Consider the following 81,092-nt stretch of genomic DNA (forward strand, 5'->3'; position numbering starts at 1 on the left):
TTGACTGTTTGGTGATGATGGCGGAGGGGACCCACGCGTTCCCATCTCGAACACGACCGTTAAGCCCTCCAGCGTCGATGGTACTTGAACCGCAGGGTTCTGGGAGAGTAGAACGTTGCCAAGCAGACTATAAACCTTACAAGGAGAAATCTAAGTAAGGTTTTTTTACGTTATTTGAATGACCAGTCATACACATTAATTGGCTGGTTATAATCACCCTTAGCAACAGAAAATAGATGTGCTTTAAAAATTACGCTTAAGGGTGGGCTAATCACATGTCAAATCAACACAAGCGTCAATCCAGCAAAAAAAGCAATAATCAAAACAACAGCAGCAGTAGCAGCAATAGCAAAAAGACAAGCAGCAATAATGGCATTGATGATGCAAATATTAATTCTGGCGGCTAATAGGCAAATAGAAAGCCCGGGGGTGATTCCTCGGGCTTTCTCCTATGACACGCCGTTAAATATAAAAGCCCTCCACTTTAAAGGAGGGCATATATGAGATTTAATTTCTATAGCTATAATTTGGATAAGTGTCGATTCTTTGTTGTTGATTCGCGATAACGCTATTTTGCAAATTTTGTTCAAGCGATCTGCACATTTGAGAAATTTGCTCCATTTTTTGAATTGCCGTTTGGTGTCCTTGCAGAGCCGATTGAATGATTTGAGCTGCTTGGCGTTCTTTTTGAGCAAGTTGCTCTAAAACGAAGGCATTTTGTTGCTCTTGTTGCAGCATTTGTTGATACAGCTGAGAAGCTTGCTGCGTTTGATTCATAAGTTGACTCAGCATTTGTTCGCATTGATTAATTTGGCTAGCAATGTTTTGGTTCTGATACATAGGGGATGAACCTCCTTGTTTTTGAAATACATAACTATAATCTTCAATATTCTTTAATTTATTCAGGTATTTACCAATACAATTTCCAACAGCTGTACTTGGAAGATAACAAAGGGAGGCGACGAGTTTGTTGAAAAAGTATCTTTGAAATTTGACTAGTTCAGCAATCTCCGCATAAGAAATCTATTTCGAATGGAACTTAATGTTAGTTCGATACACGGCTTCCCAAAAAGGAGCGTTACTTTTCAAGTAAGCCGACTACAACCGGATGGGACCCGATCGGATCGCAAGAGCCTACGGAGAATTGATGAATCGATTGGGGTGCCATTATCGCTGATTTGATGGGGGTACAGAAGCCACAAGGACTGATTGGCCTTCACACCAATATGCCTGGTGCCGTTCCAGTCGTAATTGATAAGGCGCTTCAGTCAGGCAGCGGCTGTCCGTCAGGTCTCTCAGGGGATGAGAGGCACGCGTGCGAGCAGCTGAAGTTCTTCAACATGCAGCTTGCCTATTCCCAGATGATGGGTTCACGCCCTCAGACGTTGACCCGACTACCAGATTCGCCAGTCGGCTTGGCGGCCTTCATGCTTGACCATGATGCAAGAGCCTGGAACTCATGACGGAAAGCCCGGGGGTCTCTCCCGAGACGATATCCTTGATAATATTACGCTCTACTGGCTGACGAACACGTCGATCTCATCTGCGCGTCTCTATTGGGAGAATAAACATCCCTTTTTCAGTGTCAAAGGGGTCACGCTGCCGGTCGCCGTAAGCGCCTTTCCTGACGAGCTATATCAAGCGCCGAAGAGCTGGGCGGAGAAGGCGTATCCGAACCTTATTTACTACAATTAACCAGTAAAAGGCGGCCACTTCGCGGCATGGGAACAGCCCAAGCTCTTCGGGGATGAACTGCGCAGGGCTTTTCAACCTATGAGGTGATATACGTTCATTTATGAAGCGCCGCGATATTCGCGGCGTTTATTCTATACCTAGATGATTTTGCAACATTACCTATCTTTTAAACGTTTGTATATTGTAAGTACTCAATCATATAGGAGAGAAATCATATGATGAAAAGGTATAGTAAACAAGCAGTGGCATATCCAATGTTAATTGCGAGTATGCTCATGTTCACAGCGTGTACATCTACTGAACAACCAGCAGCGAGCGAAGCTGCTCCAATAGCCAGCACCACACCTAGTGCAGCAGTTGAACCTTCAACTGCACCTAGTGCAGCTCCAACTGCTTCAACGAAGCCGGCATCAACGCCGAGCGGTAACATCCATGTAAACCCGGTTAACTCAGAAACAACGTCCGTTACTAAGCAAATTAAAGAGATGTTGGAATTGGCAAAGTTAGGTAAAGTGGCTGGCATTGAGTTTGCTGCAGAAACAAGCTTCACGGATGATGTGGAGAAGGCATGGGGGAAAGTTGATCATAAAGATGTGGTAGGAAGTACGATTTATGCGACATATACCAAGAAAAATGCAGTTATTGGCTTCAATAAGGGCGAACAAATCGTTGATATTCGCTCCAGCGCACCCAAGCTGCAAACACTAACATTGAATCAAATTGAACAAGCTTTAGGAAAACCAGCGGATACGAAGGTCAACGGGGATGATATGATTTATATTTATCAAGCAACCGATGCATTTCAGCTGAAATTTATTATTCCCAAATCAAGCGGCAAAGTAGATCACATTTCTGTTTTTGATACCAAGCATTCCGTCAACAACATGGTTGGATAAATAAAAGAAAGAGCCTGAGGCCGTCTCTCTCTAGTGAGGGGAGACGGCCTTTTTGGCTTTGACAGATTGCGTTCTATATCGATATGGAAAGTTTCGCTTCTTGGAGAAGGATTTCATCCTTATAATAAGAAGAAGTGGAAGTCATTGGCTTTAGGTTGCGCATATAATCATCTGATAACGAGGTGGGATACCGAAATGACGGAACGATTACCGAAAGTCGTGAGTATCGCTATTCACAGGTTAGGCGAATCGCTGCGAACGCGAATACCGGATACCGTAGAAGCAATCTATGTGTATGGCTCTACTGCACTCAATGCTTATATCGAAGGCTCGAGCGATATCGACTTTCTCGTCTTTGTGAATCGAACGTTAACCCCGTCTGACATTCAATTGATTCGCGACGCTCACGCGGATATCGAACCGGGGAGTACGGCCTTGCGCTGCTGCCGGAACGTTGGCATGGTCTCATCCGCGAAGCGATCGCAATCAAGCGTTTAGCGGAGGCAAGAGAATATGATTCGCAATTGAAGCGGCTGCAGGATTTGGTTGAGCTGCTGCGCCTAATCCATGTGGAGAGTAACAGGTTTCTGCACAATGAAACTGACATTTAAGCTTAGCAGAGGAGATAGCCATGAAATTTCTACAAGGTAACATCTCGGCCAGGTTCAAGGTGATTTATGGTGTATTTTTCCTAGTCATCATCTCATCAACGGTGTGGCTGTCCTATTTAAGCTCGAAGGGAGGAATGGAGGATCAGCTGCGGCGCACGAATACAGCGCTGCTCCATTTGAGCCAGCAGAAGATTGAAATGATGCTGCGTGAAATCGATACGAGTACGATTAATTTCATACAAGAACCGGATGTCGAGCTTTTCTTGAATGGACGTTACGCGAGTGATGAGCTGCGCCTCAATTATTTCCGCATTCTGAATACCCGATTTAAGACGCTGATGTTTGCCAACAGCAACATTTCTTCGTTCTATTTGTATTCTCTGGCGAACAAGAGCTTGTTGACGGATGTGACGTATTCGGACGAGTCCAGCTTCTACGATATGGCATGGCATGATGCTTATGTAAGCATGAAGGGCTACGGTGAATGGCTCGACACCAGGAAGGTAACCGAGGTCAGCTCCGGGCTGCAAATTGAGAAAAATATGATTACTTTGATCCGTACATATCCGCTGATCAGTCTGCCGCAGTTCCGTAAAGGCGCCATTATTGTCAATGTTGCGGAAAGCACGCTTTCCAATTTGATTCAAGATGTGGATCAGCAAAGGGCAGGGCAAACCTTGGTCATTAATGACAAAGGGACGATTATTTCCTCACAAAACAAGGAGCACCTCTTCCATTCGTTAAGCATGATACCCGGCGCCCCGAAATTGAGTGAATTTAAAGATAGCGGTTATCTAACTACGCATGCGCAAAGTGGAAGCTATACTACTTTTTATTTGACTTCCAATTATAATGGCTGGAAATACATCAGTATCGTCCCTGACCCCGTCATGAATCGTCCGCTTCAGCTCGTCCGCAACTTACTTCTGGCCGTGACTGCGGGGATGTTCCTGCTGGCGATTGTCATTGTATTTGCGGTAAGCAATTACACGTTCCGGCCACTTGAGCTGTTCTTTCGGTCGGTAGCAGGTAAGAAATCGGTTCGTTCCGGCGATCTGACGTACATGGAGCAGTTTTTCAAACAGATGATATCTGATAATGAATCGCTGCAAAAGCAAATGACGGATAGCTTGCCTGCCCTGAAGTGGCGTCTGATTATGAGCCTGCTGATGGGGGATAGAACGAATTACGATCGGATGCGGCCTTATTTCCATACGCTCGGTATTGACTTATACCACAATCAATTCATCGTGATGGTGATTGAGTTGGATCCCGTCCAAGAGACCCACACGCCGCGAGATATCTATTTGTTTACCTATGCCATAAGCAATGTAGCGGATGAATTCATCGCCGGGGTCTGTAAGGGCACATCCGTGGAGTTAACCGACGGGCGCGTTACTGTCATTATGAGCTTTGAAACGGAGGATTCGCAAGGCAATCTCATTCAAGCTCTGCAAGTTGCTGATTTGGTGAAGAATTATGTAGCCCTTCATTTCAAACAAACCGTTACTATCGGTGTAGGCAGCTTGCATTCGCATCTGGAAGGCATCCAGTCCTCCTATGAAGAAGCGTTGAACGCACTCAGATACAAGCTGATCATGGGCGATAACACAATTGTCTCCATCGACGATATCGCAGGCAGTAATTATAATGAGAAGTTTTACCGGATTACCTCGCTAATTGATTCTGTGGTCAACCTGATTCGGGATACGGATAAAATAAAGCTTCGTTCTCAGCTGGATAAAGTTTTCGGCGAAGTCGTGACTAATAATGTTCCGCCGGAGTTGATTAAGCAGATGTGCATTCAGATGATCATGAAGTCCATCAAGGTCATTTCGGATAAGGGGCTTGAGATCAAAGAATTCCTGGATCCTAAGGAAAATATATATGACCGGATTGAGTGCTGCGTCAAAGTGGCGGAACTGAAGAGCTATATGTCCGACTTCCTGCATCAGCTCATTGTGCGCACCGAAGAGAAACGGCTCGCCAAAGGGCATCACGATACCATTCAACAGGTACTGGCGTACGTAGAAGAGCATTATATGGATAGCGACCTCTCACTCAACCTCTTGGCTGCGCAATTTGAGTTAAGCGTTCCTTATTTGAGCAAGCTCTTCAAGGAAACGACAGAAACGAATTTCATGGATTGTCTGATTCAGATCCGCATGGAGAAATCCAAGGAGCTGCTGCTCCATTCGAAACAGAAAATCAACCTCATCGCGGAGAGCGTAGGCTACAACAACGTCCAGAGTTTCATTCGCATTTTCAAGAAATATACAGGCCAAACGCCAGGCGAATTCAGGGAAAATCTTAAAAAAGGCGAAGAGGATAAAAATGGCGAATACGAAACCGGTTAAAAAAGGTGCGTTCTATAAAAAGTGAATATTTCCCTATGCAAACCGAAAGCGCTACCATGAAAGGGCAAGTTATTGACCAGAGAGGAGGTAGAAACATGAAATCACAAACCGTCGGTGCCACCAGCACACAAGCGAATGCCGGAAAGAAGGAACAAACATCCAAGCTGAAACTTGCCTGGAAATATGTAAAACGGGATAAATATTTGTACCTGCTGCTGCTGCCTATCTTTACTTACTATTTCATCTTTAAGTACACACCGATGTTTGGAGAGATCATTGCCTTCAAGAATTACCGTTTCGCCGACGGCATATGGGGGAGTCAATGGGTTGGACTGAAGCATTTCAACAGACTGTTCACGAGTCCGGATTTCTTCAATGTATTGAAGAACACGCTTCTACTGAATGTGTACAGTATCGTGTTCGCTTTCCCAGTACCCATTGTGCTGGCCATTATTTTAAATGAAGTACGCTTGGAATGGTATAAGCGAACGATTCAGAATCTGCTCTACGTTCCGCATTTCATCTCCTGGGTGGTGCTTGGAGGGATTGTTATCGCACTTTTGTCTCCATCCACGGGAATTGTCAACATTGCTTTAATGAAGCTGTTTGGCATTGAGCCGATTTATTTCATGGCAAGCACCTTCTGGTGGCCGATTGCGTTCATCCTGTCGGGGATCTGGCAGAATGCCGGTTGGGGAACGATTCTATATCTGGCCGCCATGGCAGGAATTGATCCTCAGCTGTATGAAGCAGCTAAGATTGACGGCGCGAGCAAGCTGCGGCGCATCTGGCACGTTACGCTGCCGGGGATCCGCTCCACGATTGCTATTCTGCTGATCCTGCGCGTAGGTCAGATGATGGATGTCGGATTCGAACATATATTCGTCTTGCAAAATAAAGCGGTCTCCGAGGTTGCGAACGTAATCAGCACCTATGTCTATCATGTCGGTCTGGAAGGTTCGCAGTACAGTTATACGACAGCGCTCGGTTTGTTTCAATCCGTCATTGGCTTGATCCTGGTCGTGAGTGTGAATCGATTAATTAAAGCCTTGGGCGAGAACGGGCTATGGTGAGGAGGGGAATGCGGTGTCAAACAGTCGGAGCTCGGCAGGTAAGCTGGTTTATGGCGTAGTCTATGTGCTGCTGGCGGCACTTGCCATGATCACTTTGTTCCCTTTCATCCATGTGCTAGCTACCTCTATAAGCAGTTCTCGTGCCATTATGTCAGGTGAAGTCTTCTTATGGCCGAAGGAGATCACGTTCACCTCTTTTACGAATTTGATTGAGGACGGCCAGCTGTTTAAAGCAATGAAGAATACCCTCATCATTACGGTAGTTGGCACTTCCATCAACCTTGTAGCGACAATCATGGCGGCCTATCCGTTAAGCCGGAAGCGGCTCAAGGGCAGGAACATACTTCTGATGATCATCACTTTCACCATGTTATTCGGCGGTGGGCTCATCCCTAACTATATCCTCATCAAATCATTAGGCATCATGAACACCTACTGGGCTCTATGGCTGCCCGGTCTGCTCAGCACCTACAACTTCTTCGTTATGAAATCGTTCTTCGAAGGCCTGCCTTCGGAACTGGAGGAATCCGCGGCGATCGACGGAGCTAATGATCTGTTTATTATTTGGAAAATTATTCTCCCGCTCTCGATGCCGATTATTGCGGCGCTAACCCTATTTTATTCGGTAACCTGGTGGAACTCGTATATGAACGTTCTCATGTATATTACGAATTCGGGTAAGCTGTCTCTGATGGTCAAGCTGCTGCAGATGATCGATACCACAAGCCAGAATCTGCTTAATACGAATGCAACCAGCGGGAGCGAAGGGGCCTCCATGCAAACCATGGTAACGCCGGAGGGATTGAGGGCCGCTGCGATCATTATCTCGGTGCTGCCGATTCTATGTGTATATCCGTTCTTGCAGAAATATTTTGTGAAAGGTGTCTTAATTGGTTCGATTAAAGGCTAATCAGAAAGTCCATTCTTCTTGCTGGAGGCGAAGTTTCGATGATTAAACAAAAGCACGTAGCATTAACGCTAGTCGCTTCTTTATTCGCAATAGCAGCTTGTACCTCGCCAAGCAGTTCAGATCAACCAGGCAAGGTTTCCGGAGAGAACAAGAAGCTGGAGGTCAGTGTCTCCATCCTTGACCGCGGTCAAGTGGCTAGTGACGAAGGGACTTATGAGAGCAACCGGACTACGAAATACATTAATGAGAAATCGGGCATTCAAGTCAAGTGGGTTCCCATCCTGCGGACCGAATCCACGAAGAAGTTGAATACACTCATCGCTGCCGGCGAAGCACCGGATATGATGTGGGAATTCGGACGGGATTATATGGCGACCTTGAAGGAGCAGGGAGCTATTCAGCCGATCGATGAATACATAGAGAAATACAGCACCTCATACAAAGCTTATCTGAAAGCGCATCCAGAGTTGAAGCCGTACACGATGTTCGACGGTAAAACCTATATGGCTACAAGCGCGCGGGGCATCGATTCAATTGCGAATCACGGCATGTGGATCCGCCAAGATTGGCTGGATAAGCTGGGTTTGAAGGCACCGACGACGATGGATGAGATGGTCGATGTCATGCGGGCTTTTAGGGATAAGGATCCGGATGGCAACGGTAAGAATGATACCTTGGGAGCTGCTTTCAATTATAACTACGCAGGCATTATTCAAGCGATGTATGCCTCTAACAAAGGGAATTGGTATCTTGACAATGATAAAATCGTGTATGGCGGCTTGACGGACCGGTATACGGATGTGCTTGCCCAGCTCAAACTGTTCTTCGATGAAGGCCTGATTGACAAGGAATACATTACGGACAAAAACTTCCAGAAGGAAAGACAGTTGTTCGTGACAGGAAAAGCGGGCATCTATTTCGCCAGCTGGAATATTGGTCCTGAATACCGTGAATTGAAGCAAAATGTTCCTGCCTCGAAGCTAGTCCCTCTGGAGCCGGTCTCAACCAAGTATGGCAAGTTTGGCTTGTATCAAGAACCGCCGGCGAACCGTTTGATTGTGTTCAATAAAAACATGAAGAACCCGGAGGCTGCTATCAAACTGTTGGACTGGTGGATTGACAAAAATTGGTTCGATGTCAAGTTCGGCACGGAAGGCGTTCATTACAAGCTGGTTAATGGTGTTCCACAAGCCATCGATGCCGAGAAGAATAAGAAGGAAACGATCTATGCTTCTGAGTATGCCGTGCTGGATCAATGGAGTCCAAAGCCGGAGGATTTTGCCGTGATGGCAGCGACGGATGCGATTTCTCAGGAATATGCCAAGGTGCAGGGGGAATCGCTCAAGGTGGCCATGAAGAATAAATACAGACGCGATATTCCGTTTAACCCGACATTCCCAGAGTTAAGTGAAACTTCTACGTCATTTGGCCCATTGGCTGATGATATTGAAACCAAAGTCATAACAGGCGGTGCCCAATATTCGCCGCAATGGGGAATGGAGCAGCTTCGCAAGGAATGGAAACGTCTTGGCGGCGATAACGTCGATAAATTAGCGCAAGAATGGTACCAGAACAATGTGAAGGGCAAATAAGCTTCATAGACGGCTAGGCAGCCTCCCGATTCGAACAGGGGTCGGGGGGCTATTTCATACGAATGAAGGAGTGTCTTCGACTATGACCATTGACCCGAACAAGATGCTGCTCGAACAACTTAACAGATGGCATGCGGAATATACGCCAGAGCTGAGAATGGTTCGCAAGCCTTTCCATACCCCGGGTTACCACAGCACATTGAAACATGTAGCTTTTACGCATCCTACTTTAGCGGCTTGCGTTTATGCATTGGGGCTGTTAGACAGCCGGCAGCCTCCTCATGTGGAAAGAGCGCACGGAATACTTGAGCAAGTGATCAGCTTGCAGGATCAAGACCCCGAGAGCGCGACCTTCGGGATCTGGTCTTGGTTCTATGAGGAGCCGCTCGAGAGGATGGCTCCTCCGGACTGGAACTGGGCCGATTTCTGCGGGAAGCGGCTGGTGCTGGCCGAGCAAAGGCATTCCGACCTATTGAGCGCGGAACTGCGAGAGGTCATTCGGCATGCGCTTTACTGCTCGTGTGACGCCATAATCAAGCGTAATGTCGGTCCCGGCTATACGAACATTGCCATTATGGGCGCCTTCGTCACTTTGCTCACGGGCGAGGTTTATGGGGAAGAGAAATATTTGAATTACGGACTGAACCGATTGCGACTTTTCAGTGAGTATACCAAGCAGCTTGGCACGTTTCAAGAGTACAATAGCCCGACATATACCATCGTAGCGATTCAGGAATTGTCCAGCATTTATACGGCGACCCAGCTCGTTGAAGCGAAGCAGCTCAGCACGGAGATGCTGGATGTCGCTTGGGGGCTGGTAGCCAACCACTTCCATGCCCCCAGCAAGCAGTGGTCTGGACCGCACAGCCGTGCCTATTCTACGTTAATGACACCTGAAATTTTGTCTTTCATTCAGATCGCCAGCCAAGGTGCATTGCACTTTATGCCAGATGACCAGCTGAAGTACAACCTGGATTGGTATGGGAATGAAATTCGGTGCCCTCTGAAATACATACCGGCGTTCAGACACACAGAAACAGATGAGCATGTACAGATAATTAGCAAAGACGAGATGGGAAATCCAGCTAACCAAGCAACCACGTATATGGATGGCTCAGTTAGTGTGGGAACTTTCAGCAAGGATGTGATGTGGAATCAACGCCGCAATTTATTAGCTTATGTGCGTAATGGCGAGGCATCCACCTATATTCATTTGCGCCTGCTTCATGAGGGCTACGATTATTCTTCCGGCATTTTTACGAGCGTGCAAAAAGGCAAGGATGTGTTGTTCGGGATCGGATTTTGCACGAATGGCGGCAATACGCATATTGGACTCGATCCCATCGACGGGACCATCGAATCATCGGATCTCCGGGTTCGCTTCGAAATTGGCGGAAGTCTGAATGACGTAAGAGCGGAAACTTTATTGAGGGATGCCGAAGCTGTCGTTGTTCATATCGCAGACCAGACGCTGCATGTGAAGAAGCTATTCGCTGCCGTTAGCGGGGAACAGCTGGGCTGGGAGCTCGGGCAGGAGCAGGATAAGCTGTTCCTGGACTACGTCATCTACGCTGGAGATAAGAAGAGATTTGACTTTCTTAGCCTGCAGCAAGCGCTGCTTATGTTTGCGTGGCGTTTGGGCCAGACACAGCCTGGAGAGCTTGACGCTGCAGCTTCCGTCATACAAGTGAGAATGATTGCGGAAGACGAAGGCGGTGCAGATGAAATGGTAGAGGTGCAGGCGGAATTCCGTGCTCCGGGCCGCTCGGCGCTTCAATTGACCTTACCCGTGAAGCCTGCTGAGAAACAGTCGATGCTGCGTGCTCGGGGTAAGTAAGCCGATCGTTGATGTTGAAATGATAAGAAACGGAGTGATCCCATATGGCCAAAGGATCTACGATTCATAATGAGTTTCATCGGTTTGACGATGCCTATACGGGTCGTTCTATAATTCGTTTGACAGCGCCGGAGCAAGTGAATCATCATCCCTATTTCTATTATAAAATGATAACCAACGATAACCGCTACCTGATTTACACCAGTGAGCGTGAGGGACTGCGACAGCTTTACCGAATGGATCTGCACGACGGATCCGCTTTACAATTAACCGAGGGGCCGGACATTCACGATTTCAGCTGCAGTCTGACGAGTGACGATGGCTACCTCATCTATTGCAGGGATCAAAGGATCATACGCTTGGAGATGACTACGCTCAGGGAAGAGGTCTTATATACATCCCCTGCCGGGTGGAAGTCGAATGCGAACCCCGGTCTCAGCTCAGACGATAAGTTTATCGTCTTGGTGGAGACGAATGAGAAGGATGTCGTCCGGCCTACGGGGGATTGGTCCAGCTTCGACCTGCAATGGGCAGCTAAGCCCCACTGCCGAATCATCTATCTGGATATCGAACAGCGAACAAGCCATATCGCTCATGAAGAGCTGAACTGCTGGCTGGGGCATCCGCAAATTCGTCCGCACGATCCTGCAACGATTTTGTTCTGTCATGAAGGTCCAGGGCATAAGATCGACGCCAGGCTCTGGCTGGTCCAGAAGGACGGGACCCGGCTCCGCTGCGCGAAGGAGCAGACGCACGATGAGCTCATCACGCATGAATATTGGCTGGCTGATGGATCCAGATTTGCTTATGTCTACCGGCATAAGGATGATCTCTATCACGAAAGTATTCGGTTTATGGATCCCGAGACGTTGAAGGAAGAAGTTTGGATGAACTGCTCCAAATATTGTCACTTTATTTCAAATGCCAATCATACGCAAATCGTAGGGGATGGACAACTGCCGGAGCAGCATTTCATCTATTTAGTGGATGTAGCCAAGCGGCAAGAAGAACGGCTATGCTCCCATGGAACGAGCTGGAGGTCATATGGGAATACTCAGGATGCCCATCCGCATCCAGCCTTTGCTCCAGACGGTTCGTTCATTATATTTACATCCGACATGGAGGGAATTCCTTGTATTTATAAAGTGGATTTGACGTCATGAGATTTCTCTGATCATGGCTTTAGTAAGGCTAGGGGGAAGAGCCCCCTAGCCTTACTTTGTTAACATGCTCAGAAAGAGATAACCTCTCCATCATAAGGAACGAAAGCAGCATGTTCGAGGCCGCGCACCTTCAGAAAGGATTGAAGATGATGGCGTTTGAAGGTACAGTGGCTGATTGCATCCATATGTACGGCAACCAATCTCGTGGACGGAGATATGCGGGCAATACGAACCATATCTTCGGCTGTCATTGTGATGATGGTTCCTAAAAGCATCTGCGCGCGTGGCGTATTCAAAACCGCGATATCCGGTTGAACGTCTCGGAACACCGCTTCAATAGCTGACGTGTAGATGCAGTCGCCGACGATGTAAATGGTACCATCCGCCGGTGTGCTTAATAGAAATCCGGATACGGGGCCGAGCAGTTTGGCCGTAACGCCTGGCGCGTGCTGACCTTTTACCCGCTTCATCTTTATGCCGCACCATGCATAAGAATCGTGAATGGCAGATACATGAAGGAAACCGGCCTTCACTAAAAAGGCTTCATCCTCGGGTTGACAAAAGACAGGTATTCTCTTATTCAGAACGGAGAGAGCCTTCTTATCCAAGTGGTCAAAATGCCGGTGCGTCAGTAGAATAGCGTCCATATCATCGAAAAAATGCAGCGGAACAGGCAGAGGGGTTAACGGATTTCTGCGAAGTGTACGAGTGAAAGGTACCGGCGGGAGCTCACCGGGATCACTTAACATAGGGTCAATCAGTATGTTAAGGCCGTTCATGGTCAAAACCGATGTAGCGTTACGAATGTGTTGAATGGAGATAGTCATCGGGATCCTCCTTACATTTTAATACCGACCGGTCTGTTTTTTAAATTAGCATAGTTTTGTATACGAATCAAGCCTTTATTTTCTCACGCCTCACATACCGGTTGAACGCGACAGGTGAATATGTTATTTTAAGACCAATCGGTACTTTTTGAAATGAGGGAGACACATGGGCAAAGGGCAAGACACGAAGGAACATATTATTCGCCAGTCCGCTGGTTTATTTAATACGAAGGGGTATACAGGTACGTCTCTGTCGGAGATTATCGAGCGCAGCAATGTTCGTAAGGGAGGTATCTATAATCATTTCGAAAATAAAGACGAGATTGCGCTGGCTGCATTTGATTATCTGTTCACACAATTAAAAGACCTGTTAACCAAGGCCGTGACTGAGCAGTCTGAGCCAACAGAGAAAATACTCGCGATCTGCGAAGTTTATATTCGGCTAGTTGAAGAGAATGTTTGTGAGGGCGGCTGTCCCATTATGAATACCGCAATTGAGAATGACGACGGTCACCCGATGCTTAAACAAAGGGCTCAGCTTGCTATGAGTGAACTCATGTCGGGTCTGGGGACGATCATCCAGGAAGGCATGAAGCGGGAGCAGTTCCGCAGCGACTTGGATGCGGATGAGGCGTGCGGTGTGATCATCGCTCTAATCGAAGGAGGGGTTATGTTAAGCAAATTGTATAATGACAATAAGTATATCCGATATTGCACGAACCACGTAAAGGCATATATACATGGAAGTATGGATGCGGCATATGATGGGTATTAACCTACTTGAAGAGGAGTTGCTTTTCTATGCCGATTTCATCAGGGACCCACTTGCTGTATACGGTTCGTCCGGGTGATACGTTGTATACGATTGCCGAACAACTGGGCACCAACATACAGTCGCTGATTCAGATTAATGCGTTATATCCGTCTGTAGCAGACCCTAACCGAATCTTTCCCGGTCAAGTACTAGTCGTGAGATTGCCGGGTATGGCGGAGAAAAGCTCTGCTCTATATCAGGTTCAGCAGGGAGATACCCTATTCAGGATCGCCGAACGGTTCTCTGTAAGCGTCGATATGTTAGCCGCGCTTAACCAAATCCAGCATCCGGATATTCTCCGGGTTGCACAGCTGCTATATATTGCCGCCTTCGTCTATGAAGTAGAGCAGGGGGACTCTCTGTACGAAATCTCCCGCCGTTTCGGGACGCCGATGAGCGAATTGATCCGAGCCAACCGCAATCGCCAGGGGTTATCACCGGATGTCATTTATCCCGGTTTTCGTTTGGTCATCCCGCTTCCGTCCTCGACGAATATTGTCGTGTCTGAGCCTTTGCCCGGAACAAGGATTGCTCCCGGACAGCATTTGATGGGCAGCGCCAGAGCGTTCGAAGCGACGATAAATTACCAAATTCGCGATGCGATGGGGCGCTACATAACGGCAGAACGGACGGCAACGACGGCAGAAGGCGCTCCGGCCTTTGGCGTATTCGACGTACCGCTCCAGTTTGATCAATCTCCCACTACAAATAACGGTACATTGATGGTGTACACTCGCAGCGCCCGCGATGGCAGCATTCAAGATTTGGTCGAGGTTCCCGTCACTTTTTAACATATGCAAAGGCTGCCCTTGAAAGGCAGCCTTTTAGTTTGTCAAAGTTCACGAATCCTTATATTGCGCCATCGGCAAGCCGCATTCGGCCCCCAGCGCGCTTCGCCCATTCCGGGATCGTTATCATGGATTTCGAAGGCAATGTGCCCTTTGGGGCCTAGCAGCTCTCGAACGGCTGAAGCATCGTACAAGGGGTGATTTAACGTTGCCGTATCTATTTCAGAAACTTTCGTACCGTTGATATGGACGGTGATCCGCGGTGATGCCCCTTCAACTCGAATCTTGAATTCATTCCAATGGTTCCACTTCCAAATAGACAGGAACTGCTCGCCGGTTGCAGCATATGGAAGGAGAGCGGGCTTGTCAGGCGTCAGGGCCTCGATGGACGTCGCAGCATCCTCCAGCTTTAGTCCAATAGGTATACCTTGCTCATCGTACTGGGCATCTAGGGTGAAATTGATGCCATGGAAGCCGCCGATGCCATTGCCGTAAATACCGCCTATATTTCCCGAACGCCGGTGATCCAACAGGATTTGGAATCCCTGCGAACCAAGTGCAGAAGCGCGTAATAGAATACCGGTATCCGCCGGCCAGTCGGGACGGGCTTCCAAGAGCAGCTCGAAGTCGCCGTATACCTCATCGCTGAGGAGATAACCGCCGTATCCGCATCCGGGTGGATCCTGCCGCCCTATAATGGCCCTGTCCTCAATCGTCCATAATCCAGATGTCCGTGCGGCTTGCCGGTAGGTTTCGGTTGTCATATCCGGGTTAGGCCCACCTGGGGTACGGGGAACGGGCAGTCGAGGGACGGAGTGCCAGCCTGCGAGCGTTTCTCCATCGAAGATTGGGGTAAACGTACCGTCACTTTTGTACATAGGAGACCTCCTAATAAGGGTAGGTTAACGTCCATCTATCACAAGGGAATATTAAGTTCAGCGGCGATCTTACGGATGTAATCGGAAGCTTGCCGATATTGTTCGTTAGTCGATAAATGCTCGATGATCAGTGTCGTATCCGGATGCAGCTTATGTAATTCCGTGAGGAAAGCACGATAATCGAGGTTACCTTGACCCGGAATAACCTCATCCAGATGAACGGTCAAATGGCTTCTAAGAAGAATATCTTTCGCATGACAATTTCGGATGAAGGGACCCAGCTTTTTGAAAAAATCGCGAATCATGTCGCCATTCCGGTAATAAATTCGCGGACTGCTGACGATATTCACAGGGTCGAAGTGAACGCCGAAGCCTTTGCGGTCAATAGCTTTGATCAACGAAAGGTAGGAGTCCGCAGAATCCGGGAATACCCACGGCATCATTTCTAAGGCAAATACGGTGCGCTCCGGGTTTACGGCATCGATGATTTCCCGCGTCGTCTCCACAATCAATTCAAACGTTTCGTCGCTAAAGTTATCCGGATCGGGTCCATCCCATTGGGCGCCTCGCGATCCGGCGATATTGACGCAGCATTGGGCGCCAATCTGCTCGGTAAGCTCCAGTCTCTGGATACAGTAGGATACAGCTTTGCGTCTTGTCTCTTCATCACGACTGATAGGATTGCTCCAAGCACCGACTTCAGAGATCAAAATATCATACTGTTTAGCCGCAAGCAGGTAATCGTCAAGCTGGGCGATATCTTCATTTCCGCTGATGGGGCATGTGGTTGCCCGAAATCCCGCTTCTTTGAGCGCGTTCGCCCAAGTATCCGGATTTTTTTGCTCAAGAAAGACCTGACCGCCAAGGCGCATGTGAAATCCCATCCTTTGTCCCGTTGGTTATATATGGCAAGTATTCGTTTGTGCTGCAATTATATCATAAACGCGCGTTCATTCAATAAGATTATTAAAACCGATAGAAAATTATTCATTTGTTTTGGGAAATAAAGGATTGACAGTACTTTAATAGACTATGTATGATAACATCATAAACGCGCGTTTACGAAAGAGGTCAATCATCCATGAGAAACTCTAAGATCAAGAGTGAGGAGATAGCCCGAATTGCCGGGGTGTCCAGAAGTACAGTTAGCAGGGTAATCAACAATTATTCGAATGTACCGGCCGAAACACGGGACCGCGTCATGAAAGTGATCCAGGATTATAATTATGTTCCTTCCGTATCTGCCCAAGTGCTGGCGGGTAAACGTGTCCGCACGATAGGACTGTTTCTTAACGAACCCGGCAATGTTTCCGGCGATGTCCTAACGAACATGCTGCTTGTCAGCGTGATCGAGAATGCTTCGGAGAAGGGCTATTATACACTGGCACATATTATTCGTGATATCGAGAATGCAGATACGAAGAAAAGTGTCAAAGAAATTTTCATTCAAAACAGGATCGATGGAGGCATCTTCATCGGAACAGCGATCAAAGAACCGCTCATCGAGGAATTGGTCGCGGAAGGATACATTGTCGGCGTCTTTGACCAGAAGCATATGGATAACCCGCAACCCAATCGGATTGTCGCCAATTTTAACAATGATTCAGGTATGAAGCAGGCTGTCGCGTATTTGCACGGACTTGGCCATACCCAAATTGGTATTATCAATGGGGATATGAAGCGCTTATCCGGTCCAACGAAATACGAAGGCTTCCAGAAAGCGATGAGCATGTGCAATCTGCAGATTAACCCGGACTGGGTACTGTCGGGCGATTTCCATGAAAGAAGCGGCTATGAAGCCATTCATACGCTTTTGCGTAAACCGAACAGCCTGCCGACTGCCATTATCGCCGCCAATGATTCCGTCGCTTTTGGCGCAATCCGTGCGCTTAAAGAGAATGGGCTAGAGGTACCCAAGGATATATCTATTCTCGGTTTCGACGATCACGTGTTAAGCGCCAAACATCATCCCGCCCTTACAACAATTCGCGTCGATTTCGGCGATATGCTGAAGCATTTGACGGCAGACGTGATCGCCAAAATAGAACGGGAAACGTCGGATATTAAAGAAATCACCATTGAGTGCAGCCTGGTTGTCAGAGACTCGTGCAGAAGGATCTAAATTTTTTTGTCGTATCATAAACGCGCGTTCACACATGTACATGCCAAGATCGATTGTATGAATAGCGCATGAATCATTCGGTTAGGTGTCCACCGCTTCAACAAACCCTTGGTGTTAAGCAGCGATAAAAGGCTGTGTCACAATAGCATTTAAAAGATAAGGGAGGAATTGCAAGTGAAAAAGAGGATCACCAAACGAGTTCTGCCCCCCGCTTTGGCCTTGCTTATGGTTCTAGGTATTGCAGCATGCGAAAGCGCTCCCACAGCGTCCGATGCAGGTCAAACAGCCGCCGCTAGCGGAACCCCTAATAACACAGACCCTTCCGGAAAGTATGAAAAGCCGATAACGATGTCATGGGCCGTCCAAACCGCGGCCGCCTCCAAGCTTTTAGACAAGGAGACTTGGGAGGATAACCGCTGGAGCCGATTGATTAAAGACAAGCTCAACATCGATCTCAAGGTTGCCTTCTCTGCGGACAGCAGTACGGACGCATACAAAAACAAGCTGAATGCCGTCATCGCTTCCGGCGAACTGCCGGATATATTCAAAACGCAGGACGCTAACGTTTTCTTGCAGCTGGCACAGAACGGACAGCTTGCCGATCTCACCGATGTCTTCAACAAATATGCCTCTGATTCACTGAAGGAATATCAGAAGAGATTCGCCGATTCATTCAAGGGCGCCACGATTGACGGCAAGCTCTACGCCATACCGCGTATGAACGACAACTTCCACGAAGCGCCATTTCTCTGGATTCGGGAAGACTGGCTGAAGAACACGAATTCGCAGCCTCCGAAGACCATTGAAGAAATGGTCGCTCTTGCCGAGAAGTTCGCTACCGGTGACCCGGATGGGAACGGCATCAATGGGGACACTTACGGACTTGCTCTCAACAAGGATCTTATCCGACAAAATCACGGCAGCATTCTGGGGCTAGTCTCTGCATTTGGCGTTCCCGGACGTGACGAGAGTATGTTCTACCGCGACGAGAATGGCAAAATGACGTTTGCTTGGATCCAACCGAACATGAAGCAAGCGCTCTCTTTGTTGGCGGATATGTATAAGAAAGGCCTGATTAACAAGGAGTTTACCGCCAAAAATGAATCCGCGCTGGTTGAAGATATTACGAGCGGTAAGATCGGCATGGCTTACGGCAGCAACTGGGGTACCTGGTACCCTTATAATAATGTTTACAAAAAGAGCGGTGTGATCGTACATCCTTACGCGATTCCCACAAAGGCCGGTATCGACTACAAGGTTGGTATCGAAAGCAACGCTGTCGGTCAGATGACGATGGTCAGTGCGGACTACAAAAATCCGGAAGCCGCCATCAAGATTCTCAATCTGTACGATCAGACCGTCAATTACTCAACGAAGGAAGACTATCTGAACTACTGGTCGAATGAGCAGTATAGGCTATCTCCTATCTATATCGATCAACCGGGCGAAGTTTACGCAGCCGATTTATTGAAAGCGTTTGACAAAGGCTCGTCTGACGGTCTCGCACCCGCTGCAAAGCCATTATACGATTATATTAAAGGCTTCGAGGACGGCTCACTTGCCAAAGACGACAATGCCTTCGGTACTTGGGGCCAGATGTCCAAATCCGGATCTCTGCCGATTGTATTGAACAAATACATGCCTGAGAAGGCGATTGTTCAGAGTATCCTGGGTATCGAGAGACCGGAAGTCTGGCTGACGAACGTTGCCTCGCTCGATACGCTTACGATCACGTCCTTTACCGATATCATTACCGGCACGAAGCCAGTCGATTCTTTCGACACCTTCGTCCAGCAGTGGCTGAAGGCGGGCGGTCAGAAAACGCTCGACGAGCTAGACAAGATGTATCCGGCCAAATAGTTTCGTGCACTTCCAAGGGCTGCGGCGGGGGATTCCCGCCGTAGTTATTTAGCCGATTCATTGACAGGAGGCGGTGTCCTTATGCTTGGCAGTCTGAAACGGAAAGATAGGTTGGTCAGAGAGCTTCCCTTGTATTTGATGCTGCTCCCCGCGGTTGCCCTGGTCGCTATCTACAGCTACGGTTCTATGGCCGGCGTTGTGATCGCATTTCAGAAATTTATTCCGGCCAGAGGTTTGTTCGGAGACCAGAGATGGGTAGGTTTTCAAAACTTCGTTACGTTGTTCTCCATGCCCAATATATGGCCGGTTATTCGTAATACGGTCGTTATTGCTTTGTGCAAAATGGTTGCAGGCATCATTGTTCCGGTCGTGTTCGCTCTATTGCTCAACGAACTTAGAGGTATTTTGACTAAGCGCATTTTCCAGACGATGGTCTATTTACCGCATTTCCTATCGTGGGTCATCTTATCCGGCATCCTTATTAATCTTCTGTCCCCGAGAGAGGGGATTGTCAACATACTCCTAACCAAATTGGGGATGGAGCCCGTCTTTTTCCTCGGCAATCCGAGCGTGTTTCCGGCCACGATGGTCGTTAGCGATATCTGGAAGACCTTCGGATTCGGATCGGTGATTTACTTGGCAGCCCTTACGAGTATAGATCCTGCGCTTTATGAAGCGGCAGTTATCGATGGAGCCAATCGTTGGCGGCAAACATGGCACATCACTCTGCCGGGCATTTCATCAATGGTTGTTCTGATGAGCGTGTTGGGGCTCGCCAATATCCTGAATGGCGGCTTCGATCAAATCTATAATTTGTATAGTCCTGTCGTCTACTCGACCGGTGATATTTTGGATACCTTTGTGTTCCGGCTTGGGATTGAACAGGCACAATATTCACTTTCCACTGCTGCAGGCTTGTTTAAATCGGGGGTATCGCTCGTATTTATCGTGGTGTCTTACTATTTGGCTGACAAATTAACCGGATATCGAGTGTTCTAACGGAGGACAGACAATGAAGATTAAGGTCTCATTATCTCGTAAAATTTTCCTGGTGAGCAATACGGTTTTTCTGCTTATGGTTGCATTCGTATGTATAGCCCCATTTATCAACCTGTTGGCGGTGTCTTTCTCCGACAAAACAGCCGTCGCTGCAGGAGAGGTTACCTTTTATCCTGTCGGCTTTACAACGATCTCGTATGAGTTTATTACGAACAACTCGAAGTTCTTCATGTCTCTTGTCGTTTCTCTTAAACGGACGGCGATTGGCGTACCGATCAATCTGCTATTAATCGTATTGACGGCATATCCGCTCTCCAAAACGACAACGGATTTCAGGGCACGGAATCTATTCTCATGGTTCTTTGTAATCACCATACTTTTCAACGCCGGTTTAATACCAACCTATATGGTGGTCAAGAGCACCGGGTTGATGAATTCCATCTGGGCGTTAGTCTTGCCGGGCGCGCTTCCCGTATTCAGTATGTTAGTCGTGATGAACTATATGAGAAGTCTGCCGAAGGAATTGCTGGAGGCGTCCTATATCGACGGCGCCAGTCATATCCAGACGCTGATAAGAGTCGTGCTGCCAGTCTCAGCGCCTACGATCGCTACCGTCACCCTTTTCTCGTTCGTAGACCATTGGAACAGCTGGTTTGACGGCATGATTTATATGAACCAAATAGAAAATTACCCTTTACAGACATACTTGCAAACGGTAGTTGTGAACCCGGAGGAGTTTATCCGTAACAACACCGATCTTAGCGGCAATTTATCTAAATATTTATCTATGGTAAGTGCCCGGACCACAGGCGCTGCTCAAATGTTCTTAGCGATGATACCGATTCTGTGTATTTATCCGTACCTGCAAAAGTATTTCACAACAGGACTTGTGATGGGCAGCGTAAAAGAATGAGGCAGGGAGAGGTGGAAGCATGAAGATATTCGTAACCGGGGGTACTGGTTTTATTGGCTCCTATGTGGTTAAGGAACTGCTAACATATGGACATGAGATTACCCTCTTAGCCAGGAATGTGAACAAAATATCGGGCTTCTTGGACCATGGTCAAATCCGCTTTGTGGCGGGAGCCATGGATGACGTCCATGCAATCGCTGCAGGACTTGCGGGGCAAGATGCGTGCATCCATATCGCGCTGGCGTGGCCGGAACAGGGCAGGATCGCCGATGAAATGTTAATCAATGAAACATTGCCTTCGGTTCGCCTGTTCCAGATGGCGGCGGAAGCGGGAGTTAAGAAGATGATTTATACCTCTTCCATCGCCAGCTTCGGCTCGGCGCCTAACGATGATAGGGGTTATACAAGGCCAAGTAGTTATTATGGTGCCACCAAGGCCGCGACGGAAGCTTATCTCATGGCTATCGCCACGCAAAATAACATTCAGGCGAATGTTATACGGCCGGGTTATACGTTTGGCAACCCCTGCGTAGAGGGCGGGCCCCTCTATCCAGATCGCAAAATCGTAAATATGGTCAGGAGTGCCCTCCGAAACGAATCCATGTCCTTCATTAAGAATGACGGTACACAATTCATCTGGGCGGGAGACCTTGCCAAAGTATATGCCGCGTTGCTCCATGCCGATGAGCTGGATCGGGGCTATTATACCGCCGTGAGCACGGAATACCGTACATGGGCCCAAATCGCGCAAATGGCTGTGGACCTCCTCGGGTCCCAAAGCCAAATCCAACTTGTTGACAAGGGACGGCCTGAACCTCAGGGCATACCCATCGACGTTACGCAAATCAAGAATACGTTTGGGTTTGCTTTCAAGGCCGATGCGTACATGAAGGAGCACCTTCAGTACCTAAGCACGTTGGAATGGTAATCCATTAGCCGCCGAACAGCTGAAGGTGCTGGCCTGTCCATTTTCATTGAGGGAGTGACTGTATGACGGATCCATATGAGTCAACTTTAGACCGCGTCAATACCTATTCAAGACCGTCCGAACTTAGAATTACAGACATGCGTTTTGTAGATTTGGCAGGAGCACCGATGCATTGCACACTCGTAAAAATTTACACAAACCAAGGTATAACGGGCATTGGGGAACTGAGGGATTTTGGCAGCCGCACGTATGCGGCCATGCTGAAAGGCCGATTGCTAGGTGAGAATCCGTGCAATGTAGATAAATTGTTTCGCAGGCTCAAACAGTTCATGGGCACCGGGAGACAAGCCGGAGGCGTAGCCGGCATCGAAATCGCCTTATGGGATCTCGCCGGTAAAGCTTACGGTGTGCCCGTTTACCAGATGCTCGGCGGGAAATTCCGAGATGAAGTTCGTGTTTATTGCGATCTAGGGGTGAATACGCCAGGGCTGCCAGGTGACGGCTATTCGATGGGCAAGCGCTTGAAGAAGTTCGCTGACGAACAAGGCTTCACCATGGTCAAGGCGGTGCTCGGCGTAGAGAGTCTGCAAGATCTTTATCCGCACGAAGAGTTAATATCCGCCCCTGGCAGCGAGGTGGAGAATTATCTGAAGGCTTCACGATATAATTTCGATTTTATTAAAAACCGCAGGCATACGCCCTATGGACCGGAGTTTCAACAGCGTAACCGGGCTTATGACACGGTCAATACGCAGTCTCCGTATACCATGTTCCGAATGACGGAACGCGGTTTGGACCGGTATGAAGAGGAGGTTGCGCATATGCGTGAAATCCTTGGATATAAAATGCCATTAGCGATAGATCACCTGGGCTATTTAAATTTCGAAGACGCCGTACGGCTGTTGCGCCGGCTTGAGAAATATAATCTACTATGGGCAGAAGATATGCTGCCTTGCACCTACACGGAGGAATATAAGCGGCTTAGCCAGTTAACCTCGACGCCACTGGCTACCGGTGAGGATTTATCGACATTGGAAAGCTTCGAGGATTTGATTATGAACAGGGCCGTGCCTATTATCCATCCTGACATTTGTTCTTCGGGCATTTACGAAACGAAGAAAATAGGTGATTTGGCTCAACGATATCATGTAGCCATGGCCATGCATATGTGTGAGACGCCTGTGGCGGCACTGGCTACAGCACACATGGGTGTAGCCACGGAGAATTTTATCGCCACCGAGTTCAATGCACCTGATGTTCCATGGTGGAACGATATCATAACAGGTTATGGCGGAAATGTAATTCAGAACGGATTTATCCGTGTGTCGGATAAGCCTGGGCTTGGCTTCGACGATATTAACGATGAAGTCATCAAGGACCATTTGATGCCGGGGTTTCCCGATATGTGGGCTTCTACCGATCAGTGGAACACTGAGTATGCTAACGATCGTTTATTTAGCTGATCACCATGTTGCCTTTTAAGGAGGAGATGTAAATGAATATTGTGATTACCGGGTCGAATCGCGGTCTCGGCTGCGAGCTGACTCTTGCTGCCGTACAGAGAGGTCACAAGGTAATAGCCGGAATTCGCTCACTGGAACTCGAGGGGAAATTAGTAGAGCTGATCGACCGTTACCCCGGTCAAATCGAAGCCGTCGAGCTTGATGTAGGCCGTGAAGACACGATAGCCCGCTTAGCGGAGAAGCTGAAGGAAGAGCGGCGGCCGGTCGATGCGATCATTAATAACGCCGGCATTTTGCTCGGCAGAGGCGTTGCACTGGAACAATTACCGATGGAAGACGTCGTCCGGTCCTTCGAGATTAATTTGTTCGGTCCAATGATGGTTATCAAGCACTTGCTTCCGCTCATGCCTGATGGGGGCACACGGGCCGTCCTTAACATTTCATCGGAAGCAGGCAGTATAACCAACGCGTACGGAGGAGACTATCCTTATGCGATATCCAAAACCGCGATCAACATGTTCTCCAAGCAGTTGAAACAGTATGTGAAAGGGAGAGGAATCCGTGTTTACGCCATCCACCCGGGTTGGATCCGAACAGACATGGGGGGAGAGAAGGCGCCAGGGGACCCTGCCGAAAACGCCAATCATATCGTCGATATTCTGGAGATGAAGACAGACGTAGATCCTGAAAGCTTCTTTATTAACTATAAAGGGGAGCCGATGCCTATTTGATCCTTATTTGGCCCTATCTACAAGGAATGGCTATTCACATTTCAAGGGGGAAATCAAATGCCTGACTTTTCAGTTGGATCCTGGTCTTTCCATGCGCTGTATAATTCGGGGAGAATGAGTCTGTTCGGCTATTTGGAGAGCATGAAGTACCGTTATCGACTTCGTTCGGCGGATATTTGGAACGGTATGATGCTTTCGACGGAGGATGACTATATTCAGAAAGTCAAGGATACGTTAGATGAAGAAGGAGTAACCGTCGCCAACCTCGCCGTGGACGCTGCCGATGTCTGGCATGACGATCCTGACGTTCGCGAGCATAACCATCAGAAAGCGCTCCTGTATCTGGCTATTGCGCGTCGGTGGGGAGTCCAATCGCTGCGGATCGATATGGGGGGGATGACGGCAGACATGACGGAAGAGCAGATTGAGTGTTGCGTGAACCGATACAGGGAATACGCCCAATATGCCCATGATTATGGCTTTCGGGTGGGTCCGCAAACGCATCAGCCGGCAGCCCAGTCACCTCGAAACCTTGTGCGGATTGCGAATGAAATTGCCGCGCCAGGGTTTGGCATTGTTCTCAATGTTAACCGCTGGCTCACGGACCAGGAAATCGGTGATGAGATGGTAGCCCCTTTCACCATCCATGCCCAGTTTGATCGAGCTTTTGTGGATTTTACGGGAACCGAGCTGCTTCACAAAGTACAGCTTCTGTGTCAAGCTGGATATCGGGGATGTTGGTCGCTTGAGTTCCGTGGCGGCGCCGATGAATACTTGGAAGTTGAGCGCGATTTGCTGACCATACGACAAGCCGTAAGGCTGGCGACTCGTCAAGATTAGAGTTGCTGATGATTAGGAGGGAGAATCAAACCGTGAATACATTAAAAGAACCGCGAAAAATGGAAGGAAGACAAGTAAGCAGTATGCTCGAAACCGTAGATGTCCATAGCGGCGAACGCCGCGTTTTGGCCGAGTTTGACTATCTCATTGAAGCACCGAATTGGACCCTTGACGGCAAGCAGCTCATTTATAACAGTCTGGGCCGTCTATATACTTACGATCTTGCAACCGGGATAAGTACCGCTATCGACTCCGGTTATGCGATCCAATGCAATAATGATCATGTGCTGTCACCTGATAACTTGCAAATTGCGGTAAGCCACCATACCTACGAGGACGGTCAGTCCCGCATCTATTTGTTTCCATTCAAGGGTGGCCATCCTGTCCTTATTACGCCAATGGCCCCTAGTTATTTGCACGGCTGGTCGCCGGATGGGGACACGCTTGCTTATTGCGCAGAGCGGAACGGGGAGTATGATATCTACACCATTTCGGTGAACGGCGGCATAGAAACACGGTTAACAGATACTCCCGGACTGAATGACGGTCCCGAATATTCGCCGGATGGCAAACACATCTGGTTCAACTCGGTACGAACTGGGCTTATGCAGGTGTGGCGCATGAATGCCGACGGCAGCGAACAGACGCAGATGACGTTCAACGAAAGCAATAGCTGGTTTCCGCATGTCTCCCCGGATGGAGAGCTGGTGGCATTCATTACTTATCGCAAGGACGATGTCGCTCCTGGTGACCATCCCGCCAATAAGCATGTAGAAATTCGCGTAATGCCCAGCTCAGGTGGCGAATTCCGAACGCTTGTCAAGTTGTTCGGCGGACAGGGCACCATCAATGTCAATTCCTGGTCGCCCGACAGCAGACAACTGGCATTTGTCAGCTACAAGCAGAAAGATTAATTTCGAAGCGGGATCTCCAATGGAAATGCAAATGTCTAATTAAATCAGTCCCCAAAAGGAGCGGGAAATATGGATAACACTATCCTCGGTACAACTTTGGTTTGTCAGATTGCAATGATCGTTCGCGATGTGGAGAAAGCAACTAGCCGCTTTGCCGAGCTCTTAGGCGTTCCGGCCCCTCCCATCATTATGGCGAATGAAGATGGAAAGGATACGGTCATCTACATGGGGCAGCCTACGGAAGGAAGGGTAAGACTGTCTTTCTTTCGCATGGAGAATACGGTGATAGAATTTATTGAACCTACGGAAGACCCTACCACATGGAAGGATTTTCTTGAAACTAAGGGACCCGGCGTCCATCACATCGCATTCAAGGCGAAGAACAAAATGCTGGAAACAGCCTCCAAACTTGAGGAATTCGGCTTCCCGCTTATTCAACATGGCGATAAATATGCTTATGTGGAAAGCACGGACGATTTGGGCGTCATTCTGGAGCTTCTCGATATCGATTAAAAGATATAGGAATGATCCGCGGTTACCGCGGATTTTTTTATTTTATAGAATACACGCGTACGAGCAAATTCCTGTGCTAGAATAAGTAAAATGGACATTGATGCTGGACAGCGGGGGAACAGATAATGAACAAGACGGATCGGCAGCTCGCCATCATGCTTGAGCTTCAGCGAAGTAAAGTGTTGAGAGCGGAAGATTTGGCGTCTACATTTGAGACTAGTGTTCGGACAATTTATCGAGATATACAGTCGCTAAGCGAAATGGGAGTTCCAATTCTTGGTGCTCCTGGGCAGGGTTACTCTCTAATGGAAGGATATTTCCTGCCACCGGTCGGGTTTTCCGTTGAAGAGGCCGTAGCCATGCTTATGGGGACTGACTTCATCGAACAGCGATTGGATGGTGATTACGCAGTTGTAGCTAAGGCGGCTCGCCGCAAAATTGAAGCTATTCTGCCGGAGCCCGTTCGCGGCGAGTCGACGCGCGTTCGGGAGACGATGCGGCTTCTTCAGGCCGGCGAGCCGGTAACCAGCTTGAGGGAAAAGGACAATCTCGGACTAGCGAGGCGGGCAATTATGGAACGCCGCAAACTACGAATGACGTATCTGAAAAAAATGCCGGAAACAGACGGCAATCGGAAGAGTACGCGTGAGGTCGCTCCTTACGGATTGGCGCTTGTTCAGGGAAATTGGATGTTGATTGCACATTGCGATTTGCGGCAGGAAATTCGGCATTTCCGGTTGTCGCGGATGACGGGGGTTACCGTCATGGAGGATCGCTTTCTCATACCCAATGGATTTAACCTGAACAACTACCGTCCGCTGGACGATCGTAACGAACGGGTAGTGATTCTGGCTAATCCTCAAATTGCGGATAAAATCACTGAGACTTGCCATTTCTATATGGAATCGACGGAGGAGCGGAAGGACGGTCTCATCGTCAACTTCCTCGTCCGGCAGCCGGAGGAGCTTCTGTCTTATATTCTCGGCTGGGGCGGGGATGTTGAGGTGCTGGAACCGGAGACTCTTCGACATCGGATTCGGGAAGAGGCTGAAAAGATGTTAAAACGCTACTGACACGCTGTTGTCAGTAGCGTTTTGTTATATTGGGATTGTAGCTAAGAAATGAATCAATGAGGAGTTGTTTGATACATGAGAAATACATCAGAAGCATTACAAGCCTTTGAGGTGGTCGTAGGACGTTATTTAATCGAACTGGAAAGCTTCGATATGGAGCAGCTGTTAGCCAAACCGAGCGAGGAGGAATGGTCGATTGGTCAAATGTACATGCATTTAATTCAATCGGCGCAATTCATGCATTTGCACAATGTGGATCTATGTTTGGCTGGAGGTGAAGCAACCGTAGACGCTGCGGAGGAAAAAACAGAGAGGGGCAAGGCTGCCTACGAAGTAGGAAGTTTCCCGCCTATTCGGATTCAGGTACCTGCTTCCCCGCAATACACGCCGCGACAGCCGGAGAGCAAGGAGCAGCTGACGGAAGGCTTTCGCGCTGTCGTGGAGCGGATGAAACGGACTGAACCTGTTGTGAGCCGAGTGTCCGAGAGCAAAAAGGTTGTTCATCCCGGATTCGGCGCACTGAACGCCCAAGAGTGGTTCTTGCTTGTCGACATGCATTACAGGCACCATCTATCGCAGCTGGAGCGCTTGAAACATGTTTCGGAATTGAAAGCATAACATGCAGAGTGCTATTGACGGGCAAAGCCGCTGTTGGACTGGCGTCGTGTCTTAGCACCACATATGAAGGCTGCCGGTACAATTGGCAGTCTTTTTGTTCTGTTAGGCGGTACATTACGCATTCCAATATATGGTACAATGAATTCATTTCCTCTTTATTCTTCCGAAAGGAGCATTAGATGGATATGGATCACAATCTTGAGTCGATTTTGGGCGAAATGAAACGGGAGATCGACCATTGGATAGCTTTTATTCATGATAAGAATGCGGAAAAAATCGTGAAGCGGACCTCGCTGCAGGTGGGAATTCACGGTTATGCTCTGCTCGAATATGCCGCTGGCAGGGTGGATGTGACGGATGAGGAGCCCGCTTCTACGCTGCCGGAAGGCAATGCCGGTCCAATTGGCGAGTTCTTGACTGAGGAACAAGTGCGAGAGTGGATTGTGCCTGAACTCGCTTCTTATATGCGGCATAGATTGAATGAGCTGCCGACAGCGGTCATCGATTATCAATTTACTTTTAACGGCAAATTTCGAACGAGGGAAGGCGAAGTTAACGTTCGGATTCTCGAATATGTCGACGAGACGAAGAAGACATATTTGCTGGAACAAATCTCCACTTACATCGCGGACAAGCTAACTGCCGGGAAATATCCCTCCAAACCCTTGGAGACGTTCTTCCTTTCCAGGCACTTGTTGGACGAGAGACTGTTTCCAAATGCGGATCCCGGGTGGATCATTTCCATTTTCGATCACATTCAACAAGTGAATAAAGGGAACAAACATCTGGCAGAGCATCGGGGTAATCTGAGCGCGGCTTTGCGCAATTGGGTAGAGAAGCATTGGCTGCCCCGTTATTTCGATCCTATAGGGACAGAGTGGCAGAAGGAATATAAGAAAAAAAGCGATGCCCGACTTGAAAATACCGAGCAGGGGCCGATTGAACTCGTCCTCTATGCCGCGATATTGATTCTGAAATACGCTCCCTCCTATAGTAGGAGTGAGGGTTTGGCTTATTTGAATTACGCGACCGAGATGGGGAGCGCGCTAGCGCAGCGTGTGAAGCAGGAAGGCAGCGGAACGTTCGCTAAGGAAGACGCCAGCTATCGCGACGAACGGATAGAATGCACAGCCAACGACGTGTTGGCCGAGGTGACCATCGCCATTAATCAGGAGACGGAAGAGAGCTATGCGTGTGCACTGCGGTTCCTGACTCGCTTGTTAAGCTTGGGATTTCCGAAGAGCTATCAAATCAAGCTGAAATCTAGTATCAAGCAATGGCTGCCAATCAAAGGGTTGGCGAAGTCGAGCACGCACCGCTTTTTTGCCAATGCCTTGGAATATCCGAATTTGCATCCTTTGCTGGAGATGTACGCCCGGGCGGCGATGGAAACATTCGAATGGTATTCGGATGCGGAAGGGGAAGCATGCTGCATGCCGGGCAGTTATGCGGTCTTCGGCCTTGGATTGGCGGATGAGGCTTATTTCCCATTAGTAGAGCAATATATGGAGAAGGTTGACGAAGAACACCAGTCCGTTCAGAACCACTTCACGGTAGCTCTGGCTGAGCGGCATGGCGTTCATGCAGAGACGATTCCTACGCTTGTGAAGTGCATGTTGTCTAGCACGGATTCGATGAAGGTGAAGATTAAGGCCGATATGGAAGACGATAGGAATCTCAAGAAGCTGTTCGATTACGTTCGCGGTCTTCAGCGCGATGAGGTGGAACAAATCATCTATTTGATCTGGGGAGGGACAGAGAAGCTGAAGAAGATAGCCGCCAAAGCCGAAGGTGATCGCGGAAAATGGCTCTCCGAACTCGCTCAGACCGCTAGCCGCGGGTAATAGTCGCATGCGATGCGTCTTGTTGATTTCGCTTTCAACTGCGTGGAGGTTAGCGCGGACCAACGAAAGAGGCTCCGGATCAGCGGAAGCCTCTTTTTACTGCGCTATCAATACCAAAAAACACTTGTTAATGATTACCAAGCGGGATATGATAGTAAAATTATCGCTCTCTATCTATGAGTCTTAGCGTTTTCTTTTATCTTCAAAGGGGGAAATTTCAATGATAATCCGTATTTTAGAAGAATCTGATGCTAGTTTGTATCAAGTGTTACGCTTGAGTGCATTGAAGAGCAACCCGGAAGCTTTTGGGTCGACGTATGAAAGAGAAGTGAAATTTTCTCTCGAAACCGTTGTTGAGCGGATGAAGCCCACGAAAGATAAGTTCGTACTTGGAGCCTTTGATCCTAATGGGACGTTAGTCGGAATTGTAGCCTTTGTAAGAGAAACTGGTCTGAAAACCGCTCATAAAGGCAACGTATTTGGCATGTATGTGGCACCCAACGTAAGAGGCATCCGCTTAGGAAAATTGCTATTGCTTGAATTAGTTGCCAAAGCTAAACGTTGTACGGGGCTAGAACAAATAAATTTAGCAGTCCTATCCGATAATGAAATCGCCAAAAGATTATACAAATCCTTAGGATTCGAGGTCTACGGCGTAGAACATAATGCCTTAAAATATAACGGGCAGTATTACAGTGAGGATTTGATGGTGTTAAAGTTATAGTCTTACTGACGTTTCCTAAACATAAATTTACGTGGAAGCGCTTTACTTCGTGCTTATGTGCGATAGCACACCATTCCTCCATCAAAGTGAGGTTATCCAGCTGTGAATACATCCAAAATACAAGGTTCTACCGCCAAAACGTACCGCTTGAAATATCGGTTGATTCTCTATTTGTTTATTAGCTCTCTAACCCCGTTAATCCTTATCGGAAGTATCTCTTATTTCTCAATGTATGCGATCTTGCAAAATAAAGCAGAGGGTGGCGTGAAAAGCAATTTGCACCAGGTGCGGCTATCGCTTGAAGAGACGCTCGGTCAGCTGAATCATACGTCCCAACAGCTCGCCTTTGACGGCAGGGTCGGAAAAAGCTTGGAGTCTTATCTGTCCGCTGATTTATACGAGAAAAAACAGCTTAGCGACGAGATCCGGAGCGCACTAAGTTTAATTCATTTTACGAACCCCACGCTGGGACTTATGTTCTATTATTTCGCGGAAGACAACCAGAAATTGTTCGAGAATTTCAATGTCCGGGAGGTAGACGATCTTAACAAGCTGCCGGTACTCATTCAATTCGATAAAATCACCTATATGGGTCCACACCTTTCCCTAAATCCGATCGACGGCAAACAAGTCCTGTCCATCCTACGCAAGGTAGAGCTGCCGGACCGTGATGACGTGTACGTGTACATTGAAACGAATTTTAAATTGGCGGAAAGCATCATTAAAGACGGCGATCAATTCGGCGGGCATCTCGTTCACCTGATCGCTGACCAAAATGGCCGCATTGTTTACAGCGAGAATCCCGATGATTTTCCGCTAGGGATGGTCTATCTAGATAACAAAACAAACGATGGCCTAAAGAATAAGTTTTATATGTTTGAAGAAACCAGCAATCAATCATGGAAAATTATTGCGGCCGTACCTAGATGGGTGTACAACCAAGAGGTTAACCGTTGGATGGAGCAATTCGCTTTCTTCGCAGTGTTAACGCTTACAACAAGCTGTTTTATTGCCTGGTTGATTTGGAGAACCGTTTATCGACCGTTGAATTTGCTGAATACAGATATCCGGAGTGTTAAAAACAATCATGAAAATTTCCCAACAAGGCAATCACAGATAACAGAGTTTGCCGTTATTTACAGGGAGTTTGCCGAGATGCGGAGCCGCATTGTCGAACTGATCGGAGAGGTGGAGCAGAACGAGAAGAGCAAAGCGCTGCTGGAGGTCGAGAAGCTAATGACGCAGATCAATCCGCATTTCATCCATAATACGCTCGATACAATCCGCTGGGTAGCCCGTGCAAACGGACAGAAGGAGATTGACCGCCTTATATCCTCGCTGAACAAAGTGCTCCACTATAACCTTGGGAAAGGCGGAGTGGCGCGAATTAAAGACGAAATCGATGCCTTGAAAAATTATGTCGAGCTGCAGGGCATCCGTTATAACTTTCAATTTCATGTGAACATATCGGCCGATGCCGAAGCCCTTGAACTGTCGATTCCAAGGTTTATTATGCAGCCTCTAGTCGAGAATGCGCTGTATCACGGGTTGGAGGACCAAGGCATTATTGAAGTCAGAGTGAAGGAAGACGGGAACATGCATGTCATGATCGAAGTTAAGGACAATGGAGACGGAATGTCGCAGGAGGAGATCGATCGTTTAATGAGCGGGGGGACGGAGGAGAGAAAGGTCGGCATGGGAATCGGTCTGCAGTATGTATACCGAATGGTCAAGTTCCAATTCGGTGCGGATGCGAGTTTTCATATTCATAGCAGCATCGGAGCGGGAACAACGATCTCACTGCGTCTTCCGATCCCGAACCACCCGCTGAATAAGGCAGAAGACTACCTTCATACGCCTCTTGCACTTATGAGGCAGTCCTCTCTACAAAAAACTGCTAGGAGATGATCCGGAGATGATAAAAGTACTCGTTGTGGACGATGATCATTTGGTGCGTAAAGGCTTTATCTCGATGATGCCATGGCAGGAGAATAATCTCGAAGTCGTCGGTGAAGCGGGAAACGGTAAAAAGGCACTCGAGTTTCTAGAAAACCAGCAGGTAGACCTGCTGATCACGGATTTAGCGATGCCCCTCATGTCTGGCATCGAGCTCATGAGGCGCGTCAAAGAACAATATCCGGACATCTGCATGGTCGTGCTCACGTTTCATCAGGACTTCGAATGGATCCAGGAAGCCCTGCGCTTGGGCGCGTTGGACTACATTACAAAGGTGGAGCTCGAACACGAGCAGATGAACGAGGTGCTTCAGCGCATTGTGAATAAGATGAAGGAGCTGCATACCCGTAACGGAGAATTGAAAGTTCCGCATCCGGCAGGCCACGAATTCATTATGGATGCTGAGAGCCCTTATTCTTCCGAAGTGAAAGCGAGTATTCTAATGGCGGTCGATATTATGCGTCAAGAACTGCAGGAAGAGCTTTACTTGCCCGAGATTGCTAAGCGGGTAAACATGAGCCGCAGTTATTTCAGCCGCTGTTTCCGCGATGTGGTGGGGAAAACGTTCAACGATTACATCCGGGAAGTGCGGGTGGATCATGCCAAAAAGCTGCTTAGCCAGACTGGGAAATCGATTAGCTGGGTTGCGACGCAGACGGGATACCCGAATGAAAAATATTTCGGCAAAGTATTTCGGGAAATCACAGGGATGCTGCCCAGTGAATTCCGTAAAACTCAGAGCGAGGTCGCAAATCGTCCAAAGTAAAGTGCAATTTTATCCAAAAGGCCTTCAAAGGATTGAAACACGAGATGATATGTGCCGGAATGCAAGATGAAATCTGCCCCCAACGGAATCTAAATTCGATATGATGGAAGAGTAAAGCGGTTACATTTCGATCACAGGAAGTCTCTTTTCCAAAAGAACGTTCAGGAGGGGTAGTATGAAAAAAAAGAATGCCATCATATCGCTGGTTGCTATGTCTCTTCTCCTATCGGCATGCACAAGCAATGACGGAGGGACTGGGAAAAGCGGTGAACAAGCGACGGCAGATACGAACGTGAAGGTAGATCCATTCAAGATGCCGAATCCAATCGAGGTCACTACCTTCAAAAGTGTGAGCGCAGGAGCTAAACTGCCTGCCGGAGATACGGTAGAGAGCAATCAATACATGAAGTATGTCAAGGATAAAACGAATATCAGTTTTAAAATTTTATGGTACGCATCCGGTCAGGATTATGATCAAAAGATGAAACTGGCTCTGGCGAGCAACGATCTCCCGGACATGATGATGGTCAATGAGCAAATGTTCCTGTCCCTTGCCGAAGCCGGACAAATCGAAGACTTAAGCAAGGTATATGAGAAATATGCCTCCCCGCTGACGAAGGAATTATATGCTTCCACGAATAACAAAGCGATTGAGAAAGCGACCTTCAAAGGCAAGCTAATGGGCATTCCGAATATCAGCGTTCAGGCCGATGCGGCCAGTATGGCTTGGGTGCGTAAGGACTGGCTGGACAAATTGGGGCTGCAGCCGCCCAAGTCAATCGACGATATTGCCCTGTTTGCCAAGGCTTTCGCCGAGAAGGATCCGGACGGCAACGGCAAGGCGGATACCATGGGAATCGCCGGCTACGAGAATGCGTTGATGGTGCCTAACAAGGCGCAGCGTGGTGATTTCAAGGGCATATTCCAAGCGTTAGGGGCGTACCCTTCCCAGTGGATTAAGGACAGCTCGGGCAAAACCGTTTACGCCTCTATCTTACCTGAGACGAAGCAAGCGCTCGGCAAGCTGCGCGACATGTATGCCGCAGGAGCCATCGATAAGGAATTTGCCCTCCGCAAAGATCCCAATGAGAACATCATCGCGGGTAAAGCGGGAATCTTCTTCGGGCCATGGTGGTCGGGCGGACTGGTTTCCGATGCGATCAAGAATAATCCGAAGGTTGATTTCGTTCCTTATTTGATCCCCGATGCCAAGGGAACTGTCAATACCCTGATGCTGCCAGTCAGCAACACTTTCATCGTCGTGAAAAAAGGGATGAAGAATCCTGAAGCGGCTATGATCTATGCCAACACGTTTATCGCCGCACAGCGTAAAGTCGATCCTGATGCGTTGAAGCTGGACTTCACGGTCAGTGCGGAATATTGGCCGATTGGGAATGCAACCTACGACTATGCCGATGCGGTGGAGCGGAAAGCGGATCTACTCAAGAAGGCGCTTAGTAATCAAATCAAGCCGGAAGAGCTGAATTCGGAAATGAAGGAATTGTACAATAAGGCTGTGCGGGATAAGGCCAATCCGAAGGCGGATTTGAAGGACTGGTCGGGCTACTACGGTTACACGGTTCCGGCAGACTTGTTGAAGCAAAATCAGAATAAAGTTTTCAGTGAATATTCGGCGACAACCAAGACCATGGAAAGAAAATGGGCGAATTTGCAGAAGCTTGAGAAAGAAACATTCTTCAAAATCGTCATGGGTGAGCAGCCGCTCGATACGTTCGAAAAGTTTGTTGCCGATTGGAAGGCGCAGGGCGGCGATGAAATTACAAAAGAAGTTGCCGATGAAATCGCGAAAAGCAAGAAGTAGTCGTATTTCATAAAGGCAAGAGAGCACCCCAGGCCAAGCGGTGGTGCTCTCTTCATTAACCAGGATTGTTATCTTAAATAGCAGAGGTGTGGACATCATGAACATTAAATCGTACTACAAGCATTATCACATGATGATGCTGCCGGGTATCGTGCTGCTAATTATCTTTCATCTGGTACCCATGTTTGGTATCGTTATTGCCTTTCAAGACTTTAAATTGGGCTTGGGGATTTGGGGTTCAGAATGGATTGGCTTCGAAAATTTCAAGTATATGTTTGAGATTAAAGACAGCAGTGTCATTTTTTACAACACCGTGTTCATCTCCGTATGTAAAATTATCGCGCATTTGATTGTGCCGCTGGTTTTCGCGATTCTACTCAATGAAATCCGCTTCATGGCGCTTAAAAGATGGGTGCAAACGATCGTATACTTGCCTCATTTTCTTTCTTGGGTTATCTTGGCAGGTGTGATCCGGGATATCCTATCCCTGGATGGGATTATTAATAAGTCACTGACATCGCTAGGATTCGAGCCGATTATGTTTTTGGCCAAAAGTAACCTGTTTCCCGGCATTGTTGTCAGTACCGATATTTGGAAAGAGTTCGGCTTCGCCGCCATTATTTACTTAGCTGCACTCGCAGGAATTAATCCCGCTCTGTACGAAGCGGCTGAGATGGACGGCGCGAACCGGATTCAACAATTGATGTATATTACGATACCGAGCTTAATTCCTACGGTCGTTTTGCTGGCTACCCTCAGTATCGGCAATATACTGAACGCAGGCTTCGATCAGATCTTTAATCTCTACAATCCTCTTGTGTATGACACAGGTGATATTATTGATACGTATGTTTACCGTGTTGGACTTGTACAGGCGCAGTACGGGTTTGCTACTGCCGTCGGATTATTAAAATCCGTAATCGGCTTTGTTCTGATCATAATCTCCTATAAAGTGGCCTACAAATATGCGAATTACCGAATTTTCTAAATAAAGCAGGTGAAATCGAATGGTACGCAACAGAACCTTAGCGGCTCGTACGACTGAAATTGTTTTAGTTATTTTAATGCTCATCATTTCAGCAATCTCGCTTGCACCTGTTTTACATAATTTCTCTGTTTCCTTCAGTGACAATGCGGCGGCTCAAGGGGGGTTCGTCAAGTTTTGGCCGGTCGGCTTCAATGTAGAATCATATCGCCGTATTATGGAAGAACCGCATTTTCTGCATTCCTTTTTTGTTTCAATCAAGCGAGTATTGCTAGGTGGAACAATCAATTTCGTTTTGACCGTACTGATGGCATATCCGCTCTCAAGAAGCAGCAAGGAATTCCCGCTCCGGAACATGTATATGTGGTTTATGCTCTTCACCATGCTATTCAGCGGCGGTATCATTCCGTTATATTTGACAGTCAAATCGCTAGGGATGTTTAACTCCATTTGGGCGTTAGTGCTGCCCGGAGCCGTGCCGGTGTTTAATGTCATTCTGCTCATGAACTTTTTCCGGAACTTGCCGAAAGAGCTAAGCGATGCCGGGTATATGGATGGCGCTGGCCCATGGTACATGATGGTCAAAGTGTTCCTGCCGCTGTCCCTGCCGGCCATGGCTACCGTAACCTTGTTCAGTGTGGTCGGACATTGGAACTCCTTTTTTGACGGCTTGATCTTTATGCGCAGTGCGGAAAATTATCCGCTGCAAACGTATATCCAGCAGCTCGTCATCAACCTCAATATTGTGGAGTTGGATTCCACACAGGCTGAGCTATTGATGAAAGTGTCCAATAAAACGTTAAACGCCGCTAAAATCGTCGTATCCATGGTGCCGATTCTGATCGTGTATCCGTTTCTGCAAAAGTATTTTATTCACGGTATCATGCTCGGTTCTGTTAAAGAATAGGTTTAATTGGCAAATATAGATCAGGCGTTCACTCTACAGGAGGGTGAGCGCTTATTTAGTTGGGAAAGTTTGATTTATGAGTGAGCTTCATTCAAGCTTGACTCGTCAAATACATAAATACCCAACTATCATTCGAAGGGGAAATGAATACCATTTGCGGTGAGACACAAACGATGGGGGATAGCATGACTAGAATCATTTTATTTAGGGGAAAAGCTGGGACTGGTAAAACGACTATATCCAACGAACTAGCTAAGAGAGTTAAGATACCTGTGTTACATAAGGATGATATCTATGATTCAGTTGCTAGTTTCATTCCAGATCACGGTTCGAGAAATAAGATCTGCTACGGAATTCTCTATCGCTACTTACAAAATGTAATCGATTCAAATGCCGCCATTATACTCGATTACGGACTAAATAATATGGATGATGTAAAGAAATTAGAGAAGTGGATTGCAGATAGGGGTGGGGAATTAAAGACGATACATTGTATCTGCAGTGATGAATCCATCTGGTCTGAAAGACTTGCTATGCGAAGCATCAATCCGTTACCCAACCAATTGATAACTAATTTATCTGAGCTAAAAGCACACTATAAGGATTTTGGTCCGGAATATTTAGGAGGGGAATTAATTTTGGATACTGTATTACCTATAGATATTCTTATTGAGAGAATCCAATCCTTTCTGCTTGAAACGTGCTACTGATGAGAAGGGCGATTCGTTAGTGAATTTAAGATTGTTGTCTCGAATAAGGTAAATTTAAACGTGCAGGCACGTCTTCAGGAAAATTCGTAAGAGTTAAATAAAAATTGTACTCATCGATTCTAAAATGAAGCAGACCCTCTTCCTTACTTTCGTCATGTATGCCTTTTGCACGAATGTTTGCTTTTACTTTCTCAATAAAATCAGAACTACTGACCCCAAAAGCCACATCCATCTTCGGTGGTAAAGCAGTCATGGCAATAGGTATCCACTTTCGTTTTTTTGACGGAATAACCGCGTGTGCTGTACCGCCGATAGCAAAAGTAAAGTTATCCGTAACTTTATCCAGTTTGAAATTAAAAATGTCAACTAGCAATTCTCTGAAATCTATTACACGATCTACAGGAAATCCAATTTCTCTGAGATAAAGTATTTTCATCTCACCGCTTGGAGGTAGTACTCCTTCTCTGACATACGTATGAGCGATGATTTCTAGTAAATTGCCGTCCCCGTCTCGGAAGTAAACATTCCTGCCTGTTTCAAAATTGTCAATAATTCGGCCGTCCGACCACTTTAGAAGCGAAATACCTGACTCACGGAGCCAATTTACTACACCTTCGAACTCTGAAAAGGGGACTTCGAAAGCAAAATGTGCCGGAGCTAATGGCTCCACAGCTTCTTTAAAGGATAGTGTAAAGTATGGATTCGGCTGGAAACATATTTCATTATCCGATTCATTAACAATGGGGAGCCGCAGCTGTTCATGATAAAATTGTTTGACACCTTGAATTGAAACCGTGTTCAACTGAAGTAGAGCGAAATGAGTAATCATGAATTTATCACTCCTTTCCAATGATTTAGAGTGACTTACCCTTTTTATTAATAAACATAGTATACATTTAAGTTTAAAAAAGTGACAAGGTCTTTTATTGAAGTACTCATTGCTGGGCGAACGTAAAAACAACTGAATTGAAGGAGCTTAAGAACATATGGAAGATCAGTGGAGGATATCCAAACACGATAGGGGATGGAAGGATCTGTTCAATGACATTGCTTTAAAATTGAGAAATTCACTAGGGAATTTGGCCATTCGTATTGATCATGTAGGTTCTACATCGATCGATGGTCTGGATGCAAAACCAATCATTGATATCCAAATATCAGTTCTGAATTACGATGACATAGCAAGCTATAAGACGAAGATTGAGAGCGTTGGATTTGTATTTCGTGATGAAAATCCAGATAAAACGAAGAGATATTTTCGAGAACTGCCGGGCACGCGAAGAACTCATATTCATGTTAGACAAGTCGGTAGTTTCTCTGAGCAAATGACTTTGCTCTTTAGAGACTATATACGTCAGCACCCTCAGGATTGTTTAAGATATGCAGAGGAGAAACATCGATTAATGGAACTATATAAAAATGAACGCCCAAAATATGTTGAAGGAAAAGGGCCGATCGTTTGGGATATCTTGCAAAAAGCTCATAACTGGTCGCAAGAAGTGGGCTGGCAACCAGGAAGATCTGACAACTAGGTTCATTGATGTAAAACCAGGGAGCATACCAAGCCAGGGCAAATTTGCACCCTTACACCTCCAGGCACGGAACGTGGTTCTTATCCTGTGTTATCAGATTGGAACTTGATTGCTTGATTGCCTGTGAGAGCGACTCATTTTAAAAGGGGATGCTTGGGGGAAGATACATGAGTTCCATAATATGTTAATATTTAGATGATCATGGTTGAAAAGAACGCCAAGAGGAGGACAATGATGAAACGGATGCCATTTGAACGTCCAACCGAGTATTATGATGAGCGATTATTGCCTATTGATGAGCAGATATGCGAGTTACTAAAACAACGCAAAGAAATATCGAACAATAATCCAGGTTATCCGCAATTCGAGTATATTGAGAAATGGGCAATTGCTTTTGACCTCTATGAAGATTATTTGAAATCAGTATTTCATGTTCTGAGAAATGAGGAGCAATTTAAACCGACAATAGAACCTATTGGATTCAGAAAACACGTGCCCATTCTGAAATCCAAGGTAAACGAAGAGTTTATCTATACGGTGACATCTATGCGGCAATACAGTAATGCAAGCATAATAACCTTTAATATTGATTGGGATGTAAAGAGTGACCACTCGTTAAAGTTGAATAAAACTTTCGTATTGCATCTCGGAGAGAATTATCATTGTCGCATGGATAGTGGAGGCGGTAGTTCAGGTCATTTATCTTTTAACTACATCGTATCACCAGCATTACCTGACGATATTTCGGGCATAGATTTTATCTTTAGAGAGATTGGAGTTCCCCTGAAGGATAATCCGGCAGGCAATGAAGTCGTCTTTCAAAGACAGACCGACAGCAAGCCATGACGATCAGTTGGTAGTATGAAGATAAAAAGAAAGGCTGCCGATATATGAAGATCGGCAGCCAATTCTGCTAGTTGATGAAATTTAGGATAGATTACCTAGAATTCGACTTGACTATTGCCGAACCCATTTAGCCCCCTGCCAGGTATGAATGTAGTACCAAGTCACTCCATTGGGTGCCTGCCAGACAAGAGAGGCTTTCACCGTTTGTTTTGAAAACTTAAGTGCCCCATGAATAGTCTGATCATCTATATAAGGAATGTCTAAAGCCACAGAGTTTTCATCTAACTGTACCTCAACAAGCATATGCTTAACGCCCAACTTGGAGTGCTGAGAATCATTTTCTGAGATTTGCTTAGCATATTCCAAGGAAGGATTGATCCACTGACCTTTATCTCCTATAACCGTAAAAAACCAGACACCAAGTTGTCCAGTGAAGTGAAGAATTTGGGGGGAATGTTCCGGAACAATTTCATAACTAGCAAATGGATTGCCGTAGCTGTGAAAGGGCACTGTCATTTCGAATGATTGTTCAATTCTTTGTATGTTCTCGAAGCCTAGACCATGTGAACTATCCGCATGTATCCAGCGAAGTTTGTTATCATCCGTCTGTATTTGATACCACAGACTCGGCCCTGCACGGCCAACAAGTAGATACTTTGCTGTTGGTTTTAAAATCGAGGGCTTCGCCGCGGGTTCGTTAGCGAGAGGCTTCTCGAAAGGGTAAAGGTAAACTGGAGTGGTCTCCTCAACTGAGATGAAGCCTTCTACTGGCTCACCTACATACTTTTCTGCGTAATGATAAGGAAGAATCCATTTTGCTCCAAGCCAAGAGGTTTGAATTAAGTACCATCGGTCTTTGCCATAGCATCGGCTATATGGATTACATTCTTCTACAGAAGCAATGGCATGGACTTGTTGAGGGGCAAGCGCAAGCTTCGTCGACAGATTCGGCTGATCAAAGAGCTGCACTTCGCTGAGCAGGGTTAACGATTGTTCCTTCCACTCGAGCTTTCCATATTTATAACCTCCCTCATTAAGATCAATCCATGCCGTACCAAGCCATGTCACGATAGGTACCTTAGTCATACTTAAGATACCCATCAACTCACTCTCAGGCAGTGGAGCCATACGTACCGATTGCATGGAACTAAGTCTACCTATCGAATCCTCAGGACGTGTTGTATTATTGGCGTACATGGTAAATTCGTCAAGCAGCGTTATGTAAGGCATCGACTCGGGATCAGCTATTTTTTCTCCAGGGGACAATTCCTCGGCTTGCACATTCGGAGACCTCATGATGAAGCCCAATATCAAAATGGCTAAAATGTAAAATCGCAATGGATTTCCTCCTTAAAGCTTTAGTCTATATAAAAATTAGACGCATAAATGACCCAAATGTTTCCATATAGTCAGTGAATTAATGGGTATTAACATGATCCCATACCTGACGGATAGTAGGGCGGAGGTTATTTTCAATGATTGACTTGGTTGTATGGCTATTGTAAAATTTTGTTATGTTAATTTGAGGAAATGAACTTACTTGTTTGTAAGGGGATGATTATCAATGATTCATCAACGTGAATGTCCAGTTGAGACACTCCTTCATGTTTTAGGTGGCAAATGGAAGCCAATGATTTTATGGCATTTGATTGCATCCACAAAGCGATTCAACGATCTGGAAAAGCTTATACCTGATGTTTCGCAAAAGATGCTTGCACAACATCTCCGAGATTTGGAACATGAAGGCATCATCGATAGAAAGGTTCACCCTACTGTCCCTCCAAAAGTTGAATATTCTCTTAGTGAATACGGCAAAACATTGATACCTGTAGCAGAAGTCATGTGTGCTTGGGGAGAGAATCATAATAAGCGGAAATATGAAGAGTCGGCGTCATAGAGCTAGTTCACTTGAACTTGTACAACAATCAATAACTCAAATTAAAAGCTGCCACGGGATTCCGGGCGGCTTTTGTTTATCTCTGTCCTCCCAACCTTCGCGTACATGGTATTCCTTGCCGTTATACTTACTTTTAAGTAAGTACCCTACTTTAAAGTGGGTTCTTAACATAATTTTGAAGCGGTGCTATGCTTGAGTCAACCAAATATTGGGACCCATTCAAGAGGAGGAAGGAACAATGAAAATTATTGTTTTTGGAGCGACGGGGAATACAGGGAGAAGAGTGTTGGCACAAGGGATACAAATGGGGCATGAGATGACCGCATTTGTGCGAAATTCTGATAAGCTATATGATCAACTAGGTGAGCATGATGCCAAGCATGTGAAGGTGATCGTGGAAGATATGATGGACCCGGTGAGCGTCGGTGAGGCGCTTGTGCACCAAGACGCCGCTATTCTTGCAGCTGGCCATGCAGGACAGGGAGAAGAGTTTGTTCGTCTCGTCGATAACATTATAAGCCAATGTGAACGCCAACCTAGTTTCTCCGGGCGGGTATGGATTATGGGAGGAGCAGGCCTGCTGGACATTCCGTATACGAACCTTATCGGGAACAATCTACCCGGCTTCCCACCTGAATATAGAAATCACAACCGGAACTTCGAAAGGCTGCAGCAGACTCAACTGGATTGGTCCATAATGTGTCCGGGAACAATGATGGATACGAGAGAGCATCCAGCTGCGGTTCATTTACATGTAACAACGGAAATCTTGCCTGTTCCGATTCCGGAGATGATCAAGGAATATTCCGAGGCCGAAATAGCCGGTCACTTATTCAGCCGATTTCAAGAGCTGAATGTTGCTTACGACGATGTCGCCATATGTATGCTGCACCATCTTGAGCTCGGTGGAGAATTTAAAAGAAAAAGGGTCGGTCTAGCCTATCATAGCAATATTGCAGTGTGCTGAGGAAAAGGGGGATAATAAGCTTGTTTGGATTATTGCTCTTCCTGCATATATTGGCTTCGATCGCCATCATTGGCCCCGCTTTCGTGATGCCCCTCATTCGAAGATTCGCCAGAACCGTCGGCCAGCTGGACTTTATTTTTGGTATAACGACCAAGCTTAACATAATACCTAAAATTGGCGGAGTCGTACTAATCGTAACCGGGGTTTGGCTTATGATTATAACCAAGATGGGGTTATCCCAAATGTGGCTGAATGTATCCATCCTTTTATCGCTGCTCATGGTCGTCATGATCGACGGTTGGATCGAGCCGCGCATGAAAAAGATCATAAAGATCATATCTGACAGTCAAGACCAGAGTAATGAAATCCCCGCCGAGTTCGGTCTGCTGATAAAAAGGATCGTACCCATCGAGACGGCAGCACAGCTGCTGATGATTGCCATCTTGGTGCTTATGGTCGTTAAGCCATTTTAAGGCGGCCCATGGGAGCGTCCTAACCATATTTTTACTGCTATTCACAAAAATAAGGAGTAGCTCTGCTACCAGCAGCTGCTCCTTTCTTGCCGATTATGATCCTCCTAAGCTTGAAATGTTCAGAGGCGTTGGTCAAGATGCTAATAAAAAATTATTACAATCCGCTTTAGGGGAAAAGTGGAAAGGATTATTATTTGCGGATTGGGTTGATGAAGTTCCCGTTTGGCGGCCTTCCAAAGGATACATACATAACCTTACGAACTTAAGATCTTCACATGGACACTTAGTTGCTAATGGACAATATCAGGATTGGGATCGCTTAGAACAAGACTATTATCAGTTATTCAATGAATTGAAAGATCAAAATGTGATAAGATCCAGCCGGTTGACAAAGAACAATATAGAAATTCATTCATGGAAACCAGCAGCCGGCAAGTAAGTGATGCTGTTATGGTTAAGGAAAGAATAACATCCGCATAAATGGCGGATTTTTTTTCAGAACAAATTCTTAGCATCGCCCTTTGTTTCCCTGTGTCCATTCGGGTACAATAATCCTGTTATCCGAGTATAAAGAAAGTGGTAGAAAGGTGTGCAGCTTGAATGAATATGAATATTTTCATCGTCGAGGACGATGCCTCCATATTTAATTTACTGAAAGAAAGGCTGGAGAAATGGTCTCTGCATGTCACAGGACCCCATAATTTCGAGGACATACGAAGTGATTTTGTAAACAGTCAGCCTCAGCTTGTCATCCTGGATATCCAACTTCCAAAGTTTGATGGCTTTCACTGGTGCCGGGAGATTCGTGCTATTTCGAAGGTCCCCATTCTCTTTTTATCGTCAAGGGATCATCCGATGGATATGGTCATGGCCATGAACATGGGAGCAGATGACTATATTCAGAAACCGTTCAATATCGATGTCCTGCTTGCGAAAATTCAGGCTTTACTTCGCCGCACTTATGCCTATGGGGAAGAGGCGGCTGATGTAATTGAATGGAACGGTGCCGTATTACTTATGAATCGCGGCGTGATTCGTAAGGATGGAACGGACGTTGAGCTCACGAAGAACGAATTTTTTATTCTCTCGACTCTTATTAAAGCGAAGAATGAAATCATATCGCGGCATGAGCTTATAAGAAAGCTATGGGAGGACGAGCACTTCGTCAATGACAATACACTCACTGCGAATATTACACGTTTACGCCAGAAGCTGGCGCTCCTTCAATTGGAAGAAGCCATTGTTACGAAAAAAGGCTTAGGCTACATGGCGGCCACTTTATAGGGGAAGGTGAAACCCATAGATGTTTTTACGTTATGTTAGCAGTATGAAAAGCTGGATTCTAATGTTTGCTATACTAATTGGATTAACGAATGTACTCCTTCTACTAGATAAAGGAATTGCCTTACAGATCGGTTCGATTGTTTATTTGGATTCGGTATTACTGATTACGTTTATCATCTTCTTCCTATGGCGCTACCTGAAAGAAATGCATTATCTTCGCATGCTTGAGGCACGCACTAGAGACATGAGCGACAATTGGCTTGAAGCCTTACCCACTCCCGTACATGCGCGGGATAAGATCGTAAGTGAAGCTTTGTATGCCGTGAACCGGTTCCATAAACAAAAACTGTCGGATATGAACACCACGCATAAGATGGAAAGCGACTATATCGCATCCTGGGTGCATGAAATCAAGGCGCCACTTACTGCTATGAAATTAATTATCGATGCAAATCAATACGTCCGGATCATGCAAAAAATAGAAGCAGAGTGGTTGCGGATTTATTTACTCGTCGATCGGCAGCTGTATATATCGCGAATGCCTACGCTGCGGTCGGATTATGTGCTAGAAAAAACATACATTCAGCGACTTGTGGCGAAAGAAGTCCGTGATTTAGCCTCTTGGTGTATGGAGAAGAACATTGCAGTCGAATTCAAAGGGGAAGAGGCTGAGGTGATAACCGATATCAAATGGTGCCGGTTTATCATTCGGCAGCTACTGATGAATGCCGTGAAATATAGTCCCGAAGGCGGAACCCTCCTTATATCGACTGAAATATTGCCCGCAGGCAATGTCATCCTGTACATGAAGGACGAGGGACCTGGGATTCCGGCGCATGATCTTCCCCGTATTTTTGACAAAGGTTTCACGGGGGGAAACGGGAGAATTTACAATGCGGCAACTGGCCTTGGCCTGTATCTGGCACGGAACGTCGCAACGATGATCGGTATTACGCTCGACGCACAATCCGGTCAAACGAATGGAACCGTTATGAGAATGATTTTCTCAACTAAGAATGACTTCGAGGCATTCCGGGAATAAAAGTTCGAGCTATGTAAACCTACTATGCAGTCGGGGATTTTCCCGCCTGCTTTTTTAAATTCAATTACAGCAATGAATTCACAGCAATATGACAATAATGTAACATACCGCCTATCAAATATCATCTAATACGTGCGACGCAACCGGATGTACGTCTTACAATAAGGATAAATCCAATATGGAGGTCTGATATGAATACAATTCAATCGCCAAAAACAATGCTGCATGCGCAGAACGTTCATAAATCCTATGGTAAAAAAGGCAGCGTTCAGGAGGTTTTAAAGGGAATCGACCTTCGTGTCACAGAGGGGGAATTCGTGGGGATCATGGGGCCGTCGGGATCAGGTAAGACGACTTTACTTAATGTGCTTGCTACGATTGACCGCCCGACAGATGGGACGATCTTCATCGAGGATGCCGATGTGTCCAAAATGAAGGACGCCGAGTTGTCTTCTTTTCGCCGCAACAAATTGGGGTTTATCTTCCAAGACTATAATCTGCTAGATACGTTGACGGTTAAGGAAAATATTCTTCTTCCCATTTCCCTCGGGAGAAGGAACCGAACGGCGGCGGAAGAAGAATTCAAGGCTATTACCCAATCCCTTGGTATCGAAGGCCTGGAGCACAAATATCCGCATGAACTATCTGGCGGCCAAAAACAGAGGACTTCGGCCAGCCGCGCTCTCATCCATCGGCCTGCCATGGTATTCGCCGATGAACCGACAGGCGCCCTTGACTCCAAATCCGCCTCTGCTTTATTAGATACCATTGCGGAACTCAATAAAGAACGGTTAGGTACAATTGTGATGGTGACGCATGATCCTGTGGCCTCCAGCTATTGCAGCCGTGTAATCTTTTTGAAAGACGGCTTGATTTACTCGGAAATCTACCGTGGCAATAAAACGAGGCCGTCCTTCTTCAAAGAAATTATGGATGTCCAAGCCGTCCTTGGGGGTGACACCGTTGACGTTATTTGAGCTAGTGATTCGTAGTATGCGAAAAAATATCAAACATTATTATCTTTATTTTTTCGCGCTTATTTTCAGCACGAGTCTCTATTTTGTGTTTGCCACATTGCAGCATGACGCATCCATTATCGCGAATATAGAGAAAAACGCTAGATTTTCAAGTTCATTTCAATCGGCCAGCTTGATGCTACTGCTTATTGTGGCTGTGTTCACGGTCTATGCGAACAGTCTCTTTTTGAGCCGGCGGAGCAAAGAAATCGGGTTGTATCAGTTGATCGGCTTGACGAAAAGAGGGGTCGCACGATTCCTCCTTATTGAAAACGCTCTTCTTGGCTTCGGGGCACTTCTATTCGGGATCGGCTGCGGAGCCCTTGTATACCGGATCTTCCTGCTGCTTCTTATTAAACTTTTGGGTTTCGAAGGAATAGTCTCAGTGAAGTTCTCCCTATCGGGTGTTACACAAACGGTCGCCGTTTTTGCCGCGCTGATCGTGATCACTTCCATACAGATGCTACGAAAGGTATATCGCAATACGTTGATTGACCTGTTTCATGCGGAGAAACAAAACGAGCATCCTGCCAAGCCTACATCCATCGCGGCCGCGATCCTCGCGCTGCTCGCCATAGCGCTCATCGCGTACGGTTATCAACATTCGGGGCATTTGTCGGACGACACATTGCTCTTGGACATGTTCCTGATTCTCGTTTCAACAATTGCAGGTACGTATCTGTTGTTCCGCGTCACGATTAGTTGGCTCTTCTATCGGTATCGAAGAGGTGTCAACGGACATCTCGAGCTGAAGTTTGCTTTGTCGCTAGCCCCCCTCATGCACAGGATGAAAGCGCAAGCTAATTCACTAACTTTGATCACCGTACTCTCGGCAATGACCCTTACGATGGTGGCGGTAGCTTATTCGATCTATGTTTCCGCTGGAAATGACACGCGCATCGCGTTTCCGTATGATTTCGTTATTCAGAATGGCGAGACGAATGCAAAGATGTTCAGTGAGGAGATGAATAGTGAAAGGATACGCTTCGTTCATAAGCAGGTAGAAGCCGTGAAGCTGGTGGGCACGATCCGTGATCATTCCGATCATGCCTTCGTTGAAGATGACGAATTGCTTTTTCTGCCAGCGGAACAGCTTCAGAATGCTGGAGCGGACATGAACGTCCCTCAACCCGGGGAAGCCGTTATTTATAACGGAAGGGCAAAACTCGAATCATCGATAGCAGGGCAGAAATATACGAATTTTCCTAAAGAGGTTGAGCTGAATCTGTCCGGAAGCGAGAAAGGGCCTCAGGTGCTGGGGCTTATAGAGAGATATGCTATGAATTATGACGTATACGGTCTTCAACTTGTAACATCAGAGTCAACTGTACGGGAACTCAAAGAGAGGATGATAGCTTCTCCGCAGTATGAAGAGGAGAAGACGAGACGATATCCCCGATACGAAACGATAACTCTCGATACGTTCCAGGTACCGGACAAAGAACAGCGTGTCAAGGCCTCGGATGTTTATGCGAAATATGTGGCTAAAGGAGACTTTGTTTCTGATTATGAGAGGCAATACCGCAATGCACTCCAAGATTTTGGAATGTTTATCTTCATAGCCGGATTTCTGGGACTCCTCTTTCTGATTTCAACCGGCAGTATCCTGTATTTCAAACAAATGACGGAAGCGGATCAGGAGAAGAGCAGCTTTATTACGTTGAGACAGCTCGGCTTTGAGACAAAGGACATCATGAAAGGCATTGTACGTAAGCAGCTATTTGTTTTTGCCATACCTCTTGTTATTGGGATTTCACACGCTATATTTGCCGTGAAAACAGTCTCCATAGCCGTAGTCTCAAATATAGCCGTGCCGTCTGCGATAGCCATGGGTGTGTACCTATTGATATATATCGTATTTATCTTGTTAACTATCGGTTATTACAAAAAAATCGTTCAGAATGCCATGTAGTGCCTAATGCACGCATCCGGTCATTGTAAAGGAGAATTTCATTCATGAAAAATAGAAGAGTCCCCGTAATGACATTGGTCGTTGTCATGCTGGCCGTCGTATTTATAGTGTTGTACAAGGATGTGGTAGACCGATTTAACCCGTTTCTGACAAAAGCCTATGTCTATGTCCAAATCAATCAAGCCCCCGTGCCTAATCATGGGCGAGTAGAGTATAAACTTACCGGGTACAATGCGGAAGGTGACAAGGAAAATGTTAATTTTACAGCCAGTACAGAACTTCCTAAGGGGACCTATCTGAAGGTATTGGCCAAGGGAGCCTATGTACAAGAATGGGAAAAGATCAATCCGGAAGAAGTACCTTCTGCAATCAAATGGTAAAAGAAAAGAACTATTCAGAGAGCAGTTTGCCACCGCGGCAGCTGCTCTTTTTGTTATTAATCTATAGGGTAGCAAGGTTACAATATGTGGTAATATATAAATAGTGAAAGCGGTCGTCTTATTCTACAAATAAAATATGAAAGCGTATACACATTCTCCTTTGAATTTGATAAAATTAACAATAATTATTTTGGATGTAAAGGGAGCATATGACAAAAGGAATGATTACCAAAGCACAAGTCTTTTATAGATATCTGTTCTCATATTTCGTCATTTTGCTAATCCCGCTCGGTCTATTAGGCTATTACGGATCGCTTCAGTTGAAGCAAACGGTCAACCACTACGTTGAGAAGATGAACCAAGAGATGCTGAGCCAGCTCGGTGAAGGCGTTGATACGAAAATCATCGAAATGAATAAAATCGCGGCAAGGATCGAGACGAATCCCGATCTGACCCCTTATGCGGTAACCAAAGATTTCTACGGCGCATACCAGGCGAAGACGCTGCTCGATTATCGCGTATCGAACGATTTTATTCACGAAGTGCTTTTTTACGTAAGGGGAGAACCGTTGCTATATTCCTCCGTAAGCACTTACCGTATTCCAACCTTCATTAACGATATTTATCATTACCGTTTTTGGACGGAGGCGCAGTTTCGGGAAGAAATGGACACTTTGACGAAACCGATGCTCCGTCCCGCGGAGGACGTCAACTTCATGGGTGCTTCCAACGAGCGGTTCATTAGCTATGCGCTGCCGATCCCGCTGGGGAGCCTTCACCCTTACGGAACCGTGTTGTTTTTGATTAAAGAGAGTTCGCTGCTTCTTTATTTGAAAGCCGATGAATATCCCAGAACGGGAAATACGGTTATTATGGATGAGAGAAATCGCATCGTCACCTCCTATAAGGGCGACTCACATGTCAAAGACGAGGACTTGTACCCGCTCCTCGTGTCGGCCAACGGCATGTTTTCCGTGGAAAAGCTGGACAAAGTGAACTATTTCGTCTCCCGCATGAAGTCTGAACTGACTGGGTGGACATATGTGAATATCATGCCGGTTTCCGACGTCATGAAGCCGATCGACATCGTCGTCTCCCAATGGATGCGCACGCTGTTCATCATTTTGATAATTGGCAGTGTAGCGATTTACTTCGCACTGCGCTACAATTATCATCCGATCAAAAAGCTCGCACAGCTGGCGGAAAGCCATTTGGGGAAGTCGCTTATGATCATGAACGAGCTGGAAGCGGTCCGTACGTTAATCGACAGGACGATGCGCTCCAATCGGGAGCTTGGGGAAAAGTGGGAGAACAACCGTTCAGCCATTGTCGACCATATGCTGCTCAGCCTGCTGAAAGGGGAAGTGGAGACGAGGGAGCAGCTGGACGAGCGGTGCAAAGAAGTCGGTTTCGAATTCGGGCATGCGGCTTACTGTGTCTTTGTCGTGGAAGGTGCAGGAGCAAATCCCGATACGAAGCAGCTGCTTGCGGAATCCGTCGCTGACTGCTCAAGTAGCGGGATGACCGTTTATTACAAGGAATCCATTGATAACAACCGGATAACTTTCCTTGTATCAACCGACCACACGCCTCAGCAGCTCTCCGTTTGGCTGCAAGAGTGGCACAATGCCGTGTACCGAGATCTCGGAATCAAGCTAACTTGCGGTGTGGGCCAACTGTACGAGGAATTGAAGCAGATCGGTCGATCATTTATTGAGGCTTCGACTGCGATCGATTACAAACTGATCAAAGGGATGGGCCAAATCATATCGTTCCGCGACCTGACATCCGATCATTTCTCAACGCTGTACGACGCAAATTACAATTTGGAAAATTTAAGCTATTGGCTGCGGGAGGGACAAACCCGGCAAATCGTCGATGCGCTTACGCATTTTGTCCATCAGATTAAGCAAGGCGGTACGACGCTGTTTGTCGTCAGATGTTTATGCTTTGATATTATCCATACGGTTATGAAAACATTGAATGAGATGAAAAGCGAATTTCCCGGCATCACCGAGAAGCTTCCCGATGTGTTGACGTTGATGGAATTCCATACCGTCGAAGAGCTGGTCGAGCTTGTCTCGAAGGCTTGTATCGACGTTTGCCACGCTATGGAGCAGCATCATCGAGATCCTGCGGAGCGTCACATCTACGCTATGACAGATTACATGCAGCAGCGTTACGGCGATTCCGGCTTTTCCGTGCAAATGATGGCCGATCATTTTTCACTTTCAGCCTCTTATGTGAGCCGTTTGTTTAAAGAGCACACCGGTCAAACGATTACCGATTATATGAATTTAATCCGCATCAATAACGCCAAACGGCTGCTCAGGGAAAGTAATGCCTCAATCAAAGACATCGTGCAGCAGGTCGGCTATTTCGATACGTCAAGCTTTATCCGCAAGTTCAAAGCAGAGGTCGGCGTCACGCCGGGTGAATATCGCAAGATGCTGCGGAAGCAGGAAAGCGGATCGGGAACCGGTTGAGACAACCGGTTCTTTTTTCGCATATTCACACATGAATCGCATATTTACGCCGAGGGATAGCACGAAATGCCTTGATAAATCAAGGGTTTTGCCTATTTGTCATCTATTGCACATCCGAATTGAAAGCGCTTATATACCTCGACTTGGGATGTACTTACAATAAAAAGGCAAGCACGGATAAACAGTGAGGGGGGATACAGAGAGTGTCGGTGAGACTTGTTACAAATTCAAATCCAGCGAATGCAGAACCGACCATCCAGGTTGTTCGAAAGAAGAAATCAAATCTGTTCAAAGTATTGCAAAACTATGAGCTGTATCTTTTTTTGCTTCCCACCATGGTTTACTTTATCTTGTTTCATTATGTGCCGATGTATGGTGTTCAGATCGCTTTCAAAAATTTCATTGCAGTTAAGGGAGTCACGGGAAGCCCCTGGGTCGGTATTGAGCATTTTCAGCGTTTTTTTGAATCGTATCAATTTATTACCGTTTTGAGGAATACGCTGGGAATCAACTTATTTGAGCTGGCGGTCGCTTTTCCGGCCCCGATCCTGCTCGCGCTATTGCTTAATCAGGTGGCCAACGAACGATTCAAGAAAATTGTGCAAACAGTAACTTATGCGCCGCATTTTATTTCCGTCGTTGTCGTGGTCGGAATGTTGTATTTGTTCCTGTCTCCGAAGCACGGATTAGTCAATCATGCCTTAGCGGGTCTGGGCATGGAGCCTACCTTCTTTATGGCTAAGCCGGAATGGTTTAAAACGATTTATGTATTCTCCGGCATCTGGCAAAATCTCGGATGGTCGGCCATCATCTATTTGGCGGCATTGTCCGGCGTGAATCCCGATCTCCACGAGGCTGCCGTTGTAGACGGAGCGAACAAGATGCAGCGGATACGCCACATTGATTTGCCTGCCATCCTGCCTACGATTGTGATTCTACTGATCTTGAACGTCGGGCATCTGATGAGTGTCGGTTTCGAAAAAGTATATCTCATGCAAAATCAGCTGAATATTGACGCATCAGAAATCATTCAAACGTACGTGTACAGAGCGGGTTTGTTGAACGCCCAGTTCAGTTATTCGGCCGCCATTGGTTTATTCAATTCTGTCGTCAACTTTATTCTGCTGATCTCAGTCAATCAAATAGCGAGAAAAACAAAGCAGGCCAGCCTATGGTAAGGGAGGAGAGCTCCGATGGTTATCAGCCGCACGGCAGCCGACAAATGGTTTGACGCATGTATGTACGTGATTCTGTCTCTTCTTCTGCTGGCTGTGTTATACCCGCTGTATTTCGTAGTGATCGCCTCCATCAGCAACCCGGATCTTGTGAATGTGGGCGATGTTGCCTTGTTCCCCAAAGGGATAACCTTGGAAGGATACCGCAGAATATTTGGCGATGCAAGTATCTGGCTTGGTTACCGTAATTCCTTGATATATACCGTTCTCGGTACTTGTCTGAACGTCATACTTACCTTGACTGCGGGTTACGCGCTCTCCAGATCGGATCTTGCGGGCCGCGGGATCTTCATGTTAGTCATCGTGTTTACGATGTTTTTCAGCGGCGGTCTCATTCCTTCGTATTTGCTCATCAAAAGCTTGGGAATGCTCAACACAATCTGGGTCATGATTCTCCCGAATGCGGTCTCGGCCTATAACATTATCATCGCGAGAACCTTCTTCCAGAGCACGATGCCGGCGGAGCTGCTGGAAGCGGCCAAAGTGGACGGCTGTTCCAATACCAGGTTTTTTCTGCAAATTGTGATTCCCGTCTCACTGCCTATCGTCGCAGTCATGGTGCTGTTCAGCGCCGTAGGTCATTGGAACTCGTATTTCCAGGCGTTGATTTACTTGAAGGAGGACTCGCTTCAGCCCCTTCAAATCATTCTCCGCAAAATTCTGATCAGCAACGAAGCCTCTGAGAACATGGTGGACGGACTGGTCAATCAGGCGGATGTGGTCAGGATGGCTGAAACGATGAAATACGGTGTCATTATCGTATCGAGTCTGCCGGTATTGGTCCTTTATCCTTTTCTGCAAAAGTATTTCATTAAAGGCGTCATGATAGGCTCACTGAAGGGGTAAGAACTTTCAATTATTTGGAGGGATAGGTCAATATGAAGATGAATAAATGGGCACATGGAAGTGTGACGCTGGCTGTGGCGTTGGGAGTGCTGCTTAGCGGCTGCTCCAGCGAAAGCGCCAACAACAGCAGCGACAGCGGCGGCCAGACGGATACGAAACAGCCGCCTAAGGCATCGTCGAATATGAGCGCAACCGGATTACCGATCGTCAAGGACAAAGTCACTCTCAAGATTGCCGGTCTTTACGGTATTGCCGGACAGAAGCCATTTGGCGAGCTGCCGTTCTTTAAGAGCCTGGAAGAGAAAACAAACGTCCATGTAGACTGGCAAATGAATGATGCGAACGGTTTCAAAGAGAAGAAAAACCTGATGTTCGCCAGCGGCGACCTGCCCGATGCCTTCTACGGTCATTACATTCTTGATAACGATGAAGTGGTGAAATACGGTTATCAAGGCTTGTTCATTCCGTTGGAAGAGCTCATTAACAAATATGCGCCCAATTTGAAGAAAATACTGGATGCGAATCCAGGCTACAAAAAAGATATGACGGCGCCGAACGGTCATATTTATTCGTTACCAACGATTGACGGCACCTATCCTACATCCAAAGATATGCTATTCGTCAATAAGAAGTGGTTGGATCAGCTCAAGCTGCCGATTCCTACGACGCCGGATGAATTTTACAAAACGCTCAAAGCATTCAAGGACAACGATATGAACGGCAACGGCAAAAAGGATGAAGTACCGTTCTCCTACAGGGTACATGCGATTCAAGGCATCTATTCGCTGTATGGTTCATTTGGTTTGCTCGACAAACAGGATCACATCATTATGAAGGGCGACCAAGTCGTTTACACGGCGGTACAGCCCGAGTACAAGGAAGCAACGAAATTCTTCCATAAATTGTTCGCCGAAGGCTTGGTTGATCCGGAATCGCTAACGCATGACGAGAAGGTATACGGTTCCAAGCTCAGAAGCAAGGATAGCAATGTCGGTTCCTATGTAGCCTGGACGGCTTCGACGTATATGGACCCCGATCAGGCCGCTAACTTCGTTCCGGTCATGCCGTTGAAAGGTCCGGACGGCAAGCAGATTTGGAACAGCTACTCAGCGGGAATTTTGAGCAAAGGCGCATTTGCCATTACTTCCAACAACAAGAATCCGGAAATAACGATGCGCTGGATCGATTATATGTATGATCCTCGAGTAAGTTTGGAAGCGGTGAATGGAACGATTGGCACCGTGATGAAGGATAACGGAGACGGTACGCTCACAACAATCGATCCGCCAAGCGGCGTGAATGCGAACGAATTCAGACATACGGTTTCCCCAGGCTCGACCTCCGTGTTTGCCAAAACGAACGACTCGCCTAAAGTCGTCGGCAAGCCGTATGAAAAAGGCGATATGGATAAATTATTGCAGCCTTATTTGGATAAAAATATTTTCCCTAACCTGTATTTCAGCGAGGAAGAAACGGAAGCACGCAGCCGCTACTTTACCGATATCGATGCTTATGTCAAGAAAATGCAAGCCAAATGGCTCGTGCAGGGAGGCATTGACGAAGAGTGGGACAGCTATGTGAAGAAGCTAAAAGAAATGAATCTGGACAAATTGGTCAAAGTATACCAAGATGCGTATAACCGTTATAACGCGATCAAGTAACCGATTTTGCGGTCAATGATGGGAGATTGGGTCATGCAAACATCCGAACAATGGTTTCAGCATATGAATTTGGAGCAAAAAATCGGGCAAATGATATGTGTCCGGGCTTCACGGTTCGAAGATTCGGTTCGCAGTTCACTTTCATCCGGCCGGATCGGAACGGTAGGCTCAGTCCTCCTGCTTCACAAATTTGAACAGTTGAACGGCCTCGTGGATACGGTGAACGACTATTTGGGACAGTCACAAATCCCGCTGTTGTTGTTCTCCGATGCGGAGAGAGGGCTGCGGCATAACTTGAAGGTCGGCACTTCGTTTCCGAGCATGATGGCTCTTGGAGCCTCAGGTTCAAGCGAGCTTGCTTATCGGATGGGATTAGCGATCGGCAAGGAAGCGAGAGCCGTCGGCTTCGGTATGATCAGCAATCCGGTGCTTGACGTCAATTCCAATCCGGATAACCCGATTATTAGCACGCGGGCGATCAGCGACCGAACCGACGTCGTCATCGAGCTGGGCGCTGCTTATGTGCAGGGAATGCAAGAGGCGGGCGTCATTCCGAACGGCAAACATTTTCCGGGTCACGGGGATACGAAGATCGATTCGCACGTCTCTATGCCAATCGTGGAGCGTGATTTCGATCATTTGATGAACGTAGAGCTGCGTCCGTTTCGTGAATTGATTAAGCGTGGGATGATGGGTATCATGACAGCTCATATTCTATATCCCGCTTTGCTGGCAGAGGGAGAGCCGCTTGTGCCGGCGACGTTATCCAGATCCGTGATGACCGGGCTGCTTCGAGAGCAGTTCGGTTTCACGGGGCTGATCGTTTCGGATAGTCTGACGATGAAATCGATCAAGATGCAGTACGGCATTGAGAAGGCCGCCGTCATGGCGGTTCAAGCGGGGAATGATATCATTCTGCAGGATTACCAGTCAGATCCTGAGATCACCTTCCATGCGATTATGAATGCTGTCCGTTCCGGAGAGCTGAGTTTGGAGCTGATCGATACGGCAGTAAAGCGGATCTTGGATGTGAAGGAACGTTTCGGATTGCTCGAGAATAAGCCGATTCAGCTGGAAGAAGCGGAACAGCTGCTAGGATCCGATGAACATATCGAGCTGGCTAAGGAAATCGCGTCGCGTTCCATCACTGCATTAGAGAGTGCAAATCTTCCTATTCAGCCGGATGCATGTTCAAAAGTGTTGGTTATCGCCTCCCGAAGCAAGGACGAGGGGAAGGAAGTTGAAGATATGGGAACGCGAATCTCCGGTAAAGCGGCATACTTGCACCGCAGCTGCTTACGATATGGAGCTGAGACCGATCTTCTCGTGATCGATGAGCTTCCCGACGAACGGGATTTTGCAGCCGTTACCGAAGCGATCGGCTCCGCAGCATACGATCATGTGATTTATGCCGCTTTCATACGCGTCATCAGCTATAAGGAAGGAAGCGGCATGTTGCCGCCAGGTCAGCTCCAGATGATCGAACGTATCCGCGAGGGTCATCCCGATTTTGTTTTGCTTGTCTTGGGCAGCCCCTATATTTTGCGGAAAATAGAGCGGCAGCGCAACGTCATTTGTACATATGACGACTGTGATTATTCGATTGATGCGGCCGTAGATGCCTTGTTTGGAGCTAAGAAGGCGAGAGGCAAGCTGCCCGTCGATGTGAATGAAGATTATATGTTCGGTTACGGATTATAAGGGCGAATTGTAGATCAAATCAGCAAAGAATGGAGACTCACAGATGCAAATCGGCTCATCAGACCCCAAAATATGGCCCGTCGGCTTATCCATCAGCCTGATATCACCACCGGACTTACATCAGCTCAAACAATCCGGAATCGCATGCGTCGAAGTAACGTGGCAGGCGAAATTTATGGATGTGCCGCACGATCCCGCTACAAAAGCCCATTGCGACAAAGTCGTGCAGGCCATAAGGGAAAGCGGAATCGACATTTGGTCGGTTCATATTCCTTACCGCAGCCCTTGGGACATTTCCTTAATCGATTCTATCGAGCGAGAGAAGGTACTGGAACGCGTCACTTGCATACTGGCGCTTGCACAAGAGTGGGGTATTCGCCAAGCAGTTCTGCATCCGAGCTACGAGCCGATCGCACCTGAGGAGAGGGGACAGCGGCTCGATTATGCCAAGGAATCGCTGCTAAGATTGGCTCCAGCAGCTGAGGCGCATGGGGTGCGACTCGCCGTCGAATGCCTGCCGCGGACTTGCCTCGGCAATAATATTCAAGAGATTGAGGCGCTCATCTCCATTCATCCTAGCCTTGGCATATGCTGCGATGTCAATCATTTGTTCAAAGAAACACCGGAGACCTTTATCGGGAGTCTCGGCTCCCGGATCATCACGACGCATATTTCGGATAACGACGGATTGGATGAGAAGCATTGGATGCCCGGAGAGGGCGTGCTGAACTGGAAGGAAATCATCCATGCTTTAGCGGAAACCGGATATTCAGGACCTTTCATGTATGAAGTAAGAAACCCTGATCCGCGCTGTTTGATGGACAATTGGCGAAATCTGATGAGCATAAGCTAGGGGAAAGTAAGATGTATACGGACGAAGAAAGAAGGCAGAACAGCATCGTCGGATGGGGAGGAGAGTATAATCATGTCTAAGCCGAAATATGTCGCCCATCGGGGATTTAGCATGCTAGCGCCCGAGAATACGATCGCCGCCTTCGAATTGGCGGGGCAATCGGGGTTCTGGGGGATCGAATGTGATACGTATTGCACGATTGATGGCCATTGAATCGTCCATCACGACCGAACGGTTGACCGAATGACGGATGGGACGGGAAAAACAAAGGATCATACGTATGATCAAATCCGTAACTTGAACATCGTGGCCGGTAACGGCATTGAAGCGCATTCCGGACTGCGAATTCCGACTTTGGAAGAAGTACTCGATATATGTAAGTCTTATCAGATGCACGCCTTTGTCGAAATAGAGGAATACCACCATGATGCGGATCTGGAAGTGCTTCTTCAGCTGATTGACCGGCACGGCATGCTGGAAACCTGCAGTCTTATCTGCTTTAACGCCGATACACTTCGGAAAGTGCGGGAGATTCACAGGCGAGTACAGCTCGGATATTTAACGTCACAACCGCCGTCGGATTCCGATTTGGACCTGATCCAACAAGTAAAGCCGGCATTTCTGGACTACGACTACAGGGCGATCAAACCTGAGGATGTACGAAGATTGTTGTCCAAAGGGATAGATGTTTCGATATGGACTGTGAATTCCTGGGAAGATGCCGAGCCCTTTATCGAGTCGGGGGTTACTTACATAACAACTGATACAAACTTGATGGAGAGTTAATGTCCGATATATAGTTGTGTGGCGAAAAAGAACATTCAATAATCGCGGAGACGGGAAAAACAAAGGATCATACGTATGATCAAATCCGTAACTTGAACATCGTGGCCGGAAACGGCGAAGTGCTTCTTCAGCTGATTGACCGGCACGGCATGCTGGAAACCTGCAGTCCTTATCTGCTTTAACGCCGATACACTTCGGAAAGTACGGGAGATTCACCGGCGCGTAGAGCTCGGATATTTAACCTCACAACCGCCGTCGGATTCCGATTTGGACCAATGTCCGATGATATAGTTGTGTGGCGAAAAGAACATTCAATAATCGCGGAACGGCTCGTAGCAATAAGAGATTTTTCCAATGAACGGAATTTCATTTATAACTACTTCACAAAACCCGTATTTTATACATATGTCTATGAGCAAGAAAAACCCCGGTTTTCCTGTCGGATGTTTCTTATGTTGCACATTATTTTGGGACGAGTGTGTTTTTTAATTTTTTATATAGTCAAACCTGTGAATAATATTCAAATCTCTATGTTTGTCTCCAAAAAACTGCTCAGCAAGCCAAGGCAGCACAGCTTCCTCCGGCCGACGATCCAACAAACTATATTGACTCATGACACTAACAATCGACGAGCGGTTTGTATATTCACGAATAACATTTGGACGAATGGACGAGATACCATAATATCTAATTACTCCCTCTCGCTTCAATTGTTCAAAGGCTTCGATCGTATCGTCAATCGGGTCCTCTTGCGTACCGCCATGCAATTGATACAAATCAATGTAATCGGTACCTAACCGTTTCAAGCTATCTTTTACCGCGGATAGTATGTACGCTTTGGAGGCGTCCCAAACCCAGCCCTCTTTGCCCGGAATTCGTCTATTGCCCACTTTAGTTGCTATAATGAGTTCCTCGCGATGACGACCACGAATCGCTGCACCGACGATTTGTTCATTCAGACCTTCATCGTACAAATCTGCCGTATCTATAAAATTCACCCCGCGGTCCAACGCTGTATGAATCATAGAAATTGCCTGACGTTGATCTGTACCTAAGGACATGCAGCCTAATCCCACTTCGCCTACCACGAGCTCCGAAGTGCCTAGTCTATTCCGTTTCATTGAAATGTATCCCTCCGTTTTATATCTTCACATTATTAGGATCGGTTTCTGCCGCTGTTTTCTTCAAACATACTGCTACTCGATAAATTAGTTTCTATTATATCATGTGTGTACGAAGAGTACTCGGACATGTGTTTTGGGGGCGACAGATGACGATAATCGCAAGAAGATACTGTACATTGAACAAGCACAACTTTTTGGAGTGGGTTTTTCTTTACCAATTTAATAATTTCGGGTATTCGGACCGTACTTAATTATTAATATACTAAAATCCCCGATCGACTTTGATCGGGGATTCGTATTTTATGATATCTACGTACTAAAGACATGTTAAGTTAGAAGTTTCCCTAGGTTACAATTAATCTCAATGTCTAAAATGACAACCGACATTTTAACCTCGCAACCCAAATAATTACCCACCTCGATCTGAGCTACTAAATTGACGTAATTGGATTATCAAGACTTGTATGAGTTTTTCATCATACGAACTTGCCTATCGTGAACCAGTTGCTCCCTAATAATTGCTTGATAGATCGCATCCGGAGAATTTTTAAGCAACTCAGGAAAATTACTGTTTAAGTAAGATTCGATACAAAGAATCTCATTCTCTGTTGGATCTGCTACGCCACGTGGAATTGGTAACGGATCTGGTCGTGTACCTTGGAATCTAGCTATCGCTTCGTTTACGTCCCGATTGACATACGCAAAAGAGACACGTGATTCTTCTGATTCTAATGCTTTTCTTAAGTCATAAACTCCGTTCTCATCGAAGGATATTCTCGTGAATTGAATAAGAATAATCTGACTTGGTACGCTGCCTTTGCTTTCATACATTAAAGTTATTTTTAGTGCGTTTCGGCCAGCCAGATCCCGCAATATAATTTTCCGCTTCTTATCAATTTGTGAAGTTGGAACTAAGTATACCTTATCCTCATTCACGCATAAGAATTTAACTCCCACCGTAATTCACCTCCCCCTTATGACCATGCCCAGTTCAGATATTCTAAATTTTCATATAATAACAGTATCTCAAACCTCTTTAAATTTATACCTATCAAGCCCATAAGCCATTGTTGTATTATATTAACTATCAGCACTTAACCGAATATTTCTAAAATAGAGAAAACATCGCTAACTAGCCGCACGGCTCCTCTTCCTTTTCTTGTCAATAAAAAAAGAAGCACCTTATAGCGCCTATTATTGTTTACATAATATTTATTCTGTTAATTATCTAGTTCCACTGATCTCTAAAATCGTCAACCAACTATGAATCGCCTATCGTGTGCTGAGGTCCAAGACGAATCCAGCCGTTATTCGGCCTTTTGCCCATTCCCACTCCTGCTGGTTCAACGTAATTAAGCTGTCCTCCTCTCGCCAATGAACCAAATCATACGACCTCATGACGCCAATACCGTTCTCGGGAGAATGAAACATCACATATTCCCCTTGATCCCGAATAATGCAGATATTCTCTCCAGCACTTTCGTTACCGCAGTAGGTCCACTGCTGGAAATTATCCGTTTTCGATAGGCTGACGCCATTTTGCTTATAGAAACAAAACCATTCCCCTGGCCTAGCTGCATTCTCGATGAAGTAAGGATCGATCATACGGCCCATATCCTTAGCGGCCACATGTTCTCCTTTGACACGAAGCAGCTCCGGGGTCGTCCAATTCACCAAATCTTCACTGTCCATCATCCAAATGCGGCAATCACCGTTGCCATATTTCTCACCATTTGGCCGTGGATAAGATTGTAGACACATTCGCCAGCGATTGTCGACACGAATCAAATTGCCAGGACTGGAGAAATTCAGGTGCTGATCCCTCGGAGTCAGAAGAAGCGGCTTGCTCCACTCGCGAAGATTAGAGCTTCGGCTCATCGCCGTATATAAATAGACGCGACCGTCTTCTTCTGTCTCCACAAGGGTGTAGTACAGCCACCAAATACCGTCCTGGTAAAGCGCGCACGGGTCCCGGAAAGCTCTCTTGTGATCTCCCCTCAAGAGAATGGGCGACGTCATTTGGTAGCCTTCCATCCTTATAGACCTGCGCTTACATTGCTTGCTTTCAGTTCGTTATACTTTTTGATTTTTGAATCCAACAAGGATTTGCCGCCCTTCTTCTTCCATGTCTCCACATAGGAATCCCAGTTAGATAACGGCTCACCGCCTGTAACGAACTTCAGGAACATCTCAACTTCATATTTGGCCACATCAGGTCCTAGTGTATTTTGCTCATCCGTTGCCGGGATGCCGTAGAAGATGTCTGAAATCAAGGTATAACTGGCTGCTGCATCAATATAGCGGTTGTTTTCAATTTGAATCGTATCCTTCGTAGCCGCATTGATTTTGTTTTGGATATCTACTCTGGACACGATCTGGCTTAGCGGATCCAGCCATTTCTAGTCGAACGCTTTCTGACCCTCAGGTGTACGCGCTTCCGTAATGCTCGTATAATGCGTCCCCTTAATGCCATAATGGTTGAGCTCCCAACCTTCATCCGTGGACATGTAATCTAGGAAGCGTAAAACAGCCTCCGGATTTTTCGTTTTTGCTGAAATCGCGATTGTCGCGCCTACATTACCGAAAGACAGCATGCCGCTTTGTCCTGCCGGTCCTTTGATTCCCGGAGCGATAGGCTCCCATTTCACATTCGGCACAATCTCCTTCATCTTAAGCTGCTGAGTAAGCGTTTGCGGAACGATGGACCACCAGGCTGTGAAATAGCCGATTTTCCCTTGCGCGATTTTCTGCTGCGCCTGATCTGCTTTAATCGTGAAAATTTCCGGATCGATCACCTTAGCATCCCACAGCTTCTTGATATAGGCCAGCGCTTCCTTGTATTCCGGCGATACAGCAACGGGTACAATCTTGTTGTCTTTCAAATAACTGTTCATAGGCACACTGCTGGCAAACATGCCAGGCGCAATGCCGTACGCTCCAAATATCGGCATGAAAGTTTCTGCGAAGCTGTTGGCAATGCCCATACCGTACGCATCATTCTTGCCGTTTTTATCCGGGTCGTTGAACGTGAATGCTTTCAGCATCTGCTCGAACTCGTCCAGATTGGTAGGCATTTTCATATTCAAAGCATCCAGCCAGTCTTTCCGAACCGCAGGTACTTCCTTACCAGCGCCATTCTCATACGGAATGACGAACTGCTTGCCTTTGTGCTTCGTCAACTCCCACAGTTCCGGCTTCAAGTTCTTCTTCAAATTGGGAGCATATTGGTCAATTAGTTTGGTAAGATCTAGGAACAAGCCTTGATCTACATACTTCTGGTAGTCAAAAGAGCCCAGTCTGCTCATGTCGGGAATGTCGCCAGAAGCAGCGAGTACGTTGAACTTGCTGTTAAAGTCGTTATTGGGAAGCATCGTTACGTTCAATTTGACGTTAGCTTTCTTTTCAATTTCTTTGGTGGCTGCATTATCGTCTTTCCAGACACGACCGCCATCGGGCTGTGTGAGCGAGATTGTTACTGGGGCAGCAGCGGATGCGGATGCGGATGGCTGACTGCTTCCCCCAGTTGCTGCTGGTTTGCTCGGTTCCGGGCTGCTGCATGCTGCGGTCAATGCCGTAGCCATTGAAACTGTACATAAGGATGCGATAACGCGTATTCATAGCTAGGTGGTTGGCAATCGACTACAAAAATGACGCTTATACTTTTATTTTGCTTAAAAATATGAAGTGCGCCATTTTCATCAAACACCTTACTCCCTTGTCTTGATGGCATCGGCTCGCCCGACTAAAGCTTGTGCCGCTTGTTTGACTTCCGAGCTATTCGTGATGGAGGCTTTTACCACCTTAATACCAAGCTTCGAAAGTGCTTCTTCTTAATGTGAGCGCATATGCCCCATATCCCCGTCTTGAATACACAATAGCGGCACAGGTGTAACATCTCTAGCACCGCCATTCTTCAAAATAAACGCCGTTTTCTCAAATGAGCGGTTCTCAAAGTGAGCTAAAACTTATTTTTGATTTACGAAATTAATGATCTCCTCGTTGTACTTGTCTTTTTCATAATTGTCATTGGTAGATTAGCCTTAATTTCTTTGGCAAGCTGATACATTAGTAAACCGTCAAATGACATAGATATTCCTCTTTCGTTAAGGATATTTTCAATTATTTCTAAATGGTTAACTGGATGCAGCATATTGCACTCTTGATTCTCACTAAAAAGAGCACAAAAAAAGCGCTGTACCGGCGCTTGAAATGTGTGAATTTTATTCCGCGACTACAAATAAAAATTTAGAAGTATACACGTTCTACACACTGAAATAAAAACACGGTAGCAGATGATTCGCATTCATTTGAACAAGAGCACTTACAAATAAATTATTTCTCCTTTTTAGAAGAGCCCTTAGTTATATGGTATCAGATAAAAATCGTATAAAGCTATGTACAATATGGTTCTGTAATAATTGGTATAAACGTCCCTAAAATAAATAAAAGATGATCCCATATGAATACAGGGATCACCTTTTGACAGTGTAGTGTTTTTAAAGCGTAATAAGGAACACAGTTCAGCCGTTTTTATTGTTATAAATTATTTTTCTGATAGCATAAACAGAAAGGTAGTAAGATTCTGCAAGTTCTTGAATCGAATCACCAGATTTATATGCTTGTATTATTTCACGGTTTCTTCTATCAATCTCTTCCCGAAAACCAGATAGTTCTCCCCAATTTTTATGATGATCTTTTATTGCAGGAATGTAAAGGTATTCACCTTGTACGAAATCTTGCAATTTTTCAACGAGTTCTTTTGGGAGAATATCATTAGCATTAACATATCTCATGTAGACTCACTCCTTGAATAAATGTAATATCTCAACTAGCAAAGCCAGCATGATTGGTGATCTTGTTATTCCATGCAAATATCACCAAATATCTGTTTTTGCATGGAATTGAACATGAGTTACTGTAAAGTTTTGAGACATAATCCCTGCTCCTCTATAGAGATATTCTTAAGTGATTTTTATATTTGCAGCTTTTTGCCGTATAGCTGACCGCATGCGGCATCAATATCTGTTCCGAATTGAGTTCGTACAGTGACTTTGATTCCCTTTGACTTTAAGATACTGGCAAACTTTTGAACCCGATCTTTGTCTGATTGATGAAAGTTTTCAGGCGCTACGTCGGTTGAATTGTAGGGAATCAAATTAACGTGATATAAATGTTCCCAAGAACCTCTGTGCTTTAACAACGCAGCAATAGCTTTCGCATGCTCATTTGAATCGTTTTCTCCTCGAAGTAATATATATGCAATATATACTTTTCTACCTGTATCACGAATATGCTGATCCAACTTGTTCAACACATCTTTTAAAGGAAAACGATTGTTAATGGGCATTAATTCACTTCGCTGTTCGTCGAACGGAGAGTGTAGTGAAAAGGTCAGGTTAACTTGTGAAAATTGCGTGTCGAAAATAGTAGGATTGGCTAAAGCCTCCCCCATGCCCATAAACGATACACTATTCAAGGCTTGACCATTTAAATGAAAGTATAACAGTTGTTCGGTAATTTCATCAGTAGTTAAATTTCGTTTCAGTCCGATTGTACCAGTAGCACAGAAGTTGCAACCATATCCGCATCCACACTGGCTGGAAATGCAGTATGATTTCCAGCCGCGCTCATAGCTTAGTTGAACTGCTTCAATGTGGTTACCACCTTCAATGGAAAATAACACTTTATTCACTTGTCTGGATGTCTGTTGCATGACAGGAGTTAGATTTAAAACGTGTTCACCAAGGTTCTTTATTAATTCATTTCTTATACCCTTGGGTAGCATGGTCATTCGGTCATATTCACCAATTCGTTGTTTGAAGATCGCATCCGCGATCTGTTGGAACCGATATGCGGGTTGTTTCAATTCAGACAATATGTGGTGAATCATTTCGTATTTCGAAGTTGATTTCATGTATTCTCCTTTTAAGCCGGAGAATCGGCTTAAGCACCTTTAAAGGGTGGGTGCTTAAAATCTACATTAACCAACTAAATATAAATCCACGAACTTTGTAGCTATAGTCGCTACGTGCACCTATCAATAGATGGAAAATGCTCCGGCATCCGTTTAGTATGATCGTGAACCGTGCCAACGGACAATAAACGGTTCACCTGAACATTTACAACTTCAAACATTTTTTCAACCTCCTAGTTTAAATAAGCATTGTGTTATATTACAGTTCAACGATTTTGGTGGCGATAATTTTAAAATTCAATATGGAACTCTATTGTCAGCTGCAGAAAAATAAATGAGCTGCAAGAAAGTTACTTTTCTCGCAGCTCAAAAACATACATCAGGACAACCCTTACTCAGGGCTGAAGCAGGTATATAAAAGAGTGAAAGAATAAGTAACTTTTTCCTACGGCAATAAAGAACAAAACAACGCAAAATAGCTTTGTTTTATCCTCTAAAACCGACAGAAAATATTACATTATTCAATCACTCCTATCGTTAAGTTTGGTGTCATCATAACACATGGCCAAAGTCGTTTCAACTAGTAGAGCTTTCGCATGTAAGTTCAATCCGTTCCTTCTGCTGCTCCAAGAACTGAAGTAACCCGAGCAGCGTCGTTCCTCAATGTTCGGCAGCAGCCGTTCGAATTGCTGCAGCGGCAGACCGCAAATCCCGGTATAGCGCTGCCCGCAACATACGGGATCGACCCCTTCTCGTGCTAGGCCGTGAATAGAAACGTTTTGCTCTTAAATACTCTTGTTTTCTCAGTTTTTGACCATCAATACTTTTTAGCAGATAACATTTAAATGGTATGAAGTTGTAGACTGTAAAAAACGGATGGTATGGTAAAGTATGGTTGCACCTTTACCCATGGTGTTCAACCCTCCCACATCTCACGGAGTCTACGCTCCCACATTCCTTCATTCAACCTGTCCAAGGGGTGAGGCCAGAATTCACAAAGCGACTAAGATATCCTCCCGTATTACAATAAAACAAATAGCAGATGCAGCAGATCTACTCCTTGCTTTTGTCAAACTATAGTTGAGGTAGCTGCAGGTTATGACCAACATCACACTAGTAGTGCAACAATTCTCGTTCAGTTTATTCTTTTGCTAATCATTACTATGGCTTTTGTATTGTACTAAAATCCACATATAAATGGGTCTGGACATGTTCATTAAACCAAGCAAAAAGGTCAGACCCACATATAATAGGAAGATCAATAGGATAAGGGTGGATGCAGATGGCTTCTATAATCGGTGCCTCTAGAGTAGTCACTAACTCAGGGACCATAATCAACGGTGAATCGTTAATAATTATGGCACCAACTCAAGTCTCTAAATCTTTCAATGGAGCCAGCGCCGACGTTACTGGTGACCACGCCATGACGTTTTCTTTCTTTAGCGTAACGATAACGTTGACTCCGACCGGTAATGGAGTGTTACCAAAGTATCGAAGAAAGCGCTCTGGAACTGGCTAGAAGGTAATTAATCACGATAGGGGTATCAACCTAGTGCGTAACCATCCACTTGACCCTATATGGATATTGCCAGCCCGCATCCAACTCACCCATCACCCTCATTTAAAGAACAGGAAAAAACGGTCTGTATTCGCATCTATTTCGCGATAAGACCGTTTTTTCTTGTCTTTTTTGTGATGTTGGTTTAAATTGCAAAAGTCATTAAGATAATAACCAAAAGAATAAAGAGAACCAAAACAGCTGCTGCGTTGTTAACACCATAACCTGCACAACTCGCACCACTCATATCTGCTCATTCCCCTCAAGTAAAATTTCATTACGAAATAATCATACGCTCGGTACATAGTCATTGATTGGACATAAGCCTATCTTTGGGTTCATTTTTCAATTATCGATCTGAGGTAGGGAAATAATACAGGTTGCACTACACATCATTTCACCCCGCAACGTTGTATGCCTAACGGTCTGCAGACATATAGGTGATGCCAATTTGCCTGCGGGAGGAATAAAATCCTCTCGTCCCTTAGTTCCTAGGTCGCCTTCATGTACGTAGCCAATGGTGGCTAGCCGTTGAATGGCCTCAACGATTAGAGGAGCGACTCCACGGTTACTCAACCCTTTTGCTGAGGCTAAACTTGCATATGAGTTGTCTGTCAGCAAAGACCTTCGGATTACGCCGTATATTTGCCCAGGCGCAATTTTAACTTTTGCATACTTTAATTCTACTCGTCATTGCGGAGGAGATCGGTTGTTGAAACGGGAGTGAAAATTATGAAATGGCGCGATTCTGTGGCCTATATTAGTCTGGGTTCTACATGTCAAACAGCATATCAGCTTAAAAGACTGGGCTTACGAAAATATGCGGGTCCCTTAGATTGGTTTGTTTCCGATTCGATCGGGGGAGTGGTTCGTTTGATAGATCATCGTTTCAACGGATTTATGGAACTTAGCCAGCTTGAACTCATTGGCACTACCAATGAATGCTTTGTTGTAAGAGATAACACAAATGATGTCATATCTTTCCATGACTTCCCTCTTTATCTCACTGCGGAGCGGTGGCGGGAAGCTTATCCCGCGTTTAAACAAAAGCTCAATCGACGCGTAGACCGGTTTTTGAGAACTATTCAAAGTCAACCCATTCTTTTTATTAGAACCAATTCTAAAAAAAAGGAAGCGCAGGAGCTACACGCAGCATTAAAAAGGCTGACGCATAGCAAGTTCCATCTTCTGATCGTGAATAATCACCAGGAAGAAAGCAAAGACGTGATTTACGAGGATTGGGGGCTACGTGGAATTAGCTCGGTGCTTCTACCGAAAGGAGAAGACTGGAGAGGATTTAACCAGGCTTGGGATACGTGTATGAACAGCTTCAAATTGAAAGCTTCGTCATTTCGCTAAGTTTCGTGAAGAAAATATTTTGACCGCTTTCTCTACGGATACCGAAATTAGCTGCTGCAGAGATCATCCGAATTTTTTTGCGAATGAAATTTGGTTCATACGTCCAATCAATCAGTATTTATCTAACATATTTTATACCGTAGTGACAAATCACCCAGAGGGGAATGAGTAAACATGGGAGCAGTAGGTTATGGTGCAAGTTGTGCAGGTTACGGCACAAGCGCAGCGGCTATTTTGGTTCTTTTTATTCTTTTGGTTATCATCACATCAGCTTTTGTATGGTAATTCCTTAATCTAACGTAAAGAATCAATGAGAAAAACGGCCGCGAAATAAATACGGGCCGTTTTTTCGTTGTTCTAATCATAAAAAACCAACCTTAATCTTAGGGTGACTTTTTATGGTAAATGAAGGGTGAAAAATGTAGAACGAATGCCGGCTTTTCCAACACTCAATTTGGGTCATACGTCCAATCAATCACTATGTAACGAACATATTTTATACCGTAGTGACAAATCACCGGAGGGAATGAGTAAACATGGGAGCAGTAGGTTATGGTGCAAGTTGTGCAGGTTACGGTTCAAGCGCAGCAGCTATTTTGGTTCTCTTTATTCTTTTGGTTATCATCACATCAGCATTTGTATGGTAATACATTAATCCAATTCAAAGAACAAAGAGAAAAAGTCACCCTTAATCTTAATCTCAGGGTGACTTTTTTGTTAAATGAAGGGTGAAATATGAGATGAGTAGCTGTGGAAACTGAATCGCGCCGAATGCCATCATCGTTATACAAACATCCGTGTAGTGGAACGCGTGATACGGGACTCTCTCGTGCTTCATCTATAACATTCCGATATCTGAAGGAAGCCGCAGCAACACGCCAAACACTCCTGCCATTTCCTCTTTCAAAAACGGTTCTACTGCTAGATCCAATACCGAGAGTCGGTTATGGTTCCGTTCCAAGACCTGTAAGGCTGTCTGCAGAACATCCGATTCTAACGTCACTTCACATGAAGGGATCTTACAAATTAGCGGCAACTGTTCAGCTAGATGCACGTTCGATACCTCCAACACTCTCGTTGTGAGGCCAGCCGGTTGGTTTTGTGCATCCAACAAAGCCTGCTGCAAAGCATCCCGGAACGCGAGTGTCACATTTAAGCCTACACCGCCATACCAACGATCACATGTACCAACCCACATCACAGGGAATCCGGATACTTCCTCTCCTAAACCAATCATTGGTGCTCCCTTCATCGTTGTCAGAGCCTGCAAATAAAACTGGCAGTGTTTATCTTCTATTGTAGACAACTGTACTCGAAAGACAGAAGGCAACTGACTTGCAACTCGCTTGCCCAGTACCTCGGCCAAAGTCCGTTGTAATCCTCGTCCGATGCCTTCCGCAACCGTTTCTCCCGCACCAACGCCGATAAATTCATGTTGTTGGTCTATCTTGTTGCCCTCAGATTCATGATCGGATGGAAGCGTAGAAACGAGCAGGCAGGCCATTCGCGAAACATACGCTTCAATCCCGACCAGTCCGGCTTCCCGCCTCGCTCCTTCATGTGTCAAATCTGTACAAACAATGTCCGGCAGAAGCCCAGCCGGCCCTTCCGATAGCGGATCAACTGCCTGAACGCGACACTGAGAGAGCGGTAGCTGCTTTAAGTCTCCTTCCTCCCAAATATGGAAAATCCCTGATTCAGTTGATGTCAACCGGCCGAAGTAAGGAAGCAATCCGTTCTCACTTTTGCTTGATCTCCGTTCGAGCTGTGAATCAATATCGTGAATCCATTCAGCTGCGGTACGTCTGGTCACAAGCGGATGGGGCATGAACGAATGCCATTTTCCTTCCAACGTCTCCAGATTAAGTAGGAAGATTCGATTCCTTTGTTCCGCATCGCCCACTCCCGTAATGTTTTTTAATAATTCAAACACGATCACATTCGCTAACATCGCTCCCGTTGTGGAAGAAAAGGTGTGCAGCTGAGGGTCTTTATAAATTGCAGATTCGTGAAGGCTGCGAAAAGCTGACTCCCAGCAACCCTCAAAGTCCGGATGCACTAGCGGACCAGCCAGACCCACCTGTTGCAGACATACTGCGGGAAGAAACAACTTCCTCTCCTCTCTACAAATCGTGTGAAAAACTCGCAGTTCCTTGATATTACCCTCCTGTGATACAAACAAAATTGAATCAAACGAGCTCACGGCTTCCCGCCAACTACTAACCCCTTCCTTCTGCAGCTTAACTTCCTCTATTGTCACCTCGGGGTCTTTTTTACGAGCATGTGCCGCCAATTCTAGCATCCGTTGCCGGTCAGTCGGACCTGAGCCAGAAACTAGCACGTGAATCTTGGGCATTCCGGATACAAGCAGCGCAGAAATGACCGAGATCAAAAATGGACCAGAGCCGACCGTCAATACTTTGGCCTGACGATAGGACTGAAACCGGTAAGCACCCAAATTACCAAAATTGTCCAAAAATTCAATTTGAGAAGCATACTCTTTGAGAATCTCTGCTGGCAGTTGATGTGTATTGTAATGGTTCAAATTTTTCATTTCATTCCCCCTCCGTAACACCCGAACTGTCCCAACTCTTCACAAGTAATTTTATGTACAGCTATTTGTCCCTCATGTCTTATACATAAGGAAAAACCCCACTCGAGGAACCCCATCCTTAAATAAAAGTTCAATAAAAAGGGGCTGCGCCGAATGAATCAATCGGTACAGCCGCCTTTTTGATGATCAATATGTTAAGTAGACTTTATGGTTATTATTTAAAAATTTTAAGCCCTTGTCCTATACGTGCATATACGCGTCATCACTAAGATATAATGAAATCATCTTATTGGGAAGAAACCATAATTGCAATAATAAGAGCTGCCGACCGGCAGTTCCTTCTTTTCAGCCTCGAGGAGATTAGTAGACAAACCTGCAGAAACGAGCGGTGCGTATTGCAGCGAGATGAGGTGAACTGCGTGAATGCTATCATATCAGTTGTCGGAGAAGGTTTATTAGCCGACTACGTATGCAGAGAGCTATTGGATCGTTATGAAGTCGTTCGACAGACAGATTTCACTTCAGACATACCGAAAGCGGCGAAATTGGTTATAGTGCTGCACGACGATTGGCCTTCCTCCGGATACTTCGAGGTTGAAGAGGCTCTACAGCAGGCCGGCATCCCGTGGTTGCGGGGCTTTATTTCAATGGATGAGGCCATAATCGGGCCTCTGGTTCGTCCGGGAACGCCGGGATGCTCCCAGTGTGCGGATAACCGGCGTTTCACGGCGTCGCCTGGAGACATACAACACGTAAGATCTTCGCCTTCAGGACTTTGGCATGCAACTCACATGTTGATTGCCGAGACGCAACGAGTGTTGCAGGGCAGCCGAGCCTATACGGAGGAGCATATGTATATCGTTAACCTGAAAAATCTGAATAGCTCGCTCCATTTCATTCTGCCTGACCCACTCTGCCAGGTGTGTGCCCGTATGCCAGACGATTCATCGGCGGCGTCCAACATATCGCTCAAGCCGAGACCGAAGATAAGCGCCGACAGTTACCGCTGCCGTCCTATAGACGACATGAAACAACATTTGGACAAAGACTATATGGATTCACGGACCGGGGTTTTTAATGCCAAGATGCTTGACCTCGTGTCGCCGTTTGCCGGGGTGGGGGTCAACCTGCCATCGTTTCTGATCGGAGATGAGGTAACGGGAGGCCATAGCTTTTCTTATGCGGAAAGCGAATTGACCGCGATCTTGGAAGGATTGGAGCGACTCTGCGGTATAAGCCCCCGCGGCAAACGGACCGTAATATATGACAGTTTCAACCGTATTGCGAATCAAGCGCTCGACCCCTCCAAGGTTGGGTTATATTCAAAGAAACAGTACGCGCAGCCTGATTTCCCGTACGAACCGTTTGATCCAGACCTCCCGATCGATTGGATCTGGGGCTATTCGCTAGTACGGGAGTGTCCGATCCTTGTTCCGGAGAGTCTCGCTTATTACAGTTCGGGATTCGGTGGCGGCTTTGTTCAGGAAGGCTCCAACGGGTGTGCGTTAGGCGGAAGCTTGGAGGAAGCCATCTTGTACGGGATTTTAGAAGTGGCGGAGCGTGACTCGTTCCTGATGACTTGGTACGCGCAGTTGCCTATTCCGCGTCTGGACCCCTATTCCGCTAACGATCAGGAATTGCGGCTCATGATCGAAAGGCTGCGCGCAGTTGCCGGATACGATGTACATTTGTTTAACATGACGATGGAGAATGGGATTCCGAGCATTTGGGCGCTCGCGAAAAGCGTCAGCCCCGGGAAGATGAATCTTATCTGTGCGGCGGGAGCTCATTTGGATCCGGTACGGGCTGCGAAAAGCGCTATTCACGAATTGGCCGGCAGGTTGATCTTCTTGCAAGAAAAATTTGAGGCGGGCCAGGAACATTTTAAGCAAATGCTCGACGATCCGTTTCTCGTATTGCAAATGGAGGATCATGCCATGCTTTACGGTTTTCCGGAAGCAGAAGAACGGCTACATTTTTTGCTGGACGGACAACGTCCGCTCAGAACGTTTGACGAGGAGTTCAAGCGTAAGGCAAGTCATGCAAATCTGACCGATGATCTGAATGATACGATCGAGGTGTTTCGCCGCTTAAATCTCGATGTGATCGCGGTGAATCAGTCGTCGCTGGAAACGCTGCGAAACGGGCTGCATTGTGTAAAAGTTCTCATTCCAGGAATGCTTCCGATGACGTTCGGACATCACTTGCAACGCTTGACAGGGCTGAAGAGAGTACTTCGGGTGCCGGCAGAGCTTGATTATGCGAAAGTGCCGCTGACGGCCGGGCAACTCAATCCGCATCCGCATCCATTTCTATAAGACGCGAAGGGTCCAGCCAACAAAACGCGGATTTCGCACGCTAAGCCATTTTTTACACCAATAAACCGGATTCCTGTTTGCTTAGGAATCCGGTTTATTGGTTTCAATGTCGTTATTCGTTTAGTTCAAGGATATTATTTAGATGGCTTTACGGCCGCAATCCCCATTCCCATCCTACCGCGGGATGACAGGAAATGAGGCTGCTCCTATTCCACGATAACAAGAGAAATACGATCGTGTAATAAACTTCTCTCTGCTTAGACCCCTTCCCATTTACGATTGCAGATGTTTCACTTTTGTACTTCTCCAACTTGCAGTCTTGTAAACTTAATCCAGCCAATTCTTTTTTCTTTTTTTAATGCTCTACCAACGGCTTAAACGGTTTAAAGATGGCTTGAAGAAGTGTAGGAGGGCCTGGCGTATGGGGCAAATCCAGCATGGATAACAGCCAGACGGCCAGGAGCAGCGCTACGAATACCGCTCTGTCCCATAACGGCTTTTGTTTCAGCTTCGACCATTCTACCCACACAATCAGTAGCGTGGCAATCGTAAAGACCCAGAACACACTCATTCTCACTTTTCCTTCGCCTCCTCTTTAGGTATGCCACCCTGCGTGTTGATCAGTCCGGGTCTGATGATATGCGCTTCCACTTCAATCTTCGTTTGAACCTGGGGGAACAGCTCATCCCAACGATCTTTCGCCTTACTCCACTCTTTGGGGTATTTTCGGTGAAATTCCTTGGCAAAATCAAGAATGTCCACCTTTAACCGCTGCTGCAACTCGTAGATCGAATATTCTATTCGTTCTCTCACGTCATCCCCGAAAGCCTTGTCCAAAATGGTCATAAAGTCCGGATTCATAGGATCAAGCGAGGTGCCGTTCTGAACCATATCGCCTTCCGTCTTGATTTTGATAACCATCGTCCATTGATCGCCTATAATTTGCGGAATAAGCTTAATATTCGCCTTCACCGGATTTAAGGAAACGAGTCCCTCCGCTTCTTTCGTCTTATAGGTTACGGTGTATTCTTTGATTTCATTTTTGACCCACAGGACGCCGCGCGTTGCTTTTTCCGAAAGTTCCCCGACCATCTTGTCATTCTTGAAAACGGCGGTACCGAAAATATACGGAATCGTCTGAAACGGTTCCGCTGATTTCAATGTAGGAAGAATAGAAACGAGCGGAAGCGCAGCCCCTTGAGAATCTGCTTTCAACATCATGCTCAGCTGCTCCATCGTCACCTTGATTCCAATCTGGAGATCGGACAGCTCCCGCAGCACTTCGGCCGAGGACCGTTCGATGAAAGGGAACAACTCAAGCGCTTCCGATGCCTTTCCTTTACTGACGTACATATTGGCTCTCTCTCTCGGCTGGGGATGGCGCGTCAAAAAATCAAAGTGCTGCCGGATCCCCTCTTTTGCTACCGCATCACTGAAGATGAACACTTTGCATTGTCCCCAAAACAGTTTGCGGGGCATTTTCCGCTGTAGCTTAGACAATGCGTCGGCGACATCATATCCTTGCTCCGATCGTACGGTTGTTCGTTTTTGCGCTCCGCCGCTACCCCCTCCACCTCCCATCGCTCCCCCTGCGGAGAGATTTTGCGGCATGATAAATTGAATGGTGGTTTTGATTTGATTGTTGTCCCCTTTGTCGAAGGCAAGCGCGGTAATAAGAGCCATATCGTTAAGCTCCGTACGGTCCCAGCAGCCGCCGGACAAGGTGAGGAGGGGGATCAGGATCAATAATGCGAGCCATCTCTTCATCGGGACGACTCTCCTTGGACTGAGGATTTTCTTTTGCGTATTAGGGCGCCGACAAGCAAAAGAAGCGGAATCAGCAACAGGACGGTCGGGATTTCGAACGGAACTACCGTTCTTAAAAATAATCCTAAACGGGGAAAATTGGGCAAATCCCATAAGCTGAACACGACAATAAGAAGCCCGATCGGAAAGACCGCGGGACGATAGTCCGACAGGTTCATCATTTGCCCGAACGAAATCGACGTAGCATAGTAAAATACCCCGATTTTAATATAGTTTCCGACGACCCACATCGCCAGAAGCAGCGATTCCAAATTGGCCACGCTGATGTACCGGAAAGCGACCAGTACCGGGTACATTTTGACCCCTGTATCCGGACCAAGCAAAAATAATAAAAAAAGGTTGATATATATCATACTGGCCACGATCGCGATCAAAGCTAGCACGGCGGCTTTCCTTCCTTTCTGCGGGTCTACCAAGCTGGGAAGGAAAAAGGACATCAGCATGCATTCGCTGAACCATGCCTGCGGCATGGCGGCTCCTTTGATTGAAGGAATAACCCCATGTTCCAGAACGGGAAATATATTTTTCACATCCAGATCGGGGATGAGAAGCAGCAGAATGAAGAATGGCAGTATAAAGATCGGTGTGAAAATGACGGCGTTCCTTGCCAGCATCTCCACCCCGCCGCGGACAGCTATGCCCGCAAGCAGGAGGATCGTGGAAATGATGAGCAGGATGGGAGTCGTGAACAGAAAATTGCCCGAAACAAAATCCGCATATTCTCGCGTGATGACCCCCGTAATCTGCGCAAGAAAGCAAAAGTAAACGACACCGACGATTTTCCCCGGTATTTTTCCGAGTATCTGTCCACTGTATTGGATGACGGTCTGCTTTGGATAAAGCTCGTGTAACCGGGTCGCCAAATAGATGGTTAATAAGCCGACTAAGGTTGCAAGAAGAGGGGGCAGCCAAAGATCGTTTTTTGCATACTGGGCCGAAATGCTCGGCAGCGTAATCAAGCCTGTGGCTAACACCGTAGGATAAAGCATAAGCCCCATTTGCAAGGCCGATATTCGTCCTTTGTCCAACCTATTCACCACCTTGGATTATGCCTTGTCTACTCGTTCAGGTCCCGGCTTTTGGCCGGATGCTTGACGGTAACGGTCGTATTCTCCTGTCAGGTGCGGACGCGTATCCATCATCCACCATGGAGATCTGAACAAAATGTCTTTGAGCTCCCTCTTTTGTGGAACTGCGATAGACAGAAAAGGTACGCCGAAAGAACGCAAGCTGCACATATGGAGGACAAGGGCGATGATCCCGAGCATGATGCCGAGCAGTCCCAATGTCCCTGCAAGCAATATCATCGGAAATCGCAGCATCCGAATGGCAATCCCCGCGACATAGCGCGGAATCATAAAGGAGGCAATGCCGGTAATGGCCACGACTATGACCATCGGCGCCGAGACCAGACCGGCTTGAACCGCCGCTTGACCGATGACGAGCGCCCCGACAATGCTGACGGCGGCGCCGACCTGCTTAGGCAGCCGTACTCCCGCTTCTCGCAGCGCTTCAAAGGTGACTTCCATAATCAACACCTCGAACAATGCCGGAAAGGGCACCGCTTCCCGCGAAATGGCCATACTGATGAGCAGCGAGCCCGGCACCATCTCTTGATGAAAAGTCAAAATCGCTACGTATAACGATGGAAGCAAAAGGGAAATCAAGGCGAATCCATAACGCAGCCAGCGTATAACGGAACTGACCCAGAAGCGTTGGTAATAATCTTCCGCAGACTGCAATAAAGAGAAAAAAGTTATGGGGGCGACCAACGCAAACGGCGTTCCTTCCACCAAAATCGCCACCCGCCCTTCCAACAAACTGCTGCAGGTCACATCAGGGCGTTCCGTGCTAAGCAGCTGTGGGAACGGAGAGTAAGGCTGGTCCTCGATCATTTCTTCGATATAACCGCTTTCCAGAATACCGTCAATTCGAATGCGGCGCAGACGGTTTTTGACTTCCTCCACTAACGCCGTGTCCGCGAGCCCTTCGATATAGGCAATGACGACATTTGTTTGGGTGTAATCGCCTATTTTCATCGGTTCCATTTTGAGCAGAGGGCTCTTGATGATGCGGCGTATTTGGGAGGTGTTGGTCCGCAGCGTTTCGGTAAAGCCTTCCCGCGGCCCCCTGATTCCGGTTTCGGCCGCAGGCTCTTCGATGGAGCGTTTCTCCCATTTGGCGAGTCCTAAAGCAAGTCCGATCGTCTCATTGTCGCATAGCAGGACGGGATTGCCGCTTGAAAGATAGTTAACGCACTCGGCAAATGAAGTGAATTGCGACACTTGCGCTACGTTGATTTTCCGTTCGACGAGCTGTCCTAGCTGGGTAAATGGTTCGGTATCCTCCCGCATCAAGGGGGCGATGACATAATCCTCGATTCGGTCGCAGTCGGACAAGCCTTCGATATAGATCAGAATGGCATTCCTTTGTCCTCCAATGAGCAAGGAACGGTAAACAACGTCCGAGCAATGGGCATAAATCGTATGAAGCAGCTCCACGTTTTGCTGCAAGTCCTTATAAAGTTCAGGCTGCTGAAGGATGTCGGCACGCTGCTCCTGCTGCTGCTGTTGCGGCTGCGAATGATCGTTTAATTGTTTTGTGATGAGCAGCCTTAACAGGCTCTTAATCAAGCGGCGCTCCCCCAGAAGATGAATTTTTTCAAAAAAGGTTGATCTTTAACGTAGGTTATCCAAGGTTTCCCTTTTTATGCAAATTAATGAGGATGTCATTCAAGGCGCGCAGGAAATTACGGAAGCGGCGGTTAGCATGAAAGAGGTTGCGGTTCAAGTCGGCCAGTACGAAGGTACGATTCAACTTAAGCTGACGACAATGCAGCGCGTTCGCTAAACATCTAATTAAGCATCTGTTACCCCTAAGACGTTGCTGACACTCTCGCTAAACGGAAGAGCATCCTTACCAAGCCGTACTAATAAATTGGCCTGCTGTGCTGTATCCGCTTCCGTTAAGAGCTGCCACGGGTCCCCTATTTTGCTGCTTAGACGGATTTTACGCTCCTTGTTCATCCGGTTTTATTCGTCAGTGCGTACACCCATCTACGGAAACCCGCCTGATCAGCAGCTACGAAGCTGGTTTTAGCGCGTTTCTCCAGATCGATGTGTCCTATCTACGAACACAAAAAGGAGCTGCTTCATGCTTAATGCAGCTCCTTTTGTGCAGGATGCGGTATTCAATACGTACCCCGTTGATATAGTCCGTTAAATATTCGAACTGCCGCTAAAGGGGAGCTCCCTCTCCATGTTCAATTGCGCGGCATTTTGCTTAGGGGCCATATCGGTCAGTCTTTTTATCCATTACCCAATGTTCATTTAATCTGGTAAAGGGCACACGCCCAAATCGATAAAGTCAAGCTTCCGACTATCACTATTCAACATAGGTTGTTGTATCAAAATTTGGAGGAGATACCCTATGAGTTACAACCAAAATATAAATCAACAACACCAAATGCATCACCAGCAGCATCATCCTCATCATATGCATCATATGCATCAGATGCATCACCAGCAACACCACCAACAACATCATCAGATACATCACCACCACTTCCATCATGTGGTTATTCATCCAGGTCAACACCCGCATCATCCAACCCCTATGCCGTATCATGGCATGCACCAAGGCCAATGGCATGGTCAACAGGGCGTATGGCAAGGAATGCCTCAACCAAGGCAAGATCAATAAGGTAACTGGCAAAGAGGCTACGAATAAAATAATTAAGATTGAAGAGAGTCGTACGTATTTGTCGTACGGCTCTGCTCCACTTACAGTCCTTGATGTATTTTCATATTTAATTTTGTACACTTGTTTGAAGAAGTGATTTGATTAATGGGCTCATTTGTATTTTGGATCCGATCGCTGACCAGCAACTGGGATGCATCTACATCATACCAAGGAGTCTTTTTATTTCTCAAAGCTCGTATGGTTATGGTAGAAATAATCTTCTTACGTTGTTGTAACATGGTTAACCCCTTTGTGGGGTGCGTACAAACTGTAAAACTGAACTTCCTGCCTCAACTCATTTTAACACTTATTGCGTCGGATCCGTTCCACCGCAGCGCTATCGTCCTCCGTTAGCCGAATGGGCTACCATTTATGTATATATTCCCCTTTATATTTCTTTAGCTTTTCGATTAAGTTTGTAGAATCATCGTCAATTACAATTAAATTTTTATACGGCTCTTTTACAAACCCTTGTTCAATCATATGATCAAAAAGCGATAACATCGGCGTGTAGTATTGATTGATATTTAGCAAGGCACATGGTTTATTGTGGTATCCAAGCTGTGCCCATGTAAAGACTTCAAACCATTCTTCTAAAGTGCCTGTCCCACCAGGGAGTGCGATAAATCCATCAGCGCGCTCCGCCATTAGAGCTTTTCTTTCATGCATCGTTTCAACGATATGAAGTTCCGTTAGGTGTTCGTGAGCAATTTCCACATTTGCCAGTTTTCTGGGTATCACTCCAATAACCTTACCACCAGACTCTATGACCGCATCGGCAACAGCACCCATACAGCCGACTGTTGCTCCTCCGTATACAAGATCCAATCCATGTGCTACTAAAACTTTCCCTAACTTCTTTGCTTCATTCATATAGATAGGGTCATTTCCAGTGCCTGATCCACAGTATACAGCTATTGTTTTCATATCTTCGTCCACTATCCTCTCTGCATTTTACTTTTAATAGACTATCTTAAAGTATGTCTCTCCTCAAGGAGCTGCTTAGTTCTAGGCATTGAATTAGGCGCGGCAGCCTTATGTGCGGGAACCTGGTTCCTACAAAAAAATACAGAACACTGGTAGTCGCTTTCACCGTGTTCTGTCATTGCATACGAAGCTCCCAAACAATATGAATCTAAAGTTGTGAATCCTTCAGCAGGCTTTTCTTATTCGCAATTTTGTAATCCAGTACAACCAAAATCTTCTGCAAATGATCGATTTGGTCCTGGAGCTTCCTTCTGTACGCTTGAACTTTATCATACACTTCGGGTGTAGACTGGATGTCTTCCTTATAGGAGAGTGATGCAAACTCTTTAATATCTTTAAGGGGGACCCCTATTTTCTTCAGACAAATAATAAGCTCCATTAACTGCATGTCTTCTTTGTGATACATTCGTCGGCCGTTCCCTTTTCTTTTCGCCCGGGGAAGCAGTCCGATCTTCTCGTAATAGCGGAGCGCATCCTCTGTCAGTCCGGTCATCATTGAAATTTCCTTGATTGAAAAAGCGGCGTCACTGCTCATCCTGAACTGTGACCCGTAGGATAGACACTTTTAAAAAAAGTGTCTCCTACGGGTCTTTCTATGTTTTAATGAGGTTATAAAAGAAGCGAGGTATCGGGATGGCTAATAAATTATTTACAGAATTGGATA

72 protein-coding genes, 1 rRNA gene and 4 pseudogenes are annotated in these 81,092 nt (G+C 46.4%); 55 read left to right on the plus strand and 22 right to left on the minus strand.

Translation table 11 applies throughout. The features are described from left to right. The first annotated feature begins 7 nt into the window (after positions 1-7). Together rrf and PUT07_RS32750 are read left to right on the plus strand one after the other, a co-directional pair. Positions 8-124, plus strand: a 5S ribosomal RNA gene (rrf, locus tag PUT07_RS32745). Between the two features lie 151 nt (positions 125-275). After that, positions 276-407, plus strand: coding sequence for a hypothetical protein (locus tag PUT07_RS32750; RefSeq protein ID WP_274472998.1), 132 nt, complete (start codon positions 276-278; stop codon positions 405-407). A gap of 100 nt (positions 408-507) precedes the next feature. On the opposite strand, the gene PUT07_RS32755 is transcribed toward PUT07_RS32750, so the two are convergent. Further along, the gene (locus PUT07_RS32755) at positions 508-840 is read right to left on the minus strand and encodes a hypothetical protein (protein WP_274472999.1); all 333 of its coding nucleotides are present in this window, start codon (positions 838-840) and stop codon (positions 508-510) included. 591 nt (positions 841-1,431) lie between these two features. On the opposite strand from PUT07_RS32755, the gene PUT07_RS32760 reads away from it, so the two are divergent. The 9 genes from PUT07_RS32760 (at position 1,432) to PUT07_RS32800 (ending at position 12,134) form a co-directional block, all read left to right on the plus strand. Beyond that, positions 1,432-1,695: a hypothetical protein gene (locus PUT07_RS32760; protein WP_274473000.1), complete on the plus strand. Its 264-nt coding sequence runs from the start codon at positions 1,432-1,434 to the stop codon at positions 1,693-1,695. Between the two features lie 215 nt (positions 1,696-1,910). Then, positions 1,911-2,591, plus strand: coding sequence for a YjgB family protein (locus tag PUT07_RS32765; RefSeq protein ID WP_274473001.1), 681 nt, complete (start codon positions 1,911-1,913; stop codon positions 2,589-2,591). A gap of 195 nt (positions 2,592-2,786) precedes the next feature. Further along, positions 2,787-3,089, plus strand: a complete 303-nt coding sequence (locus tag PUT07_RS32770) for a nucleotidyltransferase domain-containing protein (RefSeq protein ID WP_274473002.1) — start codon at positions 2,787-2,789, stop codon at positions 3,087-3,089. 133 nt (positions 3,090-3,222) lie between these two features. Beyond that, positions 3,223-5,559: a helix-turn-helix domain-containing protein gene (locus PUT07_RS32775; protein ID WP_274473003.1), complete on the plus strand. Its 2,337-nt coding sequence runs from the start codon at positions 3,223-3,225 to the stop codon at positions 5,557-5,559. A gap of 95 nt (positions 5,560-5,654) precedes the next feature. After that, positions 5,655-6,632: an ABC transporter permease gene (locus PUT07_RS32780; RefSeq protein WP_274473004.1), complete on the plus strand. Its 978-nt coding sequence runs from the start codon at positions 5,655-5,657 to the stop codon at positions 6,630-6,632. A gap of 13 nt (positions 6,633-6,645) precedes the next feature. Continuing rightward, positions 6,646-7,542: a carbohydrate ABC transporter permease gene (locus tag PUT07_RS32785; protein ID WP_274473005.1), complete on the plus strand. Its 897-nt coding sequence runs from the start codon at positions 6,646-6,648 to the stop codon at positions 7,540-7,542. A gap of 38 nt (positions 7,543-7,580) precedes the next feature. Next, positions 7,581-9,134 carry an extracellular solute-binding protein gene (locus PUT07_RS32790; protein ID WP_274473006.1) on the plus strand — a complete coding sequence of 518 codons (1,554 nt, stop codon included), beginning with the start codon at positions 7,581-7,583 and terminating at the stop codon, positions 9,132-9,134. Between the two features lie 82 nt (positions 9,135-9,216). Continuing rightward, complete coding sequence (locus tag PUT07_RS32795) at positions 9,217-10,971, plus strand: hypothetical protein (protein ID WP_274473007.1); 1,755 nt, start codon at positions 9,217-9,219, stop codon at positions 10,969-10,971. 44 nt (positions 10,972-11,015) lie between these two features. Further along, a complete protein-coding gene (locus tag PUT07_RS32800) occupies positions 11,016-12,134 on the plus strand; it encodes an oligogalacturonate lyase family protein (RefSeq protein ID WP_274473008.1) in 1,119 nt (372 codons plus the stop codon). Positions 12,135-12,202: 68 nt separating this feature from the next. Here the strand turns inward: PUT07_RS32800 and PUT07_RS32805 are convergent, their stop codons facing one another. Next, positions 12,203-12,961: an MBL fold metallo-hydrolase gene (locus PUT07_RS32805; protein WP_274473009.1), complete on the minus strand. Its 759-nt coding sequence runs from the start codon at positions 12,959-12,961 to the stop codon at positions 12,203-12,205. 166 nt (positions 12,962-13,127) lie between these two features. On the opposite strand from PUT07_RS32805, the gene PUT07_RS32810 reads away from it, so the two are divergent. Continuing rightward, positions 13,128-13,736, plus strand: a complete 609-nt coding sequence (locus tag PUT07_RS32810) for a TetR/AcrR family transcriptional regulator (protein ID WP_274473010.1) — start codon at positions 13,128-13,130, stop codon at positions 13,734-13,736. A gap of 26 nt (positions 13,737-13,762) precedes the next feature. Then, complete coding sequence (locus PUT07_RS32815; protein ID WP_274473011.1) at positions 13,763-14,566, plus strand: LysM peptidoglycan-binding domain-containing protein; 804 nt, start codon at positions 13,763-13,765, stop codon at positions 14,564-14,566. A gap of 41 nt (positions 14,567-14,607) precedes the next feature. On the opposite strand, the gene PUT07_RS32820 is transcribed toward PUT07_RS32815, so the two are convergent. Together PUT07_RS32820 and PUT07_RS32825 are read right to left on the minus strand one after the other, a co-directional pair. Further along, on the minus strand, positions 14,608-15,441 hold the full coding sequence (locus PUT07_RS32820) for a 3-keto-disaccharide hydrolase (RefSeq protein ID WP_274473012.1): 834 nt from the start codon (positions 15,439-15,441) through the stop codon (positions 14,608-14,610). 38 nt (positions 15,442-15,479) lie between these two features. Beyond that, complete coding sequence (locus PUT07_RS32825; RefSeq protein ID WP_274473013.1) at positions 15,480-16,313, minus strand: sugar phosphate isomerase/epimerase family protein; 834 nt, start codon at positions 16,311-16,313, stop codon at positions 15,480-15,482. Positions 16,314-16,522: 209 nt separating this feature from the next. On the opposite strand from PUT07_RS32825, the gene PUT07_RS32830 reads away from it, so the two are divergent. From PUT07_RS32830 to PUT07_RS32925, 20 genes are all read left to right on the plus strand, one after another. After that, positions 16,523-17,563, plus strand: a complete 1,041-nt coding sequence (locus PUT07_RS32830) for a LacI family DNA-binding transcriptional regulator (protein WP_274473014.1) — start codon at positions 16,523-16,525, stop codon at positions 17,561-17,563. 174 nt (positions 17,564-17,737) lie between these two features. Continuing rightward, positions 17,738-19,423 carry an extracellular solute-binding protein gene (locus PUT07_RS32835; protein ID WP_274473015.1) on the plus strand — a complete coding sequence of 562 codons (1,686 nt, stop codon included), beginning with the start codon at positions 17,738-17,740 and terminating at the stop codon, positions 19,421-19,423. A gap of 81 nt (positions 19,424-19,504) precedes the next feature. Further along, positions 19,505-20,422: an ABC transporter permease gene (locus PUT07_RS32840; protein ID WP_274473016.1), complete on the plus strand. Its 918-nt coding sequence runs from the start codon at positions 19,505-19,507 to the stop codon at positions 20,420-20,422. Between the two features lie 13 nt (positions 20,423-20,435). Further along, positions 20,436-21,335 (plus strand): carbohydrate ABC transporter permease, encoded by a 900-nt coding sequence (locus PUT07_RS32845; protein ID WP_274473018.1) that lies wholly within the window; start codon positions 20,436-20,438, stop codon positions 21,333-21,335. A gap of 19 nt (positions 21,336-21,354) precedes the next feature. After that, the gene (locus PUT07_RS32850; protein WP_274473019.1) at positions 21,355-22,263 is read left to right on the plus strand and encodes an NAD-dependent epimerase/dehydratase family protein; all 909 of its coding nucleotides are present in this window, start codon (positions 21,355-21,357) and stop codon (positions 22,261-22,263) included. Positions 22,264-22,325: 62 nt separating this feature from the next. After that, a complete protein-coding gene (locus PUT07_RS32855) occupies positions 22,326-23,726 on the plus strand; it encodes a mandelate racemase/muconate lactonizing enzyme family protein (RefSeq protein ID WP_274473020.1) in 1,401 nt (466 codons plus the stop codon). Positions 23,727-23,758: 32 nt separating this feature from the next. Further along, on the plus strand, positions 23,759-24,457 hold the full coding sequence (locus PUT07_RS32860; protein ID WP_274473021.1) for an SDR family oxidoreductase: 699 nt from the start codon (positions 23,759-23,761) through the stop codon (positions 24,455-24,457). A 57-nt stretch (positions 24,458-24,514) separates the two neighbouring features. Then, positions 24,515-25,297: a sugar phosphate isomerase/epimerase family protein gene (locus PUT07_RS32865; RefSeq protein WP_274473022.1), complete on the plus strand. Its 783-nt coding sequence runs from the start codon at positions 24,515-24,517 to the stop codon at positions 25,295-25,297. A 32-nt stretch (positions 25,298-25,329) separates the two neighbouring features. Further along, positions 25,330-26,211, plus strand: a complete 882-nt coding sequence (locus tag PUT07_RS32870; RefSeq protein ID WP_274473023.1) for a TolB family protein — start codon at positions 25,330-25,332, stop codon at positions 26,209-26,211. Between the two features lie 69 nt (positions 26,212-26,280). Beyond that, entirely contained in the window at positions 26,281-26,724 is a 444-nt protein-coding gene (locus PUT07_RS32875) for a VOC family protein (protein WP_274473024.1), read from the plus strand. A gap of 125 nt (positions 26,725-26,849) precedes the next feature. Next, positions 26,850-27,797 (plus strand): helix-turn-helix transcriptional regulator, encoded by a 948-nt coding sequence (locus PUT07_RS32880; protein ID WP_274473025.1) that lies wholly within the window; start codon positions 26,850-26,852, stop codon positions 27,795-27,797. A 75-nt stretch (positions 27,798-27,872) separates the two neighbouring features. Continuing rightward, the gene (locus tag PUT07_RS32885) at positions 27,873-28,415 is read left to right on the plus strand and encodes a DinB family protein (protein WP_274473026.1); all 543 of its coding nucleotides are present in this window, start codon (positions 27,873-27,875) and stop codon (positions 28,413-28,415) included. A gap of 185 nt (positions 28,416-28,600) precedes the next feature. Continuing rightward, positions 28,601-30,259 (plus strand): DUF6138 family protein, encoded by a 1,659-nt coding sequence (locus tag PUT07_RS32890; RefSeq protein ID WP_274473027.1) that lies wholly within the window; start codon positions 28,601-28,603, stop codon positions 30,257-30,259. A gap of 220 nt (positions 30,260-30,479) precedes the next feature. Beyond that, on the plus strand, positions 30,480-30,983 hold the full coding sequence (locus tag PUT07_RS32895; protein ID WP_274473028.1) for a GNAT family N-acetyltransferase: 504 nt from the start codon (positions 30,480-30,482) through the stop codon (positions 30,981-30,983). Between the two features lie 102 nt (positions 30,984-31,085). Further along, complete coding sequence (locus PUT07_RS32900; protein ID WP_274473029.1) at positions 31,086-32,891, plus strand: sensor histidine kinase; 1,806 nt, start codon at positions 31,086-31,088, stop codon at positions 32,889-32,891. A 7-nt stretch (positions 32,892-32,898) separates the two neighbouring features. Further along, positions 32,899-33,705 (plus strand): response regulator transcription factor, encoded by an 807-nt coding sequence (locus PUT07_RS32905; RefSeq protein ID WP_274473030.1) that lies wholly within the window; start codon positions 32,899-32,901, stop codon positions 33,703-33,705. 175 nt (positions 33,706-33,880) lie between these two features. Next, positions 33,881-35,527 (plus strand): extracellular solute-binding protein, encoded by a 1,647-nt coding sequence (locus PUT07_RS32910; RefSeq protein WP_274473031.1) that lies wholly within the window; start codon positions 33,881-33,883, stop codon positions 35,525-35,527. A gap of 97 nt (positions 35,528-35,624) precedes the next feature. Further along, positions 35,625-36,515 carry an ABC transporter permease gene (locus PUT07_RS32915; RefSeq protein WP_274473032.1) on the plus strand — a complete coding sequence of 297 codons (891 nt, stop codon included), beginning with the start codon at positions 35,625-35,627 and terminating at the stop codon, positions 36,513-36,515. Positions 36,516-36,534: 19 nt separating this feature from the next. Then, positions 36,535-37,419 carry a carbohydrate ABC transporter permease gene (locus PUT07_RS32920; protein ID WP_274473033.1) on the plus strand — a complete coding sequence of 295 codons (885 nt, stop codon included), beginning with the start codon at positions 36,535-36,537 and terminating at the stop codon, positions 37,417-37,419. 185 nt (positions 37,420-37,604) lie between these two features. Continuing rightward, complete coding sequence (locus PUT07_RS32925; protein WP_274473034.1) at positions 37,605-38,129, plus strand: AAA family ATPase; 525 nt, start codon at positions 37,605-37,607, stop codon at positions 38,127-38,129. Between the two features lie 25 nt (positions 38,130-38,154). On the opposite strand, the gene PUT07_RS32930 is transcribed toward PUT07_RS32925, so the two are convergent. Continuing rightward, positions 38,155-38,958 (minus strand): VOC family protein, encoded by an 804-nt coding sequence (locus tag PUT07_RS32930; protein WP_274473035.1) that lies wholly within the window; start codon positions 38,956-38,958, stop codon positions 38,155-38,157. Positions 38,959-39,115: 157 nt separating this feature from the next. Between PUT07_RS32930 and PUT07_RS32935 the strand changes: the two genes are divergently transcribed. Both PUT07_RS32935 and PUT07_RS32940 read left to right on the plus strand, forming a co-directional pair. Next, positions 39,116-39,661 carry a GrpB family protein gene (locus PUT07_RS32935; RefSeq protein WP_274473036.1) on the plus strand — a complete coding sequence of 182 codons (546 nt, stop codon included), beginning with the start codon at positions 39,116-39,118 and terminating at the stop codon, positions 39,659-39,661. A gap of 231 nt (positions 39,662-39,892) precedes the next feature. Further along, positions 39,893-40,507 (plus strand): hypothetical protein, encoded by a 615-nt coding sequence (locus PUT07_RS32940; protein WP_338000791.1) that lies wholly within the window; start codon positions 39,893-39,895, stop codon positions 40,505-40,507. 111 nt (positions 40,508-40,618) lie between these two features. Here the strand turns inward: PUT07_RS32940 and PUT07_RS32945 are convergent, their stop codons facing one another. Further along, on the minus strand, positions 40,619-41,845 hold the full coding sequence (locus tag PUT07_RS32945; protein WP_274473037.1) for a hypothetical protein: 1,227 nt from the start codon (positions 41,843-41,845) through the stop codon (positions 40,619-40,621). A gap of 226 nt (positions 41,846-42,071) precedes the next feature. Between PUT07_RS32945 and PUT07_RS32950 the strand changes: the two genes are divergently transcribed. The 15 genes and pseudogenes from PUT07_RS32950 to PUT07_RS33020 all read left to right on the plus strand — a co-directional run bounded on the left by PUT07_RS32950 (position 42,072) and on the right by PUT07_RS33020 (position 59,046). Beyond that, positions 42,072-42,404 carry a winged helix-turn-helix transcriptional regulator gene (locus PUT07_RS32950; RefSeq protein ID WP_274473038.1) on the plus strand — a complete coding sequence of 111 codons (333 nt, stop codon included), beginning with the start codon at positions 42,072-42,074 and terminating at the stop codon, positions 42,402-42,404. Positions 42,405-42,642: 238 nt separating this feature from the next. Beyond that, complete coding sequence (locus PUT07_RS32955; protein WP_274473039.1) at positions 42,643-43,371, plus strand: NAD(P)-dependent oxidoreductase; 729 nt, start codon at positions 42,643-42,645, stop codon at positions 43,369-43,371. A gap of 14 nt (positions 43,372-43,385) precedes the next feature. Then, positions 43,386-43,844 (plus strand): DUF2269 family protein, encoded by a 459-nt coding sequence (locus PUT07_RS32960; protein WP_274473070.1) that lies wholly within the window; start codon positions 43,386-43,388, stop codon positions 43,842-43,844. A gap of 600 nt (positions 43,845-44,444) precedes the next feature. Continuing rightward, the gene (locus PUT07_RS32965; RefSeq protein ID WP_274473040.1) at positions 44,445-45,128 is read left to right on the plus strand and encodes a response regulator transcription factor; all 684 of its coding nucleotides are present in this window, start codon (positions 44,445-44,447) and stop codon (positions 45,126-45,128) included. 19 nt (positions 45,129-45,147) lie between these two features. Continuing rightward, on the plus strand, positions 45,148-46,170 hold the full coding sequence (locus tag PUT07_RS32970) for a sensor histidine kinase (RefSeq protein WP_274473041.1): 1,023 nt from the start codon (positions 45,148-45,150) through the stop codon (positions 46,168-46,170). Between the two features lie 191 nt (positions 46,171-46,361). After that, entirely contained in the window at positions 46,362-47,147 is a 786-nt protein-coding gene (locus PUT07_RS32975; protein WP_274473042.1) for an ABC transporter ATP-binding protein, read from the plus strand. An 85-nt stretch (positions 47,148-47,232) separates the two neighbouring features. Continuing rightward, the gene (locus PUT07_RS32980; RefSeq protein WP_274473043.1) at positions 47,233-49,098 is read left to right on the plus strand and encodes an ABC transporter permease; all 1,866 of its coding nucleotides are present in this window, start codon (positions 47,233-47,235) and stop codon (positions 49,096-49,098) included. A gap of 44 nt (positions 49,099-49,142) precedes the next feature. After that, the gene (locus PUT07_RS32985; protein WP_274473044.1) at positions 49,143-49,478 is read left to right on the plus strand and encodes a YxeA family protein; all 336 of its coding nucleotides are present in this window, start codon (positions 49,143-49,145) and stop codon (positions 49,476-49,478) included. A gap of 209 nt (positions 49,479-49,687) precedes the next feature. Then, positions 49,688-51,964, plus strand: a complete 2,277-nt coding sequence (locus tag PUT07_RS32990) for a helix-turn-helix domain-containing protein (RefSeq protein ID WP_274473045.1) — start codon at positions 49,688-49,690, stop codon at positions 51,962-51,964. Between the two features lie 194 nt (positions 51,965-52,158). Then, positions 52,159-53,142, plus strand: a complete 984-nt coding sequence (locus PUT07_RS32995) for an ABC transporter permease (RefSeq protein WP_379241229.1) — start codon at positions 52,159-52,161, stop codon at positions 53,140-53,142. Positions 53,143-53,157: 15 nt separating this feature from the next. After that, positions 53,158-54,045, plus strand: a complete 888-nt coding sequence (locus PUT07_RS33000; RefSeq protein WP_274473047.1) for a carbohydrate ABC transporter permease — start codon at positions 53,158-53,160, stop codon at positions 54,043-54,045. A gap of 32 nt (positions 54,046-54,077) precedes the next feature. Further along, entirely contained in the window at positions 54,078-55,706 is a 1,629-nt protein-coding gene (locus tag PUT07_RS33005; protein ID WP_274473048.1) for an extracellular solute-binding protein, read from the plus strand. Positions 55,707-55,739: 33 nt separating this feature from the next. Beyond that, complete coding sequence (locus PUT07_RS33010) at positions 55,740-57,407, plus strand: glycoside hydrolase family 3 protein (protein ID WP_274473049.1); 1,668 nt, start codon at positions 55,740-55,742, stop codon at positions 57,405-57,407. A 43-nt stretch (positions 57,408-57,450) separates the two neighbouring features. Next, on the plus strand, positions 57,451-58,260 hold the full coding sequence (locus PUT07_RS33015) for a sugar phosphate isomerase/epimerase family protein (protein ID WP_274473050.1): 810 nt from the start codon (positions 57,451-57,453) through the stop codon (positions 58,258-58,260). 72 nt (positions 58,261-58,332) lie between these two features. After that, a pseudogene (locus PUT07_RS33020) lies at positions 58,333-59,046 on the plus strand (glycerophosphodiester phosphodiesterase). A gap of 548 nt (positions 59,047-59,594) precedes the next feature. On the opposite strand, the pseudogene PUT07_RS33025 reads toward PUT07_RS33020, so the two are convergent. The 8 genes and pseudogenes from PUT07_RS33025 to PUT07_RS33060 form a co-directional block, all read right to left on the minus strand. Then, positions 59,595-60,167 (minus strand): annotated as a pseudogene (locus PUT07_RS33025) (aldo/keto reductase); the annotation flags it as partial. A 456-nt stretch (positions 60,168-60,623) separates the two neighbouring features. Next, on the minus strand, positions 60,624-61,127 hold the full coding sequence (locus PUT07_RS33030; RefSeq protein WP_274473051.1) for a hypothetical protein: 504 nt from the start codon (positions 61,125-61,127) through the stop codon (positions 60,624-60,626). A gap of 315 nt (positions 61,128-61,442) precedes the next feature. Continuing rightward, entirely contained in the window at positions 61,443-62,189 is a 747-nt protein-coding gene (locus PUT07_RS33035; RefSeq protein WP_274473052.1) for a hypothetical protein, read from the minus strand. A gap of 17 nt (positions 62,190-62,206) precedes the next feature. Next, complete coding sequence (locus tag PUT07_RS33040; protein ID WP_274473053.1) at positions 62,207-62,542, minus strand: hypothetical protein; 336 nt, start codon at positions 62,540-62,542, stop codon at positions 62,207-62,209. A 27-nt stretch (positions 62,543-62,569) separates the two neighbouring features. Beyond that, the gene (locus PUT07_RS33045; RefSeq protein WP_274473054.1) at positions 62,570-63,751 is read right to left on the minus strand and encodes an extracellular solute-binding protein; all 1,182 of its coding nucleotides are present in this window, start codon (positions 63,749-63,751) and stop codon (positions 62,570-62,572) included. Between the two features lie 141 nt (positions 63,752-63,892). Then, positions 63,893-64,000 (minus strand): annotated as a pseudogene (locus PUT07_RS33050) (sugar ABC transporter substrate-binding protein); the annotation flags it as partial. A gap of 690 nt (positions 64,001-64,690) precedes the next feature. Then, entirely contained in the window at positions 64,691-64,963 is a 273-nt protein-coding gene (locus tag PUT07_RS33055; protein ID WP_274473055.1) for a CD3324 family protein, read from the minus strand. Between the two features lie 179 nt (positions 64,964-65,142). Further along, positions 65,143-66,084, minus strand: a complete 942-nt coding sequence (locus PUT07_RS33060) for a 23S rRNA (adenine(2503)-C(8))-methyltransferase ClbB (protein ID WP_274473056.1) — start codon at positions 66,082-66,084, stop codon at positions 65,143-65,145. A gap of 2,290 nt (positions 66,085-68,374) precedes the next feature. On the opposite strand from PUT07_RS33060, the gene PUT07_RS33065 reads away from it, so the two are divergent. The 3 genes from PUT07_RS33065 to PUT07_RS33075 all read left to right on the plus strand — a co-directional run bounded on the left by PUT07_RS33065 (position 68,375) and on the right by PUT07_RS33075 (position 69,648). Then, positions 68,375-69,001, plus strand: coding sequence for a DUF1796 family putative cysteine peptidase (locus PUT07_RS33065; protein WP_274473057.1), 627 nt, complete (start codon positions 68,375-68,377; stop codon positions 68,999-69,001). A 174-nt stretch (positions 69,002-69,175) separates the two neighbouring features. Next, positions 69,176-69,286: a YjcZ family sporulation protein gene (locus tag PUT07_RS33070; RefSeq protein WP_274473058.1), complete on the plus strand. Its 111-nt coding sequence runs from the start codon at positions 69,176-69,178 to the stop codon at positions 69,284-69,286. A 251-nt stretch (positions 69,287-69,537) separates the two neighbouring features. Continuing rightward, complete coding sequence (locus tag PUT07_RS33075) at positions 69,538-69,648, plus strand: YjcZ family sporulation protein (protein WP_163954161.1); 111 nt, start codon at positions 69,538-69,540, stop codon at positions 69,646-69,648. A gap of 191 nt (positions 69,649-69,839) precedes the next feature. Here the strand turns inward: PUT07_RS33075 and PUT07_RS33080 are convergent. After that, positions 69,840-71,576 (minus strand): annotated as a pseudogene (locus PUT07_RS33080) (putative thiazole-containing bacteriocin maturation protein); the annotation flags it as partial. 398 nt (positions 71,577-71,974) lie between these two features. Between PUT07_RS33080 and PUT07_RS33085 the strand changes: the two are divergent. Continuing rightward, positions 71,975-73,873 carry a TOMM precursor leader peptide-binding protein gene (locus tag PUT07_RS33085; RefSeq protein WP_274473060.1) on the plus strand — a complete coding sequence of 633 codons (1,899 nt, stop codon included), beginning with the start codon at positions 71,975-71,977 and terminating at the stop codon, positions 73,871-73,873. Between the two features lie 355 nt (positions 73,874-74,228). Here PUT07_RS33085 and PUT07_RS33090 read toward each other — a convergent pair whose 3' ends face one another. The 4 genes from PUT07_RS33090 to PUT07_RS33105 are packed head-to-tail and all read right to left on the minus strand — an operon-like array spanning position 74,229 to position 78,333. After that, the gene (locus PUT07_RS33090; protein ID WP_274473071.1) at positions 74,229-74,444 is read right to left on the minus strand and encodes a hypothetical protein; all 216 of its coding nucleotides are present in this window, start codon (positions 74,442-74,444) and stop codon (positions 74,229-74,231) included. 2 nt (positions 74,445-74,446) lie between these two features. Continuing rightward, a complete protein-coding gene (locus PUT07_RS33095) occupies positions 74,447-75,640 on the minus strand; it encodes a Ger(x)C family spore germination protein (RefSeq protein WP_274473061.1) in 1,194 nt (397 codons plus the stop codon). Further along, positions 75,637-76,737: a GerAB/ArcD/ProY family transporter gene (locus PUT07_RS33100; RefSeq protein ID WP_379241231.1), complete on the minus strand. Its 1,101-nt coding sequence runs from the start codon at positions 76,735-76,737 to the stop codon at positions 75,637-75,639. The genes PUT07_RS33095 and PUT07_RS33100 overlap by 4 nt, the downstream gene beginning before the upstream one ends. Positions 76,738-76,746: 9 nt before the next feature. Continuing rightward, the gene (locus tag PUT07_RS33105) at positions 76,747-78,333 is read right to left on the minus strand and encodes a spore germination protein (RefSeq protein WP_379241225.1); all 1,587 of its coding nucleotides are present in this window, start codon (positions 78,331-78,333) and stop codon (positions 76,747-76,749) included. A 76-nt stretch (positions 78,334-78,409) separates the two neighbouring features. On the opposite strand from PUT07_RS33105, the gene PUT07_RS33110 reads away from it, so the two are divergent. Then, a complete protein-coding gene (locus tag PUT07_RS33110) occupies positions 78,410-78,550 on the plus strand; it encodes a hypothetical protein (RefSeq protein ID WP_274473064.1) in 141 nt (46 codons plus the stop codon). 534 nt (positions 78,551-79,084) lie between these two features. On the opposite strand, the gene PUT07_RS33115 is transcribed toward PUT07_RS33110, so the two are convergent. The 3 genes from PUT07_RS33115 to PUT07_RS33125 all read right to left on the minus strand — a co-directional run bounded on the left by PUT07_RS33115 (position 79,085) and on the right by PUT07_RS33125 (position 80,963). Then, positions 79,085-79,372, minus strand: coding sequence for a hypothetical protein (locus PUT07_RS33115; RefSeq protein ID WP_274473065.1), 288 nt, complete (start codon positions 79,370-79,372; stop codon positions 79,085-79,087). 432 nt (positions 79,373-79,804) lie between these two features. Further along, a complete protein-coding gene (locus PUT07_RS33120; RefSeq protein ID WP_274473067.1) occupies positions 79,805-80,368 on the minus strand; it encodes a TIGR00730 family Rossman fold protein in 564 nt (187 codons plus the stop codon). 208 nt (positions 80,369-80,576) lie between these two features. After that, a complete protein-coding gene (locus PUT07_RS33125) occupies positions 80,577-80,963 on the minus strand; it encodes a MerR family transcriptional regulator (RefSeq protein ID WP_274473068.1) in 387 nt (128 codons plus the stop codon). Positions 80,964-81,092: the final 129 nt, after the last annotated feature.

The sequence above is a fragment of the Paenibacillus sp. MAHUQ-63 genome (genome assembly GCF_028765165.1).
In the GTDB taxonomy this organism is placed as follows: domain Bacteria; phylum Bacillota; class Bacilli; order Paenibacillales; family NBRC-103111; genus Paenibacillus_E.

What these genes read in the sequence shown, in the direction of transcription:
- PUT07_RS32750 (WP_274472998.1), top strand. Translation starts at nt 276, where the DNA reads ATGTCAAATCAACACAAGCGTCAATCCAGCAAAAAAAGCAATAATCAA.
- PUT07_RS32755 (WP_274472999.1), bottom strand. Translation starts at nt 840, where the DNA reads ATGTATCAGAACCAAAACATTGCTAGCCAAATTAATCAATGCGAACAA.
- PUT07_RS32765 (WP_274473001.1), top strand. Translation starts at nt 1,911, where the DNA reads ATGATGAAAAGGTATAGTAAACAAGCAGTGGCATATCCAATGTTAATT.
- PUT07_RS32770 (WP_274473002.1), top strand. Translation starts at nt 2,787, where the DNA reads ATGACGGAACGATTACCGAAAGTCGTGAGTATCGCTATTCACAGGTTA.
- PUT07_RS32775 (WP_274473003.1), top strand. Translation starts at nt 3,223, where the DNA reads ATGAAATTTCTACAAGGTAACATCTCGGCCAGGTTCAAGGTGATTTAT.
- PUT07_RS32780 (WP_274473004.1), top strand. Translation starts at nt 5,655, where the DNA reads ATGAAATCACAAACCGTCGGTGCCACCAGCACACAAGCGAATGCCGGA.
- PUT07_RS32790 (WP_274473006.1), top strand. Translation starts at nt 7,581, where the DNA reads ATGATTAAACAAAAGCACGTAGCATTAACGCTAGTCGCTTCTTTATTC.
- PUT07_RS32795 (WP_274473007.1), top strand. Translation starts at nt 9,217, where the DNA reads ATGACCATTGACCCGAACAAGATGCTGCTCGAACAACTTAACAGATGG.
- PUT07_RS32800 (WP_274473008.1), top strand. Translation starts at nt 11,016, where the DNA reads ATGGCCAAAGGATCTACGATTCATAATGAGTTTCATCGGTTTGACGAT.
- PUT07_RS32805 (WP_274473009.1), bottom strand. Translation starts at nt 12,961, where the DNA reads ATGACTATCTCCATTCAACACATTCGTAACGCTACATCGGTTTTGACC.
- PUT07_RS32810 (WP_274473010.1), top strand. Translation starts at nt 13,128, where the DNA reads ATGGGCAAAGGGCAAGACACGAAGGAACATATTATTCGCCAGTCCGCT.
- PUT07_RS32815 (WP_274473011.1), top strand. Translation starts at nt 13,763, where the DNA reads ATGCCGATTTCATCAGGGACCCACTTGCTGTATACGGTTCGTCCGGGT.
- PUT07_RS32820 (WP_274473012.1), bottom strand. Translation starts at nt 15,441, where the DNA reads ATGTACAAAAGTGACGGTACGTTTACCCCAATCTTCGATGGAGAAACG.
- PUT07_RS32825 (WP_274473013.1), bottom strand. Translation starts at nt 16,313, where the DNA reads ATGCGCCTTGGCGGTCAGGTCTTTCTTGAGCAAAAAAATCCGGATACT.
- PUT07_RS32830 (WP_274473014.1), top strand. Translation starts at nt 16,523, where the DNA reads ATGAGAAACTCTAAGATCAAGAGTGAGGAGATAGCCCGAATTGCCGGG.
- PUT07_RS32840 (WP_274473016.1), top strand. Translation starts at nt 19,505, where the DNA reads ATGCTTGGCAGTCTGAAACGGAAAGATAGGTTGGTCAGAGAGCTTCCC.
- PUT07_RS32845 (WP_274473018.1), top strand. Translation starts at nt 20,436, where the DNA reads ATGAAGATTAAGGTCTCATTATCTCGTAAAATTTTCCTGGTGAGCAAT.
- PUT07_RS32850 (WP_274473019.1), top strand. Translation starts at nt 21,355, where the DNA reads ATGAAGATATTCGTAACCGGGGGTACTGGTTTTATTGGCTCCTATGTG.
- PUT07_RS32855 (WP_274473020.1), top strand. Translation starts at nt 22,326, where the DNA reads ATGACGGATCCATATGAGTCAACTTTAGACCGCGTCAATACCTATTCA.
- PUT07_RS32860 (WP_274473021.1), top strand. Translation starts at nt 23,759, where the DNA reads ATGAATATTGTGATTACCGGGTCGAATCGCGGTCTCGGCTGCGAGCTG.
- PUT07_RS32865 (WP_274473022.1), top strand. Translation starts at nt 24,515, where the DNA reads ATGCCTGACTTTTCAGTTGGATCCTGGTCTTTCCATGCGCTGTATAAT.
- PUT07_RS32875 (WP_274473024.1), top strand. Translation starts at nt 26,281, where the DNA reads ATGGATAACACTATCCTCGGTACAACTTTGGTTTGTCAGATTGCAATG.
- PUT07_RS32880 (WP_274473025.1), top strand. Translation starts at nt 26,850, where the DNA reads ATGAACAAGACGGATCGGCAGCTCGCCATCATGCTTGAGCTTCAGCGA.
- PUT07_RS32885 (WP_274473026.1), top strand. Translation starts at nt 27,873, where the DNA reads ATGAGAAATACATCAGAAGCATTACAAGCCTTTGAGGTGGTCGTAGGA.
- PUT07_RS32890 (WP_274473027.1), top strand. Translation starts at nt 28,601, where the DNA reads ATGGATCACAATCTTGAGTCGATTTTGGGCGAAATGAAACGGGAGATC.
- PUT07_RS32895 (WP_274473028.1), top strand. Translation starts at nt 30,480, where the DNA reads ATGATAATCCGTATTTTAGAAGAATCTGATGCTAGTTTGTATCAAGTG.
- PUT07_RS32905 (WP_274473030.1), top strand. Translation starts at nt 32,899, where the DNA reads ATGATAAAAGTACTCGTTGTGGACGATGATCATTTGGTGCGTAAAGGC.
- PUT07_RS32910 (WP_274473031.1), top strand. Translation starts at nt 33,881, where the DNA reads ATGAAAAAAAAGAATGCCATCATATCGCTGGTTGCTATGTCTCTTCTC.
- PUT07_RS32915 (WP_274473032.1), top strand. Translation starts at nt 35,625, where the DNA reads ATGAACATTAAATCGTACTACAAGCATTATCACATGATGATGCTGCCG.
- PUT07_RS32920 (WP_274473033.1), top strand. Translation starts at nt 36,535, where the DNA reads ATGGTACGCAACAGAACCTTAGCGGCTCGTACGACTGAAATTGTTTTA.
- PUT07_RS32925 (WP_274473034.1), top strand. Translation starts at nt 37,605, where the DNA reads ATGACTAGAATCATTTTATTTAGGGGAAAAGCTGGGACTGGTAAAACG.
- PUT07_RS32930 (WP_274473035.1), bottom strand. Translation starts at nt 38,958, where the DNA reads ATGATTACTCATTTCGCTCTACTTCAGTTGAACACGGTTTCAATTCAA.
- PUT07_RS32935 (WP_274473036.1), top strand. Translation starts at nt 39,116, where the DNA reads ATGGAAGATCAGTGGAGGATATCCAAACACGATAGGGGATGGAAGGAT.
- PUT07_RS32940 (WP_338000791.1), top strand. Translation starts at nt 39,893, where the DNA reads ATGATGAAACGGATGCCATTTGAACGTCCAACCGAGTATTATGATGAG.
- PUT07_RS32950 (WP_274473038.1), top strand. Translation starts at nt 42,072, where the DNA reads ATGATTCATCAACGTGAATGTCCAGTTGAGACACTCCTTCATGTTTTA.
- PUT07_RS32955 (WP_274473039.1), top strand. Translation starts at nt 42,643, where the DNA reads ATGAAAATTATTGTTTTTGGAGCGACGGGGAATACAGGGAGAAGAGTG.
- PUT07_RS32965 (WP_274473040.1), top strand. Translation starts at nt 44,445, where the DNA reads ATGAATATGAATATTTTCATCGTCGAGGACGATGCCTCCATATTTAAT.
- PUT07_RS32970 (WP_274473041.1), top strand. Translation starts at nt 45,148, where the DNA reads ATGTTTTTACGTTATGTTAGCAGTATGAAAAGCTGGATTCTAATGTTT.
- PUT07_RS32975 (WP_274473042.1), top strand. Translation starts at nt 46,362, where the DNA reads ATGAATACAATTCAATCGCCAAAAACAATGCTGCATGCGCAGAACGTT.
- PUT07_RS32985 (WP_274473044.1), top strand. Translation starts at nt 49,143, where the DNA reads ATGAAAAATAGAAGAGTCCCCGTAATGACATTGGTCGTTGTCATGCTG.
- PUT07_RS32990 (WP_274473045.1), top strand. Translation starts at nt 49,688, where the DNA reads ATGACAAAAGGAATGATTACCAAAGCACAAGTCTTTTATAGATATCTG.
- PUT07_RS33000 (WP_274473047.1), top strand. Translation starts at nt 53,158, where the DNA reads ATGGTTATCAGCCGCACGGCAGCCGACAAATGGTTTGACGCATGTATG.
- PUT07_RS33005 (WP_274473048.1), top strand. Translation starts at nt 54,078, where the DNA reads ATGAAGATGAATAAATGGGCACATGGAAGTGTGACGCTGGCTGTGGCG.
- PUT07_RS33010 (WP_274473049.1), top strand. Translation starts at nt 55,740, where the DNA reads ATGCAAACATCCGAACAATGGTTTCAGCATATGAATTTGGAGCAAAAA.
- PUT07_RS33015 (WP_274473050.1), top strand. Translation starts at nt 57,451, where the DNA reads ATGCAAATCGGCTCATCAGACCCCAAAATATGGCCCGTCGGCTTATCC.
- PUT07_RS33035 (WP_274473052.1), bottom strand. Translation starts at nt 62,189, where the DNA reads ATGACGTCGCCCATTCTCTTGAGGGGAGATCACAAGAGAGCTTTCCGG.
- PUT07_RS33045 (WP_274473054.1), bottom strand. Translation starts at nt 63,751, where the DNA reads ATGGCTACGGCATTGACCGCAGCATGCAGCAGCCCGGAACCGAGCAAA.
- PUT07_RS33055 (WP_274473055.1), bottom strand. Translation starts at nt 64,963, where the DNA reads ATGAGATATGTTAATGCTAATGATATTCTCCCAAAAGAACTCGTTGAA.
- PUT07_RS33060 (WP_274473056.1), bottom strand. Translation starts at nt 66,084, where the DNA reads ATGAAATCAACTTCGAAATACGAAATGATTCACCACATATTGTCTGAA.
- PUT07_RS33065 (WP_274473057.1), top strand. Translation starts at nt 68,375, where the DNA reads ATGAAATGGCGCGATTCTGTGGCCTATATTAGTCTGGGTTCTACATGT.
- PUT07_RS33070 (WP_274473058.1), top strand. Translation starts at nt 69,176, where the DNA reads ATGGGAGCAGTAGGTTATGGTGCAAGTTGTGCAGGTTACGGCACAAGC.
- PUT07_RS33075 (WP_163954161.1), top strand. Translation starts at nt 69,538, where the DNA reads ATGGGAGCAGTAGGTTATGGTGCAAGTTGTGCAGGTTACGGTTCAAGC.
- PUT07_RS33090 (WP_274473071.1), bottom strand. Translation starts at nt 74,444, where the DNA reads ATGAGTGTGTTCTGGGTCTTTACGATTGCCACGCTACTGATTGTGTGG.
- PUT07_RS33095 (WP_274473061.1), bottom strand. Translation starts at nt 75,640, where the DNA reads ATGAAGAGATGGCTCGCATTATTGATCCTGATCCCCCTCCTCACCTTG.
- PUT07_RS33110 (WP_274473064.1), top strand. Translation starts at nt 78,410, where the DNA reads ATGCAAATTAATGAGGATGTCATTCAAGGCGCGCAGGAAATTACGGAA.
- PUT07_RS33120 (WP_274473067.1), bottom strand. Translation starts at nt 80,368, where the DNA reads ATGAAAACAATAGCTGTATACTGTGGATCAGGCACTGGAAATGACCCT.
- PUT07_RS33125 (WP_274473068.1), bottom strand. Translation starts at nt 80,963, where the DNA reads ATGAGCAGTGACGCCGCTTTTTCAATCAAGGAAATTTCAATGATGACC.